104 protein-coding genes, 1 tRNA gene and 4 pseudogenes (1 of these 109 cut by a window edge) are annotated in these 111,635 nt (G+C 73.0%); 48 read left to right on the plus strand and 61 right to left on the minus strand.

Annotated elements, in window-relative coordinates; all coding sequences use genetic code 11:
* The 3 genes from ACFYOV_RS27775 to ACFYOV_RS27785 all read right to left on the minus strand — a co-directional run.
* On the minus strand, positions 1-273 hold a 273-nt coding region (locus ACFYOV_RS27775), incomplete at its 3' end, for a chaplin (RefSeq protein WP_389092077.1).
* A 169-nt stretch (positions 274-442) separates the two neighbouring features.
* Entirely contained in the window at positions 443-676 is a 234-nt protein-coding gene (gene chpH / locus ACFYOV_RS27780; protein WP_389092080.1) for a chaplin ChpH, read from the minus strand.
* Between the two features lie 149 nt (positions 677-825).
* Positions 826-2,151 carry a M20/M25/M40 family metallo-hydrolase gene (locus ACFYOV_RS27785; protein WP_389092083.1) on the minus strand — a complete coding sequence of 442 codons (1,326 nt, stop codon included), beginning with the start codon at positions 2,149-2,151 and terminating at the stop codon, positions 826-828.
* A gap of 173 nt (positions 2,152-2,324) precedes the next feature.
* Here ACFYOV_RS27785 and ACFYOV_RS27790 point away from each other — a divergent pair.
* A tRNA-Leu gene (locus ACFYOV_RS27790) sits at positions 2,325-2,409 on the plus strand.
* Between the two features lie 64 nt (positions 2,410-2,473).
* Complete coding sequence (locus ACFYOV_RS27795) at positions 2,474-2,848, plus strand: YchJ family protein (protein WP_389092085.1); 375 nt, start codon at positions 2,474-2,476, stop codon at positions 2,846-2,848.
* Between the two features lie 33 nt (positions 2,849-2,881).
* Here ACFYOV_RS27795 and ACFYOV_RS27800 read toward each other — a convergent pair whose 3' ends face one another.
* Positions 2,882-3,583 (minus strand): FadR/GntR family transcriptional regulator, encoded by a 702-nt coding sequence (locus ACFYOV_RS27800; RefSeq protein ID WP_389092088.1) that lies wholly within the window; start codon positions 3,581-3,583, stop codon positions 2,882-2,884.
* Between the two features lie 136 nt (positions 3,584-3,719).
* On the opposite strand from ACFYOV_RS27800, the gene ACFYOV_RS27805 reads away from it, so the two are divergent.
* Positions 3,720-4,238 (plus strand): gluconokinase, encoded by a 519-nt coding sequence (locus ACFYOV_RS27805; RefSeq protein WP_389092090.1) that lies wholly within the window; start codon positions 3,720-3,722, stop codon positions 4,236-4,238.
* A 138-nt stretch (positions 4,239-4,376) separates the two neighbouring features.
* A pseudogene (locus ACFYOV_RS27810) lies at positions 4,377-4,717 on the plus strand (gluconate transporter); the annotation flags it as partial.
* Positions 4,718-4,793: 76 nt separating this feature from the next.
* Here the strand turns inward: ACFYOV_RS27810 and ACFYOV_RS27815 are convergent.
* From ACFYOV_RS27815 to ACFYOV_RS27830, 4 genes are all read right to left on the minus strand, one after another.
* Positions 4,794-5,417 carry a cytochrome b/b6 domain-containing protein gene (locus tag ACFYOV_RS27815; RefSeq protein ID WP_389092092.1) on the minus strand — a complete coding sequence of 208 codons (624 nt, stop codon included), beginning with the start codon at positions 5,415-5,417 and terminating at the stop codon, positions 4,794-4,796.
* A gap of 4 nt (positions 5,418-5,421) precedes the next feature.
* Positions 5,422-6,099 (minus strand): molybdopterin-dependent oxidoreductase, encoded by a 678-nt coding sequence (locus tag ACFYOV_RS27820; RefSeq protein WP_389092345.1) that lies wholly within the window; start codon positions 6,097-6,099, stop codon positions 5,422-5,424.
* A 264-nt stretch (positions 6,100-6,363) separates the two neighbouring features.
* On the minus strand, positions 6,364-7,905 hold the full coding sequence (locus ACFYOV_RS27825) for an APC family permease (protein WP_389092095.1): 1,542 nt from the start codon (positions 7,903-7,905) through the stop codon (positions 6,364-6,366).
* A 177-nt stretch (positions 7,906-8,082) separates the two neighbouring features.
* On the minus strand, positions 8,083-9,033 hold the full coding sequence (locus ACFYOV_RS27830; RefSeq protein ID WP_389092097.1) for a hypothetical protein: 951 nt from the start codon (positions 9,031-9,033) through the stop codon (positions 8,083-8,085).
* Between the two features lie 504 nt (positions 9,034-9,537).
* Here ACFYOV_RS27830 and ACFYOV_RS27835 point away from each other — a divergent pair.
* The 3 genes from ACFYOV_RS27835 to ACFYOV_RS27845 all read left to right on the plus strand — a co-directional run bounded on the left by ACFYOV_RS27835 (position 9,538) and on the right by ACFYOV_RS27845 (position 10,988).
* Positions 9,538-10,050, plus strand: coding sequence for an NUDIX domain-containing protein (locus ACFYOV_RS27835; protein WP_389092100.1), 513 nt, complete (start codon positions 9,538-9,540; stop codon positions 10,048-10,050).
* A 225-nt stretch (positions 10,051-10,275) separates the two neighbouring features.
* Positions 10,276-10,668 carry a YidH family protein gene (locus tag ACFYOV_RS27840; protein ID WP_389092101.1) on the plus strand — a complete coding sequence of 131 codons (393 nt, stop codon included), beginning with the start codon at positions 10,276-10,278 and terminating at the stop codon, positions 10,666-10,668.
* On the plus strand, positions 10,656-10,988 hold the full coding sequence (locus ACFYOV_RS27845; protein WP_389092104.1) for a DUF202 domain-containing protein: 333 nt from the start codon (positions 10,656-10,658) through the stop codon (positions 10,986-10,988). The genes ACFYOV_RS27840 and ACFYOV_RS27845 overlap by 13 nt, the downstream gene beginning before the upstream one ends.
* A gap of 116 nt (positions 10,989-11,104) precedes the next feature.
* Here ACFYOV_RS27845 and ACFYOV_RS27850 read toward each other — a convergent pair whose 3' ends face one another.
* Entirely contained in the window at positions 11,105-12,049 is a 945-nt protein-coding gene (locus tag ACFYOV_RS27850) for an NADP-dependent oxidoreductase (RefSeq protein WP_389092106.1), read from the minus strand.
* Between the two features lie 200 nt (positions 12,050-12,249).
* Between ACFYOV_RS27850 and ACFYOV_RS27855 the strand changes: the two genes are divergently transcribed.
* Together ACFYOV_RS27855 and ACFYOV_RS27860 are read left to right on the plus strand one after the other, a co-directional pair.
* Positions 12,250-13,284 carry a phosphotransferase family protein gene (locus ACFYOV_RS27855; RefSeq protein ID WP_389092108.1) on the plus strand — a complete coding sequence of 345 codons (1,035 nt, stop codon included), beginning with the start codon at positions 12,250-12,252 and terminating at the stop codon, positions 13,282-13,284.
* 5 nt (positions 13,285-13,289) lie between these two features.
* Entirely contained in the window at positions 13,290-14,504 is a 1,215-nt protein-coding gene (locus ACFYOV_RS27860) for an acyl-CoA dehydrogenase (protein ID WP_389092109.1), read from the plus strand.
* 362 nt (positions 14,505-14,866) lie between these two features.
* Here ACFYOV_RS27860 and ACFYOV_RS27865 read toward each other — a convergent pair whose 3' ends face one another.
* Genes ACFYOV_RS27865 through ACFYOV_RS27875 form a run of 3 tightly spaced genes read right to left on the minus strand, consistent with a single transcriptional unit; the run spans position 14,867 to position 17,923 of the window.
* Entirely contained in the window at positions 14,867-15,460 is a 594-nt protein-coding gene (locus ACFYOV_RS27865; protein WP_389092112.1) for a TetR/AcrR family transcriptional regulator, read from the minus strand.
* Positions 15,438-17,153, minus strand: a complete 1,716-nt coding sequence (locus ACFYOV_RS27870; protein ID WP_389092114.1) for a class I adenylate-forming enzyme family protein — start codon at positions 17,151-17,153, stop codon at positions 15,438-15,440. The genes ACFYOV_RS27865 and ACFYOV_RS27870 overlap by 23 nt, the downstream gene beginning before the upstream one ends.
* On the minus strand, positions 17,150-17,923 hold the full coding sequence (locus ACFYOV_RS27875; RefSeq protein ID WP_389092116.1) for an SDR family oxidoreductase: 774 nt from the start codon (positions 17,921-17,923) through the stop codon (positions 17,150-17,152). Before ACFYOV_RS27875 ends, ACFYOV_RS27870 begins: the two co-directional genes overlap by 4 nt.
* A 319-nt stretch (positions 17,924-18,242) precedes the next feature.
* Between ACFYOV_RS27875 and ACFYOV_RS27880 the strand changes: the two genes are divergently transcribed.
* The 4 genes from ACFYOV_RS27880 (at position 18,243) to ACFYOV_RS27895 (ending at position 22,702) form a co-directional block, all read left to right on the plus strand.
* Complete coding sequence (locus ACFYOV_RS27880) at positions 18,243-19,511, plus strand: exo-beta-N-acetylmuramidase NamZ domain-containing protein (protein WP_389092118.1); 1,269 nt, start codon at positions 18,243-18,245, stop codon at positions 19,509-19,511.
* 450 nt (positions 19,512-19,961) lie between these two features.
* Positions 19,962-20,564 carry a hypothetical protein gene (locus ACFYOV_RS27885; protein ID WP_389092121.1) on the plus strand — a complete coding sequence of 201 codons (603 nt, stop codon included), beginning with the start codon at positions 19,962-19,964 and terminating at the stop codon, positions 20,562-20,564.
* A gap of 212 nt (positions 20,565-20,776) precedes the next feature.
* A complete protein-coding gene (locus ACFYOV_RS27890) occupies positions 20,777-21,547 on the plus strand; it encodes a 3-keto-5-aminohexanoate cleavage protein (RefSeq protein WP_389092123.1) in 771 nt (256 codons plus the stop codon).
* An 87-nt stretch (positions 21,548-21,634) separates the two neighbouring features.
* A complete protein-coding gene (locus ACFYOV_RS27895) occupies positions 21,635-22,702 on the plus strand; it encodes an RNA ligase (ATP) (protein WP_389092125.1) in 1,068 nt (355 codons plus the stop codon).
* Between the two features lie 108 nt (positions 22,703-22,810).
* Here the strand turns inward: ACFYOV_RS27895 and soxR are convergent, their stop codons facing one another.
* Positions 22,811-23,323: a redox-sensitive transcriptional activator SoxR gene (soxR, locus tag ACFYOV_RS27900; protein WP_389092128.1), complete on the minus strand. Its 513-nt coding sequence runs from the start codon at positions 23,321-23,323 to the stop codon at positions 22,811-22,813.
* 144 nt (positions 23,324-23,467) lie between these two features.
* On the opposite strand from soxR, the gene ACFYOV_RS27905 reads away from it, so the two are divergent.
* Entirely contained in the window at positions 23,468-23,929 is a 462-nt protein-coding gene (locus tag ACFYOV_RS27905) for a MaoC family dehydratase (RefSeq protein WP_389092130.1), read from the plus strand.
* On the opposite strand, the gene ACFYOV_RS27910 is transcribed toward ACFYOV_RS27905, so the two are convergent.
* From ACFYOV_RS27910 to ACFYOV_RS27920, 3 genes are all read right to left on the minus strand, one after another.
* A complete protein-coding gene (locus ACFYOV_RS27910) occupies positions 23,920-24,564 on the minus strand; it encodes a TetR/AcrR family transcriptional regulator (protein WP_389092132.1) in 645 nt (214 codons plus the stop codon). The genes ACFYOV_RS27905 and ACFYOV_RS27910 overlap by 10 nt on opposite strands.
* Positions 24,565-24,631: 67 nt before the next feature.
* Positions 24,632-24,919 (minus strand): YiaA/YiaB family inner membrane protein, encoded by a 288-nt coding sequence (locus ACFYOV_RS27915; RefSeq protein ID WP_389092134.1) that lies wholly within the window; start codon positions 24,917-24,919, stop codon positions 24,632-24,634.
* A gap of 60 nt (positions 24,920-24,979) precedes the next feature.
* Positions 24,980-26,131 (minus strand): acyl-CoA dehydrogenase family protein, encoded by a 1,152-nt coding sequence (locus ACFYOV_RS27920; protein ID WP_389092137.1) that lies wholly within the window; start codon positions 26,129-26,131, stop codon positions 24,980-24,982.
* A gap of 97 nt (positions 26,132-26,228) precedes the next feature.
* On the opposite strand from ACFYOV_RS27920, the gene ACFYOV_RS27925 reads away from it, so the two are divergent.
* From ACFYOV_RS27925 to ACFYOV_RS27935, 3 genes are all read left to right on the plus strand, one after another.
* Positions 26,229-26,867: a TetR/AcrR family transcriptional regulator gene (locus ACFYOV_RS27925; protein ID WP_389092139.1), complete on the plus strand. Its 639-nt coding sequence runs from the start codon at positions 26,229-26,231 to the stop codon at positions 26,865-26,867.
* 56 nt (positions 26,868-26,923) lie between these two features.
* Positions 26,924-27,634, plus strand: coding sequence for an ArsR/SmtB family transcription factor (locus ACFYOV_RS27930; protein ID WP_389092142.1), 711 nt, complete (start codon positions 26,924-26,926; stop codon positions 27,632-27,634).
* A gap of 219 nt (positions 27,635-27,853) precedes the next feature.
* Positions 27,854-28,858: a DMT family transporter gene (locus ACFYOV_RS27935; protein WP_389092144.1), complete on the plus strand. Its 1,005-nt coding sequence runs from the start codon at positions 27,854-27,856 to the stop codon at positions 28,856-28,858.
* On the opposite strand, the gene ACFYOV_RS27940 is transcribed toward ACFYOV_RS27935, so the two are convergent.
* The 6 genes and pseudogenes from ACFYOV_RS27940 to ACFYOV_RS27965 all read right to left on the minus strand — a co-directional run bounded on the left by ACFYOV_RS27940 (position 28,850) and on the right by ACFYOV_RS27965 (position 35,527).
* Positions 28,850-30,172, minus strand: a complete 1,323-nt coding sequence (locus ACFYOV_RS27940; RefSeq protein ID WP_389092147.1) for an MFS transporter — start codon at positions 30,170-30,172, stop codon at positions 28,850-28,852. The genes ACFYOV_RS27935 and ACFYOV_RS27940 overlap by 9 nt on opposite strands.
* 223 nt (positions 30,173-30,395) lie before the next feature.
* The gene (locus ACFYOV_RS27945) at positions 30,396-31,481 is read right to left on the minus strand and encodes a Zn-dependent alcohol dehydrogenase (RefSeq protein WP_389092149.1); all 1,086 of its coding nucleotides are present in this window, start codon (positions 31,479-31,481) and stop codon (positions 30,396-30,398) included.
* Positions 31,482-31,497: 16 nt separating this feature from the next.
* A complete protein-coding gene (locus ACFYOV_RS27950) occupies positions 31,498-32,886 on the minus strand; it encodes an aldehyde dehydrogenase family protein (protein WP_389092151.1) in 1,389 nt (462 codons plus the stop codon).
* Positions 32,887-33,009: 123 nt separating this feature from the next.
* On the minus strand, positions 33,010-34,350 hold the full coding sequence (locus tag ACFYOV_RS27955; RefSeq protein WP_389092153.1) for an ABC transporter ATP-binding protein: 1,341 nt from the start codon (positions 34,348-34,350) through the stop codon (positions 33,010-33,012).
* A 200-nt stretch (positions 34,351-34,550) separates the two neighbouring features.
* Positions 34,551-34,970 (minus strand): annotated as a pseudogene (locus ACFYOV_RS27960) (MFS transporter); the annotation flags it as partial.
* An 89-nt stretch (positions 34,971-35,059) separates the two neighbouring features.
* A complete protein-coding gene (locus ACFYOV_RS27965; protein WP_389092155.1) occupies positions 35,060-35,527 on the minus strand; it encodes a MarR family winged helix-turn-helix transcriptional regulator in 468 nt (155 codons plus the stop codon).
* Positions 35,528-35,622: 95 nt separating this feature from the next.
* Between ACFYOV_RS27965 and ACFYOV_RS27970 the strand changes: the two genes are divergently transcribed.
* The gene (locus tag ACFYOV_RS27970; protein WP_389092158.1) at positions 35,623-36,084 is read left to right on the plus strand and encodes an ester cyclase; all 462 of its coding nucleotides are present in this window, start codon (positions 35,623-35,625) and stop codon (positions 36,082-36,084) included.
* Positions 36,085-36,112: 28 nt separating this feature from the next.
* Here ACFYOV_RS27970 and ACFYOV_RS27975 read toward each other — a convergent pair.
* The 4 genes and pseudogenes from ACFYOV_RS27975 to ACFYOV_RS27990 all read right to left on the minus strand — a co-directional run.
* A pseudogene (locus tag ACFYOV_RS27975) lies at positions 36,113-36,996 on the minus strand (Tn3 family transposase); the annotation flags it as partial.
* Between the two features lie 148 nt (positions 36,997-37,144).
* Positions 37,145-38,575 carry a CitMHS family transporter gene (locus ACFYOV_RS27980; RefSeq protein WP_389092160.1) on the minus strand — a complete coding sequence of 477 codons (1,431 nt, stop codon included), beginning with the start codon at positions 38,573-38,575 and terminating at the stop codon, positions 37,145-37,147.
* A gap of 133 nt (positions 38,576-38,708) precedes the next feature.
* A complete protein-coding gene (locus ACFYOV_RS27985; protein ID WP_389092163.1) occupies positions 38,709-40,991 on the minus strand; it encodes a molybdopterin oxidoreductase family protein in 2,283 nt (760 codons plus the stop codon).
* Between the two features lie 166 nt (positions 40,992-41,157).
* Positions 41,158-41,787 carry a TetR family transcriptional regulator gene (locus ACFYOV_RS27990; RefSeq protein WP_389092165.1) on the minus strand — a complete coding sequence of 210 codons (630 nt, stop codon included), beginning with the start codon at positions 41,785-41,787 and terminating at the stop codon, positions 41,158-41,160.
* 998 nt (positions 41,788-42,785) lie between these two features.
* Between ACFYOV_RS27990 and hmgA the strand changes: the two genes are divergently transcribed.
* The 3 genes from hmgA to ACFYOV_RS28005 are packed head-to-tail and all read left to right on the plus strand — an operon-like array spanning position 42,786 to position 46,091.
* A complete protein-coding gene (gene hmgA / locus ACFYOV_RS27995) occupies positions 42,786-44,102 on the plus strand; it encodes a homogentisate 1,2-dioxygenase (protein WP_389092168.1) in 1,317 nt (438 codons plus the stop codon).
* Between the two features lie 26 nt (positions 44,103-44,128).
* Positions 44,129-44,878 carry a GntR family transcriptional regulator gene (locus tag ACFYOV_RS28000; protein WP_389092170.1) on the plus strand — a complete coding sequence of 250 codons (750 nt, stop codon included), beginning with the start codon at positions 44,129-44,131 and terminating at the stop codon, positions 44,876-44,878.
* Positions 44,879-44,906: 28 nt separating this feature from the next.
* Positions 44,907-46,091 carry a type ISP restriction/modification enzyme gene (locus ACFYOV_RS28005; RefSeq protein ID WP_389092172.1) on the plus strand — a complete coding sequence of 395 codons (1,185 nt, stop codon included), beginning with the start codon at positions 44,907-44,909 and terminating at the stop codon, positions 46,089-46,091.
* 25 nt (positions 46,092-46,116) lie between these two features.
* Here the strand turns inward: ACFYOV_RS28005 and ACFYOV_RS28010 are convergent, their stop codons facing one another.
* Positions 46,117-46,839, minus strand: a complete 723-nt coding sequence (locus tag ACFYOV_RS28010; RefSeq protein ID WP_389092174.1) for a TetR/AcrR family transcriptional regulator — start codon at positions 46,837-46,839, stop codon at positions 46,117-46,119.
* A gap of 63 nt (positions 46,840-46,902) precedes the next feature.
* Here ACFYOV_RS28010 and ACFYOV_RS28015 point away from each other — a divergent pair, with 63 nt between their 5' ends.
* Together ACFYOV_RS28015 and ACFYOV_RS28020 are read left to right on the plus strand one after the other, a co-directional pair.
* Complete coding sequence (locus ACFYOV_RS28015) at positions 46,903-47,871, plus strand: ATP-binding cassette domain-containing protein (RefSeq protein WP_389092177.1); 969 nt, start codon at positions 46,903-46,905, stop codon at positions 47,869-47,871.
* Positions 47,868-48,650: an ABC transporter permease gene (locus ACFYOV_RS28020; RefSeq protein WP_389092178.1), complete on the plus strand. Its 783-nt coding sequence runs from the start codon at positions 47,868-47,870 to the stop codon at positions 48,648-48,650. Before ACFYOV_RS28015 ends, ACFYOV_RS28020 begins: the two co-directional genes overlap by 4 nt.
* Positions 48,651-48,842: 192 nt before the next feature.
* Here the strand turns inward: ACFYOV_RS28020 and ACFYOV_RS28025 are convergent, their stop codons facing one another.
* From ACFYOV_RS28025 to ACFYOV_RS28035, 3 genes are all read right to left on the minus strand, one after another.
* Positions 48,843-49,106: a hypothetical protein gene (locus ACFYOV_RS28025; protein WP_389092180.1), complete on the minus strand. Its 264-nt coding sequence runs from the start codon at positions 49,104-49,106 to the stop codon at positions 48,843-48,845.
* Between the two features lie 126 nt (positions 49,107-49,232).
* Positions 49,233-50,051, minus strand: a complete 819-nt coding sequence (locus tag ACFYOV_RS28030; protein WP_389092182.1) for an anti-sigma factor domain-containing protein — start codon at positions 50,049-50,051, stop codon at positions 49,233-49,235.
* Between the two features lie 55 nt (positions 50,052-50,106).
* Positions 50,107-50,694 (minus strand): sigma-70 family RNA polymerase sigma factor, encoded by a 588-nt coding sequence (locus ACFYOV_RS28035; RefSeq protein ID WP_389092184.1) that lies wholly within the window; start codon positions 50,692-50,694, stop codon positions 50,107-50,109.
* 198 nt (positions 50,695-50,892) lie between these two features.
* Here ACFYOV_RS28035 and ACFYOV_RS28040 point away from each other — a divergent pair, with 198 nt between their 5' ends.
* The 4 genes from ACFYOV_RS28040 (at position 50,893) to ACFYOV_RS28055 (ending at position 57,818) form a co-directional block, all read left to right on the plus strand.
* Positions 50,893-52,425, plus strand: coding sequence for a DUF4331 domain-containing protein (locus ACFYOV_RS28040; RefSeq protein ID WP_389092186.1), 1,533 nt, complete (start codon positions 50,893-50,895; stop codon positions 52,423-52,425).
* Between the two features lie 120 nt (positions 52,426-52,545).
* Positions 52,546-54,510: a tetratricopeptide repeat protein gene (locus ACFYOV_RS28045; protein ID WP_389092188.1), complete on the plus strand. Its 1,965-nt coding sequence runs from the start codon at positions 52,546-52,548 to the stop codon at positions 54,508-54,510.
* The gene (locus ACFYOV_RS28050) at positions 54,507-56,093 is read left to right on the plus strand and encodes a nickel transporter (RefSeq protein ID WP_389092191.1); all 1,587 of its coding nucleotides are present in this window, start codon (positions 54,507-54,509) and stop codon (positions 56,091-56,093) included. Before ACFYOV_RS28045 ends, ACFYOV_RS28050 begins: the two co-directional genes overlap by 4 nt.
* Before the next feature lie 9 nt (positions 56,094-56,102).
* A complete protein-coding gene (locus ACFYOV_RS28055) occupies positions 56,103-57,818 on the plus strand; it encodes a serine/threonine-protein kinase (RefSeq protein WP_389092194.1) in 1,716 nt (571 codons plus the stop codon).
* Positions 57,819-57,822: 4 nt separating this feature from the next.
* On the opposite strand, the gene ACFYOV_RS28060 is transcribed toward ACFYOV_RS28055, so the two are convergent.
* Entirely contained in the window at positions 57,823-58,629 is an 807-nt protein-coding gene (locus ACFYOV_RS28060) for an SGNH/GDSL hydrolase family protein (RefSeq protein WP_389092196.1), read from the minus strand.
* Positions 58,630-59,284: 655 nt separating this feature from the next.
* Here ACFYOV_RS28060 and ACFYOV_RS28065 point away from each other — a divergent pair.
* From ACFYOV_RS28065 to ACFYOV_RS28085, 5 genes are all read left to right on the plus strand, one after another.
* Entirely contained in the window at positions 59,285-60,106 is an 822-nt protein-coding gene (locus tag ACFYOV_RS28065; RefSeq protein ID WP_389092199.1) for a glycosyltransferase family 2 protein, read from the plus strand.
* Positions 60,103-61,143: a glycosyltransferase family 2 protein gene (locus tag ACFYOV_RS28070; protein ID WP_389092201.1), complete on the plus strand. Its 1,041-nt coding sequence runs from the start codon at positions 60,103-60,105 to the stop codon at positions 61,141-61,143. The genes ACFYOV_RS28065 and ACFYOV_RS28070 overlap by 4 nt, the downstream gene beginning before the upstream one ends.
* On the plus strand, positions 61,140-61,940 hold the full coding sequence (locus tag ACFYOV_RS28075) for a polysaccharide deacetylase family protein (protein ID WP_389092203.1): 801 nt from the start codon (positions 61,140-61,142) through the stop codon (positions 61,938-61,940). The genes ACFYOV_RS28070 and ACFYOV_RS28075 overlap by 4 nt, the downstream gene beginning before the upstream one ends.
* Before the next feature lie 146 nt (positions 61,941-62,086).
* The gene (locus ACFYOV_RS28080) at positions 62,087-63,181 is read left to right on the plus strand and encodes a DUF5925 domain-containing protein (RefSeq protein ID WP_389092205.1); all 1,095 of its coding nucleotides are present in this window, start codon (positions 62,087-62,089) and stop codon (positions 63,179-63,181) included.
* A gap of 34 nt (positions 63,182-63,215) precedes the next feature.
* Positions 63,216-63,986 (plus strand): DUF72 domain-containing protein, encoded by a 771-nt coding sequence (locus ACFYOV_RS28085; protein WP_389092208.1) that lies wholly within the window; start codon positions 63,216-63,218, stop codon positions 63,984-63,986.
* A gap of 27 nt (positions 63,987-64,013) precedes the next feature.
* Here the strand turns inward: ACFYOV_RS28085 and ACFYOV_RS28090 are convergent, their stop codons facing one another.
* The gene (locus ACFYOV_RS28090; RefSeq protein WP_389092210.1) at positions 64,014-64,382 is read right to left on the minus strand and encodes a GntR family transcriptional regulator; all 369 of its coding nucleotides are present in this window, start codon (positions 64,380-64,382) and stop codon (positions 64,014-64,016) included.
* Between the two features lie 69 nt (positions 64,383-64,451).
* Between ACFYOV_RS28090 and ACFYOV_RS28095 the strand changes: the two genes are divergently transcribed.
* The gene (locus tag ACFYOV_RS28095; RefSeq protein ID WP_389092213.1) at positions 64,452-65,381 is read left to right on the plus strand and encodes a GNAT family N-acetyltransferase; all 930 of its coding nucleotides are present in this window, start codon (positions 64,452-64,454) and stop codon (positions 65,379-65,381) included.
* Complete coding sequence (locus ACFYOV_RS28100) at positions 65,362-65,862, plus strand: DUF402 domain-containing protein (protein ID WP_389092216.1); 501 nt, start codon at positions 65,362-65,364, stop codon at positions 65,860-65,862. The genes ACFYOV_RS28095 and ACFYOV_RS28100 overlap by 20 nt, the downstream gene beginning before the upstream one ends.
* A 16-nt stretch (positions 65,863-65,878) precedes the next feature.
* Here ACFYOV_RS28100 and ACFYOV_RS28105 read toward each other — a convergent pair whose 3' ends face one another.
* Positions 65,879-66,496, minus strand: coding sequence for a class I SAM-dependent methyltransferase (locus tag ACFYOV_RS28105; RefSeq protein WP_389092218.1), 618 nt, complete (start codon positions 66,494-66,496; stop codon positions 65,879-65,881).
* Positions 66,497-66,635: 139 nt separating this feature from the next.
* On the opposite strand from ACFYOV_RS28105, the gene ACFYOV_RS28110 reads away from it, so the two are divergent.
* The gene (locus ACFYOV_RS28110) at positions 66,636-66,770 is read left to right on the plus strand and encodes a hypothetical protein (protein ID WP_389092221.1); all 135 of its coding nucleotides are present in this window, start codon (positions 66,636-66,638) and stop codon (positions 66,768-66,770) included.
* A 9-nt stretch (positions 66,771-66,779) separates the two neighbouring features.
* Here ACFYOV_RS28110 and ACFYOV_RS28115 read toward each other — a convergent pair whose 3' ends face one another.
* Positions 66,780-67,253: a GNAT family N-acetyltransferase gene (locus ACFYOV_RS28115; RefSeq protein WP_389092225.1), complete on the minus strand. Its 474-nt coding sequence runs from the start codon at positions 67,251-67,253 to the stop codon at positions 66,780-66,782.
* Between the two features lie 183 nt (positions 67,254-67,436).
* On the opposite strand from ACFYOV_RS28115, the gene ACFYOV_RS28120 reads away from it, so the two are divergent.
* Positions 67,437-68,480, plus strand: coding sequence for a lytic polysaccharide monooxygenase (locus ACFYOV_RS28120; protein WP_389092227.1), 1,044 nt, complete (start codon positions 67,437-67,439; stop codon positions 68,478-68,480).
* A gap of 97 nt (positions 68,481-68,577) precedes the next feature.
* Here ACFYOV_RS28120 and ACFYOV_RS28125 read toward each other — a convergent pair whose 3' ends face one another.
* Positions 68,578-69,441 carry an esterase/lipase family protein gene (locus ACFYOV_RS28125; RefSeq protein WP_389092229.1) on the minus strand — a complete coding sequence of 288 codons (864 nt, stop codon included), beginning with the start codon at positions 69,439-69,441 and terminating at the stop codon, positions 68,578-68,580.
* A gap of 176 nt (positions 69,442-69,617) precedes the next feature.
* Positions 69,618-70,064 (minus strand): MarR family winged helix-turn-helix transcriptional regulator, encoded by a 447-nt coding sequence (locus ACFYOV_RS28130; RefSeq protein WP_389092231.1) that lies wholly within the window; start codon positions 70,062-70,064, stop codon positions 69,618-69,620.
* A gap of 106 nt (positions 70,065-70,170) precedes the next feature.
* Between ACFYOV_RS28130 and ACFYOV_RS28135 the strand changes: the two genes are divergently transcribed.
* Positions 70,171-70,545, plus strand: a complete 375-nt coding sequence (locus ACFYOV_RS28135) for a cupin domain-containing protein (protein ID WP_389092234.1) — start codon at positions 70,171-70,173, stop codon at positions 70,543-70,545.
* Positions 70,546-70,561: 16 nt separating this feature from the next.
* Here ACFYOV_RS28135 and ACFYOV_RS28140 read toward each other — a convergent pair whose 3' ends face one another.
* From ACFYOV_RS28140 to ACFYOV_RS28160, 5 genes are all read right to left on the minus strand, one after another.
* Entirely contained in the window at positions 70,562-71,536 is a 975-nt protein-coding gene (locus ACFYOV_RS28140; protein WP_389092236.1) for a hypothetical protein, read from the minus strand.
* The gene (locus ACFYOV_RS28145; RefSeq protein WP_389092238.1) at positions 71,533-75,102 is read right to left on the minus strand and encodes a DNA polymerase III subunit alpha; all 3,570 of its coding nucleotides are present in this window, start codon (positions 75,100-75,102) and stop codon (positions 71,533-71,535) included. Before ACFYOV_RS28145 ends, ACFYOV_RS28140 begins: the two co-directional genes overlap by 4 nt.
* Before the next feature lie 850 nt (positions 75,103-75,952).
* Positions 75,953-77,035: a S1 family peptidase gene (locus ACFYOV_RS28150; RefSeq protein WP_389092241.1), complete on the minus strand. Its 1,083-nt coding sequence runs from the start codon at positions 77,033-77,035 to the stop codon at positions 75,953-75,955.
* Positions 77,036-77,495: 460 nt separating this feature from the next.
* The gene (locus tag ACFYOV_RS28155) at positions 77,496-78,404 is read right to left on the minus strand and encodes a S1 family peptidase (protein WP_389092243.1); all 909 of its coding nucleotides are present in this window, start codon (positions 78,402-78,404) and stop codon (positions 77,496-77,498) included.
* A gap of 396 nt (positions 78,405-78,800) precedes the next feature.
* Positions 78,801-79,961, minus strand: coding sequence for a DUF5685 family protein (locus ACFYOV_RS28160; RefSeq protein WP_389092246.1), 1,161 nt, complete (start codon positions 79,959-79,961; stop codon positions 78,801-78,803).
* Between the two features lie 300 nt (positions 79,962-80,261).
* Between ACFYOV_RS28160 and ACFYOV_RS28165 the strand changes: the two genes are divergently transcribed.
* Positions 80,262-80,699 carry a cell division protein SepF gene (locus ACFYOV_RS28165; RefSeq protein ID WP_389092248.1) on the plus strand — a complete coding sequence of 146 codons (438 nt, stop codon included), beginning with the start codon at positions 80,262-80,264 and terminating at the stop codon, positions 80,697-80,699.
* A gap of 49 nt (positions 80,700-80,748) precedes the next feature.
* Here ACFYOV_RS28165 and ACFYOV_RS28170 read toward each other — a convergent pair whose 3' ends face one another.
* Positions 80,749-81,939, minus strand: coding sequence for an acyl-CoA dehydrogenase family protein (locus ACFYOV_RS28170; RefSeq protein WP_389092250.1), 1,191 nt, complete (start codon positions 81,937-81,939; stop codon positions 80,749-80,751).
* Between the two features lie 102 nt (positions 81,940-82,041).
* Complete coding sequence (locus tag ACFYOV_RS28175) at positions 82,042-83,652, minus strand: MFS transporter (protein ID WP_389092252.1); 1,611 nt, start codon at positions 83,650-83,652, stop codon at positions 82,042-82,044.
* 261 nt (positions 83,653-83,913) lie between these two features.
* Between ACFYOV_RS28175 and ACFYOV_RS28180 the strand changes: the two genes are divergently transcribed.
* Positions 83,914-85,185, plus strand: coding sequence for a mannosyltransferase family protein (locus tag ACFYOV_RS28180; protein WP_389092255.1), 1,272 nt, complete (start codon positions 83,914-83,916; stop codon positions 85,183-85,185).
* Between the two features lie 236 nt (positions 85,186-85,421).
* On the plus strand, positions 85,422-86,423 hold the full coding sequence (locus ACFYOV_RS28185; protein ID WP_389092258.1) for a phosphatase PAP2 family protein: 1,002 nt from the start codon (positions 85,422-85,424) through the stop codon (positions 86,421-86,423).
* Positions 86,424-86,493: 70 nt separating this feature from the next.
* On the opposite strand, the gene ACFYOV_RS28190 is transcribed toward ACFYOV_RS28185, so the two are convergent.
* Positions 86,494-86,709 carry an I78 family peptidase inhibitor gene (locus tag ACFYOV_RS28190; protein WP_389092260.1) on the minus strand — a complete coding sequence of 72 codons (216 nt, stop codon included), beginning with the start codon at positions 86,707-86,709 and terminating at the stop codon, positions 86,494-86,496.
* Positions 86,710-87,146: 437 nt separating this feature from the next.
* Between ACFYOV_RS28190 and ctaD the strand changes: the two genes are divergently transcribed.
* The gene (ctaD, locus tag ACFYOV_RS28195; RefSeq protein ID WP_389092263.1) at positions 87,147-88,829 is read left to right on the plus strand and encodes a cytochrome c oxidase subunit I; all 1,683 of its coding nucleotides are present in this window, start codon (positions 87,147-87,149) and stop codon (positions 88,827-88,829) included.
* Between the two features lie 8 nt (positions 88,830-88,837).
* Here ctaD and ACFYOV_RS28200 read toward each other — a convergent pair whose 3' ends face one another.
* Entirely contained in the window at positions 88,838-90,136 is a 1,299-nt protein-coding gene (locus ACFYOV_RS28200; RefSeq protein WP_389092265.1) for an ABC transporter substrate-binding protein, read from the minus strand.
* On the minus strand, positions 90,105-90,680 hold the full coding sequence (locus ACFYOV_RS28205) for a hypothetical protein (RefSeq protein ID WP_389092267.1): 576 nt from the start codon (positions 90,678-90,680) through the stop codon (positions 90,105-90,107). Before ACFYOV_RS28205 ends, ACFYOV_RS28200 begins: the two co-directional genes overlap by 32 nt.
* Before the next feature lie 145 nt (positions 90,681-90,825).
* Here ACFYOV_RS28205 and ACFYOV_RS28210 point away from each other — a divergent pair, with 145 nt between their 5' ends.
* Genes ACFYOV_RS28210 through ACFYOV_RS28220 form a run of 3 tightly spaced genes read left to right on the plus strand, consistent with a single transcriptional unit; the run spans position 90,826 to position 94,799 of the window.
* Entirely contained in the window at positions 90,826-91,302 is a 477-nt protein-coding gene (locus tag ACFYOV_RS28210) for a hypothetical protein (protein WP_389092347.1), read from the plus strand.
* Positions 91,303-91,314: 12 nt separating this feature from the next.
* A complete protein-coding gene (locus tag ACFYOV_RS28215) occupies positions 91,315-94,152 on the plus strand; it encodes an ATP-binding cassette domain-containing protein (RefSeq protein WP_389092268.1) in 2,838 nt (945 codons plus the stop codon).
* Positions 94,149-94,799 carry an ABC transporter ATP-binding protein gene (locus tag ACFYOV_RS28220; RefSeq protein WP_389092270.1) on the plus strand — a complete coding sequence of 217 codons (651 nt, stop codon included), beginning with the start codon at positions 94,149-94,151 and terminating at the stop codon, positions 94,797-94,799. Before ACFYOV_RS28215 ends, ACFYOV_RS28220 begins: the two co-directional genes overlap by 4 nt.
* A gap of 67 nt (positions 94,800-94,866) precedes the next feature.
* On the opposite strand, the gene ACFYOV_RS28225 is transcribed toward ACFYOV_RS28220, so the two are convergent.
* Positions 94,867-95,547 carry a transglycosylase family protein gene (locus tag ACFYOV_RS28225; protein ID WP_389092271.1) on the minus strand — a complete coding sequence of 227 codons (681 nt, stop codon included), beginning with the start codon at positions 95,545-95,547 and terminating at the stop codon, positions 94,867-94,869.
* 537 nt (positions 95,548-96,084) lie between these two features.
* Here ACFYOV_RS28225 and ACFYOV_RS28230 point away from each other — a divergent pair.
* Both ACFYOV_RS28230 and ACFYOV_RS28235 read left to right on the plus strand, forming a co-directional pair.
* The gene (locus ACFYOV_RS28230) at positions 96,085-96,870 is read left to right on the plus strand and encodes a hypothetical protein (RefSeq protein WP_389092274.1); all 786 of its coding nucleotides are present in this window, start codon (positions 96,085-96,087) and stop codon (positions 96,868-96,870) included.
* Positions 96,871-96,934: 64 nt separating this feature from the next.
* Positions 96,935-97,366 (plus strand): hypothetical protein, encoded by a 432-nt coding sequence (locus tag ACFYOV_RS28235; protein WP_389092275.1) that lies wholly within the window; start codon positions 96,935-96,937, stop codon positions 97,364-97,366.
* 56 nt (positions 97,367-97,422) lie between these two features.
* Here the strand turns inward: ACFYOV_RS28235 and der are convergent, their stop codons facing one another.
* The 5 genes from der to aroH all read right to left on the minus strand — a co-directional run bounded on the left by der (position 97,423) and on the right by aroH (position 101,885).
* Positions 97,423-98,901, minus strand: a complete 1,479-nt coding sequence (gene der, locus ACFYOV_RS28240) for a ribosome biogenesis GTPase Der (protein WP_389092278.1) — start codon at positions 98,899-98,901, stop codon at positions 97,423-97,425.
* A gap of 75 nt (positions 98,902-98,976) precedes the next feature.
* Entirely contained in the window at positions 98,977-99,624 is a 648-nt protein-coding gene (locus tag ACFYOV_RS28245) for a lysophospholipid acyltransferase family protein (RefSeq protein WP_389092280.1), read from the minus strand.
* Positions 99,621-100,307: a (d)CMP kinase gene (cmk, locus tag ACFYOV_RS28250; protein ID WP_389092283.1), complete on the minus strand. Its 687-nt coding sequence runs from the start codon at positions 100,305-100,307 to the stop codon at positions 99,621-99,623. The genes ACFYOV_RS28245 and cmk overlap by 4 nt, the downstream gene beginning before the upstream one ends.
* Positions 100,308-100,440: 133 nt before the next feature.
* Positions 100,441-101,526: a prephenate dehydrogenase gene (locus ACFYOV_RS28255; protein WP_389092284.1), complete on the minus strand. Its 1,086-nt coding sequence runs from the start codon at positions 101,524-101,526 to the stop codon at positions 100,441-100,443.
* Positions 101,523-101,885 (minus strand): chorismate mutase, encoded by a 363-nt coding sequence (gene aroH, locus ACFYOV_RS28260; protein ID WP_389092286.1) that lies wholly within the window; start codon positions 101,883-101,885, stop codon positions 101,523-101,525. Before aroH ends, ACFYOV_RS28255 begins: the two co-directional genes overlap by 4 nt.
* Positions 101,886-102,095: 210 nt before the next feature.
* Here aroH and ACFYOV_RS28265 point away from each other — a divergent pair, with 210 nt between their 5' ends.
* Together ACFYOV_RS28265 and ACFYOV_RS28270 are read left to right on the plus strand one after the other, a co-directional pair.
* Positions 102,096-102,539: a Rieske (2Fe-2S) protein gene (locus ACFYOV_RS28265; RefSeq protein ID WP_389092288.1), complete on the plus strand. Its 444-nt coding sequence runs from the start codon at positions 102,096-102,098 to the stop codon at positions 102,537-102,539.
* A gap of 22 nt (positions 102,540-102,561) precedes the next feature.
* Positions 102,562-103,299 carry a DNA polymerase beta superfamily protein gene (locus tag ACFYOV_RS28270; protein ID WP_389092290.1) on the plus strand — a complete coding sequence of 246 codons (738 nt, stop codon included), beginning with the start codon at positions 102,562-102,564 and terminating at the stop codon, positions 103,297-103,299.
* Here ACFYOV_RS28270 and ACFYOV_RS28275 read toward each other — a convergent pair.
* From ACFYOV_RS28275 to ald, 9 genes and pseudogenes are all read right to left on the minus strand, one after another.
* Positions 103,234-103,827 (minus strand): annotated as a pseudogene (locus ACFYOV_RS28275) (DNA polymerase beta superfamily protein); the annotation flags it as partial. The gene ACFYOV_RS28270 and the pseudogene ACFYOV_RS28275 overlap by 66 nt on opposite strands.
* Before the next feature lie 3 nt (positions 103,828-103,830).
* Positions 103,831-104,850 carry an ADP-ribosylglycohydrolase family protein gene (locus ACFYOV_RS28280; protein ID WP_389092291.1) on the minus strand — a complete coding sequence of 340 codons (1,020 nt, stop codon included), beginning with the start codon at positions 104,848-104,850 and terminating at the stop codon, positions 103,831-103,833.
* Entirely contained in the window at positions 104,847-105,566 is a 720-nt protein-coding gene (locus tag ACFYOV_RS28285; RefSeq protein WP_389092294.1) for an NUDIX domain-containing protein, read from the minus strand. The genes ACFYOV_RS28280 and ACFYOV_RS28285 overlap by 4 nt, the downstream gene beginning before the upstream one ends.
* A gap of 102 nt (positions 105,567-105,668) precedes the next feature.
* On the minus strand, positions 105,669-106,721 hold the full coding sequence (locus tag ACFYOV_RS28290) for a pseudouridine synthase (protein ID WP_389092296.1): 1,053 nt from the start codon (positions 106,719-106,721) through the stop codon (positions 105,669-105,671).
* The gene (gene scpB / locus ACFYOV_RS28295; RefSeq protein ID WP_389092298.1) at positions 106,721-107,386 is read right to left on the minus strand and encodes an SMC-Scp complex subunit ScpB; all 666 of its coding nucleotides are present in this window, start codon (positions 107,384-107,386) and stop codon (positions 106,721-106,723) included. Before scpB ends, ACFYOV_RS28290 begins: the two co-directional genes overlap by 1 nt.
* Positions 107,383-108,597, minus strand: a complete 1,215-nt coding sequence (locus ACFYOV_RS28300) for a segregation and condensation protein A (RefSeq protein WP_389092301.1) — start codon at positions 108,595-108,597, stop codon at positions 107,383-107,385. The genes scpB and ACFYOV_RS28300 overlap by 4 nt, the downstream gene beginning before the upstream one ends.
* 162 nt (positions 108,598-108,759) lie before the next feature.
* A complete protein-coding gene (locus ACFYOV_RS28305) occupies positions 108,760-109,317 on the minus strand; it encodes a hypothetical protein (protein WP_389092303.1) in 558 nt (185 codons plus the stop codon).
* Positions 109,302-110,438 (minus strand): ParA family protein, encoded by a 1,137-nt coding sequence (locus ACFYOV_RS28310; protein ID WP_389092306.1) that lies wholly within the window; start codon positions 110,436-110,438, stop codon positions 109,302-109,304. Before ACFYOV_RS28310 ends, ACFYOV_RS28305 begins: the two co-directional genes overlap by 16 nt.
* 411 nt (positions 110,439-110,849) lie before the next feature.
* A protein-coding gene (gene ald, locus ACFYOV_RS28315) for an alanine dehydrogenase (protein WP_389092307.1) crosses the window boundary here: on the minus strand, positions 110,850-111,635 show its 3' portion. The gene runs 339 nt beyond the window's last position; only the last 786 of its 1,125 coding nucleotides appear in the window; its start codon lies off the right edge, out of view; it ends in the stop codon at positions 110,850-110,852.

The raw sequence follows: 111,635 nt of genomic DNA on the forward strand, positions 1-111,635 counted from the left end.
GGCGGAACCGCCCTGCCCGCCCGCGGAACCGCCCTGATGAGCACAGGAATTGCCCACGGACGGGTTCAGTACGCCGACGACGTCGACCGTGTTGCCGCAGACGTTCACCGGGGCGTGCACCGGTGCCTGCACCGTGTTCCCGGAGAACACCCCGGGCGAGCCCGTGGCGGCGCCGTGCGCGCCGGAGGCGGCGTGGGCGGCCCCGCCCGCGGCGGCGAGCACGCCGGTCGCGGCCGCCATGGTCATGAGGCCCTTGCGGGCGACCTGTCGCATTTGCTGAAATCCCTGCCTTCGACCTTGTGCGGGAATTCCGTCGGGCGGAATCCCGAGTGGTGCTTCGACGTGATGAGAGGCCGGTCGGCCCCGGAGTTCATTCGTGCACTCCGGGGCCGACGGGCGCCCAATGTCCTGGAGCGCTAGCCCTGGAGGGCGAAGCGCCCCGTCACTGGTTGATGCAGGTGTTGCCGAAGGTGGGGTTCAGCAGCCCGATCACGGAGACCGTGTTGCCGCAGGCGTTCACGGGGATGTGCACCGGGACCTGGACGACGTTGCCGGACGCGACGCCCGGGGAGTGCACGGCGGCACCCTGGGCTCCCGAATCGGCGACGGCCAGGCCCGCGCCCGCGAGAACCAGTCCACCCGTGGCAGCGGCGGCAGCGACGACCTTCTTGATCATTGTTCCTCCTCGTTGGCCATGCGATCCCCATCTGCGGATCACACCACCCGTAACGAGGACGGAGTAATGAGGCTACGAGCTTATGGTCGCATTCACTCTTCCCAGTCGACTCCGTACGGTTGCCCGATAATGGGAATGGCCGCAGCGGTTCAGGACGCGTCCAGGAACCGGTCGAGCACGCGCACTCCGAACTTCAGCCCCTCCACCGGGACCCGTTCGTCGACCCCGTGGAACATGCCCGCGAAGTCCAGCTCCGGCGGCAGCTTCAGCGGGGCGAAACCGAAGCAGCGGATCCCGAGATCGTCGAAGGACTTGGCGTCGGTGCCGCCGGAGAGCATGTACGGCACCGCGCGGGCGATGGGGTCCTCGGCGCTCAGCGCGGTCTGCATGGCGTCGACGAGCCGGCCGTCGAAGTCGGTCTCCAGCGCCTTGTCGGAGTGCACGTCCTCGCGCCGGACACGCGGGCCGAGGATCCGGTCGAGGTCGGCCAGGAACTCCTCCTCGTAACCCGGCAGGAACCGCCCGTCGACGTGCGCGGTGGCCTGGCCGGGGATGACGTTGACCTTGTAGCCGGCGCCGAGCATGGTGGGCGCCGCCGAATTGCGCAGCGTGGTGCCGATCATGCGGGCGATGCCGCCGAGCTTGGCGAGGGTCTCGTCCATGTTCTCCGGGTCGAGCTCGGTGCCGAGCGCCTCGGAGAGCTCGTCCAGGAAGGCCCGTACCGTCTTGGTGATCCTGACCGGCCACTTGTGCCGGCCGAGGCGGGCGACGGCCTCGCACAGTTCGGTGATGGCGTTGTCGTCGTTGGTCATCGAGCCGTGGCCAGCGGTGCCCTCGACGGTGAGCCGCATCCAGTGCATGCCCTTCTCGGCGGTCTCGACGAGGTAGAGGCGCAGCTTCTCGTTGACGGTGAAGGAGAAGCCGCCGACCTCGCCGATCGCCTCGGTGACCCCCTCGAACAGGTCGGGGTGCTCGCGCACCAGGTGCTTGGCGCCGTACGTGCCGCCCGCCTCCTCGTCCGCGAGGAAGGCGACGACGACGTCGCGCGGGGGCTTGCGCCCGCTGCGCAGCCGGTCGCGGACGACCGCGAGGGTCATCGCGTCCATGTCCTTCATGTCGACCGCCCCGCGTCCCCACACGCATCCGTCGGCGATCTCTCCGGAGAAGGGGTGGTGGGTCCAGTCGTCCGCGTTGGCCGGGACGACGTCGGTGTGACCGTGGATGAGCAGCGCCGGCCGGGACGGGTCCTCGCCCTCGATCCGGGCGACCGTCGAGGCGCGTCCGGGGTGCGACTCGAAGATCTGGGGTTCCAGGCCCACTTCGGCGAGCTTCTCGGCGACGTACTCGGCCGCCTTGCGTTCGCCGGGGCCCGAGTGGTCGCCGTAATTGCTGGTGTCGATCCGGATCAGCTCGCGGCAGAGGTCCACGACCTCGTCCTCACCGGTGACGTTCCTGGCCGTGCCCGTCTCGCTCACGTGCTTCCTCCCGCGCCGTCGCCTGCTGGTGGTTCCCGCTCATCCTCCCTCTCCGCGCCACGTGCCCCAAGACCGGATCGCGGTCCCCGGTCGGGGGGGTGATCGGCCACCTCGGAACACCTGGTAATGTTTACGTCGTCGCCGCGGGGGGAAACCCGCGCGACAGACACCTTGTCCGGGTGGCGGAATGGCAGACGCGCTAGCTTGAGGTGCTAGTGCCCTTTATCGGGCGTGGGGGTTCAAGTCCCCCCTCGGACACACGAAGCGCGAGGGCCGCGACCGCGAGGTCGCGGCCCTCGGGCGTTGTCGCGAAGGGGTGACCATGACCAGGCGTTCCTGCCCCTGCGGGCTGCCCGAGCCGTACGAGGAGTGCTGCGGGCGCTTCCATACGGGTGCCGCCGCCGCGCCCACCGCCGAGCGGCTGATGCGGTCGCGGTACTGCGCGTTCGTGCAGGGAGACGTGGCCTATCTGCTGCGGACGTGGCACCCCCGCACCCGCCCGCGGCGCCTCGACCTGGATCCCGGGATGCGGTGGACCGGGCTGGAGATCCTGGGCACGACCGGTGGGTCCGCCTTCCACTCCACCGGGACGGTGGCCTTCCGGGCCTTCTATGTGGGCGGCTCGCTGCATGAGCGCAGCCGGTTCGAGCGGGTCGACGGGGCGTGGGTCTACGTCGACGGGGACTTTCCGGACTAGGGCCTGTCCCGCGGATGCCGCAGCCGGCGCGGTTCAGGGCGCCAGCACGTCCAGTTCCTGGAGCGCGCCCACGGTGATCCGGCGGGTCAGTTCCTCCGCGCGGATGGCGTCCCGCTCGCGCACCGCCTCCGCGACCTGGACGTGCAGGGTGACGGCGGCCGGGCCGGGGTCGTCGAACATCACGTCGTGGTGGGTGCGGCCGGCCAGGACCTCGGCGACGACGTCTCCGAGGCGGGCGAACATCTCGTTGCCGGACGCGGTGAGGATCAGCCGGTGGAAGGCCACGTCGTGGACGAGGTACTGCTCCAGCCGGTGACCGCGTGAGTTGGCCACCATGCCGAGGGCGCACTCGGTGAGCTCGGCGCACTGCTCGGCCGTGGCGTGGATGGCGGCCAGGCCCGCCGCGACCGGTTCCACCGCCGAGCGCAGCACCGTGAGGGAGCGCAGTTGCCGGGGGCGGTCCGCGCCGGCCAGGCGCCATCGGATGACCTGGGGGTCGTAGACGTTCCACTCGCGGGAGGGGCGCACCGTCACGCCGACGCGCCGGCGGGACTCGACCAGGTGCATGGACTCCAGCACGCGGACCACCTCGCGCATCACGGAGCGCGACACATCGAAACGCTGCGCGAGCTCGTCGGTGCGAAGGACGCTGCCCGGCGGGTACTCACCCGCGGTGATCGCGGGGCCGAGAGTGTCCAGTACGCGGCCGTGCAGCCCCCGGCCCGTTGTGCTCATGCACTCAGAGTACGGGGCGGATCACAGAAGCAAAAAGCAGACTTATACATCACAGGCTCTTGAATTCGTCATACGTAATGGGTTTCAGTAGCGTAGACATCACGTGACGACGAAGCCGGCGGACAGTGAGGCAGCGATGAAGACCCCCCATGTCGTCGTGGTCATGGGCGTCGCGGGCACCGGGAAGACCACGGTCGGCCCCCTGCTCGCGGCCCGTTTCGGCGTCCCGTACGCCGAGGGCGACGACTTCCACCCGCAGGCCAACATCGTCAAGATGTCGGCCGGTACCCCGCTCACCGACGCGGACCGGCTGCCGTGGCTGGACGCCATCGCTGACTGGGCGCACGGGCGGGCCGGCCTCGGCGGGGTGGTCAGCTGCTCGGCGCTGAAGCGTTCCTACCGCGACCGGCTGCGGGCCGCCGCGCCCGGCGTGGTCTTCCTGCACCTCACGGGTGGCCGCGCGCTCATCGAGGACCGGATGTCGCGCCGGCGGGGGCACTTCATGCCCACGGCACTGCTCGACTCCCAGTTCGCCACGCTCCAGCCCCTCGAGGCGGACGAGGCGGGGGTCGCCGTGGACGTGACGGGCGGCCCGGAGGGCATCACCGAGCGTGCCTACGCCGCCCTCGAGGCCCTCCCCCAGCCGACTCCATAGGCCCGCCCGCACCGGACGTGCGCGTCCAGGGTCACGCCACCCCGGCCGCTTCCCCACTGCTCCCCCTCGGTGGTCGCCGGTCCGCTGGTTCTCCCGGTACGCCGCCCGCTGGGTGGACGTCCCGGCCCCGTCCAGCAGTTGGTCGAGAAGAAGCTCGCGCCGATCGCGGGCATCCTGCTGATCGTCGGCACGGGCAGGGGTTTCAAGCGGACGCTGATCGACTCGGGTGTGGGCCGGATGATCCTGGACCTTTCCGAGGACTGGTCGATCCCGGCGCTGTGCCGACCTGGCTCATCGCGCTGGCGATCCGGCTGGCGACCGGTTCGGCGACCGTGGCCACCGTCTCGGCGGCCGGTCTGGTCGCGCCGCTCGCGGCCGACCTGTCGACGACGCACGCGGCCCTGCTGGTGCTCGCCAACGGTGCCGGCTCACTGTTCTTCAGCCGCGTCAACGACGCCGGCTTCTGGCTGGTGAAGAAGTAATTCGGGCTGGACGTCGGCCAGACGATCGAGACCTGGCGAACGAGGGCCTTGACGGTACGGCGTCCGACGGCGGTCAGGGGCGCCACAGCGGGTGTTCGCGCTTCGCCCACTCCCGGCTCACCCAGCCGGTGCGCATGCCCCGGCGGGCCTCCGGGTCCGCCAGGGCCATGCCGATGTGTCCGGCGAGGACGATGCCGACGGTGAGGGCCAGCCAGTCGTGGACGAAGGTCGCGGCAGTGCGCCACACCAACGGCGTGAGGTGGGTGAACCACATCATCAGGCCGGTGCCCAGCATCACCAGCGTGGCCCCCGCGATCCACGCCGCGTAGACCTTCTGCCCGGCGTTGAACTTCCCGGCCGGCCGGCACGCGGGGCGCCGGTCGCGGCGCAGGACCGCCCCCAGCCAGGCGCGGTCGTGCGGGCCAAAGCGGTTCAGACGACCCAGGTCGGCGCGGAAGCGGCGGGAGAGGAGACCGGCCAGGACGGGGACGGGCAGGGCGAGTCCGGCCCACTCGTGGACGGTGACCACCAGGGCGCGGCGGCCGACCAGCTGGGCGAGCTGGGGGACGTACAGGCAGGCGGCGGTGAGCACGCACACGCCCATCAGCGCGGCCGTGGTGCGGTGCGCCCACCGCTGGGCGCGGTCGAAGCGCCGGACGGTGGCGGCGGGCGGGGCGTCGGTGCGTGGGCCGGTCATCGGGTCAGCTCGTGGGCTCGTCGTCGCGTCCGTTGGAACGCCCGACCCAGGCGTCGACGTCGTAGCCGCGCTGCTCCCAGTAGCCGGGGCGCACGTCCGCGGTGACGGTGATGCCGGAGAGCCACTTGGCGGACTTGTAGAAGTACATGGGCGCGACGTAGAGGCGGACCGGGCCGCCGTGGGCGTGGCCGAGGTCCTTGTCCTGCATCCGCAGGGCGACCAGCACGTCCGCCCGGCGCGCCTGGTCGAGCGTGAGGCTCTCCGTGTACGCGCCGTCGAAGCAGGTGAAGCGCACCGCCCCCGCCGAGGGGCGCACTCCCGCGGCGTCCAGGAGCCGGGACAGGCGTACGCCCTCGAACGGGGTGTCCGGGACCCGCCAGCCGGTGACGCACTGGACGTCGCGCACCAGACGGGTCTGCGGCAGGGCCCGCAGATCGGCAAGGGTGTAGCTCCCGGGACGGTCGACCAGGCCGTCGATCCGCAGGCGGTAGGTCTCGGCGCTCCGGCGCGGCACGGACGAGGTGACCGAGTAGTAGCGGAAGCCACCGCCGTTGGGAAGCAGCCGGGACAGACCGGTGGGGTCCTTCTCGGCGGCACCGGCGAGGAAGGATTCCAGGCCGCGCTGGAGGGTGGGCGCGGTGACCACGCCGAGGGCACCCAGGCCCAGGGTGCCGAGGAGGATGCGGCGGCCGACGGGCTTGCCCCGCTTCTGAGCCGGCTCGCTCGGCTCAGGCTGGTCCCCCGTCTCCGGCCGCTGCCGGTCCTGCGGCCCCGTCGGGGCTTCCTGCTGATTCCGGTCTTCCGGGTGTTCCCGGTTTTCCGGTTGTTCGGAGTTCACGGCGCCATTCGAGCACCCACGGTCCCGCTGTGGCCAGGGATCGCGGGTGCCCGTCAGACTTCCGTAAGCAGTGCGTGTGCGGCGCGGGGCCGGCGCACGCGCGGGGCGTCACACCCCGCGGCCGGCCGCCTTCTCGAGCTGGAACGCCTCGTTGCCGAGCCCGATGCGGGCGTGCCGCTCCGGGGCGCGGAAGCGCAGGACCAGGCCCTGGAGCAGGCCGACGACGAGCGCGAGGCCGATGACCCCGGGCAGCACCCAGCTCAGCGCGGAACCGGGACCGGTTCCGACCAGGACGTCGAAGTCCTTGACGGTGTAGCCGGCGATCACCACCAGGGCGATGCCCGCGAGCGAGGAGGTGACCAAGCGCCACGCCTGGGCGCCCGCGGCGCCGCGCCGGACAAAGAAGACGACAACGGAGAGGGAGGCGATCGCCATCAGCACGATCACGCCGAGGGCGCCGATGTTGCCGCCCCAGGTGAACAGGTGCAGCACGGGCGCGGTCGGGTCACCGATCGGCGTGTCGTCGGTCACCGCGAAGGCGAGGACGATCACCGCCGCGATGACGGTCTGGAGCAGCGAGCCGGTGCCGGGGGCGCCGCTGCCGCCGGTGGTGCGGCCGAAGGCGGCGGGCAGCAGGCCCTCGCGCCCCATGGCGAAGGCGTACCGGGCGACGACGTTGTGGAAGCTGAGCATCGCCGCGAACATGCCGGTGACGAACAGGATGTGCAAGACGTCCGTGAAGGTGCCGCCGAGCCGGGACTCGGTGAGGAAGAACAGCAGGCCGGCGCTTTGCTCCTGCGAGGTGCCGACGATCTGGGACGGGCCGGTGGCGACCGTGAGTGCCCAGCTGCTGACGGCGAAGAACACGGCGACGCCGGTGACCGCGAGGAACATCACGCGCGGTACGAGCAGGTGGGGCCGGCTGGTCTCCTCCGCGTAGACGGGCGCCTGCTCGAAGCCGAGGAAGGCGGCGATGCAGAAGCACAGGGCGGTGCCCACACCGGCGCCGGTGAGCGTGTCGGGGTTGAAGGCGTGCAGCGACAGGCCCTCCGTGCCGGGGTCGGCGATGGCGGCGATGTCGAAGACGACGACCAGGAGCACCTCGACGACCAGCAGGACCCCGAGCACACGGGCGTTGACGTCGATCTTCAGCCAGCCCAGGGCGCCGACGGCGACCACGGCCCCGAGGGCCGGTATCCACCAGGCGACCTCGACGTCGGCGTAGGTGGCGAGCAGGCCGGAGACCTCGAAGCCGAAGATGCCGTAGATGCCGACCTGGAGGGCGCTGTAGGCGACCAGCGCCACCAGCGCGGCGCCGGCTCCGGCGGTGCCGCCGAGGCCGCGGGAGATGTACGCGTAGAAGGCGCCGGCATTGTGGACGTGCCTGCTCATCTCGGCGTAGCCGAGGCTGAACAGGACCAGCACGATGCCGAGGAGCACGAAGAGCAGCGGCTGGCCGACGATGCCCATCACCGCGAATGTGGTGGGCATGACACCAGCAACCACCATGAGGGGGGCGGTCGCGGCGAGGACGGAGAGCAGCAGACCCCCCGTGCCGAGGCGGTCGGCGCGCAGGGCGCGCTCCTGCCCCTTGAAGGTACTGATGCCCTCGGCTGTTGATCTGCTCGTGCTCGAACTGTCCGTCGTCATCGGGAGACCGTCCTTGGGTCGGGGTCGGGGTCGGGGTCGGGGTCGGGATCGGGCTCGTGATCGGGTCGGGCTCGGGTCGCTGTCGGGCGCGGTGCCGGCTGCGCGTGGGGTCTGACGGTGCTCGGTCGGCGCTGTTCGGTCGGCGACACCTTCCTGGAGGACGGGGCGGTCGGCCGTTCAGCCGGTGCCCAGAGCGGTGGCCCGGGCGGTCCGGAACGCGCGGTGCGGGTCGCGGTCCGGGTACGACCAGGGGGCCTCGGTGGCGTGGTCGCCGATGCGGTGGAAGAGGGCGGCGGCCTCGGCACCCCGGCCCTCGCAGACCTTGGCGTGGGCCAGGAAGTTCAGATCGATCAGGCGGCGGGGATGGCCCTCGTGCTCCCACTCCAGCCACCAGTCGAACGCGGCCTTCATCACCTGCCGGGCACGGCGGCCGACCCAGTGGCCGGAGGCGACGGGGTCGGGGGGCTCATGCCCGGTGAGGGCCAGCGCGCGGTAGCGCTCGGCGTGCGCGATCACCGGGAGGATCGCCAGCGGCGAGTCGGCGGGTGCCTGCTCGGCGGCCCAGTTGGCGAAGTCGTACACCTCGTGCAGCGGGTCGGGACCGGCCTCCAACCTGCGCTCGGCGAGCCAGGCCACCATCAGGTGGTGGGCGTGGTGGTGGTCCGCGTGACGGCTGCGGACCTGCTCGAAGAGCCGGACCACGTCGCCGTCGGCCCCCCGGGCCCTCTCCAACATGAGCATGCCCAGCCAGGGAGTCGGGTCGGCCGGCACGAGCGCGGCAGCCTTGTGGCACGCATCGAGTGCTCGGGCCGGCTTCTCATTGCCGCGCAGCGCTCGCCGGACCTGGGCGACGGCGAGGAGCACGACGGCGTCGCCGGACTCGGGCTCGGCGAGCAGCCACTCACGGGCCCAGGGCGCGCAGTGGGGTTCCGCGGCCAGGACGGTGACGCGGTGGCCGCGGCGGTCCCAGTCGTCCCCCGTGTGCACCAACAGCGAGCGGGCGTTCTGCCACCGGCCCTGCGCCAGCGCGGTGCGCGCGGTGACGAGTTCTGCGTCGTCGAGGGCCTCGTCGAAGGCCTGTGCCGCGCGCTTGCGGGCACGGCCGAGGGGAGGCGGGGGTGGGGACACCGCGGAACTTCCTCACGCGCTCTTCTTGTGGCTCGGCTCACGGCGGGTGGTCGGGTACGGCAGTGGTCGGCTGCCGAACGCCATGAACTGATCACGGACAGCAAACCGGCAGCCACGGTTCGGCGTCAAGGCCGACCGGGCCGTTACTCGCGTCAACTTCGGTGACTGGGGTGAGACTTGTGAGCAGATCACCCCAAGATCACCCAGCCGGTGAGGTGCCCGGCGGCTCTCCGTGGCCCACGACACAGGCACGGCGGGGACGGGGCGGCTAGAGTCGACGGCTGACGCATCAGTGTCCCGGCACGATCCCGAGGTACACCGCGTGCCGTTCCCGTTTCCTCGGCGCCCGGCTGCGCACCGACGCGGGTGCGCTTGCCCGGGAGGCGCGCGGGCGTGAGGCGATCGTCCGGGGCATCGTGCCGCGCGGGATGCACCCGGTGCTGCCGAGGGCACGGTGGTGCGGGCGCGAGTGACGGAGCTGCAGTTGCGAGGAGCGGGGAACCCTTGAACGCCGACGAGATACTCGACCTCGTCGACGAGGACGACCGGGTGGTAGGGCGCCTGCCGCGCGGGGAGGTCTACGCCCGCGGACTGCGCCACCGCTGCGTCTTCGTCCTGGCCCGGGACTCCGGGGGCCGGACCTTCGTGCACCGGCGCACGGCCGCCAAGCTCGTCTATCCCTGCCTGTACGACATGTTCGTCGGCGGCGTGGTCGGCGCGGGGGAGAGCTACGACGAGGCGGCCCTGCGGGAGGCCGAGGAGGAACTGGGCGTGAGCGGTCTGCCGCGTCCGGAATTCCTCTTCAAGTTCCTGTACGACGACGGCGCCGGCCGCTCCTGGTGGTCGTCCGTGTACGAGGTCCGCTGCGACCTGCCGGTGCACCCCCAGCCGTCGGAGGTGGCCTGGCACACCTTCCTGACGGAGGCGGAACTCCTTGAACGCCTGACCGAGTGGGAGTGGGTCCCGGACGGCCTGGCGGCCTACGGACGGCTCCGGGCGTTCCGGTCCGGGCACTGATCCCCTCTACGTCCGGGCAGTGGCGTTGCCCGGTGCGCGCCGGTCTGTGACAGCACGGCCGATGACGGCCCGCGCGTCCGTCACGGCGTTCAGCGGCGTTCAGGGCGTTCAGCGCCCGGGCGGACGGGCGGTGCCCCGGCCGGACGTCGCTTACGCCGCGTGTCCCAGGGGATGGCGGGCGGCGCCGACGGCGTCGGGCGTGCGGTGCCCCGGTAGGGTCGCGGGGTGATCGAGTTCGTGCGGAACGTCCGGTTGTGGTTCGCGCCCGAGGAGGTGCGGCGGGAGGGGGAGACGCCGGACTACCGGTTCTCGCTGGCGAACGAGCGCACGTTCCTGGCCTGGCTGCGCACCGCGCTCGCGCTGATCGGCGGCGGGTTCGCCGTGGACCAGTTCCTGCCGGACCTGCGCTGGGGCTGGCGGGTGGGGCTCGCGCTGGCACTGCTCGCGGCGGGCGTGCTCTGCGCGCTGCGGGCGGTGAACCACTGGGTGCGCTGCGAGCGGGCGATGCGCCGCGGCGAGGATCTTCCGGTGTCCCGCTTCCCGGTGCTGCTGAGTCTCGTCGTCGCTGTCGTGGCGGTGGCGATGGTCGTCGTCGTGCTCCTGGGATGGGAGGGGTGAACGCGACCGACGGGCGCGATCCGGGGCTCCAGCCCGAGCGGACCCGGCTCGCGTGGCGACGTACGACCCTGTCGGGCGCGGTCACCGCCGTGCTGGGCGTGCGGACCGCGCTGCACGGCGGGGTCACGGCGACCGGGGTCGTGGCGTGCGCCCTGTACTGTGCCTGCTGGCTGGGGTTCCTGGGCGTCGCCCACCGCCGCATCCGCGCTCTCGCGGCCACCGGCACCCCGGCGGCGCTGCTCCCCCGGTTCGCGACCGCGGCGGTGGTCTGCACGGTGGTGACAGCGGTGTGCGGCGCGGTGCTCGTCCTCCAGAACTAGCGCCTGTCGCTCGGTAAAGGGCGCCTGTCGCTTCGGTCACGCTGCGGACGGACGCGGGGTCTCGGACACCCTCGCCTCCCCGCGTCCTGATCCGATCCGAACGACAGGCCCCGGGATCAGTCGTCCCGCGCGTCCTCGGCCACCGTCACCACGATCTTCCCGCGCGTGCGGCCCTCCTGGCTCCGCCGGTGGGCCTCCGCCGCGCGCTCCAGGGGGAACGTCTCCGACACGTGCACGCCCACCACGCCCTGTTCCGCCAGTTCGGACAGGCGCCGCAGGTCGTTCGGGTCGGGGCGGACGAACCAGTAGCGGCCGCCGTAGCCCACCACCTCGGGGTCGACGATGGACGCCAGCCGACCCTCGGGGGCCAGGAGGTTCGCGGAGGCCGTCAGGGCGTCGCCGCCGACCGTGTCGAACACCGCCGCGACGCCCTCGGGGGCCAGCCCCCGCACCCGCTCGGCCAAACCCTCCCCGTAGCTCACCGGTTCCCCGCCGAGGCCGCGCACGAAGTCGTGGTTGCGCTCGCTCGCGGTGCCGATGACGCGGGCGCCGAGGTGGGCCGCGAGCTGTACGGCGATGGAGCCGACGCCGCCGGCCGCGGCGTGCACCAGGACGGTCTCGCCCCGCCGGACCTCCAGCACCCCGCTCAGCACCTGGAGGGCGGTGAGCCCCACGAGGGGCAGTCCGGCCGCCTCCTCGAAGGAGAGGTTGCGCGGCTTGGGCGCCAGGGCGCGCACCGGCGCGGCCACGTACTCGGCGAGGGTGCCCCGGGACAGGAAGTCCTCGCGCACGTATCCGATGACCTCGTCGCCCTCGGCGAACTCCGGTACCGCGGGCCCGGGCCGCACGACCACGCCGGAGAGGTCCCACCCCGGGATCACCGGGAAGACGGCGTCGAAGGCCGGGTCGAGATACCCCTCGCGGGCCTTCCAGTCGACCGGGTTGACGGCCGCGGCCCGGACCTTCACCAACACCGAGTCGGGGCCGACCTTGGGGTCGCGGACCTCCCCGAGGCCGAGCACCTCGGGACCGCCGTACTGTGAGTAGCTGATGGCCTTCATGGATTCGACCCTCCGGGGTCCGCACGGGCCGCGCAAGCGGAATGCCCCGATGTGAGCCCTTCACGGGGATACGGAACGGGCGCCCGGCGGCACGAGGGCCTATCGTGGCTCCGATCACGTTTCCTCCCCGCTCTGGACGACATACCGACCGGTCGGCATCATTGTGCGAGTACCGTTCACCCCGCCTCGGAGGAGCGACGATGAGCCCCGACCACCCGCCCGGACTCGATCTCGACCGGCTGCACGGCCTGCTCGAAAGGGAACGGCCCGGCCTGGTCGCCGGCGCGCTGTCCGGCCGGCTGATCGAGGGCGGACGGTCGAACCTCACCTACGCGGTCACCGACGGCACCTCCCAGTGGGTCGTGCGGCGCCCGCCGCTCGGTCACGTCCTGGCGACCGCGCACGACATGAAGCGCGAGCACCGGGTGATCAGCGCGCTCCACCCGACCGCCGTCCCGGTGCCGAACCCGGTGCTGCTGTGCGAGGACGAGGAGGTGCTCGGGGCCCCGTTCTACGTGATGGAGTTCGTCGAGGGCACCCCCTACCGCACCGCCGACCAGCTCGCCCCGCTCGGCCCGGAACGCACCCGGAACGCCGTGCTGAACCTGGTGGACACGCTGGTCGAACTGCACGCGGTGGACCCCGGCGAGGTGGGCCTGGCCGGCTTCGGCCGTCCCGAGGGCTTCCTGGACCGGCAGCTGCGGCGCTGGGGCAAGCAGCTGGACGCCTCCCGCAACCGCGATCTGGCCGGGATCGACGAGCTGCACGCGGAGCTCGGCCGGGAGCTGCCCCACTCCCCCGCGCCGACCGTCGTCCACGGCGACTACCGGCTCGACAACGTCCTGATCGGCGAGGACGACCGGATCAGGGCGATCCTGGACTGGGAGATGTCCACGCTCGGCGACCCGCTGACCGACCTGGGCCTGCTGGTGATGTACAGCCAGCCGCTCGGCATGCGGAACTCGCCCGTCTCCACCACCGCCGAGGCCCCGGGGCACCCGGCGCCCGGCGAACTGATCGAGCGGTACGCCGCGCGCTCCGGGCGCGACGTCTCCGCGGTCTCCTGGTACACGGCGTTCGCCTGGTTCAAGCTCGCCGTGATCCTCGAGGGCATCCACTACCGCTACACGCTGGGCCAGACGGTCGGCCGCGGCTTCGACCGCATCGGCGATCTGGTCCCGGTCTTCATCGAGCACGGTCTGACCACGCTTCACCAGGGCCTCGAGAAGGGCTGATCGTCATGGACTTCGCGTTCGACGCGCGCACCGAAGAGCTGCGCGCCAGGCTCCTCGCCTTCATGGACGAGCACGTCCACCCCGCCGAGCAGGTCGCGCACGAGCAGCGCGCCCGGCTGGCCTCGCCGTGGGACACCGTGCCCGTCGTCGAGGACCTCAAGGCCGAGGCCCGCAGGCAGGGCCTGTGGAACCTGTTCCTGCCCGACGACGAGTACGGCGCCGGTCTCACCAACCTGCAGTACGCCCCGCTGGCCGAGATCATGGGGCGCTCCCCCCAGCTGGCGCCCACCGTGACCAACTGCGCCGCGCCGGACACGGGCAACATGGAGGTGCTGGCGCACTTCGGCGACGAGCAGCAGAAGAAGCAGTGGCTGGAACCGCTGCTGTCGGGTGAGATCCGGTCGGCGTTCGCGATGACCGAGCCCGACGTGGCCTCCTCGGACGCCACCAACATCACCACCCACATCGAGCGGGACGGCGACGAGTACGTCATCACCGGCCGCAAGTGGTACATCTCCGGGGCCATGCACCCGGACTGCAAGATCTTCATCGTCATGGGCAAGACCGACCCGGACGGGGCCGACATCCGCCGCCAGCAGTCCATGGTGCTGGTGCCGCGCGACACCCCGGGTGTCACGGTCACGCGCGCCATGCACGTCTTCGGCTACGGCGACGAGTACCACGGCGGTCACGCCGAGGTGGTCTTCGACCACGCGCGCGTGCCGGTGGCCAACCTGATCGGCGAGGAGGGCAGCGGCTTCGCCATCGCGCAGGCCCGCCTCGGACCCGGCCGGATCCACCACTGCATGCGGCTGATCGGCATGGCGGAGCGGGCGATCGAGCTGATGTGCCGGCGGGCGGTGTCGCGCACGGCGTTCGGCAAGGCGCTCGCCCAGCAGGGCGTGGTCCACAACTGGATCGCGGACGCCCGGGTCGCGGTCGAGCAGCTGCGGCTGCTGGTGCTGAAGACGGCCTGGATGATGGACACCGTGGGCAACAAGGGCGCGCACACGGAGATCCAGGCCATCAAGATCGCCACTCCGCGGACCGTCGTGCAGATCCTCGACCGGGCGATCCAGCTGTACGGCGCGGGCGGGGTGAGCCAGGACTACCCGCTGGCCGAGCTGTACGCCGGGGCCCGCACCCTGATGATCGCCGACGGCCCGGACGAGGTCCACCAGCGGTCGCTGGCGCGGCGGGAGCTGAAGAAGTACCTGTAGTCGGCCAGTTGTCCGGTACCCGAGCGGGGCGCCGGTTGCGGAGAGGGTCGCCGGAAGCCGGACCATCCCCGCGCCGGGCCGGGGCGGGGATGGTCCCCGACCTGGCCTGGGTGCCCTGTGTCGGCCTTCACGCGGGGACCGCGGTCCGGAGACGGTTGTACGGCGGCTCGCGGCGCACCGCGGGCCGCCGCGCCGCACCACCTGCGACGTGGCCCTGGCCACCCGCCGGTGAGCCGGTGCGGACCGGGCGCGGGCGGGGCTGCCGTGCGTGACGGTGCGGCGGCCCGGCCCGGGGCGCACGGTGGCGCCGGCCGGGCGCGGGCCGAGGTCCGCACCCGGCAGCCGCGGGCCTGCTCGGTGCCTCAGGGGCGCAGTGCCCGCAGCAGGAGGTCGGCGAGGTGGTCGGCGACCTCCTGCGGGCTGAGCGGCCCGTCGGGGCGGTACCACGTCGACAGGTGGTGCACCGAGCCGAAGTGGTAGTCCACCACCAGGTCCGCCGGGGTGGCTCGGGAGAACACGCCGGCCTCCTGGCCCTCCTCGATCAGCGCACGGAAGCGCTCGTGGTAGCGCCGACGCTCGGCGCGCACCTGCTTGTTCTTCTCCGGGCTCAGATGGTGCATGGAGCGGAAGAAGATCGACGCGTCGTCGAGGTTCTCGATCGTCGTGACGACGACGTCGGCCGCCGCGCCCCGCAGCCGCTTCTCGATCGGCTCGTCGGCGTCCGCGAAGGCGTCCAGGCGCTCCTGCTGGACCCGCAGGACGCGCGCGTAGACCTCGTGCAGCAGGTCGTCCTTGGAACCGAAGTAGTGGTAGAGCGCCCCCTTGGTGACGCCGGCCGCCTCGACGATCTCCTGTACCGAGGTGCGGTCGTATCCCTGCTCGGCGAAGAGCCGGGTGGCGGCGGCCAGAAGCCGCTGCGGTACGGGAGTCCCGTCACCGTCCGTCGTCCTGGGCACTGCCGCCACCCGCCTTTCCGTGTCGCTGCTGGCTGTCGTCCGTCAAGGAACGCAGTTCCCGACGGAGGATCTTCCCACTGGCCGTCTTGGGCAAGTCCGGCAGGATCTCCACCTGGCGCGGATACTTGTAGGCGGCCAGTCTCTCCCTGCAGTACGCGGCGAGCGCACCGGGGTCCGTCTCGGCGCCGGGGCGCAGACTGACGTAGGCCTTGACGGTCTCCCCGCGGTATCCGTCGGGCACGCCCACGACGGCCGCCTCGCGCACCGCCGGGTGCGTGTAGAGGACGTCCTCGACCTCGCGCGGCCACACCTTGAAGCCGGACGCGTTGATCATGTCCTTCTTGCGGTCGACGACGTAGAGCCAGCCCTCGGGGTCCATGAACCCGATGTCGCCGGTGCGCAGTTCGCCGTTCGGGAAGGTCTCGGCGGTGGCGTCGGGCCGTCCCCAGTAGCCGGGCACGACCTGCGGTCCGCGCACCGCGATCTCGCCCTGCTCGCCGAGGGGCACCTCCTCCCCCCGCTCGTCGACGATCCGCACCACCGTGTCGGGTCCGGGCACGCCCACGGCGAGGGTTCCGGAGCCGGGGTCGACGGGCGCCTCCAGGTGCGGCGGCACGGAGGCGCAGGGGGCGGTGCATTCGGTGAGCCCGTAGCCGTTGCGGATGTACGGCCCGAAACCGGCCCGGAACGTCTCGACCAGGGCGGGCGGGAGCGGGGCGCCGCCGGAGGAGATCACCCGGAAGGAGGAGAAGTGGTCGCGGCCGGCGGCCGGGTGGGCGGCCAGCGCCATGAACGCGGTCGACGGGCCGACGGTGTAGTGCGGCCGGTGCTCGGCGAAGGCGTCCAGCACCGTGCCCGCCTCGAAGCGGTACGTGAGGACGAGGGTGCCCGCGCTGTTCAGGCAGGCCCCAAGCTGGCACACCATGCCGGTGATGTGGAACAGGGGTGCCAGCGCGTAGTAGACGGGCGCCTCCGGCAGACCCAGTCCGGTGCGCTGCCGTTCGGCGTTGTACATGATGTTGCCGTGCGTGTTGGTGGCGCCCTTGGGGGTGCCGCTGGTGCCGGAGGTGTAGCTGATCAGCGCGGTGTCGCGGGGGGCGGGGTCGCGGTTCTCGGGAGCGGGGTGGCCCCGGCGGGCAACGGTGGTGAGGTCGTCGGCGTCCGCGGCCTGCGGGAGCCGCTCGAAGGTGAGCACGCGCGTGTCGCCGCGGCTCTGGAAGTCCAGCTCGCAGCCGGTGAGCACGATCCGCACGGGCGTGTCGGCGGCCGTGGCGCGCAGGTACGACTCCCAGGCCCGGTCGGAGCAGATCAGCGCGGTGACGTCACCGTCCCGCAGGACGTGGCTCACCTCCGCCGACTTGTACATCGGGTTGACCGGCACGACGACCGCGCCCGCCTTCCAGGCACCGAGCAGGGCGAGGACGAACAGCGGGGAGTTCTGGAGCACGATCGCCGCCCGGTCCCCGCGCCCCAGGCCGCGGGCGGCGAGGTGTCCGGCGACGGAGTCGCTGAGAGCGTCGGCCTCGCGGTAGGTCAGGCGGCCGTCGAAGTAGGTGAGGAAGGTGCGGTCCGGGGCCTCGGCGGCCACCCGGCGCAGGGCGTGCACGAGGGAGTCGTCGGGGTCGACGGGGGCGCGCTGGGCGTCGGTGAGGAGGGCCAGCCAGGGCTTGGCCGCGTAACGGGACCCGGTCACCGGGCGGCCTCCCACTGCCGCTGGATGCGGTTCATGCCGCTGAGCCAGCGGTCGGGGTCGGCGGCACGAGCGCGGTAGTACTCGGCGACCTCGGGGTGCGGCAGGACCAGGAAGCGGTCCTCCTCGATGCCACAGAAGAGGGCGTCGGCCACGTCCTCCGGCTCGATGGCGGTGGGCTTGAGGACGAGTTCGCCCGCGCTGCCACTGGCGTCGAGCATGTCGGTGCGCACGCCCTGGGGACAGATCGCGTGGACCTTCACTCCGCGATGGCGGTAGGTCAGCGACAACCATTCGGCGAAGGCGTACGCGCCGTGCTTGGTGACGCTGTAGGGGGCGGTGCCGATCATGGTGAGCAGTCCGGCGGCGGAGACGGTGGAGACGAAGCGCCCGCTGCCGCGCTCCAGCCAGTCCGGGAGCAGTTCGTGCGCCGCGCGGACGTGCGCCATGACATTGACGTCCCAGGACAGCGCCCAGCCCCCTTCGTCGAGGGGCCCGCCCGGCTCGCCGCCGTCGCGTCCCACGCCCGCGTTGGCGCAGTAGACGTCGACGGTGCCGCCGAGCGCTTCGCGGGCCTCGCCGACGACGGCCGAGGCGTCGCCCGGGACCGCGATGCCGCCGATCTCGCGGGCGACGGCCTCGGCGCGGTCGGCGTCCAGGTCGTTGACGACGACCCGGGCCCCCTGTCCGGCGAAACGGCGGGCCAGCGCCGCCCCGATACCGCCTCCTGCCCCTGTGACGACGACCCTCGTACCCTGCACGGCTTCCACCATCGATCTCCTTCGACACGGCCTGCCTGCGACTGCCACGCCGCTTCCCCGGTCCGGCCGCGCCCGCGTGCCGTCCCGTGCGCGGGCTGCGGTCGCGCGGACGTGACGGGGACGGGATCACGGGCGGGGCCCACGCCTGCTCGGCGGCGGTACTGCGTCGCGTCAGACTAACCGGTCGGTATGCACCGTGGAAGGGGAACGCGGACGGTCGCGGTGCCGGTCCGCCGCCGCGCGACGGCGACGGTGCGGCTCGTTCCCGGGGACGGTTCCGCGCGCTAGCGTGCGTGGGCATGACACCCGCCGCGCACACGGAGGTCACCGCATGAACCCATTACGACGGATCCTCTCACGGCGGAGCCTGCTCGCCGGTGCCACGGCCGCGGTCGCGGTCACCGCGGCACCGGCGCAGGCGGCACCCGGGGCGCCGGCCCCGGCGGGCGGCCGCCGGCTGCGCACCGGCTTCGAGCGTCTCGCCGCGGACGGTTACGCGCCGCTGGAGGGACAGCGGGTGGGGGTGGTCACCAACCCGACGGGCATCACCCGCGACGTACGGCACGTCGTCGACGTGATGCACGGCGACGACCGCGTCGGCCTGATCGCCGTCTTCGGCCCCGAACACGGCTTCCGGGGCACCGCGCAGGCGGGCGGTTCGGAGGGCCGTCACGACGACCCGGCGACCGGACTGCCCGTGTACGACACGTACCTCAAGAACGGTGAGGCGCTCGCCGCGATCTTCAGCGCGTCCGGCGTGGACACGGTCGTCTTCGACATCCAGGACGTGGGCGCACGCTTCTACACGTACATCTGGACCCTGTACGACTGCATGGAGGCCGCGCGGCTCGCCGGGAAGCGGTTCGTGGTCCTGGACCGGCCGAACCCGGTGACCGGGCGGGCCGCGCTGGGGCCGGTGCTGCACAAGGAGTTCGCCACGTTCGTCGGACGGGAGCCGATCGCACAGGCGCACGGGATGACGGTCGGCGAGCTGGCGCGGCTGTTCAACGGGGAGTTCCTGACCGCTCCGGTACCGCTGGAGACGGTGCGGATGACGGGCTGGAGGCGGTCGGACTTCTACGACGCCTCCGGGCTCCCCTGGGTGCCGCCGAGCCCCAACATGCCGACGCCCGAGACCGCACTGGTGTACTCGGGGACATGCCTGTTCGAGGGCACCAACCTGTCCGAGGGGCGCGGGACGACCCGGCCGTTCGAGCTGCTGGGCGCCGAGGGGATCGACGGACGCTGGGCGGCCGCGGCGAACGGGCTGGGCCTGGCGGGCGTGCGCTTCAGGGAGGCGTACTTCGCTCCCACCTTCTCCAAGTTCCAGGGGCGGACGATCGGGGGCGTGCAGCTTCACGTCCACGACCGGGTGGCGTTCGACCCCGTGCGCACCGGGATCGGGCTGCTGGTGACCGCGAAGCGGGTGTGGGGCGGGTTCGCCTGGCGGCCGGACCACTGGATCGACAAGCTCACCGGTTCCCCGCGCGTGCGCATGATGATCGACGCGGGCGCGAACACGGACGAGGTGGTGGCCGGCTGGCGGGAGGAGCTCGCGGCGTTCCGCAGGGTGCGGGAGGAGTATCTGCTCTACCGCTGAACCGGCGGTCCCACTCGGGGGGCGCGGGTGTTTGCTGTGAGGTGCGGCACACCCGGCGCCCCTTTTCACCTGCCCGAAAGCCCTTTCAGGCCGTGCTGTGCGGCTGCGGGTGCGAAATGAACGGAGATCGGCGCGCATATCGGCGTGGTCTTCAGGAACCCGTGGAAGCCGCGGGGAGTTCTCAGTGCGTCGAGGGCGGTGCGCGGGCCGTGCCGCACACGGGACCTCTCCCCGGCGGGAAGGGGCGGGCGACGACCGGGGCGACCACACGTGAGAGCAACTGCTGCGAGGAGCACGGACGTTGGCCCGCCAGTCCCTTCGACAGCCGATGGGGGCCATCGGAAAAAGGATGGAGCCGATTCGCTTGTCGATACGTCTATTCGGCGACGTCCGTTCGACGACGCCGAAGTGACCGGATTACAGGTGCAGGTGTGACGGAGGTGCAGAACGATGGCCGGTTTCCGGAGTCTGGCGAGACAGGTCCGTGATCCGCGGTGCGATTTGGCACTGCGGCGCTATTCACTGCGCAAGTGCCTCGAGCGATTCGCTCCTTACGGGCACAGGGCGACGTGGGACCACTTGTGCTCGCGGGCCGGGTTCGACCCCGAGGACCGTTCTCCCGACCCGGTGCGGCTCGTGGCCGCGCTGGAGGAGCTGGAGGAGGCCCGGGCGGTCTGGCTCGCGTACGAGGTGGAGTTCGCCGAGCGCCGCAGGAAGGAGAAGCACGACGGGCTGCGCAGGCCCTCGAGTGTCGACGACTGGCACCGGATGACCTGGGGAGGCTTCGGGGTGGCCTGGTGCGACGACCCGCGTGTGCATCCGCGGGAGCCCCTGGCGGAGGTGCTGCGCCGGCTCATCGCGGCGCTGGAGCGGGAACCGGGCTCGGCGTGCCCCGTGTGCCGGGGGGAACGGCTGACATGGCGCTACGGCCTGGACCACGAGCCCTCGGCGGGCCCCGTCTGCACGGACTGCGGGATCCTGGTGCCGCGCCCCGTGCTCACCCCCGAGGCACTGGCCGAGTCCCGGCGGACGAGGCTGCTGGTTTCGGCGTGAGTGTTCCGGAAGTGACGGCGTGACGACCTACGGGGGAACGGGGGCCGGGTGACACGGGGGATCCGGGAACGGGACGACACGGGGCCGGGGCCTCGGTTCGCCCGGGCGCCGGGGTGCGGGGGTGCGCCGGTGATGCCGCGCCCCCGCCCTCTCGCGCCGCCCACCTCCGTCCTCCCGGGGCGTCGTCAGGGGTGGGCGGCGACCACGGGGTCGTGGTGCAGGTCTGTCTGAACGGGACGCGGGGCGCCTGCGACGGCGCGGGGGTGCCCCTGTCTCCGGAGGCGATGGGCGAGTCGGCGGCGCGTGCCGTGGCCGCGGGGGCGACGGACGTGCATGTGCACCCCAGGACGCCGTGCGGGCGGGACACGCTCTCGCACCGGGTGCTGGCGGTGACGCTCGAGGCGATACGGGCGCGGGTGGCGGTACCGGTCGGGGTCACCACGGGCGCATGGGCCGAGCCGGATCCCCGCGTGCGCCTCGAGCGCGTGCGCGGCTGGTCCGGGCTGCCCGAGCCGCCCGACCACGCCTCGGTCAACTGGCACGAGCCCGGCGCCGAGGAGGTCGCCGCCGCGCTGCTCGATCTCGGCGTGGGCGTGGAGGCCGGCGTCTGGTCCGGCACCCACGGGGCGGCGCGGTTCACCGCCTCGCCCCTCGCGCCGAGGGTGCTGCGGGTGCTGGCGGAAGTGACGGAGACGACCCCGGACGCCGCGCGGAAGTCCGCGCCCGCCCTGCTGGCAGGACTCGGGCCGGCCCACGGCCGTCCGGTGCTGCTGCACGGCGAGGAGGGCGGCGCCTGGCCGGTCCTGCGCCTCGCCGGCCGCCTGGGCCTCGCGACCCGCATCGGCCTGGAGGACACCCTCACCCTGCCGGACGGTCGACCGGCCGGTGACAACGCCCGGCTGGTGGCCGCGGGCCTGGCCGAGTACGAGCGGGCGCGGAGGTCGGCGCCGCCGTGGGCGGCGGGGGTCCGGGGCCGACCGTAGCAGGCGGTAAACCGGTCGTTCCATCGCTTTCCCCTGCCCAGAGTTGGGGGCGACGAGGGATCCCCGAGCGCCCGAGGAGCCGAACCGATGTCGACGCTGCGCGTCACCGCCGAAGTCCTGACCGTCCACGAGCACCCGAACGCCGACGCGCTCGAACTGGCCCAGGTGGGCCTGTACCGGGCCGTCGTCGCCAAGGGGGCGTACCGCACGGGCGAGGCCGCGGTCTACATCCCCGAGCAGGCGGTGCTGCCGGCCGCGCTGATCGAGGAGCTGGGGCTGACCGGCCGGCTCGCGGGCGCGAACCGCGACCGGGTCAAGGCGGTCCGGCTGCGCGGCGAGCTGTCGCAGGGCATCGTGTGCCGGCCCGACGCGCTCGCGGGCGTCGATCTGGTACGCGCCGCCGAGGACGGCGCCGACTTCGCGGAACTGCTCGGCATCACCAAGTGGGTGCCACCGGTGCCGCCCACCATGGACGGCGACGTGGAGTCCGCGCCCGACCTGCTCCCCTGGGTCGACATCGAGAACATCCAGCGGTACCCGGAGATCTTCGACCCCGGCGAGCCCGTGGTGCTGACCGAGAAGCTGCACGGTTCGGCGTGCCTGCTGACGTACCTCGCCGACGAGGGGCGGGTGTACGTGTCCTCCAAGGGGTTCGGTTCCCGGTCGCTGGCGCTGAAGGAGGACCCGCGCAATCTGTACTGGCGGGCGGTGCGCGGTCACGGCGTCGCGCAGGTGGCCGCGGAGCTCGCCGAGCGGCTGGGGGCCCGGCGCGTCGGCGTCTTCGGCGAGGTGTTCGGCGCGGGCGTGCAGGACCTCACGTACGGCGCGGACGGGCGCCGCGACACCCTGGGGTACGCCGTGTTCGACGTCTCCGCGGAGATCGACGGCCGGGTGCGCTGGCTGGACGCGGCCGAACTGCTGAACGGGCAACTGCCGTTGGTGCCGCAGCTGTTCGAGGGGCCGTACGACAGCGAGCGGGTGCTGGAGCTGGCCACCGGGCGGGAGACGGTGTCCGGGCGGGATCTGCACCTGCGGGAGGGCGTGGTGATCCGCCCGGCCGTGGAGCGCCACAGCCCGGTGACCGGTGGCCGTGCCATCGCGAAGGCGGTCAGCCCCGCGTATCTGACCCGGAAGGGCGGCACGGAGTACGAGTGAGACCGGCGCCCGCCGTCGGTACCGACGGCGGGTCGGGCCGCCGTCGGTGCGCCGGGACGCCGGCAGCAACGACGGGACGCCGACGGCGCGGCGCCGTCGGGACGGTCGTCAATGGCGGTCCCGGGGGGTGCGCTCGCGGCCCCTGCCGTTGGCCCGGCGGGCCGCTCCCGGCTCGGCCATCAGGCGGGAGCCCGTCAGGCGTTCACCGAAGACGTCGCCCGGGTTGGACAGGACGCAGGTGTCCAGGGAGAGGCAGCCGCAGCCGATGCAGTCGGTGAGGTGGTCGCGCAGGCGGTTGAGCTGCTTGATGCGTTCGTCCAGCTCCGAGCGCCACGCCTCGGAGAGACGGGCCCAGTCGTCCCGGGTGGGCGTGCGCTCCTCGGGGAGTTCGGCGAGCGCCTCGCGGATCGTGGCGAGCGGGATGCCCACGCGCTGGGCGGCGCGGATGAAGGCGACGCGGCGCAGGGTGTCACGGCTGTAGCGACGCTGGTTGCCCGGGGTGCGGCGGCTGCTGATCAGGCCCTTGGCCTCGTAGAAGTGCAGGGCGGAGACCGCGGCGCCGCTGCGGGCGGAGAGCTGGCCGACGGTGAGCTCGTGGATCTTCTCTGGGATCTGGGGCACCCCTCGAAGCCTACCGACCCGCCGCGCGGCCCTCCCCGGTTGCCGGTTCCGTTGACACGGGGCGTCCGGGCGACCATGCTAAGCAGTCGCTTAGGCATGCGCACGCGGATGCGCGTGCGACCACGTGACGCGAGAGGCCGGACCATGGCAGAGCCGAGGATCTTCACGTCCGTCGACGACCTGAAGGCGGCGGTGGGCGAGCAACTGGGGTACACCGACTGGCTGGAGATCGACCAGAAGCGGATCGACCTGTTCGCCGAGGCCACCGGCGACCACCAGTGGATCCACGTCGACCCGGAGAAGGCGGCGGTGGGGCCGTTCGGCACGACCATCGCGCACGGCTATCTGACCCTGTCGCTGCTGCCGCTCTTCGGCCCCCGGCTGATCGCCGTGGAGGGCGTGAAGATGGGCGTCAACTACGGCACCAACAAGGTCCGTTTCCCCGCGCCGGTCCCGGTCGGCTCACGGCTGCGCGCCACGGCGACGATCACCGCCGTGGACGACGTGCCGGGCGGCGCCCAGGTGACCACGGCGTTCACCGTGGAGCGCGAGGGCGGCGACAAGCCGGTGTGCGTGGCCGAGTCGGTGGCCCGCTACTACGTCTGAGCGGTGCCCCGGTCCCGGACCCCCACCATCCTGAGCACGAGGTCGGCGTAGAGGGCGCCGACCTCCTCGGGGGTGCGGGGTCCGTCCACGTTGAACCAGCGGGCCACGTCGATGCACAGGGAGAGCACGGCGAGGGTCGTCCCTCGCACGTCGAGGACATCGAACTCGCCGGAGCGCACGCCGTCCTCGATGATCCCGCGCACCTCGGCGTCGACCTGCCGGCGCAGCGCGAGGATCTCGGCGCGGGCGTCGGAGCCGAGCGAGTCCAGTTCGTACTGCACGACCCGCGCCGTGGTGCGGCCGCCCGCGTGCCAGCGGACGAAGGAACTGACCGCCTCGGCGAGCCGGTCGGTGGCGCTGCCCTCGGCGCGGGCCGCCGTGCGCAGGATCTCCAGGGCCTTCTCATGGCCGATCCTGCTGATGCGGTGGAGCAGCTCTTCCTTGGTCTTGTAGTGGATGTAGAGCGCGGCCGGGCTCATGCCGGCGCGGCCCGCGATGTCACGGGTCGTCGTGGCGTGGTAGCCGCGCTCCGCGAAGGCCTCCACGGCGGCGAGCAGCAACCGCCGGGCCGCGTCGGGCGTGACCTCACCCCACGGCTGCGCCTCGCCGCCGACCGTCTCCTCCGCCGTACTCATCGCTCACCCCATTCGCTGTCAGGGACAACACCATACCGGCAAGGGTGAGCGAGCGCTTAGTGCGGCGTCAGAGCTTCTGCAGCGGGTCGTGCTCCGCGAGCAGTTTCTCCAGGCGTGCCTGGTCGACGCGGTTGACGATCTGCCCCGCCTCCTGCCGGTCACGGATGACCTTGGCCAGGGTGAAGGCGGAGGTGACAAGGTACAGGACCGCGATGGCCAGGAAGGCACGCACCCAGGCGTCGGTCCGGAGGTTGAAGATACCGATCGCGGTGGCGCCCAGGGCGACCGCGAAGGACGCGACGGCCTGACCGTAGAAGGCGGCCGTACTCTGCTGCTTGACCGGTGTGTCACTCATGGGGCCCAGAGTCGGCCGGAATGGCCCGGATCACATCCGCTCAGGTACTCAGTCCGGTACTCAGAACGCCGAGATCCCCGTCAGCGCCCGGCCGATGACCAGCTTCTGAATCTGGCTGGTGCCCTCGTAGAGCGTCATCACGCGGGCGTCACGCAGCAGCTTGCCGGCCGGGTACTCGTCGATGTAGCCGTAGCCGCCGAAGACCTGCAGGGCGTTGTTGGCGGCGCGGACGGCGGCCTCCGAGGCGAAGAGCTTGGCCTTGGAGGACTCGACGGCGAACGGCCGCCCGCGGTCGATCAGGTCGGCGACGCGCCAGGTGAGCAGCCGTGCGGCGTCGACGTCCACGGCGATGTCGCTGATCAGCTCCTGGACCAGCTGGTGGTGGGCGATGGTCCTGCCGAACTGCTCGCGCTCCCCGGCGTGGCGGACCGCCGCGTCCAGGGCGGCCTGGGCGATGCCGACACAGCCCGCGGCGACCGACATCCGGCCCTTGGCCAGGGCCGACATGGCGACCGAGAAGCCCTTGCCCTCGGGGCCCAGCAGGGCGGACGCGGGTACCCGTACGTCCTCGAGGACCAGCTCGGCGGTGGCCTGGCCGCGCAGACCCAGCTTGCCGTGGACGGGGCGGCGGGTCAGGCCGGGGGTGTCGGTGGGGACGAGGAAGGCGGAGACGCCCCGATGGCCGGGGGCGTCGGTGGAGCGGGCGAAGAGCAGGACGACGTCGGCCCAGGTGCCGTTGGTGATGAACATCTTGGTGCCGTTGAGGACGTAGTCCCCGCCGTCGCGCACCGCGCGGGTGGTGAGACTGCCCGCGTCGGAGCCGGTGCCCGGCTCGGTCAGGCCGAAGCAGCCGACGTACGCGCCGGAGGTGAGCCCGGGCAGCCAGGTCCGCTTCTGCTCCTCGCTCCCCCAGGCGGCGACGGTCTTGGCGACCAGGCCCAGGGAGACGGAGACGATGCCGCGCACCGAGGAGTCGCCGCGGCCCAGTTCCTCGGTGACCAGGCAGTACGCGAGGTGGTCGCCGCCGGAGCCACCGTACTCCTCGTCGATCGTCAGGCCGAGGAAGCCGAGCGCGCCGAGCTTCTCGAGGATGCCCCGGTCGACCTCCTCGGCCCGGTCCCACGCGAGGGCGTGCGGGGCGACCTCGCGCTCGACGAAGTCCCGGGCGAGCCGGCGGACGGCCTCCTGTTCCTCGCTGAGCTCCAGGTTCATGCCGAGTCACCCCACTTGGTCGCACGCCGATGGCGCTTGAAAGCCGTACGTTTAAATTAGCACTGCTAGTTTAGTGTGCAGCCCTACTATGTGCGCCATGGCCCGACCGCGCAAGCCCCTGCTGAGCACCGACCGGATCGTCGAGACGGCGCGTGCGCTCGTGGACGCGGAGGGTCTGGCGGCCGTCTCCACGCGGCGGCTGGCCGCGGAGCTCGGGGTCAGCGGGCCCTCGCTCTACAACCACTTCCGCACCAAGGACGAGATCCTGGAGGCGGTGGCGGACTCGGTGAGCGCGCAGGTCGATCTGTCGATGTTCGAGGACGGCCGGAACTGGCGGACCGCGCTGCACGACTGGGCCGTCTCCTACCGGGCCGCGCTGCGCGACCACCCGAACATCGTCCCGGTGCTGGCCCGTGGGCCCGGGCGCCGTCCGGCGGCGCTGCGGCTCGCCGACGCGGTCTACGGCGCGATGGTCGAGGCCGGCTGGCCGCCCGCGCAGGCCACGTCCATCGGCGCGCTGATGCGGTACTTCATCATGGGTTCCGCGCTGGGCTCCTTCGCGCGCGGTTTCGTCGACGACGCCAGTGCCTACGACCCGGCCGACTATCCCCACCTCGGTCAGGCCCACCTGCTCGCCGAGCAGCAGGAGAAGATCGACGAGCGCGCCTTCGAGACGGGCCTGACGGCACTGCTGGACGGGCTGGCACGGCAGTACGAGCAGGTGCGGGGAGCATAGGGATCCGGGCGGACGCTTCGGCGGGCGCCGAAGGGTTCGTGCCGCATCCTGAGGACATGACCACGAGGGATGCACGGGCGCCGGGGCTGGCGCGGCTCGCCGGGCTGATCGCCGACGAGACGCGAGCGGCGTGTCTGCTGGCGCTGCTGGACGGACGGGCGTGGACGGCGGGCGAGCTGGCGCGGCACGCGGGGGTCGCCGCCTCCACGCTGAGCGAGCACCTGGGCAAGCTGGTCGCGGGCGGGCTGCTCGCCGAGGAGCGGCAGGGGCGGCACCGGTACGTACGGCTGGCCGACGCCCGCGTCGCGCAGCTGGTGGAGGACCTGGCGGCGCAGGTCGCCCCGGACGCCGCGCGCCGGCCGGCGACGCTGCGCGGGGCGAGCGCCGGCTCGGCCATGGCCCGCGGCCGTACCTGCTACGACCATCTCGCCGGACGGCTCGGCATCGCGGTCACGGACGCGCTGACGGACCGCGGGCTGCTGCGTCAGGACACGGGATTCGCGCTGACCGACGCGGGCCTGGACTGGTTCGCGGCCGCCGGCATCACCCTCGACCGGCGGGCCCGCCGTCCTCTGGCCCGCGCCTGCCTGGACTGGACGGAACGCCGCCCCCACCTCGCCGGCGTCGCGGGCGCCGCCCTGTGCCGCCACGCCCTCGAGGCCGGATGGTGCGCCCGCATCGGCACCGAGCGCGCGGTACGGGTGACCGGGGCGGGCGAGCGTGCGCTGTCCGAGCTGCTGGGCATCGAGTGGCGGGTGCTGCGGTAGGCGGGCGGTGTCGGGCGAGGCCGGGTGCCGCGGTGGGCGGCGGTGTCGGGCGAGGCCGGCTGCCGCGGTGGGCGGCGGTGTCGTGCGAGGCCGGCTGCCGCCCGGCCCACCGCCCCGGCCACCCGGCGCACGGCCCCGGTTGCCCGGCCCGGCCGCCGCCCCGTGTCCCCGTCGAGAATCCGCGAGTCCTCCCTCGCCCTCCCTCCAAGCCTCAGGAGCATGATGAACGTCTCCGTCTCCCGTCCCGGCGGCTCCCGTACGGAGCTGCTCGCCGGTGGTGCCGCCGTGGTCACGGTGGTGTTGTGGGCCTCCGCCTTCGTGTCGATCCGCAGTGCGGGGGCCGCGTACTCGCCGGGGGCGCTCGCGCTCGGGCGGCTGCTGGCCGGGGCGCTGACGCTGGCGGTGATCTGCCTGTGGCGGCGGGAGGGGGTGCCGCCACGATCGGCGTGGCGGGGGATCGCGCTGTCGGGGGTGCTCTGGTTCGGGTTCTACATGGTGGCCCTCAACTGGGGCGAGCAGCAGGTCGATGCCGGCACGGCCGCTCTGGTCGTGAACATCGGGCCGGTGCTCATCGCCCTGCTCGGCGCGAGGCTGCTGGGGGACGCGGTGCCGCCCCGGCTGCTGGCGGGGATGGCCGTGTCGTTCGCGGGCGCGGTGACCGTGGGACTGTCGATGTCCGGCGGGGGCGGGTCGTCCGTCCTCGGGGTGGTGCTCTGTCTGCTCGCGGCCGTCGCCTACGCCGCCGGTGTCGTCGCGCAGAAGCCCGCGCTGGGCGCGGCGAGCCCGCTCCAGGTGACGACGTACGGGTGCCTGGTGGGGGCGGTGGCGTGTCTGCCGTTCGCCGGGCACCTCGTGCGGGAGGCCGCACACGCGCCCGCGTCGGCCACGCTCAACATGGTGTACCTCGGTGTGTTCCCGACCGCGCTCGCCTTCACCACCTGTGCGTACGCCCTGTCCCGGACGACCGCGAGCCGGATGGGCGCGACCACGTACGCGGTGCCCGCGCTGGTCGTGCTGATGTCGTGGGCGGCGCTCGGCGAGGTCCCGGGCCCGCTCACGCTGCTGGGCGGCGTGCTGTGCCTCGCCGGGGTGGCGGTGTCGCGGTCCCGCTCGAGGGCGGCGGCCCGGACGGCCGCGGCCCCGGCTCCGGCTCCGCCGCCCGCTCGGGAGACGGAGCCGGAGGCCCGGGGACCGCGGTCCGGCCGGGCCGGGGGCTCAGTGTGAACGCGCCCTGCCGGCCAGGACCTTGATGGAGACCAGGGCGATCACCGCGAGCCCGACGAGGTAGCCGGACACGGCCATCGAGGTGCCCGTGGCCTCGAGCAGCAGCACCATGACGAAGGGCGCGAGCCCGCCGCCGCCCACGGCGGCGATCTGGTAGCCCAGGGAGGCGCCGGTGTAACGCATCTCCGGCGTGAACAGCTCGGCGAACAGCGCGGCCTGGGGACCGTACATGATGCTCAGGAAGCAACTGGCGACGAATGTGCTCACCGCCAGCCACAGCAGGGACCCGGTGTCGATCAGCAGGAACATCGGCACCGCCCACAGCGCGATGCCGACGGCGCCGAGGGCGTAGACCCGGATGCGGCCCACCCGGTCGGAGAGCGCGGCGGCGGCGGGGATCAGCACCAGTTGCGTGAGGCTGACACAGAGCGAGACGGTGAGCACCGCGCCGCGTTCCATGCCGAGTTCGCGGGTGGTGTAGTCGAGGACGCCGGTGATGATGATGTAGAACGTCGCGGTGTTCACGGCGAAGGAACCGCCCGCCAGAAGCACCGTGCCGAGGTGGCCGCGCAGGATCGTGCGCAGCGGCGAGGTCTGCTCGGTCTTCTCCTTCTGTGCCAGCGCCCGTTCGGCCTCGCGGAACTCGGGGGTCTCCTCGACGCGGGTGTGGATGTACCAGGCGAGGCCGAGCACGAGGAAGCCGATCAGGAACGGCACCCGCCAGCCCCAGGCCGTGAACGCGGAGTCCGAGGTGAACGCGCCGGCCAGCAGGAACACCGTGTTGGCGGTCACCACGCCGATGGGGACGCCGAGCTGGACGACACTGCCGTAGACACCACGCTTGCCCTCGGGGGCGTACTCGGTGGCCAGCAGCATCGCACCGCCCCACTGCGCGCCGACGGCGACACCCTGGGCGATGCGCAGCAGGACGAGCAGGACGGGCGCGGCGACGCCGATGGTGGCGTACGTCGGGAGCAGTCCGATGCCGGTGGTGGCCAGGCCCATGAGGGTGAGGGCGAGGACCAGCATCGGCTTGCGGCCGCGCTTGTCGCCGAGCTGTCCGGCGACGATGCCGCCCAGTGGGCGGGCGAGGAAGCCGACGGCGAAGGTGGCGAAGGAGGCGAGGACCCCGGCGGTGGGGCTGCCGGCCGGGAAGTACAGGTCGCCGAGCACCAGGGCGGCGGCGATACCGAAGACGAAGTAGTCGTACCACTCGACGGCCGAGGCGAGGGCCGCCGCCGTGGCGACCCGGCGGCGGTTCGGGGCCGCGGGGGCCGTGGTGGTGAGCGGCTGGGCGGAAGGTGCGGTGTCCATGCGTGCACGCTCCGATGGGTGCGGGGACGGAACAGCGGAACAGTGGGGGGAGGCCTGGGTTCCGGGGAACGTACTGACCGGACGGTATGGACGTCAACGGGTTCGGCACCAGGAGTTTTTCCTGCACAGGACACACGCCGGGACGGTGGGCGGCGCGCGGGCAGGGCGAAGGCCCCGGCCTCGCGGGAGGCCGGGGCGTGCCTGGACCGGGGCGGGGCCGTGGCTAGAAGACCACCAGCGCCCGGCCCCCCTTGCCCGCCAGCATGGTGTCGAAGGCGGCCGGGATGCCGTCCAGGGTGATGCGCTCGGTGACCAGGGCGCCCAGGTCGAGGCGGCCGGCGCGGACGTGCCCGGCGAGGACGGGAAGGTCCCGGGCGGGGTCGGAGTTGCCGTAGACGCAGCCGGAGAGGGTCCTGCCCCAGTGGAAGATCTCCAGGGCGTTGAACGAGACCTGCTGGTCCTTGCCGCCGATACCGACGACCGTGGTGCGGCCGCCGCGCCGGGTGGAGTCCCAAGCCGTGCGGATGGTGGTGGCGCGGCCGACGCACTCCACGGCCACGTCCACGCCCTGCCGGCCGGTGAGGGCGCGGATCTCGCGGGCGGTGGTGTCCGAGGCGACGACGTAGTCGGTGGCCCCGGCCGAGCGCGCCAGCGCCTCCTTCTCCGGGGACACGTCGACCGCGACGATCGTCGCCGCGCCCGCGATCCGGGCCGACTGGAGCGCGGCCAGCCCGACTCCCCCCACGCCGAACACCGCGACCGTCTCGCCGGGCCGGACCCGGGCGCTGTGGTGGACGGCGCCGTAGCCGGTGAGCACCGCGCAGCCGAGGAGGGCGGCGTCGGTGAGCGGGACGCCGTCCGGGACGGGCAGGACGCAGGACGCGGACACCACCGTCTCCTCGGCGAACGCGGCGACGTTGAGGCCGGGGTGGAGGTCGGTGCCGTCGTCGGCGCGGCGGGCGTGGACCTCGGCGGCGCCGTTCAGGGCGTTGGCGCACAGCCAGACCTCGCCGCGGGCACAGGCGGGGCAGGTCCCGCAGGAGGGCGCCCAGTTGAGGACCACACCGTCACCGGGCGCGACGTGGGTGACGCCCTCGCCGACGGCGACGACGGTACCCGCGCCCTCGTGGCCGAGGACGGCGGGGACCGGCAGGCGCATGGTGCCGTTGGACAGGGACAGGTCGGAGTGACAGACCCCGGCGGCGGCGAGCCGGACCCGGACCCGGCCGGGGCCGGGCTCGGGCAGGTCGATGCCGGTGATCTCCAGCGGGGCGTCGATCGCGGGCAGGACGGCGGCGCGTACGGTCATGACGGTGACGACTCCCCTAGAACTGGAGGGACTTGGTCTGGAGGTACTCGGTCAGTCCATGCACGCCGAGTTCGCGGCCGACGCCCGACTGCTTGTAACCGCCGAAGGGTGCGAGGGGGTTGAAGCGTCCGCCGTTGATGTCGACCTGGCCGGTCTCCATGCGGCGGGCGAAGGCCACCGCCTCGGCCTCGTCGCCGGCCCAGACGGCGCCCGCCAGGCCGTAGACGGTGCCGTTGGCGATGCGCAGGGCGTCCTCCTCGTCCTCGTAGCGCAGGACGGACAGGACCGGGCCGAAGATCTCCTCCTGGGCGACGGTCATGTCCGGGGTGACGTCGGCGAAGACGGTCGGGCTGACGAAGTAGCCCCGCTCGCGCGGGGACTCGGGTCCGCCCGCGACCAGGCGGGCCCCCTCGGCGACGCCCTTCTCGATGTAGCCGCGCACCCGCTCCCGCTGCCCGGCGTTGACGAGCGGGCCGATGCGGTCGCCGTACTTGGCGGCGGCGGCCGCGGCGAGCTCGACGGCCTCCTCGTACCGGTCCCGGTGGACCAGCATGCGGGTCCAGGCGCTGCACGTCTGACCGGAGTTCGACATGACGTTGGCGACGCCGACACCGACCGCGCGGGCCAGGTCCGCGCTGGGGAGGATCACGTTGGCGGACTTGCCGCCCAGTTCGAGGGCGACCTTCTTGACCGCGCCCGAGGCGATCGCGCCGATGCGGCGGCCGACGGCGGTGGAACCGGTGAAGGAGACCAGGTCGACGTCCGGGTGCTCGGCGAGGGCCTGGCCCGCGACCGGGCCGAGGCCGGTGACGAGGTTGAACACCCCCGCCGGGATCCCGGCCGTGTGGACGGCGTCCGCGAAGAGGCGGGCGACCAGCGGGGTGTCCTCGGCGGGCTTGACCACGATCGTGCAGCCGGCCGCGAGGGCGGGGGCGGTCTTGGCGACGACCTGGTGCAGGGGGTAGTTCCATGGCGTGATCGCGCCGACCACACCGACCGGCTCGTGGAGGACGGTCGAGTTGCCCGTCCTCTCCTCGAAGGCGTACGTCGCCGCCAGGTCGGCGTACGAGCCGGCGACGGCGACGGGGACTCCGGCGTGCACGGCCTGGGACAGCTTCTTGGGTGAGCCGAGTTCGGCGGTCACCGTCTCGGCGATCTCCTCCTGGCGGGTCACGAGCACGTCCCGGAGGGTGGCGAGGCGCGCGGCCCGCTCGGCGGGCGGGGTGGCGGCCCAGGCCGGGAGGGCGGCGCGAGCGGCGCGCACGGCGGCGTCGACGTCCTCGGCGGTGCCGGCCGGAACGGTGGCGATCACCTGCTCGTCGGCCGGGTTCACGACCTCGATCACGTCCGGGCCGGCGGCGGGGCGCCAGGCGCCGTCGATGTACATGCCGTCGTATGCCTTCATCGCGCTTCCTCCGGGGCGGGGCGTCGTGGTCCGGCACATAAACTAGCGATGTTAGTTTTCGGGCGCCAGGGGCGGCCCGCCCCGCGGACGGTCCCGCCCCCGTGATCGCCTCACGCCGCGGGGTCACTCCTCCAGGTCGGGCAGGCGCGAGGGACTGGGGCAGATGCGCTCGCCGTGCTGGTCGAAGACGAACAGGTGGGCGAGGTCGACCAGGAGCGGGACCTGCATGCCGTGCCGGAGCCGGATGTCCGGGGTGGTGCGCACGATGAGGTCGCCGGGCAGCCGGGGCTCGGCGGGCGTGGGCGCGGGTTCCTCCCCCTCGGGCCGGTCCAGCGTCGCCACGGGGCCCGTGCGCAGCGCCCCGGCGCGCTCGCGCAGCCGGTCGAGGACCCCGCCCTCGCGGCGGCGGCGCCGGTCCGTGCGGCCCGAGGCGGGGCGCGGGGCCTCCAGCTCGGGGACCACGGCGGGGGTGGAGCCGGTGTTGAAGTGCACCAGGACCTCGTGGCCCTGGAACTCCACGTGCTCGACCAGCCCGGTGAGCGCCACCTCGCCGGGCCGGGCGGCCGACGGCTTGGCGATCCGCACGGCCTCGGAGCGCAGGCCCACGATCACCTCGCGGCCCTGCTGCACGCGGAGCAACTGGTGGTCCAGGGAGAGGGGTTCGGGCAGACGCAGGAACTGCTTGCCGAGGCTGACGGTCATCGCCCCGTCGAGCGGGGCGCGGACCAGGCCGCGCAGCAGGTTGATGCGCGGGGTGCCGATGAACGCGGCGACGAAGACGTTGGCGGGCAGCGCGTACACCGTGCGCGGGGTGCCGACCTGCTGGAGGACACCGCCGCGCAGTACGGCGACCCGGTCGCCGAGCGACATGGCCTCGGACTGGTCGTGGGTGACGTAGACGGTGGTGACCCCCAGCTCCCGGGTGAGCTGGGAGATCTCGGCGCGCAGATGGTTGCGGAGCTTGGCGTCGAGGTTGGACAGCGGCTCGTCCATCAGGAAGGCGGAAGGGTGGCGGGCGATGGCCCGGCCCATGGCGACGCGCTGCCGTTCGCCGCCGGAGAGCTGGGCGGGGAAGCGGTCGAGCAGGTCCTCGATGCCCAGCAGGCGGGCGGTGGCGTCCACGCGGGGGCGGGGGTCGGTGCCCGGGGCCTCGATGCGCAGCGGGAAGCCGATGTTGTCGCGGCTGGTCATGCTGGGGTAGAGGGCGAAGTTCTGGAACACCATAGCCATGTCCCGTGCGGAGGGCGACAGGTCGTTGCCGTACTCCCCGTCGAGGAGCAGCCGGCCCTCGTCGATGTCCTCCAGGCCGGCGATCATCCTGAGCACGGTGGACTTGCCGCATCCGGAGGGGCCGAGCAGGACCAGGAACTCGCCGGGCGCGATGTCCAGGGACAGGTGGTCCACCACGCGGACCCCTCGCGTGTAGGACTTGCTGACGTCGTGCAGGGAGATGGCGCGTGTCATGAGGGTGCCCCCGGGGGCTCGTCAGGGCGCTGGTGCTCCGCGGTCGGACGCCGCGTACGGGCCGTACGGGACGTGTGAGTCACGGAAGTTAACGGAATGTAGGCGGCCGGGGAAGATGCCGGGCATGATCGGACAGAGCCGTCCGGCAGGTGAGACGGCGGACGGCGGGATTCAGGGTCCAGTGGCCCGTGTCCCCGGCGCGTGCGCTCCGCGCCCGGGCGCGGCGAGCCGGTCGGCGGCACGCGGTCCGGTCCCGTCGGGTCGCCCTCGTCGCCCGGACGGGACGGCGTGCGCAGGGCCACTCCCGCCGACGGGAGCAGCAGGGCGCCCAGCATGACGAACGGGGCCGCCGCTCCCGCGACACCCGCGGTCGGGCCCGCCGCCGCGGGAGCGGCCGCCTGGCCCAGCCGGTTGCCGGTGAGACGCAGGGCGAGGGCGGTGGAGCGGGCGGCGGCGGGGGCGGCCTGCACGACCGTCGTCATGGACAGGGGCTGGCCGACGCCGAGACAGAAACCAAGGACCGCCGGCATCGGCGCCGGAGCCCACACCGGCACCGGCACCGGCACCGGCACCGGCACCGGCACCGGCAGCACCATGCCCGCGCACAGCAGCGCCGCCAGACGTTTTCGAAGATCTGCGGGCATGTCAGCCGCGGCCTATCCGGCCGGGCCGTGCACGCGGGAGGCGCCCGTGGGGGTTCGGTGTCGCCTCAGCCGATGCGCAGACGCGCGGTCTGCGCGGTACCGACGTCGGTGGTGCGCTGGAGGTAGCGCTCGATGACAGTGAGCTCGTCGTCGGTGAAGTCGTCCAGGGCTCGATCGAAGGCTTCGCCGGGGGCATCCCAGGCTGCCTCGATCTCGGGGCCGCGGCCGGCGGTGAGGCTGACGAGCATCTTGCGCCGGTCGTGGGCGTCCGGATGGCGTTCGGCGAGGCCGGCCTTCTGTAGGCGGTCGACCAGGCGGGTGGCGGATCCGGAGGTCAGCCCGGTCAGCTCCGCGATCTCCCCGGTGGTGCGGGGGCCGGGCTCCAGGGCGAGCAGGCTCACGCACTGCAGGTCGGTGGGGTGCAGGCCGAGATGCTCGGCCATGGCCTGGTTGAACAGCGTGTACGCGGCGTGGTGGCGCCGGGCCGTCGAGGCGAGTGCCGCGATCAGCTCCTCACGGGTTCGGTTTGACATGGAAAGCAACCTCATGTCCTACTCATATCTGCGCCGCGCAGATAATGTGTGATGCAGATTCCAGTCCTTTTTACCATGCCTTCCATGGAGAACCCATGACCAGTCACACCCCCGAGCAGCTGCGCGCCCTCTACCACCGCTGGAGCGAGCTGTGGCGCGGCGACTTCACCCACGCAGCAGAGATCCTCGACCCGGGGTTCGTCGTCCACCAGGCCCGCCCCGACGGCAGCGACTCCGAGGCCGTCACCGGCCCCGAGCGCCTGCTGCCGGAGATCGAGCAGACCATGGCCGCTTTCGGTGACATCACCATCACCGTCGACCTCGGCCCGATCGTCGACGGCGACCTCATCTCCGCCCGCTGGACGATGAGCGCCACCTACACCGGCGGCATCCCCCAGGCCACCGCACCCGTCGGCACGAAGATCTCCTTCAGCGGCAACGACATCCTGCGCGTCCGAGGTGGCCGGTTCGTCGAATACTGGACCTGCACCGACATCCTCGACGGCCTGTCCCAGCTCGGCGCTGTCTCCGGCCCCAATGGCCCCGCCCACCACTGAACCGGCCAGACCGAGCCCCGGCAGTGAGTCAGCCCTCCTCGTCATGGTCGGCGTCAACAGCGGGGTCCCGGAAGGGCCGCAGACCGCGGTCGGGGCCGCTGTTCCTGATGTGGAACAGGTAGCGGCCCAGGAAGTTGATGTGCCGGTCCTTGAGGGGAGAGAGGCGGGCGACGTCCTCGTCCTTGATGTCGTGGCCCTCGGCGCGGAGTTGGGCGACGGCGGCGTCGAGGTAGCGGGTGTTCCACAGGACGACGGCGTTGAGGACCAGGCCGAGGGCGGCGAGCTGGTCCTCCTGACCTTCGCGGTACGCCCGGCGGATCTGGCCGCGGCCGCCGTGGCAGATCGCGCGGGCGAGCCGGTGGCGGGACTCCTGCACGGTGAGCTGCCGGCTCATCAGCCGCCGGTAGGTGTCGTCGACCGGGTCGACCACGGCGAGCAGGTGCATGGTCTTGTCGATCCGCCCGTACTCGGCGAACGCCGCCCCCAGCGGGGTCGGGTGGCCCTCGCGGCCGAACATCCGCAACAGGTCGTAGGCCCGCACCTGGTTGGTGATCAGCGATCCGGCGACCCGGAGCATGTCCGGGTGTCCGGCCATTGCGTCTCGATCCGCTTGAGGTTGACCTTGGTGCAGGCCACGGCCTCCAGCGGCCCGTACCCAGAGGCCGGCTCCGTGCCGTCGCCGTCGGGCAGGTCGGCCCGCCAGAACCGCTGGTCGGCCAGGTCACGGAAGCGCGGGGCGAAGCGGAAGCCGAGCATTTTGTACAGGCCTAAGGCCATGTCCGAGTACGAGGCGTTGTCGATGGCCACCATCTCCGGCTTCACCCCGCCGTCCAGGTTCAGCAGCGTGTCCAGGGTGAACCGGCTGTCGCGCGGCGCGTACACCCCCGCGATCGCCCCGACCGCCCGCTCGTCCGCGCCGAGCGCCAGGGCCCGGTACGAGACGGCGGGCCGGGCCATCGACACCGCCCCCTGCGCGAAGCCGAAGGCGATGACGAGGCGGAGCAGCCGGACGCGGTGCGTACCGGGCCTCACGGTGGTCCCCTCCCTGGGGTGGGAGACGTCAGACGATGCCGAAGAGCAGGCCGGCGGCCAGGATCAGCAGACAGGTCAGGGCGGCCCACTTCACCACGAACCGGGTGTGGTCGCCGAACTCGACCTTGGCCATGCCGACCAGCACGTACACCGCCGGCACGAGCGGACTGGACATGTGCAGCGGCTGGCCGACCAGGGAGGCGCGGGCCATCTCCACCGGGGAGACGCCGTGTGCGGCACCGGCCTCGGCGAGGACGGGCAGCACACCGAAGTAGAAGCCGTCGTTCGACATGAAGTAGGTCAGCGGCAGGCTCAGCAGACCGGTGACGATCGCCATGTGCGGGCCCATGCCGTCCGGGATGGTGTCCACCAGCCAGGTGGCCATGTGGTCGACCATGCCGGTGCCCTGGAGGACGCCGGTGAAGACGGCGGCGGCGAAGACCATGCCGGAGACGTTCAGGACGTTGTCGGCGTGGGCGGCGATCCGGGCCTTCTGGTCGGGGATGTGCGGGAAGTTGACGGTGAGTGCGAGCGCGGCGCCGAGCAGGAACAGCACCGGGATGGGCAGCCACTCCATGATCATGGCGGTGAGCAGGGTCACGGTGAGCAGCGCGTTGAACCAGTAGAGCCCGGGGCGCAGGGTGGCACGGTGCGGGTCGAGGCCCTGGAAGTCGTCGTCCGGCTCCCCGGCATCGGGGCCGGCGCCGGAATCGCCGGTGGTCAGGGTGCTCCGGGCGGAACCGTTGCCCTCGCCCGCGCCCACGCCGGCCAGCACGGTCTCGGGCTCGTTCGCCCCGGCCTCGGCGTCGGCCTCGCCCCCGGCCCCGTCCTGTTCGAGCGTGAGCACTCCCAGCCGCCGGCGCTCGCGCAGACCGAGCACGTAGGACAGGACGAAGACGCCCAGCAGGCCGACCAGCAGCGCGGGGATCATGGGGACGAAGATGTCGCCGGCGTCGAGGTCGAGCGCGGTCGCGGCGCGGGCGGTCGGACCGCCCCAGGGAAGGGTGTTCATCACGCCGTTGGCCATGGCGGCGACGCCGGTCATCACGACCAGGCTCATCCTCAGGCGCTTGTACAGCGGATACATCGCCGAGACGGTGATCATGAAGGTGGTGGACCCGTCGCCGTCCAGCGACACGATCGCGGCGAGCACCGCGGTGCCGACGACGATCCGCATCGGGTCCGCCTTGCAGAACCGGAGGATCCCGCGGACGATCGGGTCGAAGAGACCGACGTCGATCATCACGCCGAAGTAGACGATCGCGAACATCAGCATCGCCGCCGTGGGGGCGAGGCTGGAGACGCCGTCGATGACGTAGTCACCGAGCCGGGCGCCCTTGCCGACGAACACGCAGAAGAGCGCGGGAATCAGCACGAGCGCCGCGATCGGCGACATCTTCTTCAGCATGATCAGGACCAGGAAGGTCGCGATCATGGCGAAGCCGAGGATGGTCAGCATGAATGGACACCTAACGTTCGCCCTTGAACTCCCACCAGGGCCGGCAGTGCGACGACGTTAGGTTCCGTCATGCGGCGTCAACAAGACGTCGACCCGCGAGCAATAAGAGCAAAACCCCAGGTCATGGCTTAGCTCAGGTCAGAGCGCTGAGCCTTTCGGCCGCGGGGGCGGTCAGCGGGGCCACCTCGACCGGCACGGCGTTGAGGACGGCGTTGCCCGAGAGCGGGTCGAGGAGGCTGCCGTCGAGGAGCTGGTTGACGTTGGCCCCGGGGTCGGCCGCGGCGTGCCGCTGGCGCGTGCCGGGCCGGTCGTGGCCCCAGCCGTGCGGGAGGCTCACCACGCCCCGGCGCACCGCGTCGGTGACCTCGGCGGGCGCGGTCACCTCTCCCCCGGCACCCTTGACACGCACCGGCTCTCCGTCCCGGACGCCGAGGCGCTCGGCGTCCTCGGGGTGGAGGTGCACGGTGCAGCGGTTGGAGCCGCCGGTGAGGGCGGGCACGTTGTGCATCCAGCTGTTGTTGGAGCGCAGGTGGCGGCGGCCCACGAGCAGGAGCTCGCCGGGGCCGTCCTGCTCGGGCGCCGTGGACGCCATGGCCGCGCGCAGGCGCGGGAGGTCGGCTGCGATGGGTTCCGGCAGCAACTCCACTTTCCCGCTGCGGGTCTTGAGCGGCTGCGGCAGCCGGGGCCGCAGCGGTCCGAGGTCGATCCCGTGCGGATGGGCGAGCAGCTTGTCGAGGCCGAGCCCCTCCGGGTCGGCGCCGAAGCCGTCGCCGTACGGACCGAGGCGCAGCATCATGTCCAGCCGGCGTTCGGGGCCGTTCTCACCGGTCAGCAGCGCCGCCAGTTCCTCGGGGTCACGGCCGTGCACCGGGGAGTGGGGGTCCGTGACCGCCTTGCCGAGGGTCTGGCCGATCACCATGGTGTCCACGGCCGAAGGGTCGGCGCCGTGCATCCCGCTCACGGCGAGGACGAGTCGGGCGAGGATCTCGGTCTCGGCCATGCGGCCCGGCTCCAGCGGAACGGCCGGGCGGGTGTAGCGGACCTGGTTGCGGACGGCCAGCGCGTTGAACGCGAAGTCGTGGTGCGGACTCTGCGAGGGCGGGGGCGGCGGCAGGACGACGTGGGCGTGGCGGGACGTCTCGTTGAGATAGGGGTCGACGCTGACCATGAACTCCAGGGATTCCAGGGCCTTGTCGAGCCGGTCGCCGTCGGGGGCGGAGAGGACGGGGTTGGCGGCGACGACGACGAGGGACCGGACGGGTTCGCCCTCCTTCGTCGGGGTGTCGATCTCCTCGGCGAGCGCGGACAGCGGCAACTCGCCCTTGGCCTCGGGGTGCCGGCTCACCCGGGAGTGCCAGCGCCCCAGCGCGAAGCCGCGGCCGGGTCCGGCGGGGCGCGGGGTCCTGGCGGTGGCGGCCTGGGGGAAGAGGGCGCCGCCGGGCCGGTCGAGATTGCCGGTGAGGATGTTGAGGACGTCGACGAGCCAGCTGGCCAGGGTGCCGTGCGGCACCGTGCAGCTGCCGATGCGGCCGTAGACGGCGGCGGTGGGGGCGGCGGCGAGTTCGCGGGCGAGGGCACGGATGGTGGCCGCGTCGACGTCGCAGGCGGGGGCGACGGCCTCCGGGGTGAAGTCCTTCAGGGCGTCGGCGACTTCGCCCACGCCCTGCACGTGGGGTGCCAGGTCACCCGGGTCGGCGAGCCCTTCCTCGAAGAGGACGGTGACCATCGCCGCGAGCAGCAGGGCGTCGGTTCCGGGGCGGACTGGGATGTGCCGGTCGGCGAGGCGGGCGGTGCGGGTGCGGCGGGGGTCGATGACGGTGAGGGTGCCGCCGCGGGCCTTGAGGGCCTTGAGCCGGCCCGGGAAGTCCGGGGCGGTGCACAGGCTGCCGTTGGACTCCAGCGGGTTGGCGCCGATCAGCAGCAGGTGGTCGGTGCGGTCGAGATCGGGCACCGGGATGGCGCCGGCGTCGCCGTAGAGCAGGCCGCTGGAGACGTGCTTGGGCATCTGGTCGACCGTGGAGGCGCTGAACAGGCTGCGGGTGCGCAGCGCGCCGAGCAGTACGGGCGGGTAGAGGGCACCGGCCATGGTGTGCACGTTGGGGTTGCCGAGGACGACACCGACGGCGTTCGGGCCGTACCGCTCGACGACGGGGCGGATGCCGGCCGCGACCGCGTCGAACGCCTCCTCCCAGGTGGCCTCGCGCAGCTCGCCGTCCTTGCGGACGAGCGGGGTGCGCAGTCGGTCGGGGTCGCTGTCGACGGCGCCGAAGGAAGCGCCCTTGGGGCAGATGAACCCCTTGCTGAACACGTCGTCGCGGTCGCCGCGGGCGTGGGTGACGCGGCCCGCCTGGATGGTGAGCGTCAGGCCGCAGGTGGCCTCGCACAGGGGGCAGATACGAAGGGCGGTGCGGGACACGGGACCTCCCGGGTACGGCGGCTCGGGTACGGCCGGATGCGGTGACGCACGGACGGGGCCGAGCATACCGACCGGTATGCATGGAGGGGAGGGGGTACGGCGGGCGAGTCGTGACGGTGGGGCGGCGGGCACCGTCCCCGGCGTGCGGGACGGGCGGCGGCGCGGGTCAGGAACCGGGGCGGTCCAGCACACGGGCCAGATACGCCCCCAGCATCTCCCTCATCTCCCCGATGACCTTCTCGTCCCCCTCCGGTGCCACCCGGAAGGCCAGGTGGACGAGGGCGTCGGCGGTCTCCACGGCGATCAGGAAGGCGCGGCGCAGATCCTCGTCCGGGGTGCGGCCGAGGTATCCGGCGAGGAGGTCGGTGAGGCGATCGGCGACACGGTGGTTGGGCTCGGTCCGGCGGGCGCCGACCGGTATCTGGTTGCCGAAGTCGACCAACGAGAAGCCGGGCGCGGTGCGCTTCATGTCCAGGTACTCGTCGATCACCACGTCCATGGCGTGCCGCCAGCCCCGGTCGCCGGTGCCCCGGAGCCGTTCGGCGATCCGCTCGGAGAAGCGCTCGAGATTGCGCTGGGCCAGCGCGTCGGCCATCTGGCGCTTGTTGCCGAAGAAGCGGTAGACCGAGCCGATCGGCACGCCGGCGCGCTGCGCGACCGCACGGGTGCTCAGGTCGTCGTAGCCGACCTCGTCGAGCAGCTCGGCGCAGGCGTCGAGGATCCGGGCCAGCCGTTCGGCACTGCGCCGCTGCACGGGCGCACGGCGGAGCGATGTCACGTGGGGCACGGGCTTCATGATGCCCCGCCGCTCCGGGCCGCTGAACCCCACCCTCCGCTACGGGGTCCGGCAGGGCTGCGGCCACGGACCGCGGTGCGCTCCGGGGCGCCGGCACCCAGGAATACCGTGCGCGTCGCGATGCCGGCTCCCAGGAATACCGTGCGCCTCGCGACACCCGTTCCCGGGAACGCCGTGCGCCTCGCGACACCCGTCTGCGTGCATGCCGCGCGCCTCCCGATGCCCGTGCCAGGGAACACCGCGCACCTCCCGCTACCCGTATCCGGGCACACCGTGCGCCTCCCGATTCCCGTTCCGCGGGAGGCGGTGCGCGTCGGGGCACCCGGCCCGACTCCGCGCGACCCGGGCGTCGCGTTCCGCGGGCCCCCGTTCGCGCTCGCCATGTCCCGCGGGCCCCCGTTCGCGCTCGCCATGTCCCGCGGGCCCTCGTTCGCGCTCGCCATGTCCCGCCGGCCCGGCTCGGAGACGGTGATGTCGGCCGTACCCTCCACGGGTCCGCCGTCCACGGCCCGGACGGCGCCGTCGTCGGCGCAGCGGCGGGCGCTGACCTGGCAGGCGCCGTGCGGGACGGCATGGGCGGCGGGGCGGTGGTGCGGACCTCGCAGCCGGGCAGTGAGGCGGCCGTCGTGGCCGAGAAGGGCGGGCCCGTGGTCCGCCCCCACCCGCTTCGGCGTGCCGGCGGACGAGGCGCGGGCGTTGCGCACGGTCGGCCCCTCGTGCCGGCCGCCCCCGGCGTCGGGCACGCCACGGATGGCGAGCGCGGTGAGGAGGTTCCGCGTCCACGACATGCTGGGGAGCGTAGAACACCGCTCCGATCTTGCGGATCCCCCTCAAGTCGGGTTCGGCGTCCTCCACCAAGAGGACGCCGACCCCGGAAGCGGATCCGGGTCCCGGCGGACGGCGGAACCCGCGCGGCGGGATCGCGTGGCCCCCTTGCGTCGGAGAAAACGCAATCCTACGGTGTTGCATAGGAATCAGATCGCGAGGGAGCAGCGAACATGAGCGGGGACGCGCGCAAGGCCGCCGAGAAACTGGAGTACCTCTCCGGATTCGGCAACGAGCACAGCTCCGAGGCGGTCCCGGGCGCCTTGCCCGTGGGCCGCAACTCGCCCCAGCGCGCTCCCCTCGGGCTGTACGCGGAACAGCTGAGCGGTTCGGCCTTCACCGAACCACGGGCGCACAACCGCCGCTCGTGGCTGTACCGGATCCGTCCGTCGGCCGCCCACCCGGCGTTCACCCGCACGGGCAACGGCGCGATCCGCACCGCGCCCTTCACCCAGACGGTGCCCGACCCCAACCGCCTGCGCTGGAACCCGCTGCCGGAGCCGGCCGAGGGCACGGACTTCCTGGCCGGCCTGTGGACCCTGGGCGGCAACGGAGACGCCACCCAGCGCACCGGCATCGCCGTGCACCTCTACCACGCCACCTCCTCGATGGAGCGCGTCTTCAGCGACGCCGACGGCGAACTGCTGATCGTCCCGGAGCGCGGCGGACTGCTGCTGCACACCGAGTTCGGGCTGCTGCATGTGGAGCCCGGACACATCGCGCTGATCCCCCGTGGTGTGCGCTTCCGTGTGGAGCTCCTGGATGACTCTGCCCGCGGTTATGTGTGCGAGAACTATGGCGCGCCCTTCCAGCTCCCCGATCTCGGCCCGATCGGAGCGAACGGGCTCGCCAACGCCCGGGACTTCCGCGCGCCCGTCGCCGCGTACGAGGACGTCGAGGGGCCGGTGGAGGTGGTGAACAAGTTCTGCGGCAACCTCTGGTCGGCGACCTACGGCCACTCCCCCCTCGATGTCGTGGCCTGGCACGGCAACCATGTGCCCTACGCCTATGACCTGCGCCGTTTCAATGTGATGGGCACCATCTCCTACGACCACCCGGATCCGTCGATCTTCACGGTGCTGACGTCACCGAGCGACACCCCGGGGCTGGCCGGGGTGGACTTCGTGGTCTTCGCCCCGCGCTGGCTCGTGGGCGAGGACACGTTTCGGCCGCCGTACTTTCACCGGAACGTGATGAGCGAGTACATGGGCCTGATCGAGGGCGCCTACGACGCCAAGGCGGAGGGCTTCGTGCCGGGCGGGGGCTCGCTGCACAACATGATGTCGGCGCACGGTCCGGACCGTGAGACGTTCGACCGCGCGAGCGCCGCGGAGCTGCGGCCGCAGAAGATCGACGACGGGCTTGCCTTCATGTTCGAGACCCGCTGGCCGGTGACCCTGACGCCCCAGGCGGCCCGCGCGGAGCACCTGCAACAGGGCTACGACGACGTGTGGCAGGGTCTCGAGCGTCACTTCAGGCCGTTGCACTGAACGGTGCCGACCGGTACGGATAGCCCGTGACCTCCTTCGCTCCGGACTCGATCGTCCTGAATCGCAAGCTGCCGCTCTGGTACCAGGTGTCGCAGTCGCTGCGCGCCTCGATCCTCGGCCGCTCGCCCCAGGACCCCCTGCGCCTTCCCACCGAGGAACAGCTGGCGGGGCACTACGGAGTGAGCGTGCTGACCATGCGGCAGGCGCTGAAGGAGTTGGAGGACGAGGGGCTGATCACCCGCCACCGGCGGCGCGGCACCTTCATCGAGCCCGACGCCCGCAGGGGCACCCCCGTGCGCCTGCTGGGCTCGGTGGACGCGATCGTGGCCCAGCAGTCCGGCATGACCACCGAACTGCTGGAGCACGGCACCGCGCCGGTGCCGGCGGAACTCGCCCCGTACTTCCCGGACTTGACGGAGACGGCCGCCTACCACCGGCTGCGCAGCGACGAGAAGACGGGCGAGCCGACCAATCACGCCCGCAACTGGGTCCGCCCCGAACTGGCCGCCCGCATCGACCTGGACGACCTGGTGCGCTGGCCGATGACCAAGGTGCTGCGGGACGTCGTCGGGGTGGACATCAGCCGCATCACGGACACCGTGGAGGCGCGGCTCGCGGACCCGGAGACGGCCCGGCTGCTCCGGGTGCCGCTGCTCAGCCCGATCCTGCACTACACCGGCGTCACGTACGACACCGAGGGACGGCCCCTGGACGTGGCCGTCATCCGCTACCGGGGGGACCGCTTCTCCTTCACGGTGACCCTGGACGCCACCTGACCCGCGTGCCCGCGCCACAGGCCGTACGATGCCCAGCGTGACGCACGACGACGCTCCGCTGCTGGCGGACCTCATGCCGTGGTCCGTCGCACCGCCGCGGCTCGGCCGGGGGTGGCCGGCGGCCCCCGACGCGGCGTCCCTGAAGGCCCGTTGGGACGCGCTGCTGAAGGCCGAGGGGACCGCCCGCGACGCCCTGTTCCTCGCGACCCGTGCCCGGACGCCGTACACGGCGGTCGGGCAGCTGCCCGGTCGTGGCGGCGGCACCGGGAGACTGGCCCGCGCCTCGGAGCCGTGTCCGGAGCCGGTCCGGGTGCTGTACGCGCCCTTCGACGAGCAGTGGCTCATACCCGACCACCGCCTGATCGACGCGGCCCGACCGGAGCTGTGGCGGGTGGCGGACGAGCGGCAGGTCTTCGTGGCCGAGGCGCCGGCGGCCGACGGCACCTGCGGCCCGCTCCTGCTCGCCACGTCCCTGCTGCCCCTGCTGCGCCCCGGCCGCGTCCGTCCGCTGTACCGCCGGCCCGGTGGTGCGGAACCCAATCTGGCGCCCGGCCTGACCGGGCACCTGGCCTCGCGGCTGGGCCGGGAGGTCAGCGCGGCGGACGTCGCCGCGTGGGCGGTGGCCGTCGTGCGCGCCACGCCCGACGGACTCGTGGTGCCGCTCACGGGGGACGCCGGCGTGTGGGCGTCGGGCCTGGAGGTGGGTCACCGGATGCTGTGGCTGATGCGGCGCGACGGGGAACGGCCCAGGCTCCCGGGCGGGCGCCGTCCGTACGTACGCGCGCCGCTGCCGGCCCGCCCGGTCGCCCTGCGCTACGACCGGGACGAGGAGGCGTTGTTCCTCGACGAGGGCCGCATCTCCCCGGTGCCGCCCGAGGCGTGGGACTTCCGGGTGGGTGGGGTGCGGGTGCTCGAGGAGTGGTTCGCGGCCCGCACGCGGGAGGCCGATCCGGGCACCCTGGCCGCCGTCCGGCCGTCCACCTGGCCGCAGACCTGGACCTCGGAGCTGCTGGAACTGATCACGGTCCTTTCTCTGCTCGCCGAACTGCGGCCCCGGCAGAGGGCGTTGACGGACTCGACGCCACCGGACCCGATCACGCGGGCGGAGCTGCGCGGGGCGGGCGTCCTTCCCGTGCCGGACTTCGCACGCCGGCCCGCCTCGGTGCTCGACGCCCACGAGGAGGGACCGGGGGGCCAGCTCGCGCTGATCTGAGCCCGTCCGGATCCGCCGCGCCCGCTCAGCCCGCCCGACGCCCGGGATCGAAGCCGTCCAGCACGCGCCCGAGCGCCCGTTCGAACACCGCCTCCATGTCGATCGGCCCGCTGTCCTCCGCGAAGGCCGCTGCCATCCGCGGGTAGGTGCCGGTGGCGATCCGCCCGGCCAGGTAGGCGGTCCGCGCCGCGTGCTCCTGCTCCTGGGACCAGGGCAGGGAGCGGGCCCGTTCGGTCATGGCCAGTTCGCTGGTGACGTAGGTCGTCACGACGCCGTTCAGCATCGCGATCAGCTCCAGCTTGGTGCCGTAGGTCTCCGGCAGGGGGTCCAGACAGGCCAGGCAGTGCTCCAGGTGGCGCAGACCGTTGGGGCTGAAGCCGTGGACGGGTGACATCAGGCGGGGCAGCCAGGGGTGGCGGTGCATCAGCGCCCGCGTCCGGTGGGCCACCCGGAGCATGTCGGCGCGCCAGTCACCGGCCGGCTCCCACAGCTCGTGCTCACCACTCACCGCGTCGACCATCAGCTCGTACAGGTCCTCCTTGCGGGGGACGTAGTTGTACAGCGACATGGTGCCGCAGCCCAGCTCCGCGGCGACGCGGCGCATGGAGACCGCGTCCAGGCCCTCGGCGTCGGCGATCCGCACCGCCGCGGCGGCGATGTCGGCCCGGCGGTACGCCGGTCTCGGTCCACGGCCGGCGCGCTCGGGGCGCGCCCAGATCACTTCGGGTTCGGCCGCTCGGCCCGCCATCGGTCATCACCTCGCCCACCATCCTAGTTACGTACACCGTACGTAGTGCGCTATGGTCGCTTCATGACTACTACGTACGCTGTACTTAGTGAGGGTCTCGAGAAGCGCTTCGGTGCCGTGCGCGCCCTGCGCGGGCTGGATCTGGCCGTGCCCGAGGGCACGGTGTGCGGCGTGCTCGGGCCCAACGGCGCGGGCAAGACGACGGCGGTGCGGCTGCTGGCCACGCTGCTGCGGCCCGACGCGGGCTCGGCCCGCGTCGCGGGCCACGACCTCGTACGGGAGCCCGCGGCCGTCCGCGCACGGATCGGGGTCACGGGGCAGGACACCTCGGTCGACGGGGACCTCACGGGACGCGAGAACCTACGGCTGTTCGCCCGGCTGCACCGGGTGCGCGGCGCCGCCGCACGGGCCGCCGAGCTGCTGGAGAGGTTCGGGCTGACGGAGGCGGCCGACCGGCCCGCGTCCGGTTACTCGGGCGGCATGCGGCGTCGGCTGGACCTGGCGGCGAGCCTGGTCCGCCGCCCCGACGTGCTGTTCCTGGACGAGCCGACGACCGGGCTGGACCCGGCCGGCCGCACGCTGATCGGGAACGCGGTGCGCGAGCTGACCGCCGCGGGCTCCGCGGTACTGCTCACCACCCAGTACCTGGAGAAGGCCGACCAGCTCGCCGACGACATCGTTCTGATGGACCGGGGCCGGGTCGCGCACACGGGCTCGCCGGCGGACCTGAAGGCGATCGTGGGGACGTACGCCGAGGTCGTGGTCGCCGACGCGGACGCCCTGGTCCCGGCGGCGGGCGTGCTGGACCGGCTCACCGGCGCCGAGCCGTCCCTCGACCGCGAGCGCCACGCCGTCGGGGCGGTCACCAGGGACCCCACGCTCACCCTGCCCCGCCTGGTGCGCGCGCTGGACGCGGCAGGCGTGCCACTGCTCGACGCGAGCCTGCGGCCACCGACGCTGGACGAGGTGTTCCTGAGACTGACCGAACCTTCCGGGTCCGGCTCCGCCGGGGCGGGGGAGCGTGCGGCATGAGCGGGCCGGCGTACGACGGCACCGTGGTGCTGGGCCGACAGCTGCGGCGGATCCGGAACAACCCGGGCCTGCTGGTCCTCACTCAGACGATGCCCATCAGCATGCTGCTGTTCTTCGGCTACGTGTTCGGCAGCGCGCTGGCCGTGCCGGGGACCGAGTACCGGTCCTTCCTCGTGCCGGGGCTGCTGGTGGCGACCGCGGCGGGTGGTGTCATGACCGGCATGTTCCAGTCCGCCCAGGACGTCCACCGCGGGGTGACGGACCGGCTGCGCACCCTGCCCGTCAGCCGGGCCGCGGTGCCGCTCGGGCAGGCAGTAGGGGACCTGGTGGTGACGGCGGCGGGGACCGTGCCGTTCCTGCTGGTGGGGCTCACGGCGGGCTGGCGGGTGGAGGGCTCGGCGACCGGCGCGCTGGGCGCGGTGGGCCTGCTGCTGCTGTTCCGGTTCGCCTGCACGTGGACCGGGATCTTCCTCGGGCTGCTCACCAGGAACGAGGAGACGGCCGGTCAACTGGGCGGGGCGACCTTCCTGCTGCCGCTGCTGTCCGGCGCCTACCTCCCCACGCAGGGGCTGCCGGACCGGCTGAGGACGGTGGCGGAGTGGAATCCGATCAGCGCGGTTGCGGCGGCGCTGCGGGTCCTCTTCGGCAACGCCCCCGTGCCCGAGGGGGCGGCGTGGCCGGTGGCGCACCCCGTCGCGGGATCGCTGGCCTGGTGCGCGGTGCTGCTGGTGGTGTTCGTCCCGCTCGCGGTTCGCCGGTACGCGTACGGGGAGCGGTGAGACCCGGCGAGGGGACCGGGGTGGGCCGGCGGCCCCCCGACTCGCTGCCGGGTGGGACGGGGGGCCGACCGATGGACGATCCGTGAGGTGTGTCCGCGCTCGGAGCGCACCGGCACGCCGTGTGCCGTGGGGATGACGGACGGGGCGGGCGGTGCTGCGCCGGGACGGCGTGGTGCCGTCCGGGCGCGGGCTCTACCGGCTGCCGAACAGGGAACGGCGCAGTCGGCGCAGCGGGGCGAAGAGCGAGACGCGGCTCACCCGTGCTCGCGCGCCCCGGGCACCGCGGTCGTGCGCGGTCAGCTCACGCATCAGCGACGTCGCCTCGGCGGTCTCGCGCTGCGGGACCGCCGGCCCCGCGAGCACCGAGAGGTGCCGGTCGAGGCGCGTACTGGTCGCGCTGCTTCCGCAGGTGATCGCAGGGACCCTGGCCCTGCTGCGCACTGTTATCTGTTCCATGTCACTCCCCACCCGTACGAGTCCACCCGGCCCGGGCAGGGTAACCCTATCGCCCCGTCCGGGCACGCGTGTATCTCGGTCACAGGATTCACCTTGCCCGTAAGGGGGTTGACGCATGCGTACCGACTACTCTCCGAATCCGACCGCATTCAGGGCGAGTTGGACGATGGGCTGGGTGGTGGGACGCGGTGACCCGCCGTCAGGTTCCACGGTCACGGCGAGTGACGTCGCGGTCCGGTCCAGATCGGAGGCGATCAAGGGCGTGTCGCGCTCGAAGAGCCCCAGGGAACGCGGTTGCGTGCCCGGACGCATGAGCCACAGCTGCCGCACACGTCCGTTCGGAGGGTCGTCGTATCCGCCGAGGGTGACGATCGCGCTCCCCGTCGATGCGGAGGCGATCACTCCGATCGTGTGGCCCGCACCGTCCCGGCCGCTGCCCGCACGGGCGTCCGGAGCCGCGAGAACGTGGGCGATCTCACGTGACCGGTCCCGTTCGGCGGTCAGCCGGTCCTCGGCGCGGTTCGCCTGGACCGCGAACAGCGAGGCGACCACGAGGGCAGCGGCGGCGGTGGCCGTCGCGAACGGCACGAACAGCGGAAGGCGCCGCCGTTGCCGGCCGCGCGGCGGGGGCTCGACGCCCCAGACGTGCGGGGGCAGTTGCGGCGCACGGGCGCGTGCCGGGTCGCGGGGCGCGGGCTGCTGGGGGATCGTCCGCACGGCGGCGAGCACCCGGTCACGCAGCGCGGGGGGCGGTGGTGCGGCCGTGGAGCAGGCGAGCCGCACGGCGTCCTCGGCGAGCGCCCGCACCTCGGCGGCGCAGCGCTCGCAGGACCCCAGGTGCCTCTCGAAGCGGACACGCTCGGCAGGTTCCAGCGCGTCCAGCGCGTAGGGAGCGGCCAGCGAGTGCAGCTCCCCGCGGCGCAGCAGTCGGTCGAACAGGCTCACGCGGCACCTCCCGGGCGCAAGAAGGGGGCGGTGCCGGGGCGGCGGTCCGGAACGCTCATGCCGCACCTCCCAGGCAGTCGCGCAGGCGGGTGAGACCGTCGCGCATACGGGTCTTGACCGTGCCCAGCGGAAGTCTGAGCCGCTCGGCCACCTCACGGTAGGTGTAGCCGTCGTAGTAGGCGAGGGTGACGGACTGGCGCTGGAGGGCGGTGAGTCGGTCCAGGCAGCGGCGCACCCACTCGCGTTCGAGACCGGCCTCGACCTCCTCGGCGACCTGGTCGAACGCCGGTCCCGTACCGCGCCGGGCCTCCCGCTGCTCGCGCTCACCGGCGGCGCGGGCGCTGCGCACCCGGTCGACGGCCCGGCGGTGGGCGAGGGTGAGGACCCAGGACAGCGCGCTGCCCCGGCGGGGGTCGAACTTCGCGGCGGACCGCCACAGTTCGAGCAGCACCTCCTGGGCCACCTCCTCGGACTGCGCGGGATCCCGCACCACACGCCGCACCAGTCCGAACACCGGCCCGGACACGAGCCCGTACAGATCCTCGAATGCCTTCTGGTCGCCGCCTGCCACCAGCACCAGAAGCTCGTCCGCCTCCAACGCGCATCCCCCTCTCCCGGCCCGCTTCCGGGCCGCCTGTCGCACGAGGCGTGCGCAGCGAGCGCGCCTCCGGAGGAAGTACGGATCAGCGGGCCGAAAACGCGGGTCGAGCTGCGAGAAATACCGGGTCCCGCCCGTCGCGCCGCAGGGCGCGGCGAAAAACTTTCGGAACTCGACCAATCCGCCCCCGCGCCGGCTCCGAATCCCGTGGCGTCAGGCAAGTTGGCACTGAGGACGGACGGCATGACACCTAACTCCAGGACCGGCGCGGGACGCAGGAGCCTCGCGACCCTCATCTGTGGTGCGCTGGCCGCCGGGGGGCTCGCAGCCGCCGGCGTGACCGCGCTGGAACCGGGGGCGGCCTCCGCCTCCAGCCACCGGGAGGCCCCGCTGATCTCGGGGACCCCGCAGTACGACAACACGGACCTGTACGCGTTCGTCAGTCCTGACAAGCCGGACACGACGACGGTCATCGCGAACTGGATCCCCTTCGAGGAACCGGCCGGCGGACCGAACTTCTTCCCGTTCGCCGAGGACGCGCAGTACGACATCCACGTCGACAACAACGGCGACGCACAGGGCGACCTGGTGTTCCGGTACACGTTCGACACGCACACCAAGAACGACAAGACGTTCCTCTACAACACGGGTCCGGTCACCAGCCTGGACGACCCCGACCTCAACATCACGCAGACCTACGACATCGAACTGCTGAAGCTGAAGAACCAGCACGCGGTGTCCCGTACGAAGATCGCGGACGACGTGCCGGTGGCGCCGTCGAACGTCGGCAAGGCGTCGATGCCGGACTACGACACCCTCCGCAAGCAGGCCGTGCGCGAACTGGCGGGCGGGGCGACGACGTTCGCCGGGCAGGCCGACGACCCGTTCTTCCTCGACCTGCGCGTCTTCGACCTGCTGTACGGGGGGAACCTCTCGGAGGTCGGCAACGACACCCTCAAGGGCTACAACGTCAACTCCGTCGCCCTTCAGGTCCCCACGCACATGATCACCGAGTCGGCGGAGCAGCCGGTCGTCGGCATCTGGTCGACGACGCAACGCAAGAACGCCAAGGGCGACTTCACGCAGGTCTCCCGGCTGGGCAGCCCGCTGGTCAACGAGGTCGTCAACCCGCTGAAGGACAAGGACACGTTCAACGCGTCCGCGCCCCAGGACGACGCGCAGTTCCTGAAGAACGTCACCAACCCCGAGCTGCCGAAGCTCATCGAGGCGATCTACAAGATCGAGGCGCCCGCCGAGCCCCGCAACGATCTGGTCGACGTGTTCCTCAAGGGCGTGGAGGGGCTCAACCAGCCTCCGCACGTGACGCCGTCGGAGATGCTGCGCCTGAACACCTCGATCGAGCCGGCCGGTGAGCCGAAGCGCCTGGGCGTACTGGACGGGGACAACGCGGGCTTCCCGAACGGGCGGCGGCTGACGGACGACGTGATCGACGCGGCGCTCCAGGTCGTCGAGGGCGAACTGGTGGGCGCGAAGAACGACCTGGGTGACGCGGTCGACGCCAACGACAAGGAGTTCGGGCACTCCTTCCCCTACCTGGCCAACCCGACCGAGGGCTCGCGCGGCCCGGTCGCCAAGGGCGTGGACGGCGGCAACGACGTGCGCAGCCAGCTCGGTGACGCCCTGCGCCCGGCGGGCACGGAGGGCTCCGGCAACACGACGCTGGTCGCCGCGTCCGCGGGCGCGGGAGCCGGCGGCATCCTGCTCATCGGCGCGGCCCTGATGTGGTGGCGCCGGATGCGCGGCCGGGCCTACTGACCCACACACCGGCTGCCGGGCGCACCGCCCGGCCCATCGACAGGCGCGGCCCGTCCCACCGTCCCCCACGGCGCGGGCCGCGCCGCCGACTCCCGCACCAGCGAGCGACCGAGGAGAGGCATGCCTCCGCGTATGAACGACCACGCCACGGAGAGCGGCCAGGGCAGCGGGCCGACGGCACCACCGGGGCACGGTCCCGCGCCCGGCCCCGGGAACAGCGGCACCCGCGGGAACGGCCACCGCGCCGCGGACCCGCCGCCTCCCGAACGGGGACCGGACACCTCGGACGCGCCCCCGAAGCCGTCCGGACAGCACGCCCCGGACGCGGCACCGACCCCGTCCGGACGACCGGAGGCCTCGGACGCCACGCCGGGGCCGTACCCCTCGGACACGCCCCCCGCCGGGCCCGCACCCGCCGGATCGGACCTCGAGAGCGCGCCCACCAGCGAAACCCCATCAGACGCACCGCGTTTCAGGAGCACGCCGACCACCGAAACCGCACCGACCGCATCCGACCTCGCAAGCACACCCACCACCAGCACGCCCCTCACCGAAACCGCACCGGGCGCACCGGTTGCACCGGAAGTACCGGAAGTACCGGAAGTACCGGACGCCGCAGACACGTCCCCCGGCGACACCCCGCCCGCACTCCGCCCGCGCCCCGCCCGGGCCGACGACGCCGACGGTCCCGCCCCCGGCCCCCGTGCCGCGCGCGAGCAGCGCCCGACGGCCCTGTGGCGGTTCGTCCGGACCGGGCGGCGGGCGCGCGGGGCGCGTGTGGCCGGATGTGCCCTGCTGCTGGCCGTGGCCATGACCGCGGGGGCCGTCGCGGTCGGGGGTGGGCGGGACGCGGTCACCCCCGCTCCCGCCGCCGCGGCGCTCCCGCCCGGTGCACTGGCCGGGGGCGACCTCGACGCGGGGATCCGTGCGCTGCAGGCCCATCTCCGCGCCCAGCCGAGGGACTCCGGCTCGTGGGCCACCCTCGGCGTCGCCTATGTCGAGCAGGCGCGGACCGACGGCGACCCCTCCCGCTACCCGCAGGCCGACCGGGCACTGCGCCGCTCCCTCGCGCTCGAGCCCGGCAACGACCCGGCCCTCGCCGGCCGCGCCGCCCTCGCCGCGGCCCGGCACGACTTCACCGGTGCCCTGAACCACGCGGACCGCGCGCTGGAACGGAACCCCTACAACGAGCGCGCCCTGTCGATCCGTGTCGACGCCCTGGTGGAGCTCGGCCGGTACGACGAGGCCGCCGAGGCCGCCGACACCGCGGACGACAGGCGGCCCGGGGTGCCGGTCTTCACCCGGTACGCGTACGTGCGGGAGCTGCGCGGCGACGTCCGGGGCGCCCGAGAGGTCCTCGAACTCGCCCTGGGAAGCGCCGCGACGCCCGCGGACACGGCGTACGTGGCGAGCTCCCTGGGCCGGCTCGCCTGGAGCGAGGGCGACCATGGCGCGGCGCTGCGGCACTTCGCCCGCGCGCTCGCCGCCGACGAGGACTACCTGCCCGCGCTGGAGGGCCGGGCCGCCGCCCGGGCGGCGAGCGGTGACCGCGCGGGCGCGATCGCGGACCTGGAGCAGGTCGTCGCCCGTGCCCCGCTGCCGGGCCCGCTGGTCGCCCTGGGCGAGCTGTACGAGGCCAGGGGCGCCGACGGGGACCGGGCGAGGGCGCGCGGCCAGTACGCCCTGGTGGACGCCTGGACCGCGCTGGCCCGCGCCGGTGGTGTCGACGCCGACCTCGACACCGCGCTGGCCGCGGCCGACCACGGGGACCCGGCCGAGGCGCTGCGCGCGGCCCGCGCCGCGTGGGACCGACGGCACAGCGTGCACACCGCGGACGCCCTCGCCTGGGCGCTGCACGTCAACGGCCGCGACGAGGAGGCGCTGCCCTACGCCCGTCGGGCCACCGCCACGGGCTACCGCAACGCCGCCTTCCTCTACCACCGCGGCATGATCGAGCACGCCACCGGCCAGGGCCCCGCCGCCCGTGCGTCGCTGACCGCCGCCCTCGGTCTCAACCCCGGCTTCTCCCCCCTGGGCGCCCGTACCGCCCGCGCCACGCTGAAGGACCTGGAGGCGGCCCCGTGACCCTCCCCCGACCGGTCGCCGCCGGTACCGCCGTCCTCGCCGCGGCCTGCGCCCTCGCGCTGGGGCCGGCCGCCACCGCGAGCGCGCATCCGCTCGGCAACTTCACCGTCAACCGGTACGACGGTCTGGTCGCCGCCCCCGGTGAACTGCGCGTCCACCACGTCGAGGACCTGGCCGAGATCCCGGCCACCCAGGCCAGGCCCGACCTCGACCGGCTGGGCCCGGCCGAGTGGGCGCGGCAGCGCTGTGCCGCGGCCGCCCGGGACAGCGAGGTGCGCGTCGGCGGACGGGCCGTCCCGCTCACCGCGCGGGACGGGCACGCGCGCGTGCGGCCCGGTCAGGCGGGACTGGACACCGTGCGCGTGGAGTGCCGGCTGTCCGCTCCCCTCCCCGAGGGCGACCCGGTGGACATCGACTTCCGGGGGGCCGGCGCGTCCTCCGGGCCCGGCTGGCGGGAGATCACCGCACGGGGCGACCGCATGACGCTCACCGCGTCGAACGTGCCGAGGACCTCGTCGTCCCGTGAGCTGACCCGCTACCCGGAGGAGTTGCTGTCCTCCCCGGCGGACACCACGACAGCTTCCCTGCGCGTGCGCCCGGGCGGAGCGGCCCTGCCCGAGAAGGACACCGGGGCGCCCGCCGCCTCGGTGCTCCCGCGCGGTGCCGACCGCTGGACCCGCGCCCTGGACGACCTCGTCTCCCGTCACGACCTGGGCGTCGGTGTCGCCGCGTCGGCCCTGCTGATCGCCGTCGTGCTGGGTGCGCTGCACGCGCTGGCGCCGGGGCACGGCAAGACCCTGATGGCCGCCGCCGCGGCGGCCCGGGGCGGGCGGGCCCGCCTCAGGGACGTCCTGCCGATGGCCGCCTCGGTGACGGTCACCCACACCCTCGGTGTGGTCGCCCTCGGCCTGCTGGTCACCGCCGGTTCGGCCGCCGCGCCCTCGGTGATCGCGTGGCTGGGCATCGCCAGTGGCCTCCTCGTCACCCTCGCGGGCGCGAGCCTGGTACGCCGGGCCCTGCGCGGCCGGGGCCGTCCCCCGCACACCGGTAACCCGTCTTCGCACGCCCACGCACAGCCCCACGGGCACTCGCACGGGCACTCGCACGGGCACCCCCACGGACACCCCCACGGGCACTCGCACGGGCACCCCCACGGGCACGCCCCCGGCGAGGACCACGGCCACCCGCACGCCGTCGTGCACACCCATGGCGGCTCCACCCACAGCCACCCCACCGCCCCCACTCTGCGCGGCACGCTCCTGCTCGGGTTCGCCGGCGGGCTCGTGCCCAGCCCGTCCGCCGTGGTGGTGCTCGTGGGCGCCGCGGCCCTCGGCCAGGCGTGGTTCGGTCTGCTGCTCGTCGTGGCGTACGGCGGCGGTCTCGCCCTGACCCTCACCGCCGCCGGGTACGCGGTGGTCGGGGCGGGCAGCGGGATGGCCCGGCTGCTGGAGCGGCGTCCTCGCTGGACGGCGGGCCCCGTGGTCTCACGCGTACGGCGCAGCGCCCCCCTTGGCTCGGCGTTCGTCGTGGTGGCCCTGGGGGCCGGATTGGTGTTCAGGGGGGCGGCATCGGCACTCGGCTGAGCTACGTTCATGAGGAAAGGGAGATTTCGCCCGGATGCGAATGGGGGCGCCGTGTCCGAAGGACCGGGCAGTGAGCGGGTGATCGCGGGCCGGTACCGGCTGCTGTCGCCGCTGGGCGAGGGCGGCATGGGCACCGTATGGCGGGCCCGCGACGAGGTGCTGCACCGCGAGGTCGCCGTCAAGGAGGTACGTGCCCCGGCCGGGCTGCCGGTGTCCGACGTGGAGCGGATGTACGCACGTCTGGAGCGGGAGGCGTGGGCCGCGGCCCGGGTCGCCGACCGCGGCGTGGTGACGGTGTACGACGTGGCGACGGAGGAAGGGCGCCCCTGGATCGTCATGGAGCTGGTCCGCGGCCTCTCCCTGGCCGAGGTGCTGGACGCCGAGGGTCCGCTGCCGCCGCGGCGGGCGGCGCACATCGGCGCGGAGGTGCTCTCCGCGCTGCGGGCGGCGCACGGGGCGGGTGTGCTGCACCGGGACGTGAAGCCGGCCAACGTGCTGATCGCGAACGACGGCCGGATCGTGCTCACCGACTTCGGGATCGCCATGGTGGAGGGCAGCTCCGCGCTCACCATGACCGGCGAGGTCATCGGGTCGCCCGAGTTCCTCGCCCCGGAGCGGGCGCTGGGGCGCACCCCCGGGCCCGAGTCCGACCTGTGGTCGCTGGGCGTGCTGCTGTACGCGGCGGTGGAGGGGCACTCGCCCTTCCGGCAGGACACCCCGCTGAGCACGCTGCGCGCGATCGTCGACGAGGAGTTGCCGCCGCCGCGCAGGGCCGGGCCGCTCGCCCCGGTTCTCGAGGGCCTGCTGCGCAAGGACCCGGCCGAGCGGCTGCCGGCCGAGGAGGCGCTGCGGCAGTTGCGGGTGGTCGGTGCCGGGGGTGCCCCCGGGGTCGGCGCACCCGGTGCGGACACGGCGCGCTCGTCGCCGTACGCGCCGACCGGGGCCGCGCATCCGCAGCCGGGCCCGCGCACGCGCCCGGGGCTCACGCCCCCGGTGCCGCTCCCGGTGCCGCTCCCGGTGACGCCCTCCGGCGCCACCACACGGAACCGCCCCGAAGGCGGCCGCCGGGCCACCGGGGTCCTGGCGGCGGGCGTGGCCGTGCTGCTCCTGGCACTGGCGTGGCTGATGTACGCGCTGGTGAACCGCGGGGACGGCGGCGCGGAGGCAGACGACCCCCGCACCGGGGTGAGTTCGCCCGCAGGGACCGGTGACGAGGAGGCCGGCCGGACGCCGGGCACCGGGCAGCCGTCGCCGACACCCAGTGCGAGCGGGCAGGAGAGCACTCCCCCGGCGCAGTCGGTGCGGGTCACGGTGACCGGCGCGCGTACGGAGTACTCCGGCGTCTGTCCGCCACCGAGGGAGCGGGCGCCCGCGTTCACGGCGACGTTCACCGTGGGACGGCTGCCCGCGGAGGTGTCCTACCGCTGGGTGGCGCGGGACGGTTCGGTGGCCGATGGCCGGTGGCGGACGCTGTCGTTCCCGGAGGGCGGCGCGAGCACCCGGCAGGACTCGGTGACGGTGACCACGTACTCGGAGACGGGGACGGTCGAGAACGCGATCGGGGTGGAGGTCCGGGAGCCGGTGCGCACCACGTCGGACTCCGTGCCGTTCTCGGTGACGTGCGGGACGGAGACCCCGCCGGGCGGGGTCTCGCCTTCTGCTTCGGTCGGCCCTCCTTCCGGCTCTCCTTCCGGTTCTCCATCCGGTTCGGTGCCCCTTCCCTGACGGCTCAGGCAGTGCTGTTGAGGACCGGCAGATAGCCGCCGGACTGGCCGCCCGCCGTGGGGTGGTACGAATCGCCGACGTTGAGCCAGTTCAGGCTGTGCAACCAGGAGCTGCCGGAGCAGATCTCGTGCCCGGTGAAGGTGGGGCGCACATCACCGAAGGTGAAGCCGTGGGCGCGGGCGCGCACGGCGATGGCGCTGTCGAGGTAGTCGGCGGCGTCGTTGATCGCCTTCCGCTTGGTCTCGGAGAGGCCGACGCAGGTGGTGCCGAGCTTGTAGAAGCGGGGGTAGCCGAGCACGACGACACGGGCGTTGGGGGCCCGGGTGCGGATGGCCGAGTAGACGCTGTCGAGCTTGCCGGGGAGCGTGGAGTCGACGTACGACCGCGCGGTGGCGATCCGCGACAGGCAGGTGCTGTCGGACTGGAGCACACAGGTCGTCATGACGTCCGCGAATCCGGCGTCGTTGCCGCCGACGCTGATGGAGACCAGACCGGTGGTGGTGCCGAGCGGGCCGAGCTGCCCGGCGAGAACATCACCCGTACGAGCGCCCGAGCAGGCGGTGAAGGCGAAGCTCGAGGGTGAATGGGCGGCCGCCCACAGGTACGGGTAGGCCTTGGTGCTGCGCTTGCAGTCGCCGCTGGAGCTGAGGTAGCTGCCGGCTCCGACACCTGAGGAGTAGGAGTCACCGAGCGCCACATACCCGCCGGCCGTGGCCTGTTGGGACGCCTGAGCCGCACCGGCACCGGTGAGGGCGGTGGCGACCGCGAGGAGGAACGAGCTCAGAAAGAGGACAAGTCGGGAACGTCTCATGGAACCTCCCTTTAGCAGGATCTCTGCCACAACCGTCGTAGCAACTACGCGTGTTGACCGGAAGTGTCCATGCCAAGAATTTCGCACTCCTTCCCGGAACTGCCCGACTTCTTCACGCGCCTGACCCCGCGACACCGGCGGTCTGTTCAATCCTGGACAAAATCCGGCCGCAGGGACCTTCGTCCCTTGACGCCCCCTACGGGGTGCGCCACATTGAAGCCCGGCATCCGACGCTTCGGGGGGCAAAGTCGGCCATGCAGACTCACGCATCGAGGCAGGACCCACACGCAACGGCCAAATCAGCAAAAACGTGAGGCTCGTTCCAGGTCTTGCCATACGGGGTCAACCGTCAATATCGTCATAGATCTCACCCGCATCGGTCCGTCAGTACATGGCTCCAGGGGAGGGCTCGGGAGCGCGACGCACCGGCGCGGGGCGCGGTAGGGGGGTGCCGTGCTCGGTGGCCGCGAGGTGACCGGGCCGTGCCGCGCGGTCGGCCGCCGTTGTTCCGCGGCCGGCAAGCTTCGCCAGCTCACCCGGCGTGCACGGAGTTCCCTTCCGTCGTGCCGTGTGGACACCAACCCCCCTTTCGAACCGGACGAACAGCCGGGCCGCCCGGGGGCGGGCGGTCCACCGGACGAGAGGGACCAGACTCATGAGCTCCGTTCTTCAGCCGGCGACCGCACACGAGGATCCGCCGCCCGCCGGCAAGTACCGGCCCGTCTCCTCACATCTGGCCATCGCGCCGCCGGTGAGCGTGGTGATACCGGCCATGAACGAGGCGGAGAACCTTCCGTACGTCTTCAAGACGCTGCCCGACTGGATCCACGAAGTGGTCCTCGTCGACGGCAACTCCACCGACGACACCGTCGAGGTGGCCCGTGACCTCTGGCCCGGCGTCAAGGTCGTGGGCCAGAGCGGCAAGGGCAAGGGGGACGCCCTCAACACCGGCTTCCGGGCCTGCACCGGCGACATCATCGTGATGGTCGACGCGGACGGCTCGGCCGACGGCAACGAGATCGTCAGTTATGTCTCCGCCCTGGTCTCCGGGGCCGACTTCGCCAAGGGCTCCCGCTTCGCCAACGGCGGCGGCACCGACGACATGACGTTCGTCCGCAAGCTCGGCAACCGGGTCCTGTGCGCGATCGTCAACCGCAAGTTCGGCGCCCGTTACACCGACCTCTGCTACGGCTACAACGCCTTCTGGCGGCACTGCCTGGACAAGATCGACCTCGACTGCACCGGCTTCGAGGTCGAGACCCTGATGAACATCCGGGTCGTCAAGGCCGGGCTGAAGGTACAGGAGATCCCCAGCCACGAGTACCTGCGCATCCACGGCACCAGCAACCTGCGCGCCGTGCGCGACGGTTTCCGCGTGCTGAGGGTGATCCTCGGCGAGCGCTCCAACCGGAGAGCGCTGCGCCGGCGCACGCACCGTTCGCCGCTGCTGGACACGGTCCGGGGGAAGGTGTCTTGAACCATCCCGGCACCCCCGAGATCTCGGTCGTGATCTGCGCCTACACCGAGGACCGCTGGGAGGACGTCCTCGCCGCGGTCGACTCGGTCCGGGCACAGTCACGGCGGGCCCTGGAGACCCTGCTGGTGGTGGACCACAACCAGGCGCTCCTGGACCGGCTGGCCAGGGAGTACAAGGAGGACGCGGATGCCGCGGGCGGCACGGTCGTGCGGGTGCTCGCCAACGCCGGACCCCGCGGGCTGTCCGCCGGCCGCAACACCGGGATCGCCGCCTCGCGCGGTGAGATCGTCGCCTTCCTCGACGACGACGCCGTGGCCGAACGCGACTGGCTCGAGCACCTCGCCGAGGGGTACGCCGATCCGCGCGTGATGGCGGTCGGCGGGCGCACCGAGCCCGTCTGGGCGTCGGGCCGGCGTCCCGCGTGGTTCCCCGAGGAGTTCGACTGGGTGGTGGGCTGCACCTACCGCGGGCTGCCGCCCGGCCGGGTGCGGGTGCGCAACGTCCTCGGCGGCAACGCCTCCTTCCGCCGCAGCGCCTTCGAGGCGGCGGGCGGCTTCGCCACCGGCATCGGACGCGACGGCGGCAAACACCCGCTGGGCGGCGAGGAGACGGAACTGTGCATCCGCCTCGGCCAGGTCCGTCCCGACGCCGTCCTGCTGATCGACGACCGCGCGGTGATCCACCACCGGGTTCCCGAGGCACGCGAGCACTTCCGCTACTTCCGCACCCGGACCTACGCCGAGGGCCTGTCCAAGGCGCTGGTGGCCCGCAGCGTGGGCACACAGAAGGGGCTCGAGTCGGAACGCCGGTACGCCACGCGGGTCCTGCCGGCCGGCGTGGCCCGGGGGCTGCGCGACGCCCTCCTGGGCCGACCGGGGGGCGCGGGCCGGGCGGGGGCGATCGTCGCCGGGGTGCTCTCGGCGGCGGGCGGTTACCTGGTCGGGAGCGTGCGGGCACGGCGGGACGGGGCGACATACTCGGTGCCGGTGGTGGAGGACGTCCCGGCGGCGCGGGCGGAACCGGGGAGGCACCCGTGACGGACGTGCGTGTGCCGATCCTGATGTACCACTCCGTCACCACCGATCCCAACGGGGCCACCCGCGCGCTGTCCGTTTCCCCGGAGGCGTTCGCCGAGCAGATGGCGGTGGTCGCGGACCGGGGTCTCACCCCGCTCACCACGGCCGAACTCGCCGCCCGCTGGCGCTCGGCACGCCCGCTGCCCCCACGCCCGGTGCTCGTCACCTTCGACGACGGCTACGAGGGCGTGCACCGGCACGCCCTGCCCGTGCTCGCCAAGCACGGCTTCCCGGCCACGCTGTTCGTCTCCACGGGATGGCTCCGCGGGCCGTACGACACCGGCGGCGCCCTGGACACCATGCTGGACTGGGACCAGGTGCGCGAACTGGCCGGCGCGGGCGTGGAGATCGGCGGGCACAGCCACAGCCATCCGCAGCTCGACCAGCTCGGCGAACGCCGGCTGCGCTCCGAGCTGATCCTGTGCAGGGAGATCATTTCGGACCAACTCGGCCCGGCTCCGGCCTCGTTCGCCTACCCCTACGGCTACTCCAGCCGCCGGGTGCGCCGGGCGGTGCGGGAGACGGGGTACGCCCAGGCGCTCGCCGTCGGCAACGCCCTGGCCCGCCGTGCCCAGGGCCCGTACGCGCTGCGGCGGCTCACGGTGCGGCGGACCACGGACACCGCCGAGTTCGAGCGGCTGGTGGAGGGGCGGAGCATCGCCCGCGCCTTCGCCCGGGACCGTGCGCTGACCAAGGGCTACGCGGTGGTCCGCCGGACCCGGCGGGCCGCACGGCTGCCGGTGCGCGTCCGGGACTGAACCGCGCACGGGCGGCGGTCCCGGACCGCACCGGCCCGCCGGTCGGGTCACCCGCGGCACGACCGGCCCATGCCCGGACGGGCGGCGCGCCGTACGCACCCGGAAAACGGGTGCGTACGGTGCCCGCGTGCCCGATCATGGCGGACATGTCCGCGCACCCACACGAGGCACTGCCGATCCGGCTGAACGTCGACGACAGCGACTCCCCGTCCGACGTCGTCGACGCGCTCTTCCTCGGCCGTTTCGCGACAGGCGAGCAGCCGTACTCGCACGCCGTCACCATCGACCGCGTGCGCTCCGGCGCGACCCTGCTGCCGTCCGGCGCCCGTGTGCTGCGCGTCGCCCGGGACGACGACCGCAGCGCCACCCTGGCCGAGGGCGACGGCTGGACGCTGCTGGTCTCCCGCTGGAACCGGGGCGCCGACGTCACGGTCACCGCGACCAGCGCCGAACTCGCGGCGGAGGTCCTGGGACGGGCGACCGACGGGGCCGCGGACGAGCCCGAACCGCAGCCGGAGCACGTGACCATGGGCTTCTGGTACGTCTCCCCGCGCCGCGGCCCGCACCGCACCACCCGGCAGATCTCGGCGGGCACCTGGGAGGAGGTCCGGCCCAACTACACCGCCCCGGTGGCCGACGCGATGGACCGCCTGATGAAGACCACGCCCGAGGACATCTCGGGCCGCCTGCTCCTGCTGCACGGTCCGCCCGGCACCGGCAAGACGTCGGCGCTGCGCACCCTGGCCCGCTCCTGGCGGGACTGGTGCCAGGTGGACTGCGTCCTGGACCCCGAGCGGCTCTTCTCCGACGTGGGATATCTGATGGACATCGCGATCGGCGAGGAGGACTCGGCGGGCAGGGGCCGCTGGCGGCTGCTGCTCCTGGAGGACTGCGACGAACTGATCCGCGGCGAGGCCAAGCACACCGCGGGGCAGGCCCTGTCCCGGCTGCTGAACCTCACCGACGGCCTGCTCGGCCAGGGCCGCAACGTCCTGGTCGGCGTCACCACCAACGAGGACCTGGAGCGTCTGCACCCGGCGGTCGTGCGCCCCGGCCGCTGCCTCGCCCGCATCGAGGTGGGGCCGCTGACCCGCGCGGAGGCGGTGAACTGGCTGGGCCGCGAGGACGGCGTCGGCCGCGAGGGAGCGTCCCTGGCGGAGCTGTACGCACTGCGCCGGGGCACCTCCCCGACCTCGTTGCCGGAGCCGCGGGGGGACGCGGACGCGGGGCTCTACCTGTAGAGCACCGCGGTAGCGCCGGTGTTTTGATGGTCGTATGACCGTGTTCGTCGGCACCTCGGGATGGCAGTACAAGGACTGGCGGGAGGTGCTGTACCCGGCGGGGCTGCCGATGCGCCTCTGGCTGGAGGAGTACGCGGCGCGCTTCGCCACCGTGGAGATCAACAACGCGTTCTACCGGCTGCCGTCGCGGGAGACGTTCGCGGCCTGGCGGGAGCGGACCCCGCCGGGTTTCGTCGTCGCCGTCAAGGCGAGCCGCTACCTCACCCACATCAAGCGACTGCGCGAGCCCGAGGAGCCGGTGGAGCGCCTGATGAGCCACGCCGCCGGCCTGGGCGACCGGCTCGGCCCGGTCCTCCTCCAGCTCCCGCCCACCCTCCGCGCCGACCCCGTACTCCTGGACGCCTGTCTGCGCCGTTTCCCCCCGTCGACCCGGGTGGCGGTCGAACCGCGCCACGACTCCTGGTGGACCCCGCGGGTGCGGGGCGTGCTGGAGGCCCGGGGCGCGGCCCTGTGCTGGGCCGACGTCCTGGCCCGCCCGGTGACCCCGCTGTGGCGCACCGCCGACTGGGGCTACGTCCGCTTCCACCAGGGCCGGGCCCGGCCCTGGCCGCACTACGGCCGTCAGTCCCTGCGAACCTGGGTCCACCGCATCGCGACCACTTGGGCCGGCGGGGAGGACGTCTACGCCTACTTCAACAACGACCCCGGCGCGGCGGCGGTGACCGACGCGACGCTCTTCGCTCGAACGGCCGCGTCGGCGGACCTCCCGGTCACCCGCACCCCGGACCGTCTGACCCCGGCCTGACCCGGAATCCGCTCCGGGCCGCTGGGGCTAGTCGCCGTAGGCCGCCCGCAGGGCATCCCGTACGGCCCCCAGCGCCGCCTCCTCGCTCAGCCCCAGTCGCCGTGCCCGCTGCGCGTACGCCTGAGCCGCCGAGGCCGCCTCCCGTTCCGCCGCCGAGCCCGCGGCGGCGACCACCGTGCCGTTGCGGCCGCGCGTCTCGATCACCCCGTCGGCCTCCAGCGCCCGGTACGCCTTGGCCACCGTGTTGACGGCCAGGCCGAGCGTCCCGGCCAGCCCCCGCACCGTCGGCAGCCGGTACCCCACCGGCAGCACGCCCGACCGGGCCTGCTCGGAGATCTGCGCCCGCACCTGCTCGTAGGGCGGCGCACTGTCGTCGATGTGGATCCTCAGGGTCACGCGCCGATTGTCCCGCACGGGCGGAAAATGAGAGGCACCGGCGACCCGTCCGGCATAGCGTGCGCCTCCATGACCGTCATCGTGCGCGACCTGCGACCCGACGTCCGAGCCGACGCCGAGGGGTTCTCCCATGTGCGCCGCCTCGCCGTGCCGTTCATGCTGTCCACGCCCGAGTCCGTGCTGCACAGCCTGACGCACTCCCACCCGGACGCCCGCTTCAGCCAGCTCGTCGCCGAGGAGGACGGCGAGATCGTCGGCACGGCCCAGGTGAGCCTCGCCCACGACAGCCCGGAGCCCGGCCAGGGTTCCGCCAACATCTATGTGCGCCCGGGTCGTACGGGGCGCGGCGCCGGCACCCTGCTGCTGCGCACCGCCGAGGAACGCCTGGCCGGTCTGGGCGTCCGCAAGATCTTCGCCTGGGTCCTGGACGCACCGGACAACCGCGCCTTCGCCGAGCGGCACGGCTACCGGGCCAGCCGCTCCGCCTACTTCCTGCGGCTGGACCTGGCGAACGGCACCCTGCCGCCGCTCCAGGACCCGCCGCCCGGCGTCGACCTGCGCACCGGCGCCGACTTCGCCGGCGACCCCCACCCGGTGTTCGAGCTGGACGCGGAGACATCGTCGGACGAACCGAGCGACATCGGCACCGAGTTCACCGACTACGAGGCATGGGTCGAGGAGACATGGAGGCACCCGATGCTCGACCTGGAGCTGACCACCGTGGCGGTGGTCGACGGCCGCCCCGCCGCCTTCACCGTGGCCTACACCGACGGCAGCGGCCGCTACGCCACCGCCATGACGGGCACCGCCCGCGCCCACCGCGGCCGTGGCCTGGCCAAGCTCGCCAAGAACGCCTCCCTGCACCGCGCCCGCGCCGCCGGGTGCACGGAGGCGTTCACGGGCAACGACACCGGCAACGGACCGATGATCGCGATCAACAAGTGGTTCGGTTACGAGATCGGCGCCACGGAGGTGCGGTATGTCCGCGAACTCGGCTGACGCGCCCGACGTCGTGGAGGTCGTCCTCGTCAAGGCGGGCCGCACGAAGATCCGTTACCCGGCCGAGCTGCTGGCCGACGACGGCACCAGGGTCACCGTGCGCGCCCCCTGGGCGGGCGAGGGCGTACGCGACTTCGGCTTCGTCCGCTTCGAGCCCGGTGACGTCTTCACCGAGCACTACTGGCGGGACCGCTGGTACTCCGTGAAGGAGGTCCGTACCGCCGACGGCGCGCTCAAGGGCCGCTACTGCGACGTGACCCGCCCCGCCGAGCTGCGCGGAACGGAGCTGGTCGTCGAGGACCTCGACCTGGACCTGTGGTGCTCCGCGGACGGCTCGGACGTACGCCGGCTGGACGAGGACGAGTTCGCACAGAGCGGGCTCGCGGCGGCGGATCCCCGGGCGGCCGCGGCCGCCGAGGCCGCCCTCGACGAGTTGGAGGCCCTGGCCCGCGGGGGTGGGTTCGACGCGCTGGTCGCCTGACGTCACGGTTCCCGGCTCAGTCCGGCACCGCGACCACCGCGTACCGTTCGTCGTCCACCTCCCCGCCCCACAGCGCGGCGTCGTCCGACAGCCGCTCCACGCTCACCCGGCCGCCGAGCGGGGCCAGGAGCGCGGTGAGCCGGTCCGCCGGTATGCCAACGGGGCTCGCCGTCCCCCAGACGCCCTCGACCAGCACCAGCCGTCCGCCCGGCCGCAGCAGCCCGCGCCAGTGCCGCAGCACCCGGCCCGGCCCGGGCAGCGTCCACAGCACGTGCCGGACGAGGACGACGTCGTGACGCCGGTCCCCGACGGGAGGTGCGGCGGCGTCGCCGACGAGGAACGCCGCGTCGCGGCCGGCCAGTTTCTCCCTGGCCCGCGCGATCATGGCCGGGGAGCGGTCGACTCCCGTCACCCGGTGTCCCTGCTCGGCCGCGAGGAGCGAGAGGCTGCCGGTGCCGCAGCCGAGGTCGAGGACGTCGCCCGCCCGCGCGGGCAGCCAGGCGCGCAGCCGGTCCGACCAGGCCGCCCGCACCCGCGGGTCGCGCAGCCCGTGATCGGGTTCCTCGTCGAACGTGGCGGCCCGTGCGTCCCAGTCCACACCGTCGGTGTCCGTCCGGTGACCGTCGTCATTCATGGCCCCAAGGGTGACACCCGCCACTGACAACCGAGGGGTGACCGCGGCCACAGACAGACCGGGACCGATGAGGAACTCTCGCCCGGAAGGTCTATCTCCGTGAGAACACGGAACCCGGTGGACCCTGAAGGAGGCAGCCATGCGCCGTGTCACCACGCACAAGCCCCTGAAGAAGCCGGATGCCCGCCAGGTCCGCGAAGAGAGCGACGAGCGCCCCTCCGGGCGTCCGGAGGTCCGCGAGGACATCGCCCGCACCTGGTGGCCGGAGAGCTGAGCAGCCTCCTCATCCCGGACGCCGGCGCAGCCGCTTGCGGTAGTGGATCCGGTCGTACGGACCGGTGTCCCGGCGCTCCACGACGTCGTATCCGAACCTCGGGTAGATCTCCTGGTTCTCCCACATCATGGCGTTCGTGCAGAGCCTGATCTCGGGCAGTCCGAGGGCACGCGCGCGTGCCTCCACGAACTCCAGCAGCCGTCGCCCCAGTCCCGTGCCGTGGAGCTCCGGGCGGACGGCGACGACGTCCAGGTACAGGTGGTCCTCGTGCACCTCGATCACCACGAGGCCGTTCACCCGTCCCGTGCCGGGGTCGTCGACGACGAACACCTTCCCCGCCGCCACGTTCGCCGCGTGGTCCGCCTCCATGGGCACCGGCACGACGCCCATGCGCCCGATGTAGGTGCTGAAGGCCGCGTCGATCACCCCTTCCACCTCCGGTACGTCGGCGGCTGCGGCGGGGCGGACCGCGTGGTGCGTCATGTGCGAACGGTAACTGTCTGATCCCAGCCTGAGCACTCCCTTAACGCCGCCATAAGGATCTCCCCCCAGGGCCCCTGCCAGGCGATTTCGCGGTTCGGCACGGCTAGCTTCGGACTCGTTCCCCACGGGATCCACCCCCACGGGTTCCCCGAGTCAGTGATCGCTTCGAGGAGTTGCTACGCCATGCCCGCTCGCCGCAAGGCCGCTGTCGCCGTCGGTCTCGTCCCGCTCGCCCTGACCGCGCTGTCCGCCGCGCCGGCGTCCGCGCACGGCTCGATGGGTGACCCGGTGAGCCGGGTCGCCCAGTGCTACGCGGAGGGCCCGGAGAGCCCGAAGTCCGCGGCGTGCAAGGCGGCGGTGGCGGCCGGCGGCACGCAGGCGCTGTACGACTGGAACGGCATCCGCATCGGGGACGCGGCCGGGCGTCACCAGGAGCTCATCCCGGACGGCAAGTTGTGCAGCGCCGGCAACGAGCAGTTCAAGGGTCTCGACCTGCCCCGCGCCGACTGGCCCGCCACCGCCGTGAAGAGCGGCTCGCACACCTTCAAGTACCGGGTGACCGCCCCGCACCGGGGCACCTTCAAGGTGTACGCCACCAAGCCCGGTTACGACCCGTCCAAGCCGCTGGCCTGGGGCGACCTGGATCTGGCCAACCCGGTGGCGACGGCCACCGACCCGGCCGCCGCGGGCGGTTTCTACACCTTCTCCGGCAGCCTCCCGGAGCGCTCCGGCAAGCATGTGCTGTACGCGGTCTGGCAGCGGTCGGACAGCCCGGAGGCGTTCTACTCCTGTTCGGACGTCACCTTCGGTGGCGGCACGGGCGGGACCGGCACGAACGGTGGCGGCGGCACCGCCGAGGGTGACGCGCCCAAGGGCGACGCCGCCGGGAACGACGCGGCCAAGGGCGACACGGCCCCGGCACCGGCCGCCTCCGCACCCACCGAGGCCCAGCTCGAGGCCGCCGCCGAGAAGTCGACGATCGAGAACCACGGGCACGGCGACGACGACCCGGACACCTCGGCGGCACCGGAGGCAGCAGCGAACGACTCCGCCGGCGGCAACCAGCCCAAGGCGGCCGGTGCCGGGCAGAACCTCGCCGAGACCGGCGGCGACGGCAACACGCCGTACCTGATGGCCGGCGGTGCGGCGGCGCTGGCACTCGGCTCGGCCGCCCTGTTCGCCTCCACCCGGCGGCGCGCGACGGCCGGCGGACGCCGGGGCCACTGAACCGGCTCGGGGCCCTGTCCGGCGGCTCAGGCCGGACAGGGCCCCTGTGTGCCGTCACCCCATGTGTCCGGGGACCGCTTTCAGGCACCTACACGTGTCAGCCCAGCACGGAAGCGCACGTGGTGGGTTCGGCATGGGCCGGGTCGAGAGCGTTGGCCACCTCGTGGAAGGCGATCCGGTCGAACAGCCCGATCGCCACGTGTTCGGAGAGGTCGAGCGGGCACAGGTCCTGGAGCAGGACGTTGCGCACGTTCGGCCCGTTGAGGTACTGGTTGCGATACGGGGTGAGCACCTCGTCGTACCGGGTGACGAGGACGGTGTAGCGCACGCCGGGCACGGTGTCGCCGCCCTCGTTGAGCTTGGTCATGAAGTCGGAGCCGAGGACCTGGTCGGCGAGGGCGGGGGTGGCCGTGCTCAACAGGTCCTCAGCGCCCGGGAAGTACGGCAGCAGGTGGGTGAGGCCGCCGAGGGTGGTGCCGTGGTTGTTGGGCGCGATGCCGACGAGCGCGTTCACCTCGGCGGCGCCACCGAGGAACTTGAGGTAGTAGCGGGGCATCATGCCGCCCTGGGAGTGACCCACGACGTCGACCTTCGCGGCGCCGGTCGCGGCCTGCACCTTGTCGACGAACGCGTCTAGTTCTTCCGCCGACTTCTCGATGGGGCCGAGGCCGTGGAAGAAGGGCACGCCGGGGAGCCGGCCGTAGTCGAGGGAGAAGACGCAGTAGCCGCGGTGCTTGAGGTAGGGCGCGAGGCCCAGCCAGTTGTCGACGGAGTTGCCGAAGGTGCCGTGCACCAGGACGACGGGCCGGGGATGGGCGGCGGAGGGCTTGCAGGAGTAGTCGTTCCAGCCGGAGTGGGGCGCGTCGGCGGCGTGGGCGCCGGTGGCGGTGGGGACGGTGACGGCCGCGGCGGCCAGCAGCAGTCCGGCCAGCGATCCGATCACTCTTTTCCAGGGCAGCATCGCGTGATCTCCTTGCGGTTCAAGGGGAAGGTGGGGAGGCCTTACGCCCTGTGATCCGGATCACGAGGATGCTGTTCACCCGTCAAGTTACGGGCCAGTAGGGCAACTGGGAAGTTACGCGTCAGTAAAAACTCTCAGCGACAACCGACGATCCTCCCTCCCCTGCTGATACGGCGTCACCAGCCGGGCCGGACGGGTCCGCCGGGCGCGATGCGCAACAGCCGCTCGCACAGCGAGCGCAGATCCCGCTCACCCAGCACCTCGCCCCAGCCCCGCACCGCCTCGGCCGCCGCCTCCTCCGCGGCCCGGGTGCAGGCCCAGCCGGACGCGGTCAGCACCACCAGGCGGGCCCGCGCGTCCCCGGGATGCGGGCGCCGCTCGACGTACCCCTTGCGCACCATCTCGTCGACGAGCTGACTGGCGGCCTGCTTGGTCACCCCGAGATGACTCGCGAGGTCGGTGACCGTCGCGCCGTCGGGGGCGAGCCGGGCGAAGGCGAAGCCGTGCGCGGGCCGCACCCCCTCGAAACCACGGGCGACCACGCCCTCCTGGATGCGCTGGGTGAGCTCGCCGGCGACGGCGAGCAGGGCGGCGGACAGGGCCATGGCCTCGGAGTTCTGCACGAGGGCATTGAAGCACCCGCGATCGAGTGGTCAAGCAGCTTGACGATATGGTCAATTTGCTTGACCATATCGCCAAGCAACTCGACCCCGTCCCGGGAGGTTCCCCGTGCCCGTCGTCCGTCCGTCCGAAGCCGTCGTCCACGAGATGCACGGCGCCCGTTTCGTCTCGTACGCCGCCCCGTCGACCGGCAGCAGGGAACTGTGCGCCTGGCGGGGCGAGATCCCCGCCGGCACCCGGGCGCCCGCGCACACCGTCAGCCGGGAGGAGATCCTCCACCTGCTCGACGGCGAACTGCTGATCACCCTCGACGGCACCACCCACCGCGTCACCGCCGGGGACACGGTGATCGTGCACGCCGGTGCGACCCTCGCCGTGGAGAACCCGACCGCGCGGGTCGCTGTCTCGTGGGTCACCACCTCCCGCGGCCTGGAGGCGACACTGGCCGACGGCACGCGCATCGCCCCGCCGTGGGCCGGCTGAGGTCCGCCGACGGCCGTCATGCGGCCAGCGCGCCCGGCATCACCGCACGGGGGCCGAACTTGGCCCGCGCACGGTCCGCGACCTCCTCGATGCGGCGGAGCCTGTCGTCCACGGGATCGAGGCTGAGCTGGTGGGACGCCTGCTCGGCGGGGTCGAGTCCCTCGGCACGCAGGGCGAGGGCGCGCACCCGGGCTCGCTGGAGACCGAGCGCCTCGTACAGGCCGTACGCCGCCCTGGTGAGTGCCGCCGAGTGCGCGGTCGGCTCTTGGAGGGTGCGGGTGCGGGTGGTGGCGGACCTGTCGGCATAGCGCACGGTGAGGGTGAGACCGCGGCACACCTTGTCCAGGGCGCGCAGCCGGGCGCCCAGTTCCTCGGCGGCCGAGAGCAGGGCGCGGCGGTGCCGGTCGGGATCGAGTTCGTCGCGGGTGAAGGGGCGTTCGGCGGCGAGGGACCTGGAGACGGCGTTCGGCACGACCCGGCCGCGGTCGATGCCGCCCGCCTTCTCCCGCAGTTCCCGCCCGGCCCTGGCGCCCACCAGCCGCTGGAGCGTGGACAGCGGCGCGGCGGCGACCCGGCCGAGGGTGTCGAGGCCGTACTCGCCCAGGGTGCGGGCGGTCCCGGTGCCGACGCCGGGCAGCGCCGTCACGGGCTGACCTGCCAGGAACTCCCTGACGGCGTCGGGGTCGTCGGGCACCGCGCGGGTCACGCCGGGCACGGCATCCCGCAGCGCCATGCGGGCCAGCATCGGTCCGGGCCCGGCGCCGATCACACAGTCCACGCCGTGCAGGGCCAGGGCGCGGACGCGGATCACCGAGGCCAGCTCGACCGCGCTGCGTCCGAAGTACCGCTCGGCGCCGCGCAGATCGGCCAGGGCACCGTCCGGCGGCAGGGCCTGCACGACGGGTGTGAACTCCTCCAGCAGGCCGAGCAGCCGGGGCAGGGCGGCCTCGTACATCGGAGGCAGCTGGAAACGTACGCAGAGGATGGTCATCCCGCACTCCCCGGACTCTGGTGCCACAATTTCCTTCCCACCGCGGGCCCTTCGCCCGCGGGGCGCAGATCGGCCCAGGGGTGCATCTCGTACCCCGTGGGCATACGGATCCTCCGGTCCTCCATCGGATCCCGGGCCGCGGAACCGGCCGGCGCGGGCCGCCCCTCCGATCCCGCGAGCCGCCTGCGCGCGGGACCGTCACCGTCACCGTCGCCGTCACCGTCACCGGGAACGGGAGCACCGGACCCGGGACCGCCCGGCTCCGCGAGGCGTGCCGCGACCCCCTCCAGTCCCTCCTCCCGGCGCACCTCGAGCAGGTCCGCGAGGTTCCAGACGGCGGAGCCGACCACGCTGAGGCTGCGCGGGCCGCGGCGCTGCACCACCCCGCGCACCAGCAGCAGCCAGGAGTGGAAGACGGTGTGGGCGCAGGCGTCGTGGGAGTCGTCGAAGAAGGCGAGGTCGACCAGGCCCGTGCCGTCGTCCAGGGTGGAGAAGATGACCCGCTTGCCGGAGCGGATGGGCGGGGTCTGGGTGGCCGCCTTGGCGCCCGCGACCAGCACCGTCTCCCCGTGCCGCGCCTCGCGCAGCCGCCGCGCGGAGACCACGCCCAGCTCGTCGAGGAAGGCGCGGTGGTCGTCCATCAGGTGGCGCGAGGCGTCCATGGACAGCACGCCCAGTTCGGCGCTGAGCCGCTCCTCCGGGCTGAGGTCGGGCAGCCCCGCCGAGGCGGTCCTCCGCCCACCGGCCAGCGGGAGTTGGTCCCCGCGCCCGCCCCGGGCGCCCCGGTGCAGTTCGGTCAGGTGCAGTTGCAGGTCACGCCGGTTGGCGCCGAACGCGTCCAGTGCGCCGACCTGGGCCAGGCGCTGCGCCAGCGGGCGGCTGGGCCGGGCCCGCTCCCAGAAGTCGAGCAGCGAGGCGTACGGCTGTCCCCCGGCGATCCGCGCGGCCTCGGCCTCGCTGATGCCGTGCACGTCGGAGAGCGCCAGCCGCAGGCCCCACCGCTCCGTCCCCTTCGCCCCCTTCCATTCCCCTGTTTCAGACACCAGTTCGATCCTGTGTGCGGCCCCCGACCTGTTCACGTCCAGCGGCAGGATCGGCACCCCGCGCCGCCGCGCGTCCGCCAGCAGCAGCCGCTTCGGGTACATCCCCGGGTCGTGGGTGAGCAGCCCCGCGTAGAAGGCGGCCGGGTGATGCGTCTTCAGCCACGCCGACTGGTACGTCGGAACGGCGAAGGCGACCGCGTGCGCCTTGCAGAAGCCGTAGGACCCGAAGGCCTCGACGATCTCCCAGGTCCGCTGAATCGTTTCCGCGTCATAACCCCGGGCCTCCGCGTGCTGCGCGAACCACACCTTGATGCGTCTCTGCGACTCCGGGTCGGACAGCCCGCGCCGCACCCGGTCCGCCTCACCGCGTCCGCATCCGGTCATGATCGAGACGATGTCGATGATCTGCTCGTGGAAGACGACGACGCCGTACGTCCCCTTCAGCGGTTCCTCCAGGTCGGGGTGCGGATAGCGCACCGGCGCCCGTCCGTGCCGGGCCTCGATGAACGGCCGCACCATGTCGGCGGCGACCGGACCGGGCCGGAACAGCGAGATGTCGACGACCAGGTCGTGGAACGTGGCCGGCTGGAGCCGCCCCACCAGGTCCCGCTGGCCCGGGGACTCGATCTGGAAACAGCCGAGCGTCTCGGTGGACCGGATCAGCCCGTACGTCGCCGGGTCGCCCTCCGGCACCGCGTCCAGGTCGATCCGCTCCCCCGTCGCCCGCTCCACCTCGGCCACCGCGTGCGCCATCGCCGACTGCATCCGCACGCCCAGCACGTCCAGCTTGAGCAGCCCGAGGTCCTCGACGTCGTCCTTGTCGAACTGTGCCATGGGGAAGCCCTCGCCGCTGGTCGGCATGACCGGCGTACGGCTCAGCAGGGAGGCGTCGGACAGCAGGACGCCGCAGGGGTGCATGGCGATGCCGCGCGGGAGCGCGTCGAGAGCCTCGACCAGCTCCCACAGCCGGCCGTACTTCTCCTTCTCCCCCGCCAGTTCCCGCAGCTCCGGCAGCTCCTCGAGCGCCGCGCGGGCGTCGCGGGCGCGGATGTGCGGGAAGGACTTGGCGACCCGGTCGATCTCGGCCGGGTCCATGGACAGTGCCGCCCCGACGTCGCGGATGGCGTGCCGCACCCGATAGGTCTCCGGCATCGCGACCGTCGCGACCCGCTCGGTGCCGAACCGGCCGATGATCGCGCGGTAGACCTCGAGCCGCCGCGCGGACTCCACGTCGATGTCGATGTCGGGCAGCACGACCCGCTCCTTGGACAGGAAGCGCTCCATCAGCAGCCCGTGCTCGATCGGATCGGCGTGCGCGATGCCGAGGAGGTGGTTGACGAGGGAGCCCGCGCCGGAACCGCGCGCGGCCACCCGGACGCCCATGCGCCGTACGTCGTCCACGACCTGGGAGACCGTCAGGAAGTAGGAGGCGAAGCCGTGGTGGGCGATGATGTCCAGCTCGTGGTGCATCCGCTCCCAGTACTCCCGGCGCCGGTCGTAACCGCGCAGCAGCATGCCCGCCGTGGCACGCGAGGCCAGCGTCCGCTGGGCGGTGCGGCGGCCGGCGCCCACCAGGTGCGGCTCGGGGAAGTGGACGCGGCCCATGCCGAGGTCGTCCTCGGGATCGACCAGGCACTCGGCGGCCGTGGCCCGGGTCTGCTCCAGCAGCCGGTGGGCGGCCTCGCGCCGGAAGCCCGCGGCCTCCACGATCCGCTCCGCCGCACCGAGCATGGCACCCGGGTCCTTGAGCCAGGCCTCCCCGGAGTCGAGCCCCTTGGCCGGGTCGACGGGGACCAGGCGGCGGGCGGCGTCCAGGACGTCGGCGACCGGGCCGAGGCCGGGGTCGGCGTACCGGACGGCGTTGCTGAGCACCGGCCGGACCCGCTGTTCCGCGGCGAAGCCGAGGGTCCGGGCGGCCAGCCGCAGGGAGCCCGGTCCGGTGCCCGTGCGGCCGTGCCAGACGGCCTCCAGGCGCAGTGCGTCGCCGTAGGCCTCCCGCCAGGGGCCGAGCAGCCGGGCCGCGCGGTCGGGGCGGCCCGCGGCGAGGGCACGGCCGACGTCGGAGTCCGGGCCGAGCAACACGGTCAGGCCGTCGGCGTGGTTGTCGTCCCAGGTCAGCCGCGGAGGGCCGGCAACGGTGTGGGCGGCGGTGACCAGGCGGCACAGGTCGGCCCAGCCGCGGGCGCCGTCCCGGGCGAGGAAGGTGACGCGGGGCGCCGACTCGTCGACGAAGGCACCGCCGCGCACGGGGGTGCGGCGCCGCCCCGGCCGCCGCACGGACTCGTCCGCCTCCTCGGGCACCGACGGGACCGCCACCGCCAGCTCCGCGCCGAACAGCGGGCGGACGCCCGCCTTCGCGCAGGCCTTGGCGAAGCGGACGGCCCCGGCGAGGGTGTCGCGGTCGGTAAGGGCGAGGGCGTCCATGCCCCGTTCGAAGGCGCGCTCGGCCAGCCGCTCCGGGTGGGATGCGCCATAGCGCAGGGAGAACCCGGAGACGGTGTGCAGATGCGTGAAGCCCGGCATCCACACCTCCCGCCATCGAACATCCGTTCCAACCTGCTCACCCCCACCATAAACCAATTCTCGAACGTGCGTACGACAACCGTGAGGGCGCCTTCCACCTGCGCAAACACCCGTGTCCCGGCCCGGAGGGACATGACACGGAGACCCTGGTCACGGAGAGGCGAGGAACGCGGGGCCGCCTCGTGGCACACCCTGCTCGCACTTGGTGCGGTCCCGCTCCGGCCGCTGTTCGGCACCTCCTCCGGGAGCGCCGGCCGCACTTTGGAACCTGCGGGAGCTGCCCCTGGGCGTCGGGTTCCCGTCCGGGGCCCAGCAGGCGGTGATCCGACCCGGCACCACGGCCCTGGTCTCAACACCGGCGGGCTCGGCGTGCCGCCGTCGGCCGGCCCCGGACGCGCTGCCGGGCGGGGTCGTCGCCCCGTGAGGACCCCGGCACGCTGATCACCTCGCGGTGGGCGCGGCCCGCTCGCCCTCCTCGGCATCCTCGAGCGCGGGCGGCACGCTGCCGCCGCTGCTTCCACCGTTCCGGGCGGCGGTGGGCCCGGCTGCGCCGCCGGGCGCCGGGACCCGGACAGCCCGCCCGATCGTCCGGTTCGCATGCTTCCGGCAGCTACGACGCGACCGGATCGCCGCTCCTGTCGACGGGAGCGGTGACGGGGACGGCGGTGACGGGGACGGCGGTGACGGAGACGGCGGTCACCGCGTCGATGACACGGCTGCGACGGCGACGGACCGCCGCGGAGTCCGCGCCCGCCCCGCGACTCCGTGACGTCCGCTCGCGCCTCCCCCGCGACGCGAAACGCCCCGCCCCCGAGCACACCGGGGGCGGGGCGTCACCGGGCGCGGGTGCTCAGCCGATCTGCGTGCCGGTCGCCGCGAGGGCCTCGGTCACCGGCTGGAAGAAGGTCTCGCCGCCCGAGGTGCAGTCGCCGCTGCCGCCGGAGGTGAGGCCGATCGCGCTGCTGCCCGAGAAGAGCGAGCCGCCGCTGTCGCCGGGCTCGGCGCAGACGTCGGTCTGGATCAGCCCGTTGACGATGTCGCCGTTGCCGTAGTTCACGGTGGCGTCCAGGCCCGTGACCCTGCCGGAGTGGACCTGGGTCGTGGAGCCGCTGCGGGTGACCTCCATGCCGACGGTGGCCTCGGCCGCGCCGGAGATCGCCTGCGTGGAGCCGTCGTAGAGGTTCACCTCGCTCGGGTGCGCCACGTCGGCGGTGTACTTGACCAGGCCGTAGTCGTCACCGGGGAAGCTGGACGCCTCGTTCTCGCCGATCACGCTGCCCGCGGAGTCCGACCAGGTGGAGATGCCCTCGGTGCAGTGCCCGGCGGTCAGGAAGTACGGCTCGCCGCCCTTGACCACGTTGAAGCCGAGCGAGCAGCGTCCACCGTTTCCGGTGATCGTGTCGCCGCCAGCGACGAAGGGCTTGAACTCCCCCTTGGTGCGCTGGAGCTCGGCCTTGCCACCGAGCCCGTCGACCACCTTCTCCAGCGTGGCCCACTCGGCCTCGGAGACCGTGCGGTCCGCCGTGACGACGACCTTGTTGGTGGTCGGGTCGGTCACCCAGGAGGTGCCGGGGATGGTGGCGTCCTCCCGGAGCGTGCCGCGTGCGCTCTTCAGCTCGGCGAGCGAGTTCGCCACGACTCTCGCCCGGGCGCCGGCCGCCTCGACGGTCTCGGCGGCGTCCTCGTCGAGGACGTTCACCACGAGGCTCTTGCCCTTCGCGTCGTAGTACGTTCCCGCCGCGTCGGCGCCGAGGTCCTCGGCGAGCGCCGAGGCGAGCTTTCCGGCCGCCGCGACCGAGAGGGTCCGGGGTGCCGAGGGCTCCGGGGTCTCGCTCGCGTTCGCAGTCTGGAAGGTGACTCCGGCGGCGACCAGTGCGGCGATGCCCGCACCTGCCAGGGCGACACGCCGCCTGGATATGCGTCGGTGCTTCAACTCACGTCCTCCTGTGGGGGGACGGCCCGGAGGTTGTGGGGACCTCACGGACCGGAAGGCGTACGGCCATGAGAGCGGCAAACGAGAAAAAGCCGCGCCTGGGCCGGTTGATCGCCGCCCACTATTCCGAGACGCGCGGGGAGCACACAAGGTCGACTTCTGGACGCGCGTACGGCAATCACCGTGCGCCCCCTATGTCCTGACAGATCATGGACACGCACTGCAAGTTCGCGCTGCAAACGCCGTGTGCGGGTGATCGAGCGAGTCGCGCACCGAGGCCGGCCCTGGCTCGAATGCACCTCTTCCGGGTCCGGATGCGGACGGAGCGGACGGGCGGTCGTCTGCACCGCACCGGTGCCGGACACGGGCGAGCCCCCGCACGCGATGGCGTGCGGGGGCTCTTCTGCTGCCTGCCGCAGGCGAAACGGTGGAACAGGTGACCGGGGCGGTGCGGGCCGGTCTAGTAGACGCTGACGCCGTAGGCGCTCAGTGCCTCCGTGACGGGCTGGAAGAAGGTCGTGCCGCCGGAGCTGCAGTTGCCGCTGCCACCGGAGGTCAGACCGTAGGCGGTGCCGTTGCTGCCGTAGAGCGGGCCGCCGGAGTCGCCGGGCTCGGCACAGACCGTGGTCTGGATCAGGCCGTAGACGACGTCGCCTCCGCCGTAGTTGACGGTGGCGTTCAGGGCGGTGACCCGGCCGCTGTGGGTGCCCGTGGTGGAACCGTCACGGATGACGGTGGTACCCACGGCCGGAGTGGCCGCGCGGGTGATGTCCACCCCGTTCGCGGTGCCGGGCTTGCTGATCGACGTGTTGGTGTACCGGACGATGCCGTAGTCGTTGCCCGGGAAGCTGGAGCCGGAGGTCGAGCCGAGCACCGTGGTGCGGCCGGAGTTGGCGTACCAGGTACCGGCGCCCTGGGTGCAGTGACCCGCCGTCAGGAAGTACTGCGTGCCCGCGCTGTTGCGGACGTTGAAGCCCAGGGAGCAGCGCCCGCTGCCGGAGTAGATCGCGTCGCCGCCCTGGATGAGCTTGGAGAACGTGCCCGGGGTGCGCTTGATGGTCAGCGCGCCCGCGTTGTCTCCGGCCTGCTGCCTGATCTTGGCGATCTCGGCCTGGGAGACCGTGCTGTCGACGGTGACGAGCACCCGGTTGGTCTTGCTGTCGACGGCCCAGGCGGTGCCCGGGACGTCGGCCTTCAGCACCGAGCCGCTGGCGCTCTTGAGGTCGGCGGAGCTGAAGGTGGTGGGGGTGTCGGACGCGTTCGCGCTGGGGACCGCGATCGCGGCAGCGGCCACGAGGCCGGTGGAGACGGCGATCAGCCGGGTCCGTCTCGAAATGCCGCTGCGAGGGGTGGTGCGCTTGATCCTCACTTCTCGTTCCTCCACAAAGGAAGTAGGGGGCCCTCGTGGGGTTGTGGGCCCGTGAGGCGCAGTCAGGGGGCCGGTCCGTCCGGTTTCCGGACACGCCGTGCCCCTGACAAGCGCTGTGGGGAGTATTCGGCCGACCGACCGGTCGGCGCAAGGGTGCCTTTCGGCCGTCAACCTTTGAACCATCTGTGCGACTTGGTCCGCAGGACGCGCGTAGCGTCCACGGCCCCGCACCCTTGCCGCGCCGCACGGCAAACGCTTGCACCACGGGTCCGGACACCCTCATGTCACGGCTCGCCACCAACCCAGCCACGGCCGACCGACGATGTCCCCGGCATGTCCGGAATTCGACCCTCCGGATACCGGTGGATCAACCGCGGGAGGGCCCGTCGGCCGGTCTCAGCAGTCGCAACCGCAGTCGCAGCCGTCGCAGCAGCCGTCCTCGCCGCAGCACTGGCAGCACTGGCAGCAGTCGCAGCACCCGCTGCAGTCGCAGTTGGAGCAGGCCGCCTCCTTGCGCTCCCGGCTCCAGGGGTCCTCGTACGTGCCGCAGCACATCTGGCAGGTGCAGGCGAGCCCCAGCCACACGGCACAGCCCGCGAGCAGCCCGCGCCGGTCCCGGCGCGGCGACCCGGGCGGCAGCGGGGCGCCGGGGCCGCCGGGCGTGCCGGGCGTGCCGGGCGGGGCGTAAGGACCGGCGTTGTGGGCACAGGTGACCGTACCGAAGGCACGGTGGACGGAGTTGGGCAGTTCATGGACAAGGAGCCGGTGCGCCAGACCGCCGTCGGTGAACTCGACCTCCCGCAGCGCGAGCCGGATGCCGCGCACGGCGTCGTCGGCGAGCCGGCGGGCCTCGGTGAGCGGTGTGCCGGTGGCGGTGACCGGGTTCCAGGCGCCCGAGGCGGCGTCGGCCTCCCTGTCCTCCACGGCGTCCAGGAGATGCGCGAGCCGTCCGAACAGGCGCCCGGCCTCCGCGAGCGGCGCCGCGTTGTGCGGCCGCCCGGCCAGCACAGCGGTGTGGGCGAAGGCCGCCGCGGTCGCGGTCTCGGTCGGCTCGGTGACGGCGAGGATCGGGGTACCGGGCCCGGCGAGGGCCTCGACGCCGGTCTGCCGCACCACGGCGTCGACGAGGACGGCGGTGTCGAACCCGACGTCCGATCCCGTGCGCGCCCCGGCCCGGTCCCAGCTCGCGGCGACCCGGCGCGCGGCGAGCGCGGCCGGCCGGCGGGCCAGCAGCCCGTCACCGTCGGCGACGTGGTCGCGCACCTTGGCGGAGGCGAGTACCAGCGAGACGGCCGCCGCGAGCCGGGCCCCCTCACCGTGCGCGACGGAGGCGGTCCGCATCCCGCGCAGGGGGCACGGCCCCGCCGTGCGTCGCCCGGCCTCCACGGGACCGGCCTGAGCCTCCGTCAGAACGGATATGAGGAGCCCGTCGTAATTGGTGACGATCCGTGCCAGCTGCCCGTGGTCCCCGCGCAACGCGAGGCACAGCCCGCACAAATGCGCCATCCACTGGGCCGTCAGCTTCTCACCGAGCCGGTGCCGACAGGGCCTGACCATTCCGAACACGACGTCCCCCGTGATGTTCTAACGACGTTGAGCGGCGGCATCGTATCGGCCACCTCGTTCACCCGTACGCCCCGACCATCACCCGTACGCCGAGAAGAATCATATTTCACTCACAGTCAGCAGTCGTTTACCTCAAGACCCTTGGGAAACACGGACTCTCGACGGATCAGCTGTGCACCAGTACCGTCACAAACCCCCCGCGCGGCGTCTATCCACTTGGCGCGCCATCCGCATCATGGACGACCATGGGACGCGGAAAGACAAGAAAGACCGCTGTGAGAGGAGGCGTCCATGGGATCGGTACGCAAGGCGAGTGCCTGGCTCGGCCTCGTCGACGACAACGAGGACGAGCGTTACTACGACGACGACTATTCCGACGGGACCGAGCCCGGGGACGCCTGGGTCACCGATCCGCGGGTCAAGGTGGCGGCGGACGTCGCCGAGGAGAAGGGGCGGCGCATCGGCACGGTCACCCCGGACAGCTTCCGGGACGCCCGCGCCATCGGCGAGCTGTTCCGGGACGGGGTTCCGGTCATCATGAACCTCACGGCCATGGAGGCCACCGACGCCAAGCGCGTGGTCGACTTCGCGGCCGGCCTGATCTTCGGTCTGCGCGGGTCCATCGAGCGCGTGTCCAACCGTGTGTTCCTGCTCAGCCCGGCCGACACCGAGGTCGTCAGCGGCGAGCCCGCCGCGCACCGGTCGGACGGTTTCTTCAACCAGAGCTGAGGCAGGGCCGCTCGCCGGCCCTGCCTCCCCGTGGGGCCTGCCGGCCGGACTACCGGAACGCGTCGATTCCGGTGAGCGCCTTGCCCAGGACAAGCTGGTGCATCTCGACGGTGCCCTCGTAGGTGAGCACGGACTCGAGGTTGGTCGCGTGCCGCATGACGGGGTACTCCAGTGAAATCCCGTTGGCCCCGAGGATCGTGCGGGCCGTGCGGCAGATCTCGATCGCTTCCCGCACGTTGTTGAGCTTGCCGAAGCTGACCTGCTCGGGACGCAGGCGGCCGGCGTCCATACGCCGCCCCAGGTGGTGGGCGAGCAGAATTCCCTTGTGCAGTTCGACCGCCATGTCGGCGAGTTTTGCCTGTGTCAGCTGGAAACCCCCGATGGGCCGCCCGAACTGCTCCCGCGACTTCGCGTAGTCGACGGCGGCCTCGAAGGACGACCGCGCGGCACCCATGGCCCCCCAGACGATGCCGTACCGGGCGTGGCTGAGACAGCTCAGCGGCCCGCGCAGTCCACTCACCCCGGGCAGCACCGCGTCGGCGGGCAGGCGTACGTCGTCGAGGACGAGCTCACTGGTGACGGAGGCGCGCAGGGACCACTTGTGCTTGATCTCGGGTGCCGAGAATCCGGCGCTGTCGGTCGGCACGGCGAACCCGCGGATTCCGTCGTCGGTCTGCGCCCACACCACGGCGACACCGGCGACCGATCCGTTGGTGATCCACATCTTGCGGCCGTTGAGGACCCAGTCGGTGCCGTCCTTCTTGGCGTACGTCCGCATGGAGGCCGGGTCGGAGCCGTGGTCGGGCTCGGTCAGCCCGAAGCAGCCGATGATCTCTCCCGCGGCCATGCCCGGCAGCCAGCGCTGCTTCTGCTCCTCGCTGCCGAACCGGTGGATGGCGTACATGGCGAGCGATCCCTGCACGGAGACGAGCGAGCGGATGCCGGAGTCGGCGGCCTCCAGTTCCAGGCAGGCGAGTCCGTACTGCACCGCGCCGGCCCCGGCGCAGCCGTACCCGCTGAGCGACATGCCGAGCGCGCCGATCCCGCCGAGCTCCCGGGCCAGGTCGCGGATCCCGGGCAGCTCACCCTTCTCGTACCAGTCGGCGACGTACGGCAGCACGCGGTCCGCGGCCCAGGAGCGCACGGTGTCCCGGATCGCGATGTCCTCCGGCTCCAGCAGGTCGTCGAGGCCGAGGGGGTCGGCGGGGTCGAAGGGGGGCAACTTCGAGGACGCGGACATGGGACCCTCCGGGAACAATAAACTAGCGCTGCTAGTTACAGCGTCGGGCCGACGTTACGACGCAGTGTCCCGCACGTCCACCCCATGCCGGGCGGGCACGGCTCACACCTTCAGCCCGGAGACACGGGCGTCGGCCGCCTCCCGGGGCGCGGGCAGCTCCACGGGCGCCGGCTCGCACTGCATGACCCGCGGCAGCCGCAGCGCCATCGCCGCCCCGAGCAGCAGCAGACCCGCGCTGACCAGCAGGGTCACGTGCAGCCCGTGCACGAAGGCGTGCCGCGCCGCCTCCCGCAGCGCGGCCCCGGCGGGCCCGCCGAGCTGGGCCGCCACCTCGTACGCCTCGCCCAGTGAGTGGCGCGCCGACGCGGACGCCGGCTCTGGGACGCCCGGGACACCGGTGAGACCGGGCGCGTAGGCGGCGTTCATCACGCTGCCCAGCAGGGCTATCCCGATGCCGGCGCCGAGCTGGTAGGAGGTCTCCCCGATCGCCGCCGCCCCGCCGGCCTGTTCCGGGGGCGCCTCGCTCAGCATCGACTCGTACGCGCCGAACAGGGTGGTCTCCAGGCCGAAGCCGAGCAGGACGAAGCCGGTCAGCAGCAGGGCGCAGTTGTCTCGCGCGCCCATCGCGGTCAGGGCGACCACGGCGGCGGCCGTCAGACAGAAGCCGGCGCAGACCATGCGGCGCGGGCCGAACCGGCGCAGCATCCGAGCGCCCGCGAGACCGGCCGCCATCGCCGCGAAGGTCAGCGGCAGCAGGCGCAGGCCGGTCTCCAGCGGGGAGAGCCCGAGCACGAGCTGGAGGTACTGGGCCGCGATGAGTTCCAGACCCACCAGGGCGAGCATCGCCAGCACGATGCACCCCACCGAGGTGCTGAATGCCGGCCGCGCGAACATCCGGAGGTCGACCAGCGGGTGCGCGCGGCGCCGCTGCCGGCGCACGAAGGCGACCAGCAGGGCCGCGCCCGCGATCAGCGGCAGGACGGTCAACGCACTGCCGGCGGGTTCGCCGCCGCCGAGCCGCTTCACGGCGAACACGACGGCGAACAGCCCCGCGGCGGCCATCAGCGCGCCGACCACGTCCCAGGGGCCGCGGCCGTCGCCCTTCGACTCCGGCAGCAGGATGCGGCCGACGGGCAGGCTGACCAGCATCAGCGGGATGTTGACGAGGAAGACGGCGCCCCACCAGAAGTGCTCGAGCAGGAATCCGCCGAGCAGCGGTCCGACCGCCGCCCCCACCGCGGCGACCGCGCTCCAGATGCCGATGGCGAGCGCCCGCTCACGCCGGTCCGGGAAGACCTGTCGCAGGATCGACAGCGTGGCGGGCATGATCATCGCGCCGCCGACGCCGAGCAGCGCCCGCGCCACGATCAGTACCTGGGCGGTGTCGGCGAGGGCCGCCATGCCGGAGGCGACGCCGAACAACGCGTACCCGAGCAGCAGGACGCGTCTGCGGCCGACGCGGTCGCCCAGCGTGCCGAAGAGGATCAGCAGCGAGGCGCACACCAGTGGGTAGGCGTCGACGATCCAGAGCAGTTCCATCGCGCCGGGCCTGAGGTCCTCGGTGACCGCGGGTACCGCCACGTGCAGCACGGTGGCGTCGACGGCGACCAGCAGCAGGCTGACGCAGAGGACGACGAGCACCACCCAGCGGTTGGCACCGGCCCCGGCCGCCCGACGGCGCAGCGCTGCGGCGGCCGTGGTCGTCCCGGACATGTACGTACCTCCCAGATGTTCCCTCGCGTTTCGGCGGGCTCGCGGGGTGGGGACTCCCCCGCGACTCGGCCGGAGAGGAGCGGTGGCCTCCGGCCCGCGCAACGAAAGGCGAGTGACACGTCAGCGTACGCGAGTGAGCGCCGCGGTCGAGTGGCGGGCCTCTCAGACGCCGATCGGATCCGTGTGGCGTGCACCACTCCTTCGCGGGCCGCCGCGCTCCGCCCGGCCGTGCGCTCCGGCCGCCGGTCGATAATCGGGCCCGTGATCGATTGTGCGACGCGTGCGACACCGGCCCGCCCGGGAGCACTGCGCCGGGCCGCCCCGGCGCTCCTCGGGTACGCGGCCGTCCGCGCCCTCGGCCTGATCGTCCTGGCCCTGTGGAGCGAGGCGCGCGGCAAGGCCGCGTACACGCTGCTGACCGCCCGCTGGGACGCGCTCTGGTACACCCGCGTCGCGGAGCTGGGGTACGGCTACGAGGTGCGGCTGCCGAACGGCGACGTGCACTCGAACCTGGCCTTCTTCCCGCTGCTTCCCTGGCTGGAGCGGCTGGTGGCAGCGGTGTCGCCGCTGTCGTACGCCGACGGGGGCTTCGTGGTGAGCCTGCTCGCCTCGCTCGCGGCGGCCTGGGGGATCTTCGCGGTGGCCGACCACGTGTACGGGCGGCGGGCCGGGGTGTGCGCGGCGCTGCTGTGGGCGGTGCTGCCGGTCGGGATCGTGCAGTCGATGGCGTACAGCGAGTCACTGTTCACGGCGCTCGCCGCGTGGTCGCTGTACGCCGTGCTGACCGGCCGCTGGGTGACGGCGGGGCTGCTGGCCGCGCTGGGCGGGCTGACCCGGCCGGTGGGCCTGGCGGTGGTCGCGGCGGTGTGGACGGCGGCCGTCGTCTCGTTCGTGCGAGACCGCAGCACGCGCCGGGCGAGCGGCGCGCTTCCGGGTGAACGCGCCCCTCTTCGCCCGTCACCCCGGCGCGTCTCCGGCTCCGTGGGCGCCCTCCCTCCGGACGCGCCCCCGGATCACGCCCCCGCGCCCGATCGCGCCGCGCGCCGGGTCCTCGGCATGCTGCTCGCCCCTCTCGGCACCGCCGGTTACGTCCTGTGGGTCGGCCACCGCACCGGCACGGGGCCGCTCGGCTATCTCGACGTGCAGGCCGGCTGGCGCAACGGCTTCGACGGGGGCTACGCCTTCGCCCGTTTCGTGGCGAGCAGATTCACGTCACTCCCGTCCGCGCCGGCCGGTGCCGCCCTGGTCGTGGGCGTCGGCCTCGTGGTGTGGCTGTACGTCGCCTGCCTGCGGCAGCGCCAGCCGCTCGCGCTGCTGGTGTACGCCGGGGTGGTCACCGCGCTCGCCCTGTGCGCGTCGAGCTACTTCGGCTCCAAGCCCCGGCTGCTGCTGCCCGCCTTCCCCTTGCTGCTGCCCCTCGCGCGGGCCCTGGCCCGGCTGCGGACGCCAAAGGCGGCCTGGGTGCTGTCGGCCGTCGCGGTGGCCTCCGCGGGGTACGGCGCCCTCTGGCTGAACGGGTCGGGCCCCCCATGAGCCGCCCGGACGGCCGATGAGCACCGGGCGAATTCGACACCAGGCTCCGGTGAACGAATTAAAAAGCACCATAAAACCGTCGCCGGAATGATCAAAGGAATTGAGGGACGCCTCGGCCAGGCCGCGTGGATTTGCGGGAAATAAAGGCCCCGCTGAGAGGAATCCCACATCACATCGTCATCACAAAGGTGTTGTTTCGCCAGGGATCCCCGCTCACTCGCTGTAACGTCGATTGGGTGCGTACCGAACCGAAGCCCACCCGTCTGGACCGGGTGTTCGCGAGGCTGGATCGTGAGCCGGAACGGCCGGCTCATATCGACGTGCCCCGGATGAGCCGGCACCGGGTCGTGCTCTTCGGCGCCACCCTGGCGTTCTACGTGGCGATCGTGTGGGCCGTGGTGATCACCTCCTGGCTGGTCCGGCTGGACTGGCAGGTGATGTTCTTCCGCCCCTACCAGCAGTGGTCCGAACTCCACGCCTTCGTCGACTACTACGTCGTGCTCGGCCAGCGCGGACCGACCGCCGTGATGATCGCGGCCTGGCTGGGCTGGCGCTCCTGGCGGCAGCACACCCTGCGGCCGCTGCTCGCGCTCGGCGTCTCCCTGCTGCTGCTCAACGTCACCGTGGGGGCCGCCAAGTACGGCATGGGACGCCTCGGCCCGCACTACGCGACCGAGATCGGCTCGAACGAGATGTGGCTCGGCGGCGATATATTTCCCAGCGGCCACACCGCGAACGCCGTGGTGACGTGGGGAATCCTTGCCTATCTGGCCTCCACCCCGAGAGCGCGCCGCTGGCTGTCCGCCCTGTCCGCGGTGACCTCGCTGGGCGTCGGGCTGTCCACCGTGTACCTCGGTACGCACTGGCTGAGCGATGTGCTCCTGGGCTGGGTCGCGGGCCTGCTGATCCTGCTCGCGCTGCCCTGGTTCGAGCCGCTGATCGCGCGCTGCGAGGAGCGGATCCTCGGCCTGCGCGACCGCCGGCGCGCCCGGCGGGGCCGCACCACGCGGGCCACCCGACCGGTCGGGGCACCGGTCGTGCTCGAGCCGCTCACCGACCACGAGGACACCGCGCCCCCCGAGCCGGTCCCCGTGGGCCACTCCTCGCGGACGCACGTGTACCTGGCGCCGGGCCCGCACACGACCCGAGCGGAGCGCACCCCGGTCGCCCCGCTGGGCAGCCGCCGACCGCACCCGGAGCGCCACCCGCGCGGCACCACCTCGGCGACCCGCCCCTGACGCCCCGCCCGCATCCGCAGGGTGCGCCACGGCCCCGGTTCCCTCGCGGAACCGGGGCCGTCGCCGTCCGTCAGCCCTTCCAGGCCCGCGCCACCCGGCCGTCCTTCACCTCGAAGTTCAGGCGACCGCTCCGGTACTCCATGGTGATGATCGCCCCCGGCGGCAGCGCCCGGACCGTCGACCATCCGCGTTCGCGCGCGAGGTCCTCGGCCGGGCCGGCGGCGAGGCCGACATAGGCGTCCGGGTCGTCGTGGGGTTCGTTCGAGGGTGTCGGAATGGGTGCCATGCGGCCACGCTATGCCCTGCCCGGGGAGCAGGGAAGGCGGGGCGGAACCCCGGGGCCCGGATGTCCCGGGCGTCACGCTTCTGTCACAGGACCACGACAGCCGTTTTCCTCGGCGGCCGTCACACGGATGTGCGGTTCCGTACGCCTTCCGCTGCCATTCGAACGCAATTCCCGCGTGTCACACCGGGGCGCGGATAAACCCCGGTGAAGAGTTTCGGAGAAGTGCGCCCGGGACCCGGCGGGGACCCTTTTCTTTCCGGTACCGCAACGGCTCGTGAGGACCGTCGCGGCACCGGAAATGCCCAGTTTCCGTACCGGCCCCGCTCCGCCCTCTGTCGCAGGACGCGAGGGGGCGCGCATCATGACCTGGACCCGCGGGTACAGGGGCGCGGGCCCAGCGGGCCCGGTGCGCGACCGAGCGAAGGGGCGAGCGAGCGATGGGGACGCAGACCGTGCAGGCGACGGCGCAGCCCGTGCGCCGTGAACGGCGCGGGCGGCTGGTGATCGACTGGCTGACCACCACCGACCACAAGAAGATCGGGCACCTCTACCTGATCACGTCGTTCGTGTTCTTCCTGATCGCCGGCGCGATGGCGCTGCTGATGCGCGCCGAGCTGGCGCGGCCGGGCCTTCAGCTGATCGACAACCAGCAGTTCAACCAGATGTTCACGATGCACGGCACGATCATGCTGCTGCTGTTCGCGACGCCCAGCTTCGCCGGGTTCGCCAACGAGCTGATGCCGTTGCAGATCGGCGCGCCCGACGTGGCCTTCCCGCGGCTGAACATGTTCTCGTACTGGCTGTTCCTCCTCGGCGGGCTGATCGTGCTGAGCTCGCTGGTGGTGACCGGTGGCCCGGCCGCCTTCGGCTGGTTCGCCTACGCACCGCTGAACAGCGCCCAGTACTCCCCCGGCCTCGGCCCCGACCTGTGGATCATGGGCCTGGCGCTGTCGGGCTTCGGCACCATCCTCGGCGCGGTCAACTTCATCGCCACGATCATCGGCATGCGGGCCCCCGGCATGACGATGTTCCGGATGCCGCTGTTCACCTGGAACACGCTGTTCACGTCGATCCTGATCCTGCTGGCGTTCCCGGTCCTGGCGGCGGCGCTGCTGGTGCTGGAGTCGGACCGGCGGTTCGGCTCCCAGGTCTTCGACGCGGCCAACGGCGGGGCGATCCTGTGGCAGCACCTGTTCTGGTTCTTCGGGCATCCCGAGGTCTACATCATCGCGCTGCCGTTCTTCGGGATCGTCACGGAGATCATCCCGGTCTTCAGCCGCAAGCCGCTGTTCGGCTACCTGACCCTCGTCGGGGCGACCATGGCCATCACCGGGCTGTCGATCGTGGTGTGGGCGCACCACATGTTCGCCACCGGCGCGGTGCTGCTGCCGTTCTTCTCCTTCATGAGCTTCCTGATCGCGGTGCCGACGGGCGTGAAGTTCTTCAACTGGACCGGCACGATGCTCAAGGGCTCGCTGTCGTTCGAGACGCCGATGCTGTGGGCGACCGGGTTCCTGGTGTCGTTCCTGTTCGGCGGGCTGACCGGAGTGATCCTCGCGTCGCCGCCGCTGGACTTTCACGTGACCGACAGCTACTTCGTGGTGGCGCACTTCCACTACGTGGTCTTCGGCACCGTCGTCTTCGCGACCTTCGCCGGGTTCTTCTTCTGGTGGCCCAAGTTCACCGGCAGGCTGCTCGACGAACGGCTCGGCAAGATCCAGTTCTGGACGCTGTTCGTCGGCTTCCACACGACGTTCCTGGTGCAGCACTGGCTGGGCGCCGAGGGCATGCCGCGCCGCTACGCGGACTACCTGGCGGCGGACGGCTTCACCGCGCTGAACACCGTCTCCACGATCGGCGCGTTCCTGCTCGGCTTCTCGACGCTGCCGTTCCTCTACAACGTCTGGAAGACCGCCAAGTACGGGGAGAAGGTCGAGGTCGACGATCCCTGGGGCTTCGGCCGGTCCCTGGAGTGGGCGACCTCGTGCCCCCCGCCCCGGCACAACTTCACGACGCTGCCCCGGATCCGCTCGGAGTCACCGGCGTTCGACTTGAACCACCCGGAGTACGCGGCGGTGACGTCCCAGCCCGAGCCGAGGAGCGAGCAGGCCGACGGCTGAGCGTCCGGTCAGGGTTCGTAGGCCAGGTGCGGGACGTCGAAGCAGGTGCGGTTCATCTCTCCCTGGGTCACCCAGCCGGTGCCGTCGCGCCACCGGGCCACCGACAGGCACGACCTGCCCGTCGTCGGCGGCTCCGGGGAGCGGCCGAACGCGACGGGCAGCAGCAGGCCGCCCGCGGTGTACCCGTCGGCACGGTTGACGAAGTCGTCGACGCAGGCGCGGGTGATGCCGGTGCGGGCGCAGGACGTCGCCGCGTCGGTGAACCACCGCGCCGCGGCCCAGCCCTCCACCTGCCACTGGGAGTGCGTCTTCAGGTCCTTCGTGGCGTCCCGGAAGTCCCGTACGGCCGGGTGACCGGTGTCCTGGAAGTTGCGGCTGGAGCCGGTCGCCCACAGGGCGTTGCGGCAGCGCGGGGCGTCCTCGTAGTCCTCGGCGACGGTGGACGTCCAGTTCTGCACGTTGGTGACCTTGGCGGTGACCCGGGCGCCGACCGCGTCCATGGCTGCGCAGAGCCGGGCGTTGCCGTGGCCGTCGATGGCGTCGAAGACAAGGTCGGCACCCTGCTGCTTCAGGTCGGCGGCCACCGCACGGAAGTTGGGCAGCGCGAAGTCGACCTGTTCGGTGACCACGCGGTAGCCCTCCGCCTTCAGTCCCCGCTCGACGAGGCGGGCGTAGGCGGCGGACGCGGACTGGTTGTAGGAGACGACGGCGGCGGTGCGGGCCCCGTGCTCGCTCCGGAAGTAGCGGTAGACCTCGGTGCCGCCGTACAGCTTGCCGTCCCAGCCGGGAGTGCCGTTCCTCGGTGCCCTGCTGCCGTAGATGCTGTACAGGTGCGGGTAGGTGTCGTAGGCGGCGCCGATGGGCTGGCCGCCGATGTCCGGCACGCCTGCGCGGGAGACCCGGGAGGCGCCCGCGTAGTCCAGCACGGTGGTGGCGACGAGGGCGACGACCCTCTCCTCGTCGACCAGCCGGTGCACGCACTCGTTGTTGCCGACGCCGCTGCCGCCGTCGTCGCACTGCAGCACCTCCACACGGCGGCCGTCGATGCCCCCGCGCGTGTTGAGGCGGTCGAAGTACGCCTTGGCGCCGTCGCGCGGGCCGGTGAAGGCGCCGCCGCCGACCGGGCTGGTGGCGCTGGTGACGATGCCGACGCGGATCGGCTCGGCGGTGTCCCGGGTGGGCTCGGGCGGGCGGTCGCCGCGCTCGAACTCGCTCTCGGGCAGTCGGCTGCCGCAGGCCGCGGTCAGGGCGAGCAGTACGGCCGCGGCGAGCGCCTCAGCAACCCGGGACGGCCGACGCCGACCCATTGCCGCTCATCTGGACCAGCGCGCAGAGCGTCTTGGCGGACACCTTCCAGGTGCCGTCCTGCTCGACCGCCGTGCCGGACGCGTTCGGCAGCGCGGTGGCGCCCTTCAGCGTGAGGTCGTACGTCACGTCCGCGTTGGTCGGGGAGGTGAACTCGACCTTCGTGACCTTCGCCTGCACCTGGCCGCCTCGCTCGTCGCCGCTGAACGCCCGGAGCACCAGCGCCATCCGCTCACCGTGCTCGAGGACGCTCTGCTTCTCCTCCAGGGGCGTCCCGGGGTCGAAGAACTTCTGCCAGTTCTGCCTGATCTCCTGCTCGGCCTGCGCCGCGTTCGGGGGCGTGGCCGCCGGTGTGCTCGTCGTCGGCCGGACGGTCGGGGAGGGGGGCGGGCTGTCGCCACCGCCGCCCTCGTCGTCGGTGCACGCCGCGAGGGCCGGGCCGAGGACCAGGAGCAGGGCGGCCGCGATCGCCGTCCCCCGCCCCGCCGCCCGTGGGCCGCGTCCCCTCCTCGTCGTCCCCCGCCTGAGGTCGCTGCCGAGAACCATCTGGCTCACCACCGGGTGTCGGTCCGGGCCGCAAGGCGCCCGGTGCTTTCAGGGTCAGCTTCCGGAAGGCATAGTGCAAGTCCGTTGGCAGACTTGGGGACAGCGGACAGGCACAGGCACACCGACCCGACGTGTGGGAGCCATGATGCGGACAGCCCGACTGCGGAGCGTGCACCCCGTCCTCTGGGCCGGCTGGGCCGCGCTCGCCACCGGCGCGGTGCTGTGCGTCATCGGCTGGTACGGCGTCTCCGGCGAGCGCTACGCCGAGCGGCAGCTGCCCTACCTCGCCTCCTGCACGGTCCCCGGGGCCGCGCTGATCATCGCCGGTGCGGTGCTGCTGGCCCACGGCCGCGGCACGGTGGCCGCGACCCGCGTCGAGGAGCTGTACGGGCTGCTGGTCGAGGCCCGGCCGACCGGTACCGGGGAGTCCGGGCGCCCGGGCGGCACGCCGCTCGCGGTCAGCGCGAGGACGCTGATGGTACCGGGCGGCACGCTGTGGCACCGCGCGGACTGCCCGCTGGTCGCCGGCAAGCCGGAGGCAGTGCCGGTGGACGGCGGACTGGTGGCGAGGGGGGACCTGGATCCCTGCCCGATCTGCGAGCCGGCCGGGGAAACCGGCTGAGGGGCGGCGCCGATGTCCTGGCCGATGTCCGCGCCGACGCCCCCGCCGATGCCCGCCACGGCGTCCTCGCTGACGTACGACCTGACACTGGCCGGGCTGTCGGTGGGCGCCGCGGCGGCGCTCACCGGGATCGGTCTGATCGTGACGTACCGGGCGACCGGCGTGCTCAACTTCGCGCACGGAGCCGTCGCGATGGTCTGCGCGTACGCGCTGCGGCAGTGCGTGGTCGAGTGGGGGTGGCCGCTGTGGGGCGCCGCCGCACTGACGCTGCTGGTGCTGGCGCCGGGGCTGGGGGTGGTCCTGGAGCGGTTCGTCTTCCGGCCGCTGTCGGTGCTCGGCAGTGATCCCGCGCAGACGCTCGTGGCCTCCATCGGGGTGTTCGTGCTCCTCGTGGGCGGCGCGGCGCTGCTGTGGGGGCAGGGGGCGCGGGACGACGCCCCGGTGCTGGTGGCGGCGGATCCGTGGGGGCAGCTGGCGGTGGTCGCCGTGCTGGCCGCGGGGGTCGGGGCGGTGGTGCGCTGGACCCGGTTCGGGCGGGAGCTGCGGGCCGTGGTCGACGACCGGCGACTGGCCGTGCTCAGCGGGATCGACGCGGACCGGGTGGCGGCGGCGGGCTGGGCGTTCGGCTCGTTCACGGCCGGTCTGACGGGCGTGCTGCTGGCACCGTACGTGCGGCTGGACCCGTACGGGCTGCCGCTGCTCGTCATGGAGGTGGTGGCGGTCGCGGTCGCCGCGCGGATGCGCGCGCCGGCGGTGGCGGTGCCGGCCGCGCTGGCGATCGGCGTGGCGCAGAGCCAGCTGACGCGGCTGCACCCGTCGGGCTGGGCGGAGCCGCTGGTCCAGGCGCTCGGCGCCAATCTGTTCGTCGTGGCGCTCCTGGTCGCCGCCCTGGTGCTGCCCGGGGTGGGCGCGCGGGACGCACTGCCGCGTCCGGCGGCGCGGCTGCCGACGCCGCCGGGTGTCCGGATCGTGGCCGGTGTGCTGTTCCTGCTGCCGCTGGGCCTGGCCGGGCGCGATCTGCACACCGCCGTGCAGGTGCCGGCCCTCGCGGTGGTGCTGCTGTCGCTGGTGGTGGTCACCGGGCGGGGCGGGCAGATCTCCCTGGGGCAGGCGGCCTACGCGGGTCTGGGCGCCCTGTTCACGGCGCTGCTGGCGGCCGGCCGTTTCCCGGGCCTGCCGCGTCTTCCGGAGCTGGCCGCGCTGGCGGTGGCCGTGGTCCTGGTGGCGCCCCTGGGCGTGCTCACCGGGTGGCCGGCGATCGGCCGCCGGGGGCTCGCCCTGGCGCTGGCGACCTTCGCGGTCGGCGTCGGGGTGAGCCGGTTCGTCTTCGCCCAGCCGTACGCCACGGCCGGGCTGTCGCTGGGCCGCCCGGCGGGCTTCGACGGCGACCGCGCGTACTACGTGCTGGAGCTGGCCCTGCTGGTGTGCGCCCTGCTGGTGACCCGGGCGCTGCGCCGGGGGCGCACGGGCCGGGCGCTGGCGGCGATGCGGGACCACGAGTCCGGGGCGCGGGCGGCGGGTGTGCCGGTGCCGTCGTTGAAGCTCCTCGCGTTCGTCTCGGGCGCCGCGCTGGCCGCGCTCGGCGGCGGTCTGCTCGGCATGGGGCTGCGCGCCTTCGACCCGGCCGCGTACGACCCCGTGCGGGGCCTGCTGTGGTTCGCCGCGGTCGTGGTCCTGGGGGCCGACAGCACCCTGGGCGCCCTCCTCGCGGCAGCCCTCCTGGTCGGCCTGGACGCGGGCACGCGCGGGGGCGTGGCGGCGGCCGTGATCGGCGTCCTGGCGATCCTGGTCGGCCGCTTCCCGGGCGGCCCGCACGAGGCCCTGCGCCGGGCGGCGGGGCACCTGCGCCTGCGCGACCGGCCGGCACTGACGCCGCTGGGGATGCGGGCCCGCGAGCGGCTCCGCCCGTCCGAACCGGAGCGGAGGACCGCTCTGTCACCGACGGGGGCGACGGCCGTGCCGCCGGGGACGGAACGGCCGGACGGGCGGGAGGCGGGGGGCGTCCGCAGTCCGGCAGGCGTACGGCACGCCGGTCCCGGTCCCGCCGGCCCCGGTCCCGCCTCTCCCCCGCCACCGCGGTCCGGAACCAGGCCCCTGCCCTCCGCCGCGCCACCACTCCCCGGCACCGGGCCCGCTCCCCCGCCCTCCGCCGCCCTCCCCGTCCTCACCGCCCGTGCCCTGCGGGTCCGTTACGGCGGCTTCACCGCCCTCGACGGGGTCGATCTCGACGTCCCGGGCGGGCGGGTGACCGCGGTCGTCGGGCCCAACGGGGCGGGCAAGAGCACGCTGTTCCACTGTCTGGCGGGGACGCTTCGCCCCGCGCGCGGGGCGGTCCGGCTGGGGGACCGGGACGTCACGCGGCTGTCCGCGCACGCCCGCACCCGGCTCGGCATCGCCCGCACGTTCCAGGAACTGGCGGTCTTCCCGACACTGACCGTCGCCGAGAACGTGCGCGTCGGCGCCGAGCAGGGCCGGGTGCGCGACCCCCGCGCGGTGGAGCGGACGCTGCGGCTCCTCGGGCTCGACGGCCCGGTGCGGGCACGGCCCGCGGCGGGGCTGCCCACCGGCACGCTGCGCCGCGTCGAACTCGCCCGGGCCCTCGCGGGCAGCCCGCGCGTGCTGCTGCTGGACGAGCCCGCCGCCGGTCTCGACAGCGGCGAAGTGGCGGCGCTGGCGCGGCTCCTGCGGGCGCTGGCCGCGGACGGCACGGCGCTGCTGGTCGTCGAGCACGACCTGGACCTGGTCGCCGGTCTGGCCGACGTCGTCCACGTGATGACGGCCGGCCGGGTGGTCGCCTCCGGGCCACCGGACCGCGTCCTCGACGCCCTGGGGAAGGAGGCCGGCCCGTGACCCTCCTCGCCCTGCGCGACGCGCGTGTGCGCTACGGCCCCCTGGAGGCCCTGCACGGCGTCACCGTCGCCGCCCCCGGTCCCGGCCTCACGGTGCTGCTGGGCCGCAACGGCTCCGGCCGTACGACCGTCCTGCACGCCCTGGCCGGGGTGGTGCCGCTGTCCGGCGGCGCGGTGGTGTGGGACGGCGCCGACGTCACCGGCCTACCGGCGTACGAGCGGGCCCGGCGCGGGCTGTGCCTGGTGCCGGAGCGGCGGGCCGTGTTCGGCTCCCTCACCGTGCGGGAGAACCTCGTGCTCGCCGCCCGCGACCCCGCTCCGGCCCTGGACGCCTACCCGCAGCTCGCACCCCTGCTTCAGCGCCGCGCCGGCACCCTCTCCGGTGGCGAGCAGCGCATGCTGGCCCTCTCCCGGGTCCTGCTCGCCCGCCCGCGCGTGGTGCTCGTCGACGAGCCCGCGCAGGGCATGTCGCCCGCGGTCGCGGCCCGCACGTACGACCTGCTGGCCGCGCTCGACGCGTGTGTCGTCGTCGCCGAGCAGCGCCTCCCGCCGGTCCTGCGCGACCGGCCCGGCTTCGTCTGCGAACTGCGGCACGGACGGGTGGTGTTCGCCGGGGAGGCCGGCGAGGCGGAAGACCGCCACGGCTGAGCGCGCCGCGTGCCGCGCGGGACGCGGGCTCCGGCAGGCCGGGGCCGGCGTCCCGTGCGGGGACGGCTCAGACGTCGAGGCGCTGCCCCGGAAGGATCACGTCGGGATCAGCGCCGATGACGTCCTCGTTGGCGGCGTACAGACGCTGCCAGGTGGTGCCGTGCCGCGCGGCGATGCCGCTGAGCGTGTCGCCCGCGCGGACGGTGTGGACACCGCCGCTGCCGGACGCCTGCCGGTCCGGGTGCCCGGCGGGACGGGCCGGAGCCGTGGACCCGCCGGCCTGCTTCGACGCCTTCGGCGCCTCGGCCGGCTTCGGGGCCTTCGCCGGGGCCTCCTGCGCGGTCACCGGGCCCGCGGCCGGTGCGCTCCCGGCCGCGCCCGCGCGGGCCGAGCAGGTCGGCCAGGCGCCCCACCCCTGGGCGCGCTGGACCTTCGTGGCCACCGCGATCTGCTGGGCCCTGGTGGCCCGGTCGGCCGTCGGCGCGTACGCGGTGCCGCCGTAGGCGCGCCAGGTGGAGGCGGAGAACTGGAGGCCGCCGTAGTAGCCGTTGCCGGTGTTGATGTGCCAGTCGCCGCCGCTCTCGCACTGGGCGATGCGGTCCCACACTCCGCCGTCCGCCGCGGCGGCCCCGCCGCTCGCGGCCAGCAGTCCCAGGGGGGCGAGGAGTGCCGCCCCGGCGAGGACCGCCGTCGTACGCATCTGGGTCTTCCGGATGTTGTCGCGAGTGGTGTCGGCACAGTCGGACATGTAGTTCCCTCTCGAAACACTCGGGGGCCCCCGGGCGGAGCGCCGCCCACCGCGCCATGGGGCGCGGGCCGACGCTCGCCCCGCCCGCCGCAGGCCCGTACGGTGGAGCCGTCGGTGCCGTCGGCGGGCGTGCCCGAGCGGTGCTCGTTGCACACGGCGGAGGAATGTAGGGAGCCCGCCGGGCCGGCATCAACCACACCGGCGTCCGGGCAGGCCAGTTCGGGATTACCCCGGGTAGCGGAAGTTTTCGGCCACCCATTTCATTCGTTGATTTCGTGATTTGTCGACCCTGCCGCCGCGAGATCTGTGAGCCACTTCACGCGCCCAACAGAGTTGACAGGGGGCGCACTTGACGATGAGTGCGCGATTCCGCGGCGAGCGTGACCGTGCGCGCCCGATGGTTCGATTCCGTTCTCTCTGGGGCGTGACTCCCGCCACAGATCGTCCGTTGTCTTCTTCATGAGCCGGGGACCCACCCGGACCACGGGCCGGGAGCCACCCGGTCCCGCCACGCACCGCATCCCGAGGGAGCCACCCGTGCCGCGCATGCTCGACGTCAGCGACGAGGTACGCGCCGAGATCGGCGACGAAGAAGCCGACCGCCTGCTCGCCGGAGAGACCGCCCCGGGCGGTTACGACTGCACTTCCTGCCGGACCCCGGGCGACTCGGAGCAGGAGCGCACCAGCACGGTGCTCTTCGTCGGGGACGAGACCGCCGTCCTCGCCTTCGCCCATGCCACCTGCCTGCCCTCGCAGGTCATCCTGGTCTCCGAGGAGCAGCTCCAGGGAGCCGTGCGGTCCATCGCCGGCGACACCGTGGACATGGAGCCCCAGCAGACCGAGCGGGCCGAGCAGGCCGTGCTGGGTGTGACCAGCGGACTGGTCCTGGTCGCCGGGGAGTTGCACCCCGCCCTGGTCGTCGAGCCGACCGCACCGGTGGCCCGGCCCGGCTCCACCGGTGGCACGGACGAGTTCCTGCCCCTGCTCGCGGAGCAGGGCTTCCTGCCGATGTCCGACCTGTCCGCCGTGCCGCCGGTACTGCACGGCTGGTCCGTGCTGCTTGCCGTGGGCCAGCTGCACGCGGTGCTCCAGCCGAACCCCGACGGCGGCCGTCCGGTGGCCTGGTGGCAGGCGCACCAGCCGCTCCAGGTCACCGAGGGCTGGCGCTCGGCCGCCACCAGGCACCAGCAGGTGCTGATGTTCGCCGCGCCGGTCGGCTCGATCGGCCGCCAGCCGCGCGAGGACCTGCTGCGCGACGCGCTGGACAAGGCCGCGGCGAACGGCCGGCTGGTCGCCGCGGCGCTGCCGCTCGCCGGTACCTGACCTGCGCGGCGCGAAAGCCGCGCCCTGACCGCATCCCTTGCGACACGGGGTCGTTTGGACATACGTGCACGCATATGACGTTCCCCACCGCCAGTCCTTCTCGTCGGTACCCGCACCCGTGCGACCGGCCCAGGACTCCCGGAGCGGCCCCTCGGCCACGCCCATCTACGACGCGCTCTACGCCGAGTACGTGAAGTCGTTCCGCGCGCTGCCGGGTGACCGCAGTGGCGAGGAGAAGCTCGACTTCACCACCTTCGGGAACATCCCGCACAGTACGGGCCGGTACGGCGAACACCATGCGGGGGCGTACGACGGCCCGGACCCCGGCGCCGACCGGGACGGTTCGTCCACCGGCCCCGCGCACGGGACGCCCAGCGCCCGCCAGGGCGCGGGGCAGCAGCCGCAGTGGCAGCGGGTCGGCACCGCCGCCCGCCATGCGACCGGGATGCACCACGTGCCCGCCGGACTGCCGCCGGCCCCGCGCAGAGGCGTCTGACCCGCGCACAGCCGAAGGGGCGGCCCGCCGGGGCCGCCCCTTCGCCGTGTCCGCCGTTACTTCTTCCTGCCCCGCTTCTCGCGCACCCGCACCGAGATGTGGATCGGCGTGCCCTCGAAGCCGAACTCCTCGCGCAGCCGGCGCTCGATGAAGCGCCGGTAGCCCGCCTCGATGAAGCCGGAGGCGAAGAGCACGAACCGGGGCGGCTTGGTGCCCGCCTGGGTACCGAACAGGATGCGCGGCTGCTTGCCGCCCCGCACCGGGTGGGGGTGGGCGGCCACCAGTTCGCCGAGGAAGGCGTTCAGCCGGCCCGTGGGGACCCGGGTCTCCCAGCCGTCCAGGGCCGTCTCGATCGCCGGGACCAGCTTCTCCATGTGCCGCCCGGTGCGCGCCGAGACGTTGACCCGGGGCGCCCAGGCGACCTGGCCGAGCTCGGTCTCGATCTCCCGCTCCAGGTAGTAGCGGCGCTCCTCGTCGAGGGTGTCCCACTTGTTCAACGCCAGCACGAGCGCGCGGCCCGCTTCGACGGCCATGGTGACGATCCGCTGGTCCTGCACCGAGATGGACTCGGAGGCGTCGATGAGGACGACGGCGACCTCGGCCTTCTCGACGGCGGCGGCGGTGCGCAGGGAGGCGTAGTAGTCGGCGCCCTGCTGGAGGTGGACCCGCTTGCGGATGCCCGCGGTGTCCACGAACTTCCAGGTCTTCCCGCCGAGTTCGATCATCTCGTCGACCGGGTCGCGGGTGGTGCCGGCGAGCTCGTTGACGACGACGCGCTCCTCGCCCGCGACCTTGTTCAGCAGCGAGGACTTGCCGACGTTCGGACGGCCGATCAGCGCGACCCGCCGGGGTCCCCCGACGGCGGTGCCGAACGTCTGCGCCGGGGCCTCGGGCAGCACCTCGAGCACCTGGTCCAGCATGTCGCCGGTGCCGCGGCCGTGCAGCGCGGAGACCGGGTACGGCTCGCCCAGGCCCAGGGACCACAGGTAGGCGGCGTCGGCCTCGCCGCTCGGGCCGTCGACCTTGTTGGCGCACAGCACGACCGGCTTGCCGGCCTTGCGCAGCAGCCGCACGACCGCCTCGTCGGTGTCGGTGGCGCCGACCTTGGCGTCCACGACGAACACCACGGCGTCGGCCGCCTCGATGGCGTACTCGGCCTGGGCGGCCACGGAGGCGTCGATGCCCAGGACGTCCTGCTCCCAGCCACCGGTGTCGACCACCTTGAAGCGGCGGCCCGCCCACTCGGCCTCGTAGGTGACGCGGTCGCGGGTGACGCCCGGCTTGTCCTCGACGACGGCCTCACGGCGGCCGATGATCCGGTTCACCAGGGTCGACTTGCCGACGTTCGGGCGGCCGACGACGGCGAGCACGGGCAGCGGGCCGTGTCCGGCGGCCTCGATGGCACCCTCGACGTCCTCGAGGTCGAAGCCCTCCTCCGCGGCGAGCTCCATGAACTCCGCGTACTCGGCGTCGCCGAGCGCCCCGTGATCGGGCTCGTGCTCGGCCGAGCCGTCGGGCTGGATGTGGTCGTTCATGAAGTCCGTACCTCGTCGTCCTCGTGGTGGTCGGTGGAACGCCCGATCTGGGGGTGATCCACTACTCAGTGTCGCCTAGCGCCCGGTGAGGCGCCTGGCGTTTTCCAGGTGCGCGGTCAGCTGCTTCTGGATGCGTTCGGTGGCCTCGTCCAGCGCCCTGCGCGTGCGCCGGCCGCTGCCGTCGCCCGCCTCGAAGGGGTCGCCGAAGACGACGTCCACGCGCGAGCGCAGCGGGGGCAGCTGCTTCATCAACCGTCCGCGCCGCTCGGAACTTCCCAGCACCGCGACGGGCACGATCGGCGCGCCGCTGCGGACGGCGAAGTAGGCGAGCCCCGCGCGCAGCGAGGCGAAGTCGCCCTCGCCCCGGGTGCCCTCGGGGAAGATGCCGAGGACGCCTCCGTGCTCCAGCACGCCCAGCGCCCGGGCGATCGCCGTGCGGTCGGTGCTGTGGCGGTCGACCTTCAGCTGGCCGATGCCGGTCAGGAACGGGTCGAGGGGCCCGACGAACGCCTCCTTCTTGATCAGGAAGTGCGTCGGTCGGGGGGCCACGCCCATGACCATCGGGCCGTCGATGTTGTGCGAGTGGTTCACGGCGAGAATCACCGGGCCCGCCGCGGGCACCCGCCAGGCGCCCAGGACACGCGGCCGCCACAGGCCGTACATCAGGCCGACGCCGATGCGCCGTCCGACCTCGGCGCCCCGCGCCGATGGAACGTCGGTCACTTCCCGGCTCGCTTCTCCTCGACGAGGGTGACGACGCACTCGATGACCTGGGCCAGCGTGAGGTCGGTGGTGTCCACCTCGACCGCGTCGCCCGCCTTGGCCAGCGGGGAGGCCTTGCGGCTGGAGTCGGCCGCGTCCCGCTTGATCAGGGCCTCGCGGGTGGCGTGGACGTCGGCGCCCTTGAGCTCACCGCTGCGGCGGGCGGCGCGCGCCTCCGGGGAGGCGGTGAGGAAGATCTTCAGGTCGGCGTCGGGCAGCACGGTGGTGCCGATGTCGCGGCCCTCGACGACGATGCCGGTCACCGCGGAGGCGGCGATGGAGCGCTGGAGCTCGGTGATCCGGGCGCGCACCTCGGGCACCGCGCTGACCGCGCTGACCTTGGAGGTGACGTCCTGCTCGCGGATCGGGCCGGCCACGTCGACTCCGTCGACGGTGATGGTCGGGCTCTTGGGGTCGGTGCCGGAGACGATCTCCGGCTTGCCGGCGACGGCGGCGACCGCGGAGGGGTCGTCGATGTCGATGCCGTTGTTCACCATCCACCAGGTGATCGCCCGGTACTGGGCGCCGGTGTCCAGATAGCTCAGGCCGAGCTGCGCCGCCACGGCCTTCGACGTGCTCGACTTGCCCGTGCCGGACGGGCCGTCGATGGCGACAATCACGGGCTGGGCGGCGCCGTTTTCCACGGGGGGACACCTTCCTGGTGCGAGGTGGTGGGTGCGGGGCGCGACTGTGCCCCGCACAAGGTTACCGGGCGCGGGTCACTCGTCCGGCCGCACCCGGTCGCGCGAAGCCCTGTCCGGGGCTGCCGCCCGGGGGCTACTGCCGGATCGCCCACCCGCGCTCACGCAGCGCGGCCGACAGCACCGGGGCCGACTTGGGCTCCACCATCAGCTGCACCAGGCCCGCCTGCTGCCCGGTCGCGTGCTCGATGCGCACGTCCTCGATGTTGACGCCCGCCTGACCGGCGTCCGCGAAGATCCGCGCCAGCTGGCCGGGCTGGTCGTCGATCAGCACCGCCACGACCTCGTACACCCGCGGAGCGGCCCCGTGCTTGCCGGGGACCCGTACCTGCCCGGCATTGCCGCGGCGCAGCACGTCCTCGATGCCCGTGGTGCCCGCGCGGCGCTTGTCCTCGTCGGAGGACTGCAACGCGCGCAGCGCCCGCACGGCCTCCCCCAGGTCGGCGGCGACGTCCGTGAGCAGGTCGGCGACCGGCCCCGGGTTCGCGGAGAGGATGTCGATCCACATCCTGGGGTCGGACGCGGCGATCCGGGTCACGTCCCGGATGCCCTGCCCGCAGAGCCGTACGGCGGCCTCCTCGGCGTGCTCCAGGCGCGCGGCGACCATGCTGGACACCAGGTGGGGCATGTGGGAGACGAGGGCGACGGCGCGGTCGTGGGCGTCGGCGTCCATGACGACCGGTACCGCGCGGCAGTGGGAGACCAGTTCCAGGGCGAGGTTGAGCACCTCGGTGTCGGTCTCCCGGGTCGGGGTGAGCACCCAGGGGCGGCCCTCGAAGAGGTCGCCGCTGGCGGCCAGCGGGCCGGACTTCTCGCGGCCCGACATGGGGTGCGTGCCGATGTACGACGTCAGGTCCAGGTCCCGCGCCTCCAGTTCGCGGCGCGGTCCGCCCTTGACGCTGGCGACGTCGGCGTAGCCGCGGGCCGCGCCCCGCCGCATCGCGTCGGCGAGCACGTCGGCCACGTGGGCGGGCGGGGCGGCGACGACGGCCAGGTCCACCGGTCCGTCGGGCGCCTCGTCGGTGCCGGCGCCGAGCGCGGCGGCCGTGCGGGCCTGCTCGGGGTCGTGGTCGGCGAGGTGGACGACGACGCCCCGCTGGGACAGGGCGAGGGCGGCGGAGGTGCCGATGAGGCCGGTGCCGATGACGAGTGCGGTTCTCACTGGGCGATGTCCTTGCGCAGGGCGGCCGCCGCCCCGAGGTAGACGTGCGCGATGTCGGCGCGGGGCTGGTCGGACTCGATGTGCGCGAGGACCCGGACGACACGGGGCATGGCGCCCTCGATGTCCAGTTCCTGGGCGCAGATCAGGGGAACGTCGACGATGCCGAGCTTGCGGGCGGCGGCGGCCGGGAAGTCGCTGTGCAGGTCGGGCGTGGCCGTGAACCAGATGCTGATCAGGTCGTCCGCGGTCAGGCCGTTGCGCTCCAGGACGGCGGTGAGCAGGGCGCCGACCCGCTCCTCCATGTGGCCTGCCTCGTCCCGCTCGAGCTGGACGGCGCCTCGGACCGCTCGTACCGCCACGGGGATGCTCCTTGCTGACGTGCGTCATCGGTTGTTCGGTGATCCAGCCTAGTCAGGCCGGGCGCGACGGGTGTCCGGCGCCCGCACGCTGAGACGGGCACCATGAGCGTTTTGTGGCGCTTCGCCGGGGTTGCTTCTCCTGGGGTGCTTTCGGTGCCAGGATGCAGGGGCTATCACCCCGCCCGGCCCGCGCACCCACGGAGTGACGACATGACCCACCCAGCGACGCGACGAACGGTCCTTCTCGCCGCCGGAGCCGCAGGCGCGGCGGCGCTGACCACCGGCTGCGGCGGGGGCGGCGACGACGGCTCCGCCCCGGAGACCGGCACCGCCCCGGAGGCCACCGACGCCACCGACGCGCCGCCGGGGCAGGAGCTGGCCTCGACCGGCGAGATCCCGGTCGGCGGGGGCAAGGTCTTCAAGGGGGAGAAGGTCGTCGTCACGCAGCCCGCGGAGGGCGACTTCAAGGCCTTCTCGGCGGTCTGCACCCACCAGAACTGCGTCGTGGCCACCGTCTCGGACGGCACCATCCACTGCACCTGTCACAACAGCAGGTTCCGGATCGCCGACGGCTCGGTCGCGCACGGGCCGGCCTCCCGGCCGCTGCCGGAGAAGCGGATCACGGTGGAGGGAAATTCGATCCGCCTGGCGTGAGCCGCCGCGTACGCTCCCGGGCATGCGCCCCGAGAGCCTGGTCCGCGATCACACGATCTACGCCTGTGTCATGGGTTCGCGCGCCTTCGGCCTGGCGACGGAGGACAGCGACACCGACCGCCGGGGCGTCTTCCTCGCGCCCACTCCCCTGTTCTGGCGCTTCGACAAGCCGCCGACCCATGTCGAGGGCCCGGCCGAGGAGCAGTTCAGCTGGGAGCTGGAACGCTTCTGCGAGCTGGCCCTGCGCGCCAACCCCACGGTCCTGGAGTGCCTGCACTCCCCGCTCGTGGAGTACGCCGACACCACAGGCCGCGAGTTGCTCGCCCTGCGCGGGGCGTTCCTGTCCCGCCGGGTCCAGCACACCTTCCTCCGGTACGCCCAGGGCCAGCGCCGCAAGCTCGATGCCGACGTGCGCCTGCACGGCGCCCCGCGCTGGAAGCACGCCATGCACCTGCTGCGCCTGCTGACCAGCGTCCGTGACCTGCTGCGCACGGGCACGCTGACGCTCCACGTCGGCGCCGAACGGGAGCCACTGCTGGCCGTGAAGCGGGGGGAGGTGCCCTGGGACGAGGTCGAGGCGCGGATGACCCGTCTGGCGCGGGAGGCCGAGGAGGCGTCCCACCGCACCCCGCTCCCACCGGAGCCGGACCGCCCCCGCATCGAGGACTTCCTGGTCCGCGTCCGCCGCGCCTCGGCCCTCCGGGCGAACCCGTACGACGAGGGCGTGCAGCGCGTCGTGCAGGGTGACCGCGTCGGGTAGCGGCGAGGCGTTCTGGGCCGCGTGCGGGACGCCGTGCAGCGGCTGCACGGCGTCCCGCACGCGCGCGTGGCCGACGTCCGCCGGGGCGTGCTCCTGCTCGGCCTTGGCCGCGTTCAGCTCGGGCAGGTGGACCGGTGCGGCGCCGCCGGTCCCGCCATCCCCGAGCAGGGTGGGCAGATGGGGTCAGAGTCAGCTCCCGGTGGGCGTCGCCGGGTGCAGGACCAGCGGGGAGAGCAGTTGCTCCAGCACACGGCCGTTGTGTCGCAGCATCAGGCGGACGACCGTGCGCAGGTCGTGTGTGACCGGGTCCATGTCGACGCCGTCCCGCTCCCCCATGCGGGACCGGGTCTCCTCCGGCTCGTGCAGCCCGACGAGGTCGGCGGCCGGCAGCAGGTGCACGCCCCGCAGGTGCACGTCGGAGTCACGGGAGGGAAACGCGTACAGGCGGGCGCCGGAGACGGTGGCGAACAGCAACGGGTCGGACCGCGCGGCGACCACCGGGTCAGATGATGTGCGGGTTGTTCTCACTGGCTAGGCGTCCCAGAGCGTCCCGAGGGCCAGCAGCTCCCCCCGGTACTCGACGCGCTCCGCCCACTGGGCCGGCCAGGCGTCCGCGCCGAGGTGGGCGCCCGCGAAGGCGCCGGTGAGGCAGGCGATCGAGTCGGAGTCGCCCGCGGTGCAGGCGGCGCGGCGCAGGGCGGTGAGCGGTTCGTCGACGAAGAGCAGGAAGCACAGCAGCCCGGTCGTCAGGGCCTCCTCGGCGATCCAGCCCTCCCCGGTGGCCAGGCAGGGGTCGGTCTCGGGCGAGACGGTGCGCACGGCGTCCTGGAGGCGGGCCAGGGCCCGGAGGCACTCGTCCCAGCCGCGGGCGATGAAGTGCTCGGGGCTGGGGTCCTGGGCGCGCCGCCACAGGTCACCGAGCCAGGGCTCGTGGTAGCGGGTGCGGTTCTCGTAGGCGTAGGAGCGCAGCAGACCGATCAGCCCGGTGGGTTCGGCGCCCTCGGCGAGCAGGCGTACGGCGTGCGCGGTGAGGTCGGAGGCGGCGAGCGCGGTCGGGTGGCCGTGGGTGAGTGCCGACTGCAACTGGGCGGCGCCCGCGCGCTGTTCGTCGGTCAGCCCGGGGGCGAGTCCGACGGGTGCCACGCGCATGTTGGCCCCGCAGCCCTTGGAGCCGACCTGGCTGGCGTCCTGCCACGGCCGGTCCTCACGGGCCAGCAGATGGCAGGCCTTCAGGCACGTGTTGCCGGGGGCGCGGTTGTTCTCGGGCGAGCGGTACCACTCCACGAACTCCTCGCGCACCGGCCGCTCCAGCCGCCTGGGGGCGAGCGTCCCGCGGTCCATCGCCGTGCGCAGCCCCCGCCCGAGGGCCAGCGTCATCTGGGTGTCGTCGGTGACGATCGCGGGCCTGGGCAGGTCCATCGCACGCCAGGGCCCGAACTTGGCGAGGATCGACGGAACGTCGTTGAACTCGGTCGGGAAGCCCAGGGCGTCCCCGAGGGCGAGTCCGGTGAGCGTGCCCGTGGCGGCGCGCTTGGTGACGGTGGTGGTCATGCGGGACGTCCTTCCGCGGTCGGCCGGAGCAGGGGCGGGTGCAGGGTGGTGGCGGTGCCGGCGCGGTAGAGCGCGGCCGGTTTGCCGCGCCCGCCGGTGAGGCGCGCGGCGCCGGGCACCGGTTCGACGAAGCCGGGCGTGGCGAGCACCTTGCGGCGGAAGTTGGGCCGGTCCAGCGCGGTGCCCCACACGGTCTCGTAGACCTGCTGCAACTCGCCGAGGGTGAACTCGGGCGGGCAGAAGGCGGTGGCGAGGCAGCTGTACTCGAGCTTGGAGCCGACGCGTTGCCGGGCGTCGGCCAGGATCCGGTCGTGGTCGAAGGCGAGCGGCCCGGCCGTGTCGTACGGCGTCCAGCGGGCCTGTGCCGCGTCGCTGCCGCCGTGCGCCTCGGGCGCGTCCGGGAGCAGCGCGGCGAAGGCGACCGACACCACCCGCATCCGGGGGTCGCGGCCGGGGTCGCTGTAGGTGCGCAACTGCTCGAGGTGCAGCCCGGACACGTCCGTCAGCCCGGTCTCCTCGGCGAGTTCCCGCCGCGCGGCGCTCTCCGCGGACTCGTCCGGCCGCAGGAACCCGCCGGGCAGGGCCCAGTGGCCCGCGTACGGATCCTGCCCGCGCTCGACGAGCAGCACGTTGAGCGCGCCCTCGCGGACGGTGAACACGGCGAGGTCGACGGTGACGGCGAAGGGCTCGAAGGCGTACTTGTCGTAGCCGTCCATGACGCGCACCCCCTTTTATAGTCATGCCGACTATAAAAGGGGGTGCGGTCGGGTCACAAGCCCCTGTGCGGGCGAACCACCCAGGGGTCCGAACGGCCGGCCCTAGAGGTCGACCTCCTTCATCAGCATCCCGACCTCCGTGTTCGACAGCCGGCGCAGCCAGCCGGACTTCTGGTCGCCCAGGGTGATCGGGCCGAATGCGGTGCGCACCAGGCTCTCGACCGGGAAGCCGGCCTCGGCGAGCATGCGGCGCACGATGTGCTTGCGGCCCTCGTGGAGGGTCACCTCGACCATGTAGTGCTTGCCGGTCTGCTCGACCACCCGGAAGTGGTCGGCCTTGGCGTACCCGTCCTCCAGCTGGATGCCGTCCTTGAGCCGCTTGCCCAGGTCGCGCGGGATCGGGCCGATGATGTGCGCGAGGTAGGTCTTCTTCACGCCGTACTTCGGGTGGGTCAGCCGGTGAGCCAGCTCGCCGTGGTTGGTGAGCAGGATGACGCCCTCGGTCTCGGTGTCGAGGCGCCCCACGTGGAACAAACGGGTCTCCCGGTTGGTGACGTAGTCGCCGAGGCACTGCCGGCCCTCGGGGTCCTCCATCGTCGAGACGACACCGGCGGGCTTGTTCAGCACGAAGAACTGGTACGACTGCGTGGCGACGGTCAGCCCGTCGACCTTGACCTCGTCCTTCTCCGGGTCGACCCGCCGGCCCTGCTCGAGCACGATCTCGCCGTTGACCTCGACCCTGGCCTGCTCGATCAGTTCCTCGCAGGCGCGCCGGGAGCCGTAGCCCGCGCGGGCGAGCACCTTCTGGAGCCGCTCGCCCTCCTGCTCGGCACCGGGGAAGGTCTTGGGGAGCCTGATGTCCTTCTTGCCCGCGTACCGCTCGCGGTTGCGCTCCTCGATCCGGGTCTCGTACTCGCGCGAGCGAGCCGGGGCGGTGCGGCCCCGGCCGCCCTTCTCCGGGGCCCCGCCCGACGGCCTGGCGCCGGTGCGCCCGGACTTCGGGCCGTCCTTGGTGGCCCCGGGACCCACGTCGTAGCGGCGCTCCTCGGGGCGGGGCTTGCGGGGGCGGCCCTGCCCCTGCTTCTGGTCCCTGTTGTTGCCGGCACCACGGTGGTTACCGCGTCCGCCGCTCTTTCCGCTGCCGCTGCTTCGCATCAAAGTTCCGTCGTCGTCGTGTTCGTCGGGGGACCGTCGTCCGGGTCCGGGGCGTCCGGATCGAACGACGGTACGGCTTCCTGGGTCTCGGCCTCGATCGCCTCCGCCTCCGGGAGGAAGGGCGCGAGCTCCGGGAGCTCGTCCAGACCGCGCAGGCCCATCCGCTCCAGGAAGTAGTTCGTCGTCCTGTACAGGATCGCACCTGTTTCGGGTTCCGCGCCCGCCTCCTCGACCAGACCGCGCTGGAGGAGGGTGCGCATCACGCCGTCGCAGTTGACTCCGCGCACGGCGGAGACCCGGCTGCGGCTGACCGGCTGGCGGTAGGCGACCACGGCGAGGGTCTCCAGGGCGGCCTGGGTGAGACGGGCCTGCTGGCCGTCCAGGACGAAGCCCTCGACGGCCGCGGCGTACTCGGGGCGGGTGTAGAAGCGCCAGCCGCCGGCCACGAGCCGCAGTTCGAAGCCGCGGCCCTGGACGGTGTACTCGTCGGCCAGCTCGCGCAGGGCGTCCGCGACCTGGCGCCGGGGCCGCTCCAGTATCTTCGCCAGGTGCTCCTCGGTCGCGGGCTCGTCCACGACCATGAGGACCGCCTCCAGGGCGGGCTTGAGCTCGAGGTCCGCGACGCCGCGCGGCTCCGGGGCAACGCCGGTGGTCTCCTGGCTCACGCTGTCCTCTCCTCCTCGGGCGGCACGGGCGGACGGTCGAACTCGTCGGTGACGGTCGGCGCGGTGTCACCGTCCCCGCCGGTCCAGCGCACGGTCAGCTCGCCGAGCGCGCTCTCCTGGTCCAGGGCGACGGCCTTCTCGCGGTACAGCTCCAGCAGGGCGAGGAAGCGGGCCACGACGGTCAGGGTGTCGTCGGTGTCCGCGACGAGCGTGCGGAAGCTCGCCTCGCCGAGCTCCTTGAGGCGCGCGACGACGATCCCGGCCTGCTCCTGCACGCTGACCAGGGGCGCGTGGATGTGGTCCACGTACACCTGCGGCCTGGGCCTGGGCTGCATGGCCTTCACGGCCAGCCTGGCGAACCCCTCCGGGCCGATGGTGATGACGACCTCGGGCAGCAGCTCGGCGTATCGCGACTCCAGGCCGACGGTGCGGGGGTAACGCCTGGCCTCCTCGTCCAGCCGGCCGCTGAAGATCTCGGCGATCTGCTTGTACGCGCGGTACTGGAGCAGCCGGGCGAACAGCAGGTCCCGGGCCTCGAGCAGGGCGAGGTCGGCCTCGTCCTCCACTTCCGCGGCGGGCAGCAGCCGCGCGGCCTTCAGGTCGAGCAGCGTGGCGGCCACGACCAGGAACTCTGTCGTCTCGTCCAGGTCCCAGTCCGGACCCAGGGCCCGGATGTGCGCCATGAACTCGTCGGTCACCCGGGACAGGGCGACCTCGGTGACGTCCAGCTTGTGCTTCGAGATCAACTGGAGAAGCAGATCGAAGGGCCCCTCGAAGTTCGCCAGCCGAACCCTGAACCGTCCGTCGTCCTCCCCTGGCTCGCCCCCGAGGGCGGAACCTGATTCTTCCCCGGTGGCGGAACCGGCCTCGGACCCGGTGGCGGAACCGGCCTCGGACCCGGTGGCGGAACCCGCTTCGTCGCCGGCCGCCGCGACTGATCCACCGCCGGCCGCGGCTCCCGCCGCGCGCCCGGCCCTGCCGGTCCCCGCGTCCGCCTCGTCGGTGTCCCGGGTCTCCCGCCCCGTGCGGGTCCCAGGCGCTCCGTCCGTGTCGGTCCCGGCCCCCAGGAGTGCCTCGGGCGCGGCGGACCCGTCGGCCGTCCCCGCCGAGGGCCGCCCGTCCGAGGCACGTCGTTCCGGTGCGAGCCCTCCGGGCGTCCCCGACACGGCCTTCCCCACCGGATGGCCGCCGTCGTCGTCCGTGGTCGTCACGGACGCCGGACCGGGTGACGCGGGCGGGGTCTCCCGGCCGGCCGGCCGTGTCGCCGACGGAGCCGCTCCCGGGCCCCTGCCCAGCGCGCGTCGGCGCCCGGGGCGGGGGCCGGGTGCGGGAGCGGGGGTGTCGTGCGAGGTCATGACCCCCGCAGGCTACCTCTAGCGTCCGCGGAGGCGTCGTACGAGGATGCTGGCGTCCCCCCGGGTCTCGAGGTCGGCGAGGACCACCGCGACCGCCTCGCGGACGATCCGGCCGCGGTCCACCGCCAGCCCGTGCTCGCCGCGGAGCACGAGACGCGCGTGCTCCAGATCCATGAGTTCCTCGGCGGAGACGTAGACCGTGATCTTCTCGTCGTGCCGCTCCCGGCCGCTGGGCCGGCGCGCCGCCGCTCTCCCCCGCTTGCGCGGGCCGGCCGCCGCGGCGGAACCCTCCTGCGCCACCTGGCGCCGCGCGGGACGCTCACGGCCGCGGGACTCCCCGGTCTCGGCCGGCGCCGCGTCGGCCGCGACGTGCTCCGCACCCTCGCCGTCCCTGCCCTGCGCGGGCACCGACTGCGGCGCGTCCTCCAGCGCCGCCGCCGCGTCGCCCTCGCCCGCCGGAGCGGGGACCCGGGCCTCGCCGTTGGCCTGGCGCCGGGGGGTCGACGCCTGGAGGCCCATGCCCCCTGTCGTACGGAAGAGTTCGTCGGCCCCCGGCAGACTCACTCGGCGTGACACCGGGCGAGCACCTCCCTGGCGAGCTGACGGTAGGCGGCGGCACCGACGGAGTTGGAGGCGTACGTGGTGATCGGCTCACCGGCGACCGTGGTCTCCGGGAAGCGGACGGTGCGCCCGATGACCGTGTGGTAGACGTGGTCGTCGAACGCCTCGACGACCCGCGCGAGCACCTCACGGCTGTGCACCGTGCGCGAGTCGTACATCGTCGCGAGGATCCCGTCGAGCTCCAGCTCGGGGTTCAGGCGCTCCTGCACCTTCTCGATGGTCTCGGTCAGCAGGGCCACGCCGCGCAGCGCGAAGAACTCGCACTCCAGCGGCACGATCACCTTGTGCGCGGCGGTCAGCGCGTTGACGGTGAGCAGGCCGAGCGAGGGTTGACAGTCGATCACGATGTAGTCGTAGTCGTCCATCAGGGGCTTCAGCGCACGCTGGAGCGTCGACTCGCGGGCCACCTCGGAGACGAGCTGCACCTCGGCCGCCGACAGGTCGATGTTGCTGGGCAGCAGGTCCATGTTGGGGACCGCCGTCTTCAGCAGCACCTCGTCGGCCGCCATCCCCCGCTCCATGAGCAGGTTGTAGACGGTGAGGTCGAGCTCCATGGGGTTGACACCGAGTCCGACCGACAGCGCGCCCTGCGGGTCGAAGTCCACGAGCAGCACGCGGCGTCCGTACTCCGCGAGCGCGGCACCCAGGTTGATGGTCGACGTCGTCTTGCCGACGCCGCCCTTCTGGTTGCACATCGCGATGATCTTCGCGGGGCCGTGGTCGGTCAGCGGGCCCGGGATCGGGAAGTACGGCAGCGGGCGACCGGTCGGACCGATGCGCTCGCGGCGCTGACGCGCGGCGTCGGGCGCGAGCGTGGCCGCGTACTCGGGGTCGGGCTCGTACTCGGCGTCGGGGTCATAGAAGTGCCCCTCGGGCAGTTCGTCGTAGTCGGCGAAGTGGTTGTGGGGCGCGCCACTTCCGTCGCCGGCCATGGCGTTCACGTGATGGCCATCCATGCTCTGGTGTGCTGGTTGAGTCACCCCTGGAGTCCGGTGACTCTGATGGGCTGCGAAGGTGCGCACAGCGACGGAGCCGACAGCAGCGAACCCCGCAGGACTCTGGTCCCGTGCGGGCATTCCTGGTTGACCACCTCCGGGAGTAAATGTCGACTCATTCACAAGTCGTCTTACCTCCTTGGTGACCAGGAAACTTCTAGACAGGTCAGCGTGACACCATGCCGACGGTTGGCGACTCTATGGCGTGTCGGCGGTCCGCAGCAACACAATCCGCCGGACCCGGCCCGATGTGTCGGCAATGAAACATCCCGCTGTCAAGGGCGTACGGCCGTCGCACGGCAGGTTTCACCGGTGTGCGAATCGGTTGAAGGGTTACGTTCGAGGCGACTTGTCCCGGGATCGAGAAGTGACCTTACACACATGTGGCCGGACCTTGACGACAAGGCCCGGCCACATCCACGGCGTTGACGACCGATGTTGACGTATCGCCTTTGCCAATAGGTGACTTGATCGACTTACCGTACCGGCACCTCAGCCGAGCAGCGAGGCGAGCTCCACGTGCTCGAGGCCGTGGGCCTCGGCGACCTCCTTGTACACCACCTTGCCGTCATGCGTGTTGAGACCCTTGGCGAGCGCCGGGTCACGGCGCAGCGCCTCCACCCAGCCGCGGTTGGCGAGTTCGACGATGTACGGCAGCGTGGCGTTGGTGAGCGCGTACGTGGAGGTGTTGGGCACCGCGCCGGGCATGTTGGCGACGCAGTAGAAGACCGACTCGTGGACCGGGAAGGTCGGCTCGGCGTGCGTGGTCGGGCGGGAGTCCTCGAAGCAGCCGCCCTGGTCGATCGCGATGTCGACAAGGACACTCCCGGGCTTCATCCGGGAGACCAGGTCGTTGCTGACCAGCTTCGGAGCCTTGGCGCCGGGGATGAGGACCGCGCCGATCACGAGGTCGGCCTCCAGGCAGGCCTTCTCCAGCTCGAAGGCGTTGGAGACGACCGTCTGGATCTTCGTGCCGAAGATCTTGTCGGCTTCGCGGAGCTTGTTGATGTCCTTGTCGAGCAGGGTCACGTGGAACCCCATGCCGATGGCGATCTGAGCGGCGTTCCAGCCGGAGACGCCACCGCCGATGACGACGGCCCTGCCGGCCAGCACGCCGGGGACACCGCCGGGCAGCACACCGCGGCCGCCGTTGGCGCGCATCAGGTGGTAGGCGCCGACCTGCGGGGCGAGCCGGCCCGCGACCTCGGACATCGGCGCGAGGAGAGGAAGCGCGCGGCTGGGCAGCTCGACGGTCTCGTAGGCGATCGCGGTGGTGCC

The sequence above is a fragment of the Streptomyces sp. NPDC005931 genome, assembly GCF_042871235.1.
In the GTDB taxonomy this organism is placed as follows: domain Bacteria; phylum Actinomycetota; class Actinomycetes; order Streptomycetales; family Streptomycetaceae; genus Streptomyces.

What these genes read in the sequence shown, in the direction of transcription:
- chpH (WP_389092080.1), bottom strand. Translation starts at nt 676, where the DNA reads ATGATCAAGAAGGTCGTCGCTGCCGCCGCTGCCACGGGTGGACTGGTT.
- ACFYOV_RS27795 (WP_389092085.1), top strand. Translation starts at nt 2,474, where the DNA reads ATGACCAGGCGTTCCTGCCCCTGCGGGCTGCCCGAGCCGTACGAGGAG.
- ACFYOV_RS27800 (WP_389092088.1), bottom strand. Translation starts at nt 3,583, where the DNA reads ATGAGCACAACGGGCCGGGGGCTGCACGGCCGCGTACTGGACACTCTC.
- ACFYOV_RS27805 (WP_389092090.1), top strand. Translation starts at nt 3,720, where the DNA reads ATGAAGACCCCCCATGTCGTCGTGGTCATGGGCGTCGCGGGCACCGGG.
- ACFYOV_RS27815 (WP_389092092.1), bottom strand. Translation starts at nt 5,417, where the DNA reads ATGACCGGCCCACGCACCGACGCCCCGCCCGCCGCCACCGTCCGGCGC.
- ACFYOV_RS27825 (WP_389092095.1), bottom strand. Translation starts at nt 7,905, where the DNA reads ATGACGACGGACAGTTCGAGCACGAGCAGATCAACAGCCGAGGGCATC.
- ACFYOV_RS27845 (WP_389092104.1), top strand. Translation starts at nt 10,656, where the DNA reads ATGGGAGGGGTGAACGCGACCGACGGGCGCGATCCGGGGCTCCAGCCC.
- ACFYOV_RS27850 (WP_389092106.1), bottom strand. Translation starts at nt 12,049, where the DNA reads ATGAAGGCCATCAGCTACTCACAGTACGGCGGTCCCGAGGTGCTCGGC.
- ACFYOV_RS27855 (WP_389092108.1), top strand. Translation starts at nt 12,250, where the DNA reads ATGAGCCCCGACCACCCGCCCGGACTCGATCTCGACCGGCTGCACGGC.
- ACFYOV_RS27860 (WP_389092109.1), top strand. Translation starts at nt 13,290, where the DNA reads ATGGACTTCGCGTTCGACGCGCGCACCGAAGAGCTGCGCGCCAGGCTC.
- ACFYOV_RS27875 (WP_389092116.1), bottom strand. Translation starts at nt 17,923, where the DNA reads ATGGTGGAAGCCGTGCAGGGTACGAGGGTCGTCGTCACAGGGGCAGGA.
- ACFYOV_RS27880 (WP_389092118.1), top strand. Translation starts at nt 18,243, where the DNA reads ATGAACCCATTACGACGGATCCTCTCACGGCGGAGCCTGCTCGCCGGT.
- ACFYOV_RS27885 (WP_389092121.1), top strand. Translation starts at nt 19,962, where the DNA reads ATGGCCGGTTTCCGGAGTCTGGCGAGACAGGTCCGTGATCCGCGGTGC.
- ACFYOV_RS27895 (WP_389092125.1), top strand. Translation starts at nt 21,635, where the DNA reads ATGTCGACGCTGCGCGTCACCGCCGAAGTCCTGACCGTCCACGAGCAC.
- ACFYOV_RS27905 (WP_389092130.1), top strand. Translation starts at nt 23,468, where the DNA reads ATGGCAGAGCCGAGGATCTTCACGTCCGTCGACGACCTGAAGGCGGCG.
- ACFYOV_RS27910 (WP_389092132.1), bottom strand. Translation starts at nt 24,564, where the DNA reads ATGAGTACGGCGGAGGAGACGGTCGGCGGCGAGGCGCAGCCGTGGGGT.
- ACFYOV_RS27915 (WP_389092134.1), bottom strand. Translation starts at nt 24,919, where the DNA reads ATGAGTGACACACCGGTCAAGCAGCAGAGTACGGCCGCCTTCTACGGT.
- ACFYOV_RS27920 (WP_389092137.1), bottom strand. Translation starts at nt 26,131, where the DNA reads ATGAACCTGGAGCTCAGCGAGGAACAGGAGGCCGTCCGCCGGCTCGCC.
- ACFYOV_RS27925 (WP_389092139.1), top strand. Translation starts at nt 26,229, where the DNA reads ATGGCCCGACCGCGCAAGCCCCTGCTGAGCACCGACCGGATCGTCGAG.
- ACFYOV_RS27930 (WP_389092142.1), top strand. Translation starts at nt 26,924, where the DNA reads ATGACCACGAGGGATGCACGGGCGCCGGGGCTGGCGCGGCTCGCCGGG.
- ACFYOV_RS27935 (WP_389092144.1), top strand. Translation starts at nt 27,854, where the DNA reads ATGATGAACGTCTCCGTCTCCCGTCCCGGCGGCTCCCGTACGGAGCTG.
- ACFYOV_RS27940 (WP_389092147.1), bottom strand. Translation starts at nt 30,172, where the DNA reads ATGGACACCGCACCTTCCGCCCAGCCGCTCACCACCACGGCCCCCGCG.
- ACFYOV_RS27945 (WP_389092149.1), bottom strand. Translation starts at nt 31,481, where the DNA reads ATGACCGTACGCGCCGCCGTCCTGCCCGCGATCGACGCCCCGCTGGAG.
- ACFYOV_RS27950 (WP_389092151.1), bottom strand. Translation starts at nt 32,886, where the DNA reads ATGAAGGCATACGACGGCATGTACATCGACGGCGCCTGGCGCCCCGCC.
- ACFYOV_RS27955 (WP_389092153.1), bottom strand. Translation starts at nt 34,350, where the DNA reads ATGACACGCGCCATCTCCCTGCACGACGTCAGCAAGTCCTACACGCGA.
- ACFYOV_RS27965 (WP_389092155.1), bottom strand. Translation starts at nt 35,527, where the DNA reads ATGTCAAACCGAACCCGTGAGGAGCTGATCGCGGCACTCGCCTCGACG.
- ACFYOV_RS27970 (WP_389092158.1), top strand. Translation starts at nt 35,623, where the DNA reads ATGACCAGTCACACCCCCGAGCAGCTGCGCGCCCTCTACCACCGCTGG.
- ACFYOV_RS27980 (WP_389092160.1), bottom strand. Translation starts at nt 38,575, where the DNA reads ATGCTGACCATCCTCGGCTTCGCCATGATCGCGACCTTCCTGGTCCTG.
- ACFYOV_RS27990 (WP_389092165.1), bottom strand. Translation starts at nt 41,787, where the DNA reads ATGAAGCCCGTGCCCCACGTGACATCGCTCCGCCGTGCGCCCGTGCAG.
- hmgA (WP_389092168.1), top strand. Translation starts at nt 42,786, where the DNA reads ATGAGCGGGGACGCGCGCAAGGCCGCCGAGAAACTGGAGTACCTCTCC.
- ACFYOV_RS28005 (WP_389092172.1), top strand. Translation starts at nt 44,907, where the DNA reads ATGCCCAGCGTGACGCACGACGACGCTCCGCTGCTGGCGGACCTCATG.
- ACFYOV_RS28010 (WP_389092174.1), bottom strand. Translation starts at nt 46,839, where the DNA reads ATGGCGGGCCGAGCGGCCGAACCCGAAGTGATCTGGGCGCGCCCCGAG.
- ACFYOV_RS28015 (WP_389092177.1), top strand. Translation starts at nt 46,903, where the DNA reads ATGACTACTACGTACGCTGTACTTAGTGAGGGTCTCGAGAAGCGCTTC.
- ACFYOV_RS28020 (WP_389092178.1), top strand. Translation starts at nt 47,868, where the DNA reads ATGAGCGGGCCGGCGTACGACGGCACCGTGGTGCTGGGCCGACAGCTG.
- ACFYOV_RS28025 (WP_389092180.1), bottom strand. Translation starts at nt 49,106, where the DNA reads ATGGAACAGATAACAGTGCGCAGCAGGGCCAGGGTCCCTGCGATCACC.
- ACFYOV_RS28040 (WP_389092186.1), top strand. Translation starts at nt 50,893, where the DNA reads ATGACACCTAACTCCAGGACCGGCGCGGGACGCAGGAGCCTCGCGACC.
- ACFYOV_RS28045 (WP_389092188.1), top strand. Translation starts at nt 52,546, where the DNA reads ATGCCTCCGCGTATGAACGACCACGCCACGGAGAGCGGCCAGGGCAGC.
- ACFYOV_RS28055 (WP_389092194.1), top strand. Translation starts at nt 56,103, where the DNA reads ATGAGGAAAGGGAGATTTCGCCCGGATGCGAATGGGGGCGCCGTGTCC.
- ACFYOV_RS28060 (WP_389092196.1), bottom strand. Translation starts at nt 58,629, where the DNA reads ATGAGACGTTCCCGACTTGTCCTCTTTCTGAGCTCGTTCCTCCTCGCG.
- ACFYOV_RS28065 (WP_389092199.1), top strand. Translation starts at nt 59,285, where the DNA reads ATGAGCTCCGTTCTTCAGCCGGCGACCGCACACGAGGATCCGCCGCCC.
- ACFYOV_RS28080 (WP_389092205.1), top strand. Translation starts at nt 62,087, where the DNA reads ATGTCCGCGCACCCACACGAGGCACTGCCGATCCGGCTGAACGTCGAC.
- ACFYOV_RS28085 (WP_389092208.1), top strand. Translation starts at nt 63,216, where the DNA reads ATGACCGTGTTCGTCGGCACCTCGGGATGGCAGTACAAGGACTGGCGG.
- ACFYOV_RS28095 (WP_389092213.1), top strand. Translation starts at nt 64,452, where the DNA reads ATGACCGTCATCGTGCGCGACCTGCGACCCGACGTCCGAGCCGACGCC.
- ACFYOV_RS28100 (WP_389092216.1), top strand. Translation starts at nt 65,362, where the DNA reads ATGTCCGCGAACTCGGCTGACGCGCCCGACGTCGTGGAGGTCGTCCTC.
- ACFYOV_RS28105 (WP_389092218.1), bottom strand. Translation starts at nt 66,496, where the DNA reads ATGAATGACGACGGTCACCGGACGGACACCGACGGTGTGGACTGGGAC.
- ACFYOV_RS28110 (WP_389092221.1), top strand. Translation starts at nt 66,636, where the DNA reads ATGCGCCGTGTCACCACGCACAAGCCCCTGAAGAAGCCGGATGCCCGC.
- ACFYOV_RS28115 (WP_389092225.1), bottom strand. Translation starts at nt 67,253, where the DNA reads ATGACGCACCACGCGGTCCGCCCCGCCGCAGCCGCCGACGTACCGGAG.
- ACFYOV_RS28120 (WP_389092227.1), top strand. Translation starts at nt 67,437, where the DNA reads ATGCCCGCTCGCCGCAAGGCCGCTGTCGCCGTCGGTCTCGTCCCGCTC.
- ACFYOV_RS28125 (WP_389092229.1), bottom strand. Translation starts at nt 69,441, where the DNA reads ATGCTGCCCTGGAAAAGAGTGATCGGATCGCTGGCCGGACTGCTGCTG.
- ACFYOV_RS28140 (WP_389092236.1), bottom strand. Translation starts at nt 71,536, where the DNA reads ATGACCATCCTCTGCGTACGTTTCCAGCTGCCTCCGATGTACGAGGCC.
- ACFYOV_RS28145 (WP_389092238.1), bottom strand. Translation starts at nt 75,102, where the DNA reads ATGCCGGGCTTCACGCATCTGCACACCGTCTCCGGGTTCTCCCTGCGC.
- ACFYOV_RS28160 (WP_389092246.1), bottom strand. Translation starts at nt 79,961, where the DNA reads ATGGTCAGGCCCTGTCGGCACCGGCTCGGTGAGAAGCTGACGGCCCAG.
- ACFYOV_RS28165 (WP_389092248.1), top strand. Translation starts at nt 80,262, where the DNA reads ATGGGATCGGTACGCAAGGCGAGTGCCTGGCTCGGCCTCGTCGACGAC.
- ACFYOV_RS28170 (WP_389092250.1), bottom strand. Translation starts at nt 81,939, where the DNA reads ATGTCCGCGTCCTCGAAGTTGCCCCCCTTCGACCCCGCCGACCCCCTC.
- ACFYOV_RS28175 (WP_389092252.1), bottom strand. Translation starts at nt 83,652, where the DNA reads ATGTCCGGGACGACCACGGCCGCCGCAGCGCTGCGCCGTCGGGCGGCC.
- ACFYOV_RS28190 (WP_389092260.1), bottom strand. Translation starts at nt 86,709, where the DNA reads ATGGCACCCATTCCGACACCCTCGAACGAACCCCACGACGACCCGGAC.
- ctaD (WP_389092263.1), top strand. Translation starts at nt 87,147, where the DNA reads ATGGGGACGCAGACCGTGCAGGCGACGGCGCAGCCCGTGCGCCGTGAA.
- ACFYOV_RS28200 (WP_389092265.1), bottom strand. Translation starts at nt 90,136, where the DNA reads ATGGGTCGGCGTCGGCCGTCCCGGGTTGCTGAGGCGCTCGCCGCGGCC.
- ACFYOV_RS28205 (WP_389092267.1), bottom strand. Translation starts at nt 90,680, where the DNA reads ATGGTTCTCGGCAGCGACCTCAGGCGGGGGACGACGAGGAGGGGACGC.
- ACFYOV_RS28210 (WP_389092347.1), top strand. Translation starts at nt 90,826, where the DNA reads ATGCGGACAGCCCGACTGCGGAGCGTGCACCCCGTCCTCTGGGCCGGC.
- ACFYOV_RS28215 (WP_389092268.1), top strand. Translation starts at nt 91,315, where the DNA reads ATGTCCTGGCCGATGTCCGCGCCGACGCCCCCGCCGATGCCCGCCACG.
- ACFYOV_RS28225 (WP_389092271.1), bottom strand. Translation starts at nt 95,547, where the DNA reads ATGTCCGACTGTGCCGACACCACTCGCGACAACATCCGGAAGACCCAG.
- der (WP_389092278.1), bottom strand. Translation starts at nt 98,901, where the DNA reads ATGAACGACCACATCCAGCCCGACGGCTCGGCCGAGCACGAGCCCGAT.
- ACFYOV_RS28265 (WP_389092288.1), top strand. Translation starts at nt 102,096, where the DNA reads ATGACCCACCCAGCGACGCGACGAACGGTCCTTCTCGCCGCCGGAGCC.
- ACFYOV_RS28270 (WP_389092290.1), top strand. Translation starts at nt 102,562, where the DNA reads ATGCGCCCCGAGAGCCTGGTCCGCGATCACACGATCTACGCCTGTGTC.
- ACFYOV_RS28280 (WP_389092291.1), bottom strand. Translation starts at nt 104,850, where the DNA reads ATGACCACCACCGTCACCAAGCGCGCCGCCACGGGCACGCTCACCGGA.
- ACFYOV_RS28285 (WP_389092294.1), bottom strand. Translation starts at nt 105,566, where the DNA reads ATGGACGGCTACGACAAGTACGCCTTCGAGCCCTTCGCCGTCACCGTC.
- ACFYOV_RS28290 (WP_389092296.1), bottom strand. Translation starts at nt 106,721, where the DNA reads ATGCGAAGCAGCGGCAGCGGAAAGAGCGGCGGACGCGGTAACCACCGT.
- ACFYOV_RS28310 (WP_389092306.1), bottom strand. Translation starts at nt 110,438, where the DNA reads ATGCCCGCACGGGACCAGAGTCCTGCGGGGTTCGCTGCTGTCGGCTCC.